Origin of the sequence: Achromobacter marplatensis, assembly GCF_002209535.1 — a bacterium.
In the GTDB taxonomy this organism is placed as follows: Bacteria; Pseudomonadota; Gammaproteobacteria; order Burkholderiales; family Burkholderiaceae_B; genus Achromobacter; species Achromobacter marplatensis.
This window is the reverse complement of sequence record NZ_NJIG01000008.1, coordinates 168,924-281,803: the sequence shown is the minus strand read 5'-3', so window position 1 is coordinate 281,803 and position 112,880 is coordinate 168,924. Positions and strand designations below refer to the sequence as shown.

Sequence of the window (112,880 nt, the reverse complement as noted above, 5' to 3'; positions counted from 1 at the left end):
CCTGCCGCTGCCGACCGAAGCGCATCGGGTGACGTATGCCGTGTGACCGGACGAGCCTGCTCTGCCCTGACCCGGCAATCCGCTGAGGCGCTCGGCAAGCCCTTGGCCAGCGCTGGTTTCAGGGGTGCGCGTCCGAGCGCGGGGGTCCCCGCTCAGGCGCCCGCCCCCCCGGGGCGGTGGATTCGTCCGGAATTTCGGCGTAGAGTCATTGTTTCCCTATTGACCGGACGCGTTACGGAGACCCCATGGCCGATTACCCCAATACCCTGCTTCTCATCGACAACGAATGGCGCGAAGCGAAAGGCGGCGCGCGCATTGACGTCGTCAACCCCGCCACCGGCCAGAAAATCGGCCAGGTTGCCCACGCCAAGCGCGAAGATCTGGACTTGGCGCTGGCCGCCGCGCAGCGCGGGTTCGAAACCTGGCGCGACACCTCCGCCCATGAGCGCTGCGCCGTCATGCGCCGTGCCGCCGCCCTGCTGCGCGAACGCGCCGATTCCGTGGCCCGCCTGCTGACCCAGGAACAGGGCAAACCGCTGGCCGAAGCCCGCGGTGAAGTGCTGGCCGGCGCTGAAATCATCGACTGGTTCGCCAACGAAGCGCTGCGCGTCTATGGCCGCATCGTGCCGTCGCGCAACCCGCTGGCGCAGCAATTGGTCATCAAGGAACCCGTCGGCCCCGTCGCGGCGTTCACCCCGTGGAACTTCCCGGTCAACCAGGTCGTCCGCAAGCTGGGCGCCGCGCTGGCCACCGGCTGCTCCTTCCTGGTGAAGGCGCCCGAAGAAACCCCCGCGTCCCCCGCCGCCCTGCTGAACTGCTTTGTCGACGCCGGCATCCCCAAGGGCGTGCTGGGCCTGGTCTTCGGCTCGCCTGCCGAGATTTCCAGCTACCTGATCCCCCATCCGGTGATCCGCAAGGTCACGTTCACGGGCTCAACCCCGGTCGGCAAGGAACTGGCCGCGCTGGCCGGCCTGCATATGAAGCGCGTCACGATGGAACTGGGCGGCCACGCCCCGGTGATCGTGGCCGAGGACGCCGACGCCGAACTCGCCGTGAAGGCCTCCGGCGGCGCCAAGTTCCGCAACGCCGGCCAAGTCTGCATTTCGCCGACGCGCTTCCTGGTCCACAAGAGCATCAAGGCCGCATTCGAGAAAGCCTTCGTCGCCCACGCCGAAAAGCTCAAGCTGGGTGATGGCCTGACCGAAGGCACGACACTTGGGCCCCTGGCCAATGACCGCCGCCTGACGGCCATGGACAAGATCGTCAAGAACGCCAGCGAAAAGGGCGCGCGCATCGCCACCGGCGGCGCGCGGGTCGGCGGCGCGGGCAACTTCTTCGCGCCCACGATCCTTACCGACGTCCCGCTCGACGCCGACATCTTCAATGAAGAACCGTTCGGCCCGATCGCCGCGATCCGCAGTTTCGAAACGCTGGACGAGGCCATCCGCGAAGCCAACCGCCTGCCGTTCGGGCTGTCCGCTTATGGCTTCACCAAGTCGATCAAGACGGTGCACGAGCTGTCGCGCCGTCTTGAAGTGGGCATGCTCTGGGTCAACCAGCCCGCCACCCCGTCCGCTGAACTCCCGTTCGGCGGCGTGAAGGATTCCGGCTACGGCTCTGAGGGCGGCCCGGAAGCGCTTGAGGCCTACCTGGTGACGAAGGCGGTCTCCGTCGTCGGCGTCTGATACGGCCTGCGTGCCACCGGTTCGGCGCTGCGCCGGCCGGCGGCACGCGATCACCCATTCTTACCAGCCCCATGGCTGAGTAACGCACCATCAAGGAAAGGCCCCGCATCGCGGGCCTTTCCCATCCCCTCCAGGCATTCGCCTACCTGTTCGGCCCACTGACGGCGTACTGCCGCTGCTCACGCAGGCTGGGCGGACCGCTTAGGCGGCAACGCACGCCCATTGCGCCCACGCCATAAGTACATCACTCAGAACGACATTTCGAATTCGTCGTTTGGCTGCGCCCATCCCTCCCGTACTGTGATGTGTCCGTGCCGACCTTGCCGTTGCCGCAACGCGCAAGGCGCCGCCTTCGCTTCATTTTCGGAGACCTCCATGAATGACCGGCTGCACCGTACCCAGGCGTCCCGTTCCACCGCCGTCAAGGCGAAGCTGGACTACCCGGTGATCGATACCGACGTACACGTCAACGACTACGCGCCCGTTCTGGAGGACTACATCCAGCATTACGGCGGGGCCAAGCTGGTGGACATCCTGCGCAAGACCCAGGGCTCGCGCTTCGCCACGAAATCCGAGGGCAAGGACTGGTACCAGCAGACACCCGACGAAAGGCAATACCACCGCACGCTGCGCGCGCCGTGGTGGGCGCGCGTCACGCGCAACACCCTGGATCTGGCCACCGTCACCTTGCCCGAACTGCTGTACGAGCGGCTGGAAGAGCAAGGCTCGGACTATTCCATCCTGTTTCCGAACGATGTGCTGGCCCCGCTGGGCGCCGGTAATGAATTCCGCCAGCCACTGCACCGCGCGATCAATCACTTCCACGCGGATCAGTACCGCAAGTACAGCGACCGCCTGACGCCCGTGGCCGGCATCCCTATGTACAACCCGCAGGAAGCCATCGAGGAACTGGAATTCGCGGTCAATACGCTGGGCTTGAAGGTCGCGAACATACCGGGCGGCGTGCGCCGGCCGATCAAGGCCATCGCCGACAAATACCCGCCCGCGCAATACCCGGATATCGCGCGCCATGCGTCGTACGTGGATTTCTTCGGCCTGGATAGCGAGTACGACTACGATCCGTTCTGGGCCAAGGCGGTAGAGCTTGGTGTGCCGCTGGCCACGCACTACGGCAGCCAGGGCTGGACGGGGCGGCACTCCATCAGCAACTACATGTTCAACCACATCGGCCACTTCGCCGACGGCTCGCAGGCCTTTGCGAAGGCCCTGTTCTTCGGCGGCGTCACCCGCCGCTTTCCGAGCCTGCGCGTGGCGCTGCTGGAAGGTGGCGCCGACTGGGGCGCGCATGTATACGCACACCTGGTTGACCGCTGGGAAAAGCGCAACCGCAACGCGGTCCAGCATTACAACCCCGCGAATGCGGATATCGACCTGCTAGCGGATCTGTTCGAACGCTACGGCGCAGACCTGCTCCAAGGACGCAGCGTGGACAAGTCCACCTTGCTGGAGGACAGCCTTGGCGTCTCTGCCCTGCCCCACAGCCGCGATCCGCAGGGCGACGAGCTAGACGATTTCGCGGCCGCCGGCATCGAAAGCATCGAGGACATCCGCACGCGTTGGGTCGACAGCTTCTACTTCGGTTCCGAAGCCGATGACAGGACCGTTGGCGCCGCCTTCAACAACCGCGTGAATCCGCTGAACGTGAAGCTCAATGCGATCTGGTCGTCTGATGTGGGCCATTGGGACGTGCCGGACCTGACCGAACCGCTGGCCGAAAGCTGGGACCTGGTCGAGCAAGGCGTGATCACCGAGGCGGATTTCAAGGCGCTGGTCTTCGACAACCCCTACCGCTTCTACACACAGGCGCATCCGCAGTTCTTCAAAGGCACGCGCATCGAGAAGACGCTGCAGGCGCGCGCCGCCTGACAGCCTGACCCACCCCTCACCTTCCGTCCGCCCCTGGCGGGCGGCGGTCTGACCGTTTGCCGGCGCGGACCGGTTTCGCTCATCCCCGTTTTTCCTCTTTCTACGGAACGACCATGCACCTCCTGCCCTCTGCCCGCTTGATCTCACGACTGTTGCTGGGCGTTGCCCTGTGCGCCGCCAGTGCCGTGGCGTCGGCAGCGCCCGATGTGATCCGGATCGGCGTGGCGACCGCCGGCGGCGGCGATCCGATCACGTGGGGCGGCTCGCCCGGCGGCGTCGCCCGCGCCAACAACTGGCTGGAAGAAGCCTTCAAGGGCACCGGCACCCAGGTGCAATGGCTGTTCTTCAAAGGCGCCGGTCCCGCCGTGAACGAGGCCCTGTCGAACAAGCAGATTGATTTCGCCTACCAGGGCGATCTACCCGCGGTGGTGGGCCGGTCCAACGGCTTGAAGACCCGCATCCTGCTTGGCAGCGGCGTGCGCAACAACCTGTACGTGTCCACGCCCAAGGACTCCACGCTCAACGGCCTGGCGGACTTGAAGGGCCGCAAGGTCTCGATCTTCCGCGGCACGAACGGACACCTGGTCGCCATCAATGTGCTGGCCTCCAAGAACCTGACAGAACGCGACATCAAGGGCGTGAACCTGGACGGCGGCAGCGCGCAAGCGGCGCTGGTGTCCAACGGCGTGGATGCGGCGTTCGGCGGCTACGAATACTTCAAGCTGCGGGACCAGGGCCTGGCGCGCATCATCTATTCCACCAAAGGCCAGGATCCGTCTTTCACGCGGCAGGCAGCGTTGTTGGTCCGCGAGGACTTCGAAAAAGAGAATCCCGACGCGGTGCAACGGGTGGTTGACGTGTTCGTGCGCGCCGCGCAGTGGTCTTCGGAAGAGCAGAACCGCGATGCCTTGTTCAATATCTGGGCGCGCAGCGGCACGCCGTATGCCTCCTGGCAGGCGGAATTCGACGGCGACACGCTGGCCGTCCGCAATTCACCGCTGCTCGATGAATTCCTGACGGCGCGCTACCAAGCGGTAGCCGATGACGCGCTCAAGTTGAAGCTGATCCGCCGCCCGGTCAGCGTGGACGGCTGGTTCGAACCGCGCTACCTGAACGCCGCGCTGCAGAAGGCGAACCTGACCGGCCGCTGGACCGCCTTCAACGCGCAAGGAAAGCCGGCCGCAGGCGAGCGCCAGGCCGCCGCTGCGCAGGCGCGATAAGGAAAGCGCCATGGCAGAAAACACCCTGGACGCCCCCGTTTCACCCGCCCACGTTTCGCCCGCACCGGCAAGGCCACGTGCCGGCCGCGCGCCCTACGCGTTGCTGCGCCATGCAGGGGGAAGCCTGCTGCCCTGGCTGCTGCCCGTCTCGTTGCTCGTCCTATGGCAACTGGGCGCGTCCCAGGGCTGGATATCCGAGCAAGTGCTGCCATCGCCCCACTTCGTCTGGCTGACGCTGCAAGACCTGTACACCAGCGGCGACCTTTGGCTGAACGTGCACGCCAGCCTGCAGCGGGTGCTGGTCGGCTTCGCGGTGGGCAGCGCCCTTGGCCTGGCGCTGGGCGCCGCGATGGGGCTGTGGCGTCCGCTTGAGGCCTATCTGCTGCCCACGTTCAACGCGCTGGTGCAGATCCCCGTGCTGGCCTGGCTGCCCTTCGTGCTGCTGCTGGTGGGCATCGGAGAACCGCTGAAATACATCCTGATCGCCAAGGCGGCACTGGTGCCCGTCACGCTCAACACCCTGCAGGGTTTCCGGCAGACGCCGGTGAGCCTGTTGGAAGTGGCGCGCGTCTACGGCTACACGCGCCGCCAGCAGGTGCTGGAAGTCGTGCTGCCGTATGCGTTGCCGACGCTCTTCACCGGCCTGCGCCTGGGCTTCACCAAGGCCTGGCTGTCGCTGGTCGTGGTCGAGCTGGTCGCATCCAGCGAAGGATTGGGTTACCTGATCGTCTATGGCCGGCAATTGTTCCAGCTGGATCTGGTCATGGCCGCAGTCATCGTCGTGGGCGCCATCGGCTACGCCATCGACAAACTGTTGGACCTGGCCGAAAGCCGCGTCAGCGCCAACCAGGCAGGCACCCGCCTGGGCGTATCGAATACCGGAGCCCGCCTATGACCACCACTCAAACCGGCCTTGCCCCGGCGTCGCACCGGCCACCCGCCTGGCGCGCCTGGTTGGGCGCCCGCTGGCGCGGCCTGGTGCTGCCTGCCGTGGCCATCGCGGCGTGGTGGGCGCTTGCACACCTGGGATGGGTGTCGACGCCGTTGCTGGTGTCCCCCGGCAAGGTACTGGACACCGCCGCCAACCAGATCGCCTCGGGCCAATTGTGGCGGGCGCTCAGCGCCAGCCTTGCGCGCGAGCTGACGGGCTTTGCCATCGGCACCACGCTGGGCCTGGCACTCGGTGCGTTGCTGGGGCTGCTGCCGCTGTTCAACCGGATCGTGGGCCCCAGCTTCAACACCTTCAAGCAGATATCGCTGTTTGCCTGGATTCCGCTGATCTCCGTATGGTTCGGCCTGGGCGACGTTGCCAAAGTGACCTTCCTGTCGCTGGCGGCGTTGGTGCCCGTGGTCGTCAACACCTGCGACGGCATCCGCAATACGCCGGCCTCGCTGCTGGAAGTGGCCCGCGTATTCGGCTATTCGCGCTGGCAGACGCTGCTGCATGTGGTGCTGCCGGCGGCCGCGCCCTCGATCTTCACGGGCGTCTACCTGGCGCTGATCTATTCCTGGCTGGCCACGATCGGCGCGGAATACCTGCTGGTGGCCGGCCACGGCATCGGCAACACGTTGATCGAAGGCAGCGAGCATTTCCAGATGGATCTCGTGATCTTCGGCATGTTCGTGATCGGCGTGGTGGGATGGTCCATGAACGCATTGGCCCGCGCGTTGGAGCGCCGGCTGGCGCGGCACCGCTTCGGCGCCGCATGACAACGGAAAAAATGGAATGACGGATACCTTCGGCAAGGAATTGAGCATCCGCGGCGTGGGCAAGCGCTATGCGGGCAGCGGCGACGGCGCACAAGCCCTGCAGGTGCTGCAGGACATCAACCTGGACGTGCCCGCGGGCCGCTTCGTCAGCATCGTGGGCGCCAGCGGCTGCGGCAAATCCACCCTGCTGCGCCTGATCCTGGACCTGGACGAAGACTACTCCGGCCAGATCCTGCTGGACGGCAAGCCCGTGCAAGGCGCCGGGCTGGACCGCGGCATCGTGTTCCAGGACCATCGGCTGTTCCCCTGGCTCAATGTGGAACGCAACATCGCGGCCGGCCTGCGCAATGCGGCACTGACCAAGGCCGAGAAAAAAGAGCTGGTGGCCGAGCATATCGCGCTGGTGGGGCTGCAGGGCTTCGAGAAATCCTTCCCGCACCAGATTTCGGGCGGCATGGCCCAGCGCGTGGCCATCGCGCGCGGCCTGGTGAACCGGCCGCGCGTGCTGCTGCTGGATGAACCGCTGGGCGCCCTGGACGCGCTGACGCGTTCGCGGTTGCAGAACGAACTGCAGCGCATTTGGGAAAAAGAGCAGATCACGATGATCCTTGTCACCCACGACGTGGAAGAAGCCGTGTTCCTGGGCGACCGCGTCGTGGTGATGCAGCCACGCCCCGGGCGCATCCGCCGCATCGTCGACGTCGACCTGCCGCATCCGCGCAACCGCAGCGACTTGCGTTTCATCCGGCTGCGCGACGACGTACTTGGAGACTTCCTGGACCCCGACGGCCGCATTGCCGACAACGAGCGCCTGCCGCCTCCCGGCGCCCTGACGGCCACGGTAGGCACGCTGCCTGCCCTGGATCGCCTGCGCATGGCCTGGTAGCCCCCTTCCCGCATTGACCTGGAAACCCGATGAGCAATCCTTCCCGCCAAATCAAGCTGGGCGCCTTTTTGATGCAGACCGGCCACCACATCGCCGCGTGGCGCCACCCCGACGCCTCGGCCGACGCCGGCCAGAACTTCCGGCACTACGTGGACCTGGCGCGCAAAGCCGAGGCCGCCAAATTCGACGCGGTCTTCTTCGCCGACTCGGTCGGCGTGCGCAACACGCACAGCGCCTCCCTCTCGCGCACGGCCCGCGCCGAGCATTTCGAACCGCTCACGCTCCTGTCCGCGCTGGCGGCCGTCACCGAACGCATCGGGCTTATCGCCACGGTATCCACGACCTACAACGAGCCCTACCATGTGGCCCGCAAGTTCGCGTCGCTGGACCTGATCAGCGGCGGCCGATCCGGCTGGAATCTCGTCACCTCTAGCGGCGAAGGCGAAGCGCAGAACTTCAATCTGGACACGCACGTGGCGCACCCGTTGCGCTACCAGCGCGCCGAAGAGTTCTACGACGTCGTGACGGGCTTGTGGGACACCTGGGAAGACGACGCGTTCATCCGGGACAAGCACACCGGCGAATTCTTCGATGCCGGCAAGCACCACGCCCTTAACCATAAAGACAAGCACTTCTCCGTCCGCGGCCCCTTAAACGTCGGACGCTCGCCCCAAGGCTGGCCGGTCGTGGTGCAGGCCGGCGCGTCCGAGGCCGGCCGCGACCTGGCGGCGCGCACGGCCGAAGTCATCTTCGTGGCGCATCAAACGTTCGACCAGGCGCGCGAGTTCTACGGCGACATCCGGCATCGCGCGGCGCAACACGGCCGAGACCCCGACGGCATCAAGATCATGCCGGGCATCTTCCCCATCGTCGGGCGCACGCAGGAGGAAGCCGAAGATAAATTCCAGACGCTCCAGGATCTGATCCATCCTGTCGTGGGCGTGTCGCTGCTGTCGAACATGATCGGGGGCATTGACCTGTCTTCCTACCCGGTGGACGGGCCGCTGCCGTCGCTGCCCGAGACGAACGGCGGCAAAAGCCGCCAGCAGTTGCTGATAGACCTGGCGCAGCGCGAAAACCTGACCATCCGGGACCTCTACCTGCGCATCGCCGGCGCACGCGGCCACCAGCAGGTCGTCGGCACGCCGCAAAGCATTGCTGACCAGTTGCAGCAATGGTTCGAGGAAGGCGGCGCCGACGGCTTCAACATCATGTCGCCCTGGCTGCCCGGTGGCCTGGATGATTTCATCGAACACGTGTTGCCGGAACTGCGCCGCCGCGGCCTGTTCCGCACCGAATACCAGGGCACCACACTGCGCGAACACCTGGGCCTGCAACGGCCGCCCAACCGGCACACCCTGGCACGCGAGCAACCGCGGGCGGCGTAGAGGGGCGGCAGGCCCCCGCAGACGGCGCCCCCGATGCAGGCTCCGCACCCGGCTTGACAAGGCCGGCCGCCAGCCAGACCATGCGCAGATCCCCCTGATCCCCTTTGCGCATGGCTGATTCTCTCTCCGACAACGCCGCCCTGGCCCGGGCGTCGCAAGACCTGTACGCGGCCGTCCGCCGCGACGCCCCGCTGGTGCAGTGCCTGACCAATTTCGTCTCCATGAACTTCGCGGCCAACGTGCTGCTGGCGATGGGCGCATCGCCCGCCATGGTGCACGCCACGGACGAAGCGCCGGAGTTCGCGCAGATCGCCGGCGCGGTGGTCATCAATATCGGCACGCTGTCGGCGCCCTGGCTGGAAAGCATGCTGCTGACCGCGGACGCCGCCCGCCAGGCAGGCATCCCCTGGGTGCTGGATCCGGTGGCCCACCACGCCACCGCCTTCCGCCGCGACGCCGTACGGCGCCTCCTGGCCTTGCGCCCTGCCATCATCCGCGGCAACGCCTCGGAGATCATCGCGTTGGCCGGCGGCCAAAGCACGGGCAAAGGCGTGGACGCACGCGACGCCGTGGCCCAGGCCGAGCAATCCGCACGGGCCATCGCCGCGGCCCACCAAACGGTCGTGGCCGTTACCGGCGAAACCGACTACGTCACCGACGGCCAACGCGCCGTGCGCATCACGGGCGGGTCCGCGCTGATGCCACGCGTCACCGCCACGGGCTGCGCCCTGACCGCGCTGGTTGGCGCCTTCGCGGCCGTCTCCAAAGGCGACCCCTATACCGCCGCCGTCGCTGCACTGTCGTGCTTCGGCATCGCCGGCCAACGCGCCGGGGCCTTGGCCGACGGCCCGGGTTCCTTCGCCTGGCGTTTCCTGGACGGGCTGGCGGCGTTGGAAACCGACAGCCTCACCCGGGAATCGCCCTTGCGCTGACGGACCTCCGTGAACGTAGAGCGTGGGCGCCAACGCGTCGCCGCGTTGCACTGCGCAACGGCCTCGCGCCGGCATGTCACTTCCAGGTCACACACTGTCCCCAAAATTGATCTCCTTCAAACCCGAAGGAAAGACGGTGAAGCCATACGTACGAAAACTCTTTGCGGTGTCCGCCAGCCTGACGCTTGCAGCCGGTTTGGCCGGCTGCGGCGGCGATGACGACGGCGATGACGACGGCACGGTCACGCCACCGCCTGAAGCGAGCGTGCCGCAAGGCGCTGCGCTGGATCTGGCCATTCTTGCCACCACCGACCTGCACGCCAATGTGCTGGGCTACGACTACTACAAGCTGACCGAAGACAAGAGCTACGGCGTGGACCGGACCGCCACGCTCATCGCCAACGCCCGCAAGCAATACGCCAACACGCTGCTGTTCGACAACGGCGACACCATCCAGGGCACCGCCCTGTCCGACTACCAGGCGCTGGTGTCGCCGGTGCAGTGCTCGGACATGATCGCCATCTACAAGCAGATGAAACTGCTGGCGTATGACGCGGGCACAATGGGCAACCACGAATTCAACTACGGCCTGCCCTTCCTGTCGCAGATCACGAACGTGGATTTCGGCTTGGCCGGCATCGGCAAGGGCACGGCGCAGACCAATCCCGCCGGCGCCAAGGACTGCGCGGCGCCGGGCTTTCCCTTCGTCTCGGCCAACGTCGTATCGGCCGCCAGCAAGCAGCCGATCTTTAAGCCCTGGGTGTTGGTGGAAAAGACCTTCAAGGCCACGGACGCCAACGGCAAGACGATCGACGTGCCGTTGAAGGTGGGCGTCATCGGCTTTGCGCCGCCGCCCATCCTGCAATGGGACAAGGCCAATCTGGAAGGCCACGTGGAAGTCACCGGCTGGAAGGAAACGGCGCAACGCTTCGTGCCCGAGATGAAGGCCGCAGGCGCGGACCTGATCGTGGCGCTGGCGCACGGCGGCATCGACATGAAGACGGCCTACAGCCCGTCAATGGAGAATGGCGCGGGCTATCTGAGCCAGGTGCCGGGCATCGACGCGCTGATCACCGGCCACCAGCACTTGCTGTTCCCAGACACCAGCGCCACGTCCCAGTTCCGCGGCCAACCCGGCATCGATCTGGAGAAAGGCCTGATCAATGGCGTGCCGGCGGTGCAGGCCGGCCAATGGGGCAACAACCTGGGCCAGATCACGCTGAAGCTCGCCTATGACAAGGGCTGGAAAGTACAGAAAGATGCGACCAGCGTGCAGCGCATCTCGACGCGCCTGACCGCGCAAAACGGCGCCACGCCGGCAACGTACGTGGCCTCGGACGCCGCCGTGCAGCAACTGGTGCAAGCCGAGCACACCGCCACCATCGCCTACGTGAAAACGCCGATCGGGCAGAGCCAGTTCGACATGGCAACCTACTACGCGCTGACGGGCGACGTGTCGGCCCTGCAGATCGTGAACATGGCGCAGATCGACTACCTGACGGACTACATCGCCAAGAACAGCCCGTCGTATGGCAACCTGCCCATCCTGTCGGCTGCCGCGCCGTTCAAGGGGGGCCGCAACGGTCCCGGCGACTTCACGTTCGTCAAGCAGGGCAACGTGGCGATCAACAACGCCGCTGACCTTTATCTATATCCCAACACGCTGCAAGTCGTGCGGGTGACGGGCGACACCGTGCGCCAGTGGCTGGAAAAGACGGCCGAACAGTTCAAGCAGATCGATCCGGCCCAGGTCGCCCCGCAAGACCTGGTCGACACCAGCTTTCCCACGTTCAACTTCGACGTGCTGTATGCGGCGGGCAATGCGCTGAAGTACGAGATCGACGTCAGCCAGCCCAAGGGCTCGCGCATTTCGGGCCTGACTTACCAGGGCGCGCCGTTGGACCTGGCTGCGCAGTTCCTGGTGGTGACCAACAACTACCGTGCCAGCGGCGGCGGCGACTTCCCGGGCCTGGCCGGCGGCAAGGGCGACATCGTGCTGCAAGCCCCCGACGCCAGCCGCGACGTGCTGATCAGCTACATCAAGAAAAACCCCACGCTGGATCTCGCCACCTACGGCCTGGACCGCAGCTGGCGCTTCAAGCAGTTGGGCGCGCTGGCCGGCCCGGTCGTGTTCTGGTCCGTACCCGGCACCCTGCCGATGGCCACCGCCCATGGCGTGACCAACGTCTCTGTGTACGACGCCACGCCGGACGCGACGACGCAACTGTCGCGTTACGCGGTCGATCTCAGTCAGTAAGCGTCGGCTGGCAAACGGGCGCCCGGGTATCCGGGCGCCCTGCCACGGGGACTGGCCCCTTTTTAAGCGGCAGACATTTAAATGACAGCTTGGGGTGCTTACAATGACGCTGTTGCGCCGCAACATTTCAGCGACTCCCCCCTAGTAATCACATGTCCCACCCCTCTTCTACGCAACACCGGCCCGCACTGGTGCTGCTTGCCCTTGCTGTCGGCAGCTTCGCCATCGGAACCACCGAGTTCGCCACGATGAGTTTGCTGCCCTACTTCTCTCAGTCGCTCGGCATCGACGCACCCACCGCCGGCCATGTCATCAGCGCCTATGCGCTGGGCGTGGTGGTGGGCGCGCCGATCCTTGCCGTGCTGGGCGCCAGAATGCCCCGCCGCCGGCTGCTTATCGCGCTGATGGGCCTGTTCGCCATCGGCAACGGCCTGAGCGCGATCGCGCCTGACTACCACTGGATGCTGGTCTTCCGCTTCCTGAGCGGCCTGCCCCACGGCGCGTACTTCGGCATTGCGTCGCTGGTGGCCAGTTCGCTCGTGCCCGCCAACCGGCGCACCATGGCCGTGGGCCGCGTGTTTCTCGGGCTGACCGTCGCCACCATCGTGGGCGTGCCGCTGGCCAACTGGCTGGGCCAGGTGATCGGCTGGCGCTGGAGCTTCGCCCTGGTGTCGCTGCTGGCGGTGCTGACGATGGTCAGCGTGGCCATCTTTGCGCCCGACACGCCCGCCGACCACAAGGCCAGCCCGCTGCGCGAACTGAGCGCGCTGGGCCGCGGCCAGGTCTGGATCACGCTGGCGATCGGCGCCGTCGGTTTCGGCGGCTTGTTCTCGGTCTACACGTATCTGGCCGACACGCTTGGCGCCGTCACGCAGGTGTCGCCGTCGGTCGTGCCGTTTGTGCTCAGCGCGTTCGGCGTGGGGCTGACGGTCGGCAATATGGTGGTGCCGATCTTTGCCGACCGCGCGGTGATGCGCACCGCCGGCCTGCTGCTGCTGTGGTCGGCCGTGGTCCTGGCGCTGTTCCCGCTGATGGCGCACAACGTCTGGCTGATCACGCTGAACGTCTTCCTGGTGGGTGTGGGCGGCGCGTTGGGCACGGTGCTGCAGACCCGCTTGATGGATGTCGCAGGCGATGCGCAAGGCCTGGCCGCGGCGCTGAACCACTCGGCCTTCAACACCGCCAACGCGCTGGGCCCCCTGCTGGGTGGGCTGGCGATTGCCGCGGGCTATGGCTGGACGTCAACCGGCTGGGTCGGCAGCCTGCTGGCGCTAGGCGCCATGCCCTTGTGGTTGTGGGCCGTCTTGCTGGAACGCCGGCATCGTGCGGCGCGCCAGGGCAACCTCGTCGCCAGCACGGAATCGGCGCGCTGACGGCTTCCGGTGGGGCCGGCCGATTCAGGCCGGCGGTGGCCCTACCGGTAATACACGCAAATCCGCTTGCCGCCGATTTCGTGCACATCGATCGGCAGTTCATACAGCGGGCTCAATACCTCGGCGCGAATCAATTCCGCCGGGGTGCCCTGATGCGCGATGCGCCCCTGACACATCGCCACGATGCGGTCCGCATAGCTGGACGCGAAGTTAATGTCGTGCAGCACCAGCACCACCGTCTTGCCCAGCTCATCGGCCGCGCGGCGCAGGGTGCCCATCATGGCCACCGCATGTTTCATGTCCAGGCTGTTCAAGGGTTCGTCCAGCAACACGTAGCGCGTGTCCTGGCATAGCACCATCGCCACGAATGCGCGCTGGCGTTGCCCCCCGGACATCTCATCCAGATAGCGGCCGGCCAGAGGCTCCAGGTCCAGATAGGCGATGGCGCGGTCGATGTGCACCTTGTCGTCCAGCGTCAACCGCCCCCCGGTGTGCGGGTAGCGGCCAAACGCGACCAGGTCGTTCACCGTCAGGCGCAACGGCAGGTGATTGTCCTGGCGCAGGATGGACAGCCGGCGGGCCAGTTCGCGGCTATCGGCACGGGTCACATCCAGCCCATCCACCTTTACCTGCCCGGCCGACATCGGCAGCAAGCGGCTGATCATCGACAGCAAGGTCGATTTGCCCGCGCCATTGGGTCCGATGATGGCGGTAACGCCGTTGGCCGGCAGTTCCAGGTTGACGTCGTCGACAACCACGCTGTCGCCGTACTGCTTGCTCAGTTGCTGGATTTCGATCATCGGCGCCCCCTGCGCAGGATCAGGAAGAGGAACATCACGCCGCCCACGAACTCGATCACCACGCTGACCGTGGTGTTCAGGCCCAGCACACGCTCAAGCAGCGTCTGGCCGCCCACCAGGAAGATGACACTCAGGAAGGTAGCGGCGGGAATCGTGTACCGATGCTTGTCCGACCCCATCGCTTGATAGGCCAGGTTGCTGACCAGCAGGCCGAAGAAGGTCACGGGCCCCACCAGCGCCGTCGACACGGACACCAGCACCGCAATCGCTGCCAGGGTCAGCATCAGGCTGCGGCGGTAGTCTACCCCCAGGTTCACGGCGATATCGCGGCCCAGCGCCAGCACGTCGTAGCGATGGCGCATGCGCCAGATCACCAACGTGGCCATGCAGACGGCTGCAAGCGCGATCGGCAAGAGCGACACGCGCACCGAATTGAAACTGGCGAACATGCGGTCCTGCAAAACCAGGAACTCGTTCGGGTCGATCAGTCGCACCACGAAATTGGACAGGCTGCGAAACAGCAGCCCGAAGACGATGCCCACCAGCATCATCAGATGCAGGCTGCGCACCGCGTCCGAAAACAGCCAGCGGAACAACAGGCAGGCAAACGCGGTCATGGCGCCGACTTCCAGCAGGAAGGCCGCCACCGGATGGTTCGCGGCGGTGGCCGCCTGCCCGAATCCGAACACCACGACGGCCTGGATCAGCAGGTACAGCGCATCGAAACCCATGATCGCGGGCGTCAGGATGCGGTTGTGCGTGATGGTCTGGAAGAGCACCGACGACACCGCCACGGCATATGCCACCAGCAGCATCGCCGCCAGCTTGCCGCCGCGAAACGGAATCACGAACGACCACTGGCCGTTGGCGCCCAAGGTCATGAATGCCACGACGCACACTAAGGCGGCCACGCCCAGCCACATCAGGCGCAGCGGCTGCGGCGCGCGCCGGACCGGCTGGCGGGTGACGGCAAGCACTGTCTCAGCCAAGGCGGTTCCTCCTCGTGCGCAACAGCCACAGGAACAGGATGCTGCCCAGCACGCCGACGACCGTGCCGATGGGGATTTCATACGGGTGGATGACCAGGCGGCCGATGATGTCGCAGGCCAGCACGAAGACGCCGCCCAGCGCCGCGACCCAGGGGATGGAGCGGCGCATGTTGTCTCCCAGCACCAGGCTGACGGCGTTGGGCACGATCAGGCCCAGGAACGGGATGCCGCCCGCCGTCACCACCACCACGGCCGAAATCGCGGACACGATCAAGAGGCCGACGAATGTCAGGCGTGCGTGATTCAGCCCCAGGTTCGAGGCGAATTCACGGCCCATGCCTGCCACCGTGTAGCGGTCAGCGGCGGCATAGGCCGCGCACGCCAGCGCAAAGCCGATCCACAGCAGCTCATAGCGGCCACGCAGCACGCCCGAGAAATCGCCTGTCGTCCAGGCGTGCAGCGATTGCAGCAGGTCGAACCGGAACGCCACAAAGGTGGTAACCGCGTGGATCACGCCGCCCAGGATCAGGCCGATCAGCGGCACGATGAAGGGCGTGCGCAGCGGCACCCGGCGCAACAGCGCCAGGAACAGCAAGGTGCCGGCCAGCGCGAAAGCCGTGGCGGTCAGCATCTTGCCGATCACCGGCGTATCCGGCGCCAGCAGGGTAATGACCAGGATGCCCAGCGTCGCGGACTCGACGGTGCCGGCCGTCGTCGGTTCCACGAAACGGTTGCGCACCAGCATCTGCATGATCAGGCCCGCAACCGCCAGCGACATGCCGGCCAGCAACAATGCCACGGTGCGCGGCACGCGGCTGACCATCAGGAAGCGCCAGGCGCGGTCGGCCTCTTCGCCTCCGCCCCATAGCGCGGCCAGCGACAACTGCCCCGCGCCCAGGCTGACGCTGGCGGCGCACAGCACCACCAGCAGCACCAACAAGGCGGCCAGGCCGCCCCAACCGCTCACCTTTCGCCGCCAATTCACCGGTGGCCCTTGCTCGCAACACCCATGCCGCTTACTTTTCTTGCGCCAGCGCCGCGGCGATCTCGTCCACGTTCTGCTGCATGGAAGTCAGTCCGGCGCTGCCCAGCAGATACCAGTTGAAGCCGTTCAGGTACACCACGCGCTTGTTCTTCCAAGCCTTGGTCGGGCGCACCAGATCGTTGTCCAGCATGCGCTGGGCCGATACGCCCTCGCGGCCGATCGCGGCGTCGCGATCAATCACGAACAGCCAGTCCGGATCGGTCTGGGCGATGAATTCGAACGAGATGGCTTGGCCGTGATTGGACACGTTCAAGCCCACGACGGCGGGCTTCACGCCGAATGCATCATGGATCACGCCAAAGCGCGAACCCGGACCGTAGGCACTCATCTTGCCGCCCGTCGTCAGCACGATCAGCGCGGTGCCGGCGTTGGCCGCCTGGCCATGCAGCGCTGAAATCGACGCGCGCAACGCGTCCAGCTTTTCCTTGGCCTGCGGCTGCTTGCCGTAGATGGCCGCCAGCGTCTCGGTGTTGCGCGTCACGCTGCCGACCAAATCCTTCGGGTCGACCGTCAGGTCGACGGTGGGGGCCAGCTTGGCCAGTTCGTCGTACTTGGGCGCCGACCGCCCCGCCACGAAGATCACCTGCGGCTGGGCGGCATGGATGACCTCGTAATTCGGTTCGAACAGCGAGCCGACCTTCAAGTAACGCTGGTCTGCGTACTGGGCAAGCTGGGGCGGCAGCTTGGCGACCGCCGGCACGCCCATCGCTTCGATTCCCAGCGCGTGCATCGTATCCAGCACGGCCATGTCCATCACGACGGTCTTGGTCGGATTGGCCGGCACGGCGGTCTCGCCGCGCGCATGCTTGACGGGCGCCGTGGCCTGCGCCGCGCACACAGCCGTTGCCGCGCCCATCGCCAACGCGACGCCTGCCTGCATCAACCAGCGGCGGGCACAGCTCGTGTTTCCTTGCATCGTCATACGCACCTCTTTGTGTTGCGGGGGACGCAAGCGCCCCCCTACTCTCAAGATCAGAACTTCACGCCGACGCCCAGCCAGTAGCGGCGGCCGTCTTCCACGAACTCGTAATCGTCATAGGTCACCTGCTTGTCGAACAGGTTGTAGATGCCGGCATACACCGACACGGTCTTGTTCACCGCATAGGAACCGCCCAGATCCACGAAGGTGTAGGACGGCGCGATGAACGAGGACGACGACGCGCTGGTGATGGGCTGGCTTTCCTTGCCGCGGTAGTTCACCCGGGCCCACGCTTGCAATGCGTCAGACGCCTGCCAATTCAAGGTGGTCGTGAACAGGTGCTTGGGCAGCTGGTTCAGCGGCTGGCCCTGGTATTGGCCGGACTTCTGCTCCGACTTCGTGAACGTGTAGCTGCTGGTCAACGACCAGTCGCGGCCCAGCGGCAGCTTCAGGTTGGCTTCCACGCCACGCGACACCGCCTTATCCACGTTCATGTAGGTCGTGGGGTCGGCGCCGAACTGGTTCGGGCCTTCGGGGCATTGCGAGGCCGGGCACCCGACGCGGGTGATCTTGTCCTTGAAGTCGTTGTTGAACACGGTCAGGCCGGCGTTGAAGCCTTCGCCGTCGTCATACAGGATGCCGATTTCCTCGGTCACCGACTTCTCGGGCGTCAGGTCCGGGTTGCCGTACATGTTGCCGCCGCGGCTGACCTGGCCCCAGCCTGCCACCGTCTGGCGCAAGTCCGGCGCACGGAAGCCCGTGGACACGCCGCCCTTGAGCGTCCAGCGTTCGGCCATCTGCCACACGCCGTACAGGCGCGGGCTGAAGTGCGTGCCGAAGTTCTCGTCATCGTCCATGCGCAGGCCGGCGGTGACGGCAAAGCTGTCGGTCAAGCGCCATTCGTCTTCGGCGAACAGCGCCCATTGGTAACGGTCGATCTTGCTGGGGCCGCCGGCCAACTGGTTGCCGGTCTGGTCGTTCAAACGCTGGCTGAGGTAGGTGCCGCCCAGGGTCAGCATGTGCGAGCCCAGGGGCAGCGTCCAGCTGGTCTGCAGATTCAGGTTCTTGATCTTCATCTGCCGCGAACGGTTGTCGAACTCTTCCTGCTGCACGTAGCTGTCCGACACCGCCCAGCCCCAACGGCCCGTGTGCGACAGCGCCCACTTGTTACTGCGGTAGTCCGTTTCTGACGACGCGGGGCAACCGTTGCGGCCGCACGCCACGCCCGGCGTTTGCGGCGCGACCGTCTTGCCCAACGTGTTCTCGTACTTCTGACGCATGGTCGTACCTTCCAGCACGATGTCGTGGTCACGGTTCGGCGTCAGCGCCAGCTTGGCCGTCACGCTGTCCGAATTGCGCTTGCGAAAGCCGTTGACGATGTTGTCTTCATCGCGCTGCGATGCCTGGCCATAGATCTGCAAGCCCAGCAGGTCGGTCTTGATGGGGCCGGACAGATAGAAATTGCCCTGGTAGATATCGCCCGACTTGTTGCTTTCCTGGATGGTGGTGTCCAGGCGGATTTCGCCGCCCCACTCGTTGGGCACCTTGCGGGTGATGATGTTGATCACCCCGCCCATCGCATCCGAGCCATACAGCGACGACATCGGGCCGCGCACGACTTCGATGCGTTCGATGGCGGCCAACGGCGGCGTCCAGCCGCCTTCCACGCCGGCGGAATCCGAGTTGGTACGAGTTTCACGCGAGCTTTGGCGCTTGCCGTCGATCAGGATCAGCGTGTACTGCGGGCCCATGCCGCGCAGGCTGATGTCCTGGCGGTCGCCCCCGCCCGTGATGATCACGCCCGGCACTTCCAGCAGCGCGTCGTTCACGTCGCGGTAGAACTTCTTGTCCAGGTCTTCGCGGGTGATCACGCTGATCGACGCCGGCGCGTCCTTGATCTGCTGCTCGAACCCGCTGGCGGTCACCACGACGGTTTCCATCGTCTTGGCGGAATCGCTTGCCTGCGCCCAAACCGCCACCGGGCCCATGCCCAGTCCCGCCGCGCAAAGTGCCGCCGCCAAACGCGTGCGCGACACCCGAATGCGGCCGTCCAAGGCCAGATCTTTGCTGCTCATGATTCCGCTTCCTCCCGTACCGGACCCATGGCGCACCCCGTGTGCGGCGCTGAGTCCAGCCCTCATTTCTTAATGAAAACTATTCTCATATTAGAATTGAGGGTGTCGGAACCGGGCAAACGCCTTTCCACAACTTTTACCTTCTTCGCACTTCTTGACACTCGGCGGCATGGCCATGCGCCACACTACCGAGTGCGGGACACTTGATACGGATGCCTTTTTCTCACTCAGCGGTGGCGCACCGCATCCTGCTGATCGACGACGACGTCGAGCTTGCACAGATGCTGCGCGAATACCTCGAACCCAATCACTGCCTGCTCACGCTGGCTCATACCGGCGCCCACGGCCTTGCCCTGCTGGCGCAAGACGACTACGACCTGGTGCTGCTTGACCTGATGTTGCCGGACGGCAATGGGCTGGACTTGCTCAAGCACTACCGCCGGCGCTCTCGCCGGCCGGTCATCATGTTCACCGCGCACGGCGGCGAGACCGACCGCGTACTGGGGCTGGAATTCGGCGCCGACGACTACCTGGCCAAGCCGTTCAGCCCGCGTGAACTCAAAGCCCGCATCACGGCGGTGCTGCGGCGCTTCGAGGAAGTACCGGAAGCCACCACCCCCACGCTGACGCTCGGGTCCTTGACGCTGGACCCCGCCAGCGGACGCGTCCGCCTGGATGGTGAAGACATCCTGCTGACGGGCGCCGAACAACGCATCCTGGAATTGCTGATGCGCGCCCCGGGGCAAGTCATCGCCCGCGAACAGATCGGCATGTACGCGCTGGGCCGCCGGCCGGAACGCTACGACCGCAGCATCGACACCCACATCAGCACCCTGCGCAAGAAGCTGCACCTGGACGCGTCCGGCGACTCCCTGTCGATCCGCAATCTGCGCGGGCTGGGCTATGTGCTGGCGGGTGCGGCCTGATGCCGTGGCCGCTGCCCACCCGATCGCTCTTCTGGCGCGCGTTCCTGACCTTCTGGGGCGCCATGACGATCATCCTGGTGTGCGGCATGCTGTTCACCGCGACGGTCGCCTGGTATCGCATCAATTCGCTTGACGGCCTGAACCCGGCCAGCCTGACTCACGACGCCCGGCAAGTCGCCCGCAACCACGGCGTCGACGGCCTGCAACGCTGGGTCCAAGCCATGGACCAACGCTACTCGGCGCTCAAGATCTACGTGCTGGACGCCCAGGACGCCGAGATCCTGGGCCGCACACTGCCCACCCGCATGCACGACTGGCTTGCCGCGTACCGGGCGGCGACCGACCAGTCCCCGCAAGCGGACTACCTGCAGCCTGACCCGGTCGGAGAGCGCGTTTCCTGGTGGCAGCCGCAGCTTCTGCCGCTGCCCGACGGTTCCCAGTTGCTGATGCTGTTCCTGCCCTTTGACTCGTCGCATTGGGAAGTGCTGGGGCTCTCGCCCGTGGCGCTGGCGCTGCTGCTCTTCGCGCTGGCGGTAACCGCCCCGTTGTGCTGGGCGCTGACCCGCCACGTCACCGCGCCCCTGACGCAGTTGCGCCAGGCCACGCACGCGCTGGCCGCCGGCCGCCTGGATGCCCAGACACCGCCCAAGCTGGCTGGCCGCAAGGACGAGCTCGGCCTGTTGGCGCGCGATTTCAACGCCATGGCGGACCGGATCAAGGCGCTTGTCGACACCCGCGAACAGCTGCTGCACAACATCGCGCACGAATTGCGCTCGCCGCTGGCAAGGCTGCGGCTGGCGGCCGAACTGGCGCGCCGCAAGGATGAACGCCAGGACGTGCAGCTGGACCGCATCGAACGCGAATGCGAACGCCTGGACGCCCTGGTAGGCAACACGCTGCGCCTGGCCCGCCTGGGCGCCCAGCCCGAGCCGAGCGATACGCTCGACCTGACCGACGTCGTGTCCGCCGTTGTGGACGATGCCCGCTACGAGGCCGGCGAACAGCAAGTGCGCATCCTCTGGGAAAGGCTGCCCCCGGTAGCGATGACGGGCGATCGCGACAGCCTGGCCAGCGCCATCGAGAACGTGCTGCGTAATGCCCTGCGCTTCGCCCCCGCGCACAGCGCGATACGGGTTCGGCTCTCGATCGGCGTGCGTGAAGCCTGCCTGGAAATCGAAGACCGCGGGCCGGGCGTGCCCGCAGCGGACCTGGAATCTCTGTTCGAGCCGTTCTTCCGCACCGCATCCGGATCGAAGGCGCCAGGTTCCGGCGCCGGCCTGGGCCTGTCCATCGCGCAAGCCGCGATCGCCGCGCACAAGGGCCGGATATCGGCGCGCAATGTCTCTCCGCAAGGCCTGAGCGTCCGCATGGAACTGCCGCTACTCACAGACTGAACGAAAAAAGGCCCCGCACACCGGCGGAGCCCTCCGAAGAATGCCCGGCCAAAGCCAGGCACTAGGCAGATCAGAACGTAATGTTTGCCGACACCCACAGGCGGCGGCCTTCCAGCACCTGGCGGTACGAATTGGTCCAGTTCGCGTTGGCCGCCGGCGCGTTGGCGCCGATCTTCGTCGGGCCATAGTTCACGAAGTTCTTGTCGAACAGGTTGAACACCGAGGCCGACAGGGTCACGTTCTTGTTGACCACGTAGGAACCGCCCATGCTGGCAAGCCAGTACGGGTTGTAGAACACCTGTTCCTTCTCCCAGTTCATGTCGTTGAACTGCTTGGCGCGGTATTCGCCACGGACCCACGCATTGAACTGGTCGTTGATGCGCCAGTTCAGGCCCAGGTTCAGCGCATGGCGCGGCTGCGAACCCAGGGGCTGGCCTTCCTTCGCGCCAGAGGTCACTTCACTGGCGGTCAAGGTGTAGTTGCCGTTGAACGACACGCCGCCATACAGCGGAATGCGGCCCCCCAGTTCAAAACCCTGGATGGTGGCGGTGTCGATGTTCACGCGCTGCGAGAAATTGTCCACGGGAACACCGTTGCGCTCCCAGACGCCCAGATCCAGGCACCCCGGCGCCGGCCCGCCCCTGGCCAGGCAGTTGGGGACGTTCTGCGAGTCGATCTTGTCTTTGAACTTGGTGTGGAAGGCGGTCAGGTTGCCCGACAGGCCCTCGCCGTTGTCAAACAGCAGACCCAATTCGGACGAGGTGCTGCTTTCTGGCTTCAGTTGCGAATTGCCCAGCAGCGGCATGGTGCCCTGCGCGCCCAGACCGATGATCCCGTCCGTCATCAGGTTGATGTCCGGCGTCTTGTAGCCCTTGCTCACGCCGCCCTTGACGGTCCACATCGGCGTGGCGTTCCACACCAGATAGCCGCGCGGGCTCCACTTGCCGCCGAACTGCTCGTTGCGGTCGTAACGTGCGCCGGCCGTCAGCGCCAAGTCATCCACGATGCGCCATTCGTCCTCCGCGAACAGCGCCCACTGGTACTGGCGCTGATCCAGCGGCGCAGAGACCAGCGTGTCCTTGAACTGCTGCTCGCGCCATTGCCCGCCCATCGTCAGGTTGTGCCGGTCGTTGAACAGCGGCATCGTCCACTTGGTGTCGAACACCCAGTTGTCGTATTCCAGGTCCCGTTTGGCGCCGTCGGAGGGCCGGCGCGGCGAATTCATGGGGTTGGTGCGGCCAATGGTCTCGGTCGTGTCGTAGACCAGGCTGGTGTCGGAACTGATGGAACCGCCGTAGCGCCCCAGATGCGTCAGCGCATAGCGCTGGCGGTTGAACTTCATTTCGGGATCGTAGCCGCCACCCTGTCGGTTGGGCGCGATGCTCGTATTCAGCGTGCCCAGTTCACCGTTGGCGTTGTCGTAGGTTTGCCAGTTGCTATCCACGTCGAACAGGATGTCGTGGTTGCGGTTGGGGGTCAGCGCCAGGCGCAAGCCCACGTTCTGCTGCTTGCTGTCGCCCAGGCCGGAGAAGCTGGCGATGTCGCCGGTGTAGTTGCCGCTGTTGAACTCGGCCTGATTGACCGGATAGCTGCCGTTCGCGCTCAGGCGGCGGTACTGGCCGCCACGCAAGGTCAGGCCCAGCTTGTCGGTCTTGATCGGGCCGCTCAGGTAGAACGCCGCGCCGTAGTTGTTGCCGAAGGCGTTGTCCCCCTGCGCCGTGCCGTCCAGCGTGATCTGCCCCATCCAATCCTGACTGACCTTGCGGGTGATGATGTTGATCACGCCGCCCATTGCATCCGACCCGTACAGGGTCGACATGGGCCCGCGCACGACTTCGATCCGCTCGATGGCCGCCATCGGCGGAATAAAGTTGGTGTCCACGTCGCCAAAGCCGTTGGGGCGCGCGCCCGAGCTGTTCTGGTTCAGGCGCTTGCCGTCCACCAGCACCAGCGTGTAATCGCTGGGCAGCCCGCGGATGCTGATGTTCATGCCGCCCGCTTTACCGCCCCGCTCCACCGTCACCCCTTCCACATCGGCCACCGCGTCGGCCAGGTTATGGAACGGCTTGGTCTCCAGTTGTTCGCGGGTGATCACGGAAATGGACGCCGGCGCGTTCTTGATTTCCTGCTCGAAGCCCGCGGCGGTCACCACGACGGTGTCCATCTGGGCGACGCCCATGGTGTCTTCGTTCGCGCCGGCCGCGGATTGCGCCTGGGCGCTGCCCGCTGCGGCGATCGCCAAGGCCAGCGGCAACAAGCGGAAAGACGGGAAATGGGCGGGACGAGCTCCCCCGGAGCCCTGGATGCTTTTCTGAGTCGACATAGGGAATCAATTGAGACCACCCCGGTGGGGCGGCGCGCATTGCGCTGATTGGAATTTTCAGTGAACGGCAATGATATTCATTCCCAATATTCTATTCAACTTTTTGTCAGTTTTTATTCAGCGTTTAGCAAGTTTTCAGAAAATTCTTATAAAAATGACGCATCCGCACGACAACTGCTGTTATCGCGCTGCGTACATCGGGGGACGGAAGTCAGTCGACGTCGGCCAGGATGGCGGCCGGCAACCGCGGCAGAACGCGCATGGCGTTGGCGGTGGTGGCATGGGCCACCTGGGCGGCCGTGATACCGCGCAGGTCTGCCAATACGCCGGCGATGCGAGCCAGCTCGCCTGGCCGGTTGCGGCGCTGCGGGGGGTGCAGCCAGGCCGGCGGTATGTCCGGCGCGTCGGTTTCCAGCACCAGATGGGCCAGATCCACCTCTACCGCGTGGCGGCGGATCTGCAAGGCGCGTTCATAAGTCATGGCCCCGCCCATCCCCAAGGCAAAGCCCTGGTCGATGAACGCTTGCGCCTGCTGCGCACTACCGTTGAAGGCGTGCGCGATCCCCCCGATGCGGCCATGCCGGCGCAGGTATTTCAAGAGGATGTCTTGCGACCGGCGCACATGCAGCAGCACCGGCAGGTGGAACTCCGCCGCCATGGCCAGTTGCGCGGCATAGAAGCGTTCCTGGCGTTCGCGCGGTTCACCCGACGAGATCTCGGGCACGAAGAAATCCAGGCCGATCTCGCCGATGGCGACGAATCGCGGATCCCCCAACGACTGCTTGATGGTGTCGCGCAGCACATCCAGGTCGGAATCGTCGGCGCGCTGCACGTACAAGGGATGGATGCCCAGCGCGTAAGCGCCTCCGGCGATCTGGCCGGCCAGATCCCGCACGATGGGGAAATTGGCGCGTTCGATGGCCGGAATCACAATGGACTGGACGCCGGCCTCGCAGGCATGGTCGGCCACCTGCTGGCGGTCGGCGTCGAACTCGGCGGCGTCCAGATGGCAGTGGGTGTCGATCAGCATGGGCGTGGCCTCCTCGACAGGATTATCCACCCGGATTGCCTTATCCCGATACCAGACGGCCGTTTTCCATCAGCAATTGGCGGTCGGCGCGGGCGGCCAGTTCCGGGTCATGGGTCACGATCGCGAACGCCGTGCCCGACTCCTGGTTCACCCGGGTCAGCAGTTCGAACATCTTGTGCGCCGTGTTGCGGTCCAGGTTGCCCGTCGGTTCATCGGCCAGCACGCACACCGGCCGCGTCACGAGCGCACGCGCCAGCGCCACCCGCTGGCGTTCGCCGCCGGACAGTTGCCCCGGGAAGTGGTCTTCGCGGGCAGCCAGCCCCACCAGCGCCAGCACCTCGCGCGCCGCAGCACGGGCCTTGTCACGGTTTTCCCGGCGGACGATCAACGGCATCGCCACATTGTCCAGCGCCGAGAACTCGGGCAGCAGATGGTGGAACTGGTACACGAAACCCAGGCTGCTGTTGCGCACGGCACTCTTTTTGGCTTCGGACAAGCCCATCGCCAGTTTTCCGTCGACGGACACCGAACCGCTGGTCGGCACGTCCAACAGGCCCAGGATATGCAGCAAGGTGCTCTTGCCCGAGCCGGATGCGCCAACGATGGCGACCATCTCGCCACGCGCGACAGACAGGCTGACGTTGCTGAGCACTTCAATGCGCGCAGGGCCTTCGTCGTAGACCTTGACGATGTTCTCGGCCTGCAACGCAGGCGTCAACGACGCACGATTCGGAGCATCAATCATGGCGCAGCACCTGTGCGGGTTGCAGGCGCGACGCGCGCCAGCTGGGATACAGCGTCGCCAGCAGCGACAGCACCAGGGAAGTCAGGCCGATCGTGACGATATCGCCGATTTGCGGATCGGACGGCAAGGCGCTGATGAAATAGACTTCGCGCGGCAGGAAATGCACGCCTAACAACCGTTCGATGAAGGGCACGATCACGTCCACGTTGTAGGCGATGATGATGCCGCCCACGACGCCCAGCAAGGTGCCGATCACGCCGATCAGCGCCCCCTGCACCAGGAAGATACGGGCCACTTCGCCTGGCCCCGCGCCCAAGGTGCGCAGGATGGCGATGTCGGACTGCTTGTCTTTCACGGCCATCACCAGCGACGACAGCAGGTTGAATGCCGCCACCGCCACGATCAGCGCCAGGATCAGGAACATCATGCGCTTTTCGGTCTGCACGGCCGCGAACCAGGTGCGGTTGTTGCGCGACCAGTCGCTGGCCATCACATAAGGCGGCAGCACTTTCTTCAGTTCGCTGGCGACTTCGGGCGCCTTCTGCATGTCGGCGATGCGCAGGCGCACGCCAGCCGTGCCGCTTTCGCGGAACACGCGCGCGGCGTCTTCGTTGTCAACGAACGCCAGCGAGGAATCGTATTCATAGTGGCCGGACGAGAACACGCCCACCACCGTGAACTGGCGCATGCGCGGCGCGAACCCGGCGGGGCTGATCGAACCTTGCGGCGCCATCATCAGCAGCGTATCGCCCAGTTTCACGCCCAGGCCGTCAGCCAGTTCATTGCCCAGCACCACGCCAAAGCCGCCGGGCTTCAGGTCGGTCAGCTTGCCCGACACCATCTGGCGCGGCAGGTCCGACACGTTGCCTTCGGTGGCCGGGTCGATGCCGCGCACCTGCACGCCTCGCAACGCCTGACCCCGCACCAGCATGCCCTGCGCGGCCACGAAGGGCGCGCCGGCCTTGACCTCGGGGTTCTGCTTGGCCGCGTCGGCAAACTGCTGCCATTGGTCCAGCACGCGTTCCGGCAAGCCGCCAGGAATGTAGAGTTCGATGTGCGGCAGTACCGACAGCATGCGGTCGCGCACTTCTTTTTGAAACCCGTTCATCACGGACAGCACCACGATCAGGGCGGCGACGCCCAGCGCGATGCCCGCCATGGAGCTGGCGGCGATGAAGGAGATGAAGCGATCGCGGCGCCCGCGTCGCTGGCGGATTCGGGCCAACCCGGCATAGCGGGCGCCTATCCAGAGTTCGTAGGGTATTTTCAGCACGTGCGCATTATGGCATTAACAGCCTGGAAATCGCGCCGCGGATGTGCGGTTCCACGACCAGGCGTGTCAAGCTATGGCAGTTGCCGGCGCCGCTTAGTTCCCCGGCCCCGCGCGGACTACAATCCCCGCCATGCTGATCGTCATTCCGGGCGCGCTGCCCGCCCTTCCCGTTGCCGCCGAACTGGCCAAGCTTCTGCCCGAACGCGCCCCCACGCTGCACAGTTGGCTGCTGGCCGGCGCCGCCCGGTCCGTCGCCTTCGACGTGCGTGCCCACGGTTGCACGGCCTTCGAATCCTGGCAATTGACCCGTGCGGGCTACACGCCCGAACCCGGCCTGCTGCAAGGCGCCGGCCTGGGGCCGCTGCTGGCCGCCGGCCAGGCTCCTGCCGGCGACGCCGTCTGGTTGGCCGAACTGGTCCACCTGGCGCTGGGCGCCGACCAGGCCAACCTGCTGGATCCGGGCCAGATGGACCTGCTGCCCGAAGAAACCGCCGCCCTGCTGGACACGGCGCGCCCGCTGTTCGAAGGCACCGGTTTTGCGGTGGATGCGCTATCGCCTCAACGCTGGCGCCTGCGGCTGCCCGACGGCCTTCGCCCGCAGACCGCCTCACCGCAGGTGGTGGCCGGCCAGCGCTTGAACGAGTGGTGGCGCCAGGACACGGAAACGCGTCCCTGGCGACGGCTGCTGAATGAAATACAGATGGCGTGGCACGAGCACCCCGTCAACGACGCGCGCGCCGCCCGCGGCCTGGCGCCCGTCAACGCCTTGTGGCTGTATGGCGGTGGCACGCCCTGGCCCATCGCGCCAGCGGGCCCCGAACGCGTGTTGACCGGGCTGGACGCGCCGCAACGCACGGGCGACTGGTCCGCCTGGCTGGACGCGCTTGCCGAGCTGGATGCCCAACACCTGCGGCCGCTGGCCGGCAAGAAAGGCGTGCCCGACACCGCCACTGAATTGCTGCTGCTGGGCGACGACCGCAAGGTCGCCCTTACCCTGAAACCGCGCGGGGGCCTGCTTGGCTTGCTGCCCGCGCCCAAGAAAAATTGGAGCGCCTGGTGGTCACACCCCGCTTAACCATCCGTCCGGCCGACCTGGACGCCTGCCACGTTCTGGAAGCTTCGGGCATCCACCCGCTGCTCGCCCGCCTGTGGGCCGCCCGTGGCGTCACCCACCCCGACCAGACCAAGCTGGCCTGGCCGTCGCTGCTGCCGCCGGCCGGCCTGACGCACTCGGCGCATGCCGCCGGCGTGCTGGCCGACGCCCTGCAGGCCGGCAAGAAAATGCTGATCGTGGCCGACTATGACTGCGACGGCGCCACCGCTTGCGCCGTCGGGCTGCGCGCCCTGTCCGCCATGGGCGCCGACGTCGACTTCCTGGTGCCCAACCGCTTCGAAACCGGCTACGGCCTGTCGCCCGCCGTGGTCGACCTGGCCGTCCGGCACCGCAGCGGCAAGCCCGACATCATCATCACTGTTGATAACGGCATCGCCAGCGTGGACGGCGTGGCTGCCGCCAACGCGGCCGGTATCGGCGTGGTGATCACCGACCACCACCTGCCGGGCGACACCCTTCCCGACGCGCTGGCCATCGTGAACCCCAACCAGCCGGGTTGCGGTTTCCCGTCCAAGAACCTGGCCGGCGTGGGCGTCATCTTCTACATGATGCTGGCGCTGCGCGCCGAGCTACGTCGCCGCGGCGTCTATGCGGCCGACGGCGGGCCGCGCCTGGACACGCTGTCCGACCTGGTCGCCCTCGGCACCGTGGCCGACGTGGTCAAGCTGGACGCCAACAACCGCCTGCTGGTCACGCAAGGCCTGCAGCGCATGCGCAGCGGCCGGCTGCAACCCGGCCTGCGCGCGCTCTTCGCCGTTGCCGGCCGCGAACCGCGCAGCGCCAACGGCTTTGACCTGGGCTTCGCGCTGGGCCCCCGCATCAATGCCGCGGGACGCCTGGCCGACATGAGCCTGGGCATCGCCTGCCTGACCACGGATGACGAAGCCCAGGCGCTGGAAATGGCGCGCGAGCTCGACAACATCAACCGCGAACGCCGTACCATCGAAGCCGAAATGCGCGAGCAAGCGCTGGCCGCCATGGAAGAACCCAATGCCGCCTCGGGCGCTACCGTCTGCGTGTTCGACCCGGGCTGGCACCAGGGCGTGGTGGGCCTGGTCGCCTCCCGCCTGAAAGAGAAATTCTGGCGTCCCACGCTGGCCTTCGCGCCGGCGGGCGACGACGAAATCCGCGGCTCTGGCCGTTCGATTCCCGACGTGCACCTGCGCGACGCGCTGGACCTCGTGTCCAAGCGTCATCCCAACCTGATCCGCAAGTTCGGCGGCCATGCGATGGCGGCGGGCCTGACCCTGGGCCGTGAAGACTTCCCGGCCTTCGCTCCCGCGTTCGACGCCGCCGTGCGGGAACTGACCGGACGCGACACCTTCGAGCCCGTCATCGAAACCGACGGATCGCTGGAATCCGGCTACGCCAACGCCGATGTCGCGGGCATGCTGCAGCAGCAGGTCTGGGGCGCCGGTTTTGCCGCCCCCCTGTTCCTGGACGAGTTCACCGTGCGCAACCAGCGCCTGGTGGGCGAAAAGCATCTGAAGCTGTCGCTGGAACGCGGCCATCAGCGCTTTGACGCCATCTGGTTCGGCCACGACCAGTCGCTGCCCGAACACATCCAGGCCGCCTATCGCCTGGAGCAGAACGTCTGGAACGGCATGGTGTCGGTGCAGCTGGTCATCGAACACGCGGCGTGACGAAAAACGGCGAGGGCTCTTTCAAACACCCCGCCGTCGGTACCGCCCCCAGGGCGGATCCTTTTATTTATTGACCAGCTTGGCCGGTTGCGCCAGCGCCACCAGCGCGCCCACTACCAGGCAGCCCGACAGCATGTACAGCCCGGTATTGGTCGTGCCGGTCATGTCCTTCAACCAGCCCACAAGATACGGGCTGACGAAGCCCGCCAGGTTGCCCACCGAGTTGATCAGCGCGATGCCGGCAGCGGCCGCCGTGCCGCCCAGCAAGGCGGTCGGCAGGCTCCAGAACAACGGCAGCACCGTGCAGATGCCGATGTTGGCCACCGTCAGCGCCAGAATCGCCAACACCGTGTTGCCGCTCCAGACGGCCGAGAAGAACAGGCCCAGCGCGCCGCATAGCGCCGGCAGCGCCACGTGCCAGCGGCGCTCGCGAAGGCGGTCGGAATTGCGCGAAATCAGGATCATGCCGATCACGGCGAACAGGTTGGGGATCGCGGTCAATAGGCCGATCGCCAGCGGGCTTTGCACCCCCGTGCTCTTGATCAGGCTCGGCATCCAGAAGCCCACGCCATACAGGCCCATCACGAACGAAAAGTAGATCAGCGCCATGGCCCAAACGCGCGGACGGGTCAGCGCGGCGCGGATCGGCGGATCTTCCTTCTGCTGCTCTTCCGCTGCGATGTTGCGGATCAGCACGGCCCTTTCGGACGCCGTCAGCCACTTGGCCTTGTTGATGCGGTCATCCAGATAGATCAGCACCAGCACGCCGATCACCACCGACGGAATGCCTTCCAGCAGGAACAGCCACTGCCAGCCCGACAGGCCATGGTCGCCATGGAACGTGGACATGATCCAGCCCGAGATCGGGCCGCCAATCAGGCCCGACATGGGCACGGCGGTCATGAAGAACGTCGTGATGCGACCGCGCCGCGCTGCCGGATACCAGTAGGTCAGGTACAGGATGATGCCGGGGAAGAAGCCGGCCTCGGCCGCGCCCAGCAGGAAGCGCAACGCATAGAACATGTGGACGCTGGTCACGAACATCATGCAGGCGGAGATGATCCCCCAGGTGATCATGATCCGTGCAATCCAGACCCGCGCGCCTACCTTGTGCAGGATGATGTTGCTGGGAATTTCGAAGATGAAGTAGCCGATGAAGAAAATGCCGGCGCCCAGCCCATATACCGTTTCACTGAATTGAAGCTCCTGCAGCATCTGCAGTTTGGCGAAGCCCACGTTCACGCGGTCCAGGTAGGCCACGACGTAGCAAACCACCAACAGCGGCACCAACCGCCATCCCACCTTGCGGTAGATGCGGTCCTCCTCACTCGCCGGGATCGCCGGCGTGACCCCAGGGGTCATCGTGTTTTCCATCTATGTCTCCTGTCCTCTGGCGGGATCATCCGGCGGATTGCCGGTACGGCGGTCCGGCATCCCGAACGGGGACGCAACGGCCACTGGAACAAGCCTAGAGCGCGCAAGGTGACAAAAAACTGAACAACTTGGCCTGACTCACGCAAACCCCTAGCGCCGGATCCGTCCCCCTTCTTGCAACACGCGCCCGCGCAGTCGGGCCATCCACGGTAAAATGCCAGGTTTCGCACAAAAGTCATCAGGACAGGATCATCATGGAAGCCGAACGTCAGAACCAGCTCGCAGCCCGCCTCGCCGATTACGCGGAGCGCGAACAGGCTCTACGGAGGTATCTTTGACTACGATGCCAAAGCTGAACGCCTGCAAGTCGTAAACGCCGAGCTCGAAGACCCGGCCGTCTGGAACGACCCCAAGCACGCCCAAGACCTGGGCCGTGAGAAGAAAGCGCTGGAAACCGTGGTGGAAACGCTCACGGGCCTGGGCACGGGCCTGGCCGACGCCAACGAATTGTTCGAAATGGCCAAGGCCGATGACGACGATTCCACGCTGGAATCCATCGAAGCAGACGCCGACGGCTACCAGGAAAAGCTCGAAGACCTGGAATTCCGCCGCATGTTCTCCAATCCGGCCGATCCCCTGAACTGCTTTGTGGACATCCAGGCAGGCGCGGGCGGCACGGAAGCGCAGGACTGGGCCTCGATGCTGTTGCGCCAGTACCTGAAGTACGCCGAACGCAAGGGCTTCAAGGCCGAGATCCTGGAAGAATCCGAAGGCGAAGTCGCGGGCCTGAAGTCGGCCACGATCAAGATCGAAGGCGAATACGCCTTTGGCTACCTGCGCACGGAAACCGGCGTGCACCGCCTGGTCCGCAAGAGCCCGTTTGACTCCTCGGGCGGCCGCCACACGTCGTTCGCCAGCGTGTTCGTCTACCCCGAAGTCGACGATTCGTTCGAAGTCGATGTGAACCCCGCCGACCTGCGCGTGGACACCTACCGTGCCTCCGGCGCGGGCGGCCAGCACATCAACAAGACCGACTCGGCCGTGCGCCTGACGCACATCCCCACCGGGATCGTGGTGCAGTGCCAGAACGACCGCTCGCAGCACCGCAACCGCGCCGAAGCCATGCAGATGCTGAAGTCCAAGCTCTACGAACTGGAAATGCGCAACCGCATGGCCGAGCAGCAGAAGCTGGAAGACTCCAAGACCGATGTGGGCTGGGGCCACCAGATCCGTTCCTACGTGCTGGACCAGAGCCGCATCAAGGACCTGCGCACGAACGTTGAAATCTCCAACACGCAGAAAGTGCTGGACGGCGACCTGGACCCCTTCATCCAGGCCAGCCTGAAGCAAGGCGTCTAAGTCTCTTGCGCTACTTCCGCTAACCGCACCCAGAGGTCCACGAATGTCTGACACCATCGCAATCCTGACCGGCGCATCGCGCGGCATCGGCGCCGCCATGGCGCGCGGCCTGGCCAAACCGGGCACCCGCCTGATCACGCTGGCCCGCCGCGAAGACCCCGAACTGACCGCCTACGCACGCTCGCAAGACGTGCAGCTGGAACAGTTGTCCGTGGACCTCTCGGACCTGAAAGCGGCCGAGGCCACTGCCGAACGCATCTGCGCCGCCCTGCCGCGCGACGCCCGCCGCTACCTGCTGATCAACAACGCCGGCACCGTGCATCCTGTCGCCGGCACCGACGCCCTGATCGACAGCGCGGCCATCACCACGGCGTTCAATCTGAACGTCACCGCCGTCATGCTGCTGACCGCGCGCTTCCTGGCCGCGGTCGAAGACCTCGCGGCCGACCGCCGCGTGCTGAACATCTCCTCCGGCGCGGGCCGCAACCCGAACGCCGGCTGGGGCGTGTACTGCGCCACCAAGGCGGCACTCGACATGTACTCGCGCGTGGTCAAGCAGGAGCAGGGCGCCGATGGCGCACGCATCGTCGCGCTGGCCCCCGGCATCGTCGACACCGACATGCAGGCCACCATCCGCTCCAGCGACCCGGAAAGCTTCCCGGCGCTGGCCAAGTTCCAGGACTTCCACGCCACGGGCAAGCTGGCTTCGCCCGCCAACGTGGCCTCCCGCATCCTCGCCTACCTGGATCGCGAAGATTTCGGCACGACCGAAATCGACGACATCCGCAATTACGACTGATCCCCCGACCATGACCGACCACTCGACCACTCCGGCCCCCGCCCAGGATGAAAACCGCTTGATCGCCGAACGGCGCGCCAAGCTGGCCAAACTGCGCGAAACCGGGGTCGCGTACCCCAACGATTTCGTTCCGGACGCCCGCGCTGCGGCCCTGCATGACAAGTACGACGGCCTGGAGCAGGAAGCCCTGGCCGCCGCCCCCGTCACCGTCAAGGTCGCCGGCCGCATGATGCTCAAGCGCGTCATGGGCAAGGCCAGCTTCGCCACGCTCCAAGACAGCACCGGCCGCATCCAGATCTACCTGGACCGCGGCACGCTGGGTGAAGACAACTACGCCGCGTTCAAGCAATGGGACATCGGCGACATCATCGCGATCGAAGGGTCGGTCTTCAAGACCAACAAGGGCGAACTGTCGGTGCATGCCGCCACCGCCCGCCTGCTGTCGAAGTCGCTGCGCCCGCTGCCGGACAAGTTCCACGGCGTGGCCGACCAGGAACTGCGCTATCGCCAGCGCTACGTCGACCTGATCATGACGGACGCCACGCGCCGCACGTTTGAAGCGCGCAGCAAGGCCGTGGGCAGCATCCGCCAGTTCATGCTGAACGCCGGCTTCCTCGAAGTGGAAACCCCGATGCTGCACCCGATCCCGGGTGGCGCGGCGGCCAAGCCCTTCGTGACGCACCACAATGCGCTGGACATGGAAATGTACCTGCGCATCGCGCCCGAGCTCTACCTGAAGCGCCTGATCGTCGGCGGCTTCGAACGCGTGTTCGAAGTCAACCGCAACTTCCGCAACGAAGGCGTCAGCCCGCGTCACAATCCTGAATTCACGATGATGGAGTTCTATGCGGCCTTCGCGGAATACCGCTGGCTCATGGACTTCACGGAAGAGCTGATCCGCCAGGCCGCCATCTCGGCCACTGGCAGCGCCGTCCTCACGTATGGCGAACGCGAACTGGACCTGTCCAAGCCGTTTGACCGCCTGACGATCTGCGAAGCCATCCTCAAGTACGCGCCGGGCTATACGCAGGTGCAGCTGGACGACGCCGCCTTCGTGCGCGCCGAACTGAAGAAGCTGGGCGCGGACGCCGACGGCCCTGTGCTGTCGCGCGCCGGCCTGGGCGCACTGCAATTGGCCCTGTTCGAAGAGACCGCCGAAGCCAAGCTCTGGAACCCGACCTACATCATCGACTACCCGGTCGAAGTGTCGCCGCTGGCGCGCGCCTCCGACACGCGCGAAGGCATCACCGAGCGTTTCGAGCTGTTCATGACGGGCCGCGAAATCGCCAACGGCTTCTCGGAGCTGAACGATCCCGAAGACCAGGCTGAACGCTTCCGTTCGCAGGTCGAAGCCAAGGACGCGGGCGACGAAGAAGCCATGTTCTACGACGCGGACTACATCCGCGCCCTGGAATACGGCATGCCCCCGACGGGTGGCTGCGGCATCGGCATCGACCGCCTGGTCATGCTGCTGACCGACAGCCCCAGCATCCGCGACGTCATCCTCTTCCCGCACCTGCGCCGTGAAGACTAAGCAGCGGACCGCATCATGATCTTCAAGATCCTGATGCTGCTGCTGGTCGTGGCGGGGCTGGTCTACTGGATCAAGCAACCCCGCCGCGTCCAACCGGGCGCGCCCTACCAACCCGTGCGGCCGCGCCGCCCGATCTTCATCGCGCTGTGCATCGCCGCCGCGATCGCCGTCGCGGCGTCCCTGCTGACCGCTCTGTTATGGATGGGCGGCGTGGCGGGCGGCGTCACCGGTGGCGGTTATCACGGCGAGGCGGACTTCCTGCTTCCCGTGTCGGGCTCGCTGCTGGCGCTGGGCATCGCCTGCGCCGTGGGTGCATTCCTCAAGCGCCGCGGCTGACTGCGTCCACCGGCCACGTCCCTACTCCTGACGGCAGGGTCGGCAAGGCCGCCAGCAACATCGCATCAATGAACTCGGCGGGCGCCAGCCGTCCGCCGGGCTTGTACCACTGCACCGTCAGGTTCATCGCCCCCAGCACGCAGCGTTTGATGACGCGCGCATCGCCCTTGACCAGCCCGGCGCTCACTGCATCCGACACCACCGATTGCCACATGGCCTCGTAGCGGTCGCTCAGCGCCTTCACGGCAGACTGGCTGGGCGCCGACAGGCTGCGCCATTCATACACCAGCGCATTCATCGCATCGCCGCCAGCGCCGTGCAGCATGCTCCACATATGGACCCGGAACAGTGCCGCCAGGCGATCGGCCGGCGCGTTGTACCGCGCCAGCGCCCGCTCTCCATCGTCGATCACTTCCTGGATGCCGTTGTTCATGACCGCCACCAGGATCTCTTCCTTGCTGCGGAAATGATGGAACAGGCTACCCGACTGCAAGCCGACGGTGCGCGCCAATTCGCGCACCGTCGTGCGCTCGTAGCCGTGCTTGCAGAAGAGCCTGCCCGCCGCCAGCACCAGCTCGCGGCGGCGTTCGGAATCCGCGCCCTCTTCCCGCGGCGCGGCAGCTTCGGTCTTTTCCATGTGCGCTTACAGCCTCTGGATGATGGTCGCCGTCGCCATGCCATGGCCGATGCACATGAGTTGCAGGCCGAACTCCCCTTCGCTTGCCTCCAACCCGGTCAGCATCTTGGCCATCAGCCCCGCGCCGGTCGCGCCCAGCGGATGTCCGTGCGCAATCGCGCCGCCCCAAGGATTCACCCGCGAAAGCTTGGCGTCCAGTTCACGTTGCCAAGCCAGCACCACGCTGGCGAAGGCCTCGTTGATCTCGATCCAGTCGATGTCCTCGAGGGTCAGACCCGCGCGCGCCAGCGCGAGCCGGGTGGCCGGAATCACGCCCGTCAGCTGCATCACGGGATCCGATCCGACCACCACCCGCGCCAGGAATCGCGCACGCGGCCGCAAGCCGTCGGCTAGCGCGGTGTCGCGGTCGGCCAGCAGGACCGCCGCCGCGCCGTCCGCCAATTGGCTGGCATTGGCGGCGGTCACGCCGCCTTGTCCCGGGGCACGCATCGCAGGCGCCATGGCCGCCATGCGGGCCGGGTCGGTCGCCTCGCGGATACCTTCATCCCGATGCCCGGCCCCTTGCGGACCCGGCAGCAATTCCGCATGCCGGCCCGCTTTCGCAGCCGCCCAGGCGCGCGCATGGCTTTCCCGCGCCCACTCGTCCATCGCCGCCTGCGATAGCTGCCAATGGTCGGCAATGCGCTCCGCGCTTTCGATCTGATGGATGAGCGGATAGCGCTCCAGCAACGCCGGGTTCAGCGATTCAAAACCGCGGAACTCGCCCTGACCCAACGTCACATCCAGGAACATGGGCACCCGGCTCATGCTCTCCACGCCGCCGGCCACCACATACCGCATGTCGCCTGCGGCAATAGCCTGCGCACCGAAATGCACCGCCTGCTGGCTGGACCCGCACATGCGGTTCAGGGCTACGCCCGGCACGCTTTCCGGCAAGCCCGCCAGCATCGCCGCCAGGCGACCGATGTTGGCCCCCTGCTCGCCCGCCTGGCTGACGCAGCCGGCGATCAGATCCTCGACCTGGGCGCCCGGCAGTCCGGCGCGCGCAAGCAGCCCCTGCACCGTCTGGGCCAGCAGCGTATCCGGGCGCGTGTCGGTCCACCACCCGCCGCGGCGGCCGAAGGGCGTGCGCACCGCTTCCACGATCACGGCTTCGTTCATGCCAGCGTCTCCTCAGCGTACAGCGTTTCGATTTCGTTCGCGTAGGTGCGGTAGATGCTGGCGCGCCTGACCTTCATCGTCGCCGTCACCTCGCCGTCGTCGTGGTCCAGTTCCTTGGTCAGCAGATGAAAACGCTTGATCTGCGCCACGGGCGCCAGGCCCGCATTGGCGCGCGACACCTCCTGCTGGACCAGCTCGCGCACCTGCGCGCATTCAGCCAGCGACCGGAAATGCGTAAACGCGATGCGGCGCGATTCCGCCCACTTGCCCACGGTATCGAACTCCAGCTGGATCAGCGCCGACACGTACTTGCGGCCATCGGCGATCACGATGCACTCTTTCACGTAGGGGCTGCCCTTGACCGCGTTCTCGATCTCGGACGGCGTCAGGTTCTTGCCCCCTGCAGTAATCATGATGTCCTTCAAGCGGTCGACGATACGGACGCGGCCGTCCTGCTCGGCCACGACGTCGCCCGTATGCAGCCAGCCGTCGCGTACGGTGTCGGCGGTCGCCTCGGCGTGCTTGTAGTAGCCCTGGAACACCATGTCACCGCGCACCAGCAGTTCGCCGGCATCCCCCATCTTCCAGTCCACGCCCAGGATCGGTTCGCCCACCGTCCCGACTTTCACGCGGTCGGGATGCTGGCCGAAGATCATGCCGGCCGACTCCGTCAGCCCATAGACCTCCAGCAGCGGCACGCCCAGATTGCGGAAGTAGCGCACCACGTCCGGCGGAATCGGCGCCGCGCCCGTCATCGCCACCCGCACGCGCCGCAAGCCGATAAAGTTTTGCAAGGCGCGCAGCACCAGCCAGTACCACAATGCATGCGTCAGGCGTTCACGCGCGGTGTACTGCGCGGGCGACTTCTCCAGGAACGGCGCGCACGCCGCCAACGCCCGGCGGTACAGCCATTGCTGCAGGCGCCCGGCTTCCTGCATCTTGATCGATATCGACGCGTGCAGCTTTTCCCAGATGCGCGGCACGCCCAGGAAAATGGTGGGCGCCACCTCGCGCAGGTCTTCCTGCACCGTGCGGATGGATTCGCCGAAGTTCACCTGGGAGCCCAGGTAAAGCGGCACGAAGGTCGACAGCATCTGCTCGGCCACATGGCACAGGGGCAGATAAGACAGGTGCACGCTGCGGGCATCCATAGCCAAACGATCCGCGATGCCCGGCGCCACGCCGCGCATGTTGCGGTAGCTGAGCATCGCCCCCTTGGGCTTGCCAGTGGAGCCCGACGTATAGATCATCAGGCCCGTATCGTCCAGCGACTGCGCATCCAGCGCCGTGTTCAAGGCCGCCAGCTCGGCGGCCTCCCGACCGGCGCCATCCGCTTCGACCTCGGCGAACGTCACGATGCGCCCGCGCTCGGCGGGTGCGTAGGAGCGCAGGCCCTTGGTCTCCATCATGACAATGCGCCGCAGCAACGGCAGGCGGCTGGCCACTTGCAGCACCTTGTCGGTCTGCTCCTGGTCTTCGCACACCACCAGTTCCACGTCCGCATGCTCCAGCACGTAGCCCATCTCTTCGGCCGGGCTGGTCGAATACACGCCCACCGCTACCCCGCCGACGGCGCCCGCACCCAGCTGCGTCAGCAACCACTCCACGCGGTTCTCGGACACGATGGCTACCCGCCCGCCGCGGCTCAAGCCCAAGGCCCGCAAACCCAGCCCGACGCGGCAGGCGCGCTGCCAATAGTCCGCCCAGGTCAGCGGCTTCCAGATGCCGAAATCCTTTTGCCGGATGGCGATGGCCACTGGCTGGCGCCGCGCCTGCTCGCGCAGCATCTGCGGCAAGGTCAGTTCGGGCCACACGGCCGTATCGAGAGAGGCGATCACGGTCTTGTCCTTCATGACAGCCAGCGCTTGCGCCGCTTGTAGTGCTTGATGTCGCGAAACCCGCGGGTCTCGCCCGTGCCACCGACGCCTAGATAGAATTCGCGCACGTCCGGATCCGCCGCCAGCTTGTCGGCGGTGCCGTCGATCACCACCTTGCCCGTCTCCATGATGTAGCCGTAATTCGCCACGGCCAGCGCCACGGACGCGTTCTGTTCCACCAGCAGCATCGATACGCCATGCTCGGCGTTGATGCGGGCGATGATGGAAAAGATGTTCTCCACCAGCATCGGCGACAAGCCCAGCGACGGCTCGTCCAGCAGCATCAGCCTGGGCTGCGCGATCAGCGCGCGGCCGATGGCCAGCATCTGCTGTTCGCCCCCTGACAGATAACCTGCCAGGCCGCGGCGGCGTTCGAACAGGCGCGGAAAATACCCGTAGACCAGGTCGAAATCCACCCGCGCGCCCGGCCGGCCGGTCAACGCATAGGTCGCCGCCACCAGGTTTTCTTCCACGGTCAGGTCCTCGAACACCCGGCGCCCTTCCATCACGTGGGCCAGCCCCGACCGCACCAGGTTCTGCGGCTTGGCGCCCGCCGTATCGCCCCCGTTGAAGACGATGTGCCCGCGCACCAGCGCGCCGTCCTCCAGATCCAGCAGCCCCGACACCGCCTTGAGCGTCGTGGACTTGCCGGCGCCGTTGCTGCCCAAGAGCGCTACGATGCTGCCGGCGGGCACCGACAGGGACAGGCCGCGCAACACCTGCACCGCCTTGTTGTAGACGACTTCGATATTGTTGATGTCCAGCACCGCCGCAGGCGGCGCCGTCGTCATGGCTTGCGCGTCAAGTCCCGGGTTCACGGTCGCCTCACTTCAGCACGATCCAATCGGACGCGGGCACCATTTGCTTCTGCTTCACATCGGCGCGATAGATCCGGCCCACCGGGATGGAATTGCCCTTGATCGAGATCGGCACGCCGATCAGGCCGCCCGTATCGAAGTCCTTGATGCCGTCCAGCGCAGCCTTCATGTTGGCGCTGGTCAGCTCCTTGCCGGCATCCAACGTGCGCTTGGCCACTTCCGTGAACAGCATGGCCGCCAGGAAGCCCTGCATGTAGCCGGTGCTCTGGTACTGCGGACGCATTTCGCGGATCTTCTTGAGCATCGGCGCATCGCCTTCCGTGTCGTAGTAGTAGCGATACGGCATCACGCCCATGAAGCCCTCGGCGTCCTCGCCCATCTGCATCACGGTGGAATTGTCCATGGTCCAGAACGTGCCCATGTAGCGGGTCTTCAGCCCCATGCGCTTGCCCTGCCCCACAAACTCCGGAATGGGCGCCAGGACGTACCCGTGGAAGATCGTGAAATCGGGATCGGCGCGGCGCAGCTTGATGACCTCGGTCGAGACGTCCACACTGCCCGGCGGCGTCATGATCTCGGTGGCCACCTTCAGCCCCAGTTTTTCAGCGACGGCCCGCGAACTGGCGATCGGGTCGCGGCCGAACTCCGTATCGGAATACACGAATGCCACTTTCGCGCCGGGCTGCTCCTTGGCGATGTAGCGCAGCAGGATGCCGAACATCTCGGTGTAGTCAGGTCCCAGCATGAACTGGGCGGGATACTTGGCCGGATCGTTCAGCTCGGTGGCAAACGACGCGCCCGTCATCAGGATGTCGCCCGTGCGGTTCAGCTCGGCGTTGATGGTCTTGGAGAAGCCCGTCGAATCGCCGTAGTAGAAATTCACCTTGTTCTGGCTGGTGATCTTCTTGAACGCCGCCACCGACGCATCCACCTTGTACGCCGTGTCTTCCGGCACATAGCGCAACTTGCGTCCCTTCACGCCGCCCTGGTCGTTGACGATCTTCACGTAGTCGGTAATGCCCGCATGGATGCCTTGCCCGGCGAAGGCGAACACCCCGCTCAACGGGATCGACCCGCCCAGCACCAGATCGTCCGCCGCCTGCGCCACGGGCGCCGCCAAAGCCGCCGCCAGGCCCAACGGGGCCAACAACCTCGATAAACCGCTGCCTAACCGGATGCGCTTCATGGTGTGTCTCCTTGGGTCTTATGGGTCATGCAAACGGCCAGTCGGCGCTCAGGTCCGGAATGGCCACAGATGGAAGAAGCGACGGACGCGCCGCCAGATTTCCGCGAGCCCGTGGGGCTCGAAGATCAGAAAGCCCACGATCAGCAGGCCGAAGACGATCGTGCGCACGGGCGACACCAGCCGCAGCGCGTCGCCGCCCACCGGCAGCCAGCCCACGATCAGCTTGAGCAGTTCGGGTACCATCGTCATGAAGACGGCGCCCAGGATGGAACCCAGAATCGAGCCCATGCCGCCCACGATGATGGCGGCCAGGAAGAAGATCGACATGATCAGCGGGAAGCTCTCGGGGGTCACCACGCGAAAGAAGTAGGCCCACAGGCCGCCCGCCACGCCCGCGTAGAACGACGACAGGCCGAAAGACAGCAGCTTGTAGCGCAACAGCCGGATGCCCAGCACCTCGGCCGAGATGTCGCGGTCGCGGATGGCGATGAAGGCCCGGCCGATGCGCGTGCGAAACAGGTTCGCCGCGCCCAGCACCATCAGCACCGTCACGGGCACGATCAGCCAGTAGATCTTGAACGAGGTATCCAGGTCCACGCCCAGCAGGCGCGCAGGCGGCACCTGCAAACCGCTGGTGCCGCCCGTGAACTGCCAGTTCGCAAAAATGAAGTGGGCGATGAACGACGCCGCGATCGTGGCGATCGCCAGGTACAGCCCCTTCACGCGCAATGAAGGAATGCCCACCAGCAAGCCGCCCAGCATCGCTACCACGCCGCCGCCCAGCAGGTTGACCAGCACCGGCGTGCCCAGTCGCAGCTCCATGACGGCCACCGTATATGCGCCCAGCCCCATGAAGGCGGCCTGCCCCAGGCTGACCAGCCCGGTATAACCCGTCAGGATGTTCAGGCCCGTCGCGCTGGCAACATTGATGGCCACCAGGCAGGCCAGGTAGAGCCAATAGGCGTCGGCCACGAACGGGAACAGGACCAGCGAGGCCGCCAGCAACGCCAGCCACACATGCTGGGTGCGCGTGTCGAACAGGGACTCGTCGGCCAGGTAGGTCTGCTTCGCAGTCGCGATGCGCATAGGTCAGAGCCTCTCGATTTCACGGGTGCCGAACAGGCCGTACGGCCTGACCATCAGCACCACGACCAGCACGATGAAAGTGGCCAGCAGCTTGTACTCGCCCCCCAGATAGGCGCCCGCCCAGGCCTCCAGCAATCCGATGAACACGCCGCCGACCAGGGCGCCGGCCACGCTGTCCAGTCCGCCCACGATCACCACCACCAGCACCGACAGGCCAAAGACGCCCATCGACGAGGAAATGCCCCCGATGGCGCCCACGATCACGCCCGACACCGCCGCCAGCGCGCCCGCCGCCACCCAGGCCAGGGAAAACACGCGCGGCACGTTGATGCCCATCGCATAGGCGGCGCCCTGGTCTGACGCCGTGGCGCGCAAGGCCACCCCGCCACGCCAGTAGCGAAACACCACCAGCACCAGCAAAGCCAGCACCACGGCCACCCAGAACCCGTAGAACACCTTGGGCGCCACGAACGCCTCGCCCACCATCACCGGCGCGCGCGGCATGAACTCCGGCAAGCGCCGCTGGTCGGCGGTCCAGATCAGTTCCACCGCGCCGACCAGGATCGACGCCAGCCCCACCGTCACCATGAACACCGATATCGGGGCCTCGCCCAGCATGGGCCGTATCGTCAGCCGTTCGACCAGCGCGCCCAAGGCGCCCGACACCACCACGGCGCCTACGATCGCCAGCCAGATCGGCCACTCCATGCCCGTCGCAAACGCATAGAACACGTAGGCGCCCAGCATCAGGAATTCGCCGATGGCGATGTTCACAACCCGCGTCGCCTTGTAGACGATCACGAAGGCCAGCGCCGCCAATGCATACAGCCCGCCGCTGCCCAGTCCCGCCAGCGTGACTTCCAGAAAGAACAGCATATCCATCAGGCCGCCTCCCGCAAGCGGCGGCGCAGGTCGCCCACATCGCCCGCCCCCAGATACGCCTTGATGACTTCGGGATTGGCCTGCACCTCGTTGGGCGTTCCGTCCGCGATCACCTGCCCGAAGTTCAGCACCACGACGTGGTCCGACAAATCCATGACCATGCCCATGTCGTGCTCCACCATCAGCACGGTCACGCCCCACTCGGACCGCGCATCCAGGATGAAGCGCGCCATGTCGTCCGTCTCTTCGCGGTTCATGCCTGCCACGGGCTCGTCCAGCATCAGCACCTTGGGGTTCATGGCAAGCGCACGCGCCAGTTCCACGCGTTTTTGCAGGCCGTAGGACAAGGCCGACACTGGGGCATGGCGGATGTGGTCGATCTCCAGGAAGTCGATGATGCGTTCTTCGATGTCGGCCCGCAGAGCCATCTCTTCACGGCGTGCGCGGCCCAGGTAGAACAAGGCGTCCAGCACATTGGTGCGCAAGTGCGCATGGCGGCCCAGCTTGATGTTGTCCAGCACCGTCATGCCGCGGAACAGCGCGATGTTCTGGAAACTGCGTGCCAGCCCCAGCTTGGCGCGCTCGGGCGCGGCTACGCGCGTGATGTCGCGGCCTTCGAACCGGACTTGTCCGGCGGCTGGTTTGTAGAACCCGGAAATGGTGTTGAACAGCGAGGTCTTGCCGGCGCCGTTGGGGCCGATGACCGTGGTGATGGAACCCGGCGCCACGCGAAAGCCCACGCCGGTCAATGCCTTGACCCCGCCGAACGCCAAGGTAACCCCATCCACCTCCAGCAAGGGAGGTTGCTCGGACTGATCCACCATTTGTCTCCTCGCTTTTTGATCGCGAAGTTCTTGCCGCCTTGGGCGGACATTTTTTAAGGCGATGAATCAGGCGACCCGCGAGCCAGGAGATGCAACGAACCTGTCTTTACCTACGCCAGACCAGCGCCGGAAAATCGTTCAATGCGGTAGTGCTCCACACAGTGCTTCTGTGCCATGCAGCGATGCGTTACGCTAAGCGTGCTTAAAACAAAACCAAGCAAGCGCTCGGTTCAGACCATAGCATCGCGGTTTTTGGATCGACAGTTGGTACTTACCCGATAACGGAGACACGCCATGACCCAAGGACTTCCCACGTTCAAGACGGTGCTGCTTGAAGCCGAAGACACCCTCGCCACCCTGATGCTGAACCGTCCCGATGCGCTGAACGCGATCGACGTGGCCATGGCGCGCGACTTGCAGCAAGCCGCCCAATGGCTGGAGACGCGCCGCGAAATCCGTGTCGTGCGCCTGCGCGCGGCGGGCAAGGCGTTTTGCGCGGGCGGCGATATCAGCATGTTCACCGGCGACCCCGCTCAGGTGCGCAACACACTGCAGGACCTCTTCACTCCGCTCAATGATTTCATCTCCCGCATCGGGCGCATGGACAAGGTCTGGCTGGCGCAGGCGCATGGCGTGGCGGCCGGCGCCGGCCTGTCGCTGGTGCTGGCCTGCGACCTCGCCATCGCCGACGCGGGCACCCGTTTCATGACCGCCTACCTGAAGTTGGGAGCCACGCCCGACGCGGGCATGACGCACGGCCTGACGCGCGTACTAGGTTCCCGGCGCGCACTGGACTTGCTGCTGCGCCACGACGCCTTCACCGCCAGCGATGCGCTGGCCTGGGGCATCCTTACCCGCGTCGCGCCCGCCGGTGAACTGGACACTGCGGCCAAGGCCTACGCCGAAGCGCTTGCGCGCCACGCGCCCCACGGCATCGCGGGCGCGAAGGACCTGCTGCGTTCAGCCGAGCATGCCTCGCTGGAAACCCAACTGGCGCAAGAGACGGCGCGCTTCCTGGATTCGGCCTCGCGCGCCGACTTCGCCGAAGGCGTGCAGGCGTTTCTCGAAAAACGCGCGCCCGATTTCAAGGGCGAATGACGGGTCACGCCTGCGGGTCGCGCCAGACCGGCGCGCGCTTTTCCACGAAGGCGGCCAGGCCTTCGGCGGCGTCAGGCGTCGCCGCTGCATTGCAGAACACCTCGACCGCCGTCGCCAGCTTGCGACGGTAGTCGTTATCGTTGGCGAACACGAAAGCACGTCGGCCCATCGCCAGCACCTGCGGCGGTTTGCACGCCAGGGATTGCGCCAGCGTGCGCGCTGCGTCCAGCAATTGCGCTTCCGGTTCCACGTGCGTCACCAGGCCCGATGCGTGCGCTTCATGCGCGCTGAAAGTCCTGCCTGTAAACAGCAGATCAAACGCCCGATGCTTGCCCACGATGGCGGGCAGGTGCGCGTAGTGGATCGCCGGCAACACCCCCACATCGATTTCGGGGTAGCCAAAGGTTGCCGTGTCCGCCGCAACGATCATGTCGCTGGAAATGGCCACCGTCATCCCCCCGCCCCGCACCGCGCCCGACACTACCGAGATCGACGGCTTGGTCAAATTGAACTGGGCGTCGTACAGCTTGATGTACAGCCGGGTCAAGAGCGCATGGACCTCTACGGGTGTACTCGCCAGCAGCTTTTTCATATCGAGCCCCGCGCAGAACCTGCCGGGCAGGTCGCTGGCCAGCAACACGGCCCGCACGTGGGCGTCGGCGTTGGCACGCTCAAGCGCGGCGATCAGCGCGTCCAGCATGTCCACATCCAGCGCATTGACGGGCGCGTGGCACAGATGAATCTCCGCGACCCGGTCGCGGACTTCGTAGCGCAGGTAGGTCATGATGGTTCTCCCGTTTCCGAACATTGCTTCGCCGCTTGCACGCTGCCTGCGGCAAGCATCGCCTCGATCTCCCCGGACGTGTAGCCCAGGTCCGCCAGGATCTCCCAGCTGTGTTCGCCCAGCAGCGGCGCCGGCCGCGCGGCCTGCCTTGGCTGTCCGTTGAACCGCACAGGCAAGCCGATATTGCGCACCTCGCCCAGTACCGGGTGCTGGGTCGTCACGATCAACTCGCGCGCCGCAACCTGTGGATGCGCCAGCGCCTGGTCCAAGGTATGGATGGCCGAGCACGCGATCCCCGCGGGCTTCAATGCCGCCAGCCATTGCGCCACGGTGCGCGTCTGGATACGCGCCTGCACCAGCGCCACGGTCGCGTCGAAGTTGCGCACCCGCGCCGCATTGCTTGCGAATTCCGGCGCGTCAACATAATCCTGCAAGCCCGCCACGGCGCAAAAGCGCTGCCATTGCGCATCATTGCCAACGCCCAGCATCAGGTCGCCATCCGCCGCCCGGAACGCCTGATACGGGCACATCGCGGGATGGCCCGTTCCCATCCGCTGCGGAATCCTACCGGTGCGCCAGTAATTCTGCGCCATGTACGACATCAGGCCCAGGGAGGTATCCAGCAGCGACACGTCCAGATACTGGCCGACACCCGTCTGGCTGCGCGCAAGCAGCGCCGCCAGGATTCCGCTTAGCGCGAAAGAGCCCGTGCCCAAGTCCACGGGCGAGAAGCTGGCGCGCGCATAGCTTCCACCCGGCTCGCCCATGGTGCTGATCATGCCGCTGAAGGCTTGCAGCATCACGTCATAACCGGGCTCTTCGCCCATCGGACCCTCACGCCCATACCCCGAAATTTCGCAGTAGATCAGCTTCGGGTTCAGGCGGCTCAGCGTGTCGTAGTCCACGCCCAGGCGCGCGGCCGTCTTGCCGCCAAAGCCCTGCAGCACCACGTCCGCCTGCTCGGCCAGCCGGTGCACCACCGCCCTGCCCGCGTCGGTCTTCAAGTCCACGGCCAGGCTGCGCTTGTTGTGGTTCACCGCCAGAAACGTCGCCGATTGCCCTGCGTCCTGCGGCAGCCAAGCGCGGGTGTCGTCGCCCGTGCCCACGGGCTCGACCTTGATCACCCGGGCGCCCAGCTCGCCCAGATACTGGCCGCAAAGCGGTCCGGCAAGCACCTTGCTCAAATCCAGGACGACGATGTCCTTCAGCGGCGCCATGCGTGCAGAGGTAGGCAGGTTCATCATTCGGCCTTCAGCCCCACGGCGTTGGCGGCGCCGGTCCATTGGGCCGTTTCGCGCTTGAAAAAGGCGTCCAGGTCAGCCGGCGCCACGGGCAAGGCTTCCGCGCCGCGCTCTTGCATGGCCTTGCGGTACGCGTCGCTTGCCACGACGTTCGCCACGGCGCCGCGCAACTTCGTCACGACCTCAGGCGGCGTGCCTGCCGGCACCTGCAGCGAAAACCAGAACTTCAGGTCCAGGCTGCCATAACCGGCTTCCTTCAGCGTCGGCACGTCGGGCAACATCGGCGAACGCTGGGCCGAGGTGATCGCCAGCGCCTTGAGCCTGCCGGCCTGGACCTGCCCGATGCTGGTCGACATGCTGTCGAACAGGAAATCGATCTGCCCGCCGATCACATCGGTCACGGCGTTCGCGCTGCCCTTGTAGGCCACGCCTACCGCCTGGAACTTGGCGGCCTTTTGCAACAGCGCGCCGTACACATGTGGCGAACTTCCCGGCCCGAAGGTGGCGTAGCTCAGCCCGTTAGACGTCGCCCGGCCGCGCTCAACCAGCTCGTCCAGCGTCTTCACTGGCGTCCGCTCGGGGTTGACGACCAACAGATTGGGCATGGCGCCGGTGATGCCCACCGGCATGTAATCCTGCAACGGATGCATCTTCGCGCTGGGATACATCAGCGGATTGATCGCCTGCATCCCCACCGTGTTGTGCATCAGCGTGTAGCCGTCTGCCGGCCCATTCAGCACGCTTTGATAGCCGACGTTGCCGCTTGCCCCGGGCTTGTTCTGCACGATGACCTGCTGCCCCAGTTCCCGCGAGAGCGGCTCCGCCACCAGTCGGGCGATGAAGTCGGTCGGGCCGCCGGCCGAGAACGGCACCAGCAGCGTAATGGGTTTCGAGGGCCAGGAATCCGCAACGGCCGGCGAGGCCAGAACGGTTGCCGCAAGCGCGGCAGCCAGTGCTTTCATGAGCGCCATGATGTCTCCGTGTGTTTTTCGATGGTGGCGCTGCATTATGCGAAGCGGGCAGATATATGAGAAATACCGTTTTTATATGCAGCCCATAATAAAATCGTGATATCTACTTTCGTCGAGTGCCTTCATGTCGATGTCGATTCGCGCTATGCAGTGCTTTGTCGCCGTGGTTTCCGCAGGCTCGATCAGCCGCGCCGCGGCCGCGCTCCATGTCGCCCAGCCTGCGCTGAGCCTGTTGATCCGCAACCTGGAGGAAGACCTGGGCGTGGTGCTGCTGCATCGCAGTGCCCGCGGGGTCGCCCCCACCACCGCCGGCACGCGCCTGCTTGCGCACGCACGCGAGATCCTGGGCCGTATCGATGCGGCCCGCGCCGATGTGCGTGAAGACCTGACCGCCCCGCGCGGCACGGTGTCGCTGGCAATGTCGATGTCCATGGCAAAGCTGGTCGCCGTGCCATTACTGCGCTTCAGCCTTGCGCACTGGCCCGGCGTGTATCTCAAGATCATCGAGTCCAGCACCGGCTACATCCCGGGCTTCGTCAGTTCGGGGCATGCCGACCTGGGCCTGACGTTCAGCGACGACGCCGCGGTCGACCTGCGCTTTCAGCATTTGATCGACGAGGAACTGGTGGTGGTGTCTCCGCCTCCGCCCCGGACCAGGGCGAAGCCGCGCGCCGTCGAACTCGACGCCTTGCCCACGATGGGGCTGCAGGCGCTTGCCGAATTACCGCTGGTGCTGCCCGGCAATCCGCACAGCCTGCGCAGGCTGCTGGACCATTATCAGCAACAGGAGCACGCGGCCTTCCGCGTCATCGCCGAAGCCAACGCGATCCCGCAATTGATAGAACTGGTTCAGGCGGGCCTGGCGCACACGATCCTGTCGTATGAAGCCGTGCGGGCAGAGGCGATGCGCGGGGACGTGGTCCTCCATCGCATCAAGAAGCCGCGCATGACCCGGCCGGTCTATCTTTGCCGCTCGGACGTCTTGCCGGTATCGATGGCGGCCTCGGCCGTGGCCGATCAGGTCAGCCGGATCATCGTCGATGGCCGGCCGCCTGCTTGACGGCGGTCAGATGAGGCCGGCGCGCTTTTCCACCGCCTGCGCCCAACGCCGCGCCACGGTCGGCGAGGTAGCGCAGGTGGCCGATTCCGTCACCACGCGCACGGCGCGTTCCAGCAGCTGGATGTCCGCCTCGTGCTGGCGCGCCACGTGCGGGTCTTCGAAGAAGATCACGCGCTGGCATTGATGTTCCAGCACCAGCTCCGCGATCTGCGCGTCGCCGCCCAGCGGCCCGCTCAGGTAGCGGTGCACCCAAGGGGTGTCTTTGGGCCAGCCGCGCGACCACGCCAATTCGTTCAGGCGTCCGCCGGTGGTGCCTGTAGCCACCCGCCGCGCAAACTGCGACAGCACGTCGAAATGCTCGCTGGCAAACGCCACCATCTCGTCTTTCAACGCATCGTGGGCGATCATCGCCAAGGTCTGGCCCGTGAAGTTGAACAGGCGCGAGGCCGACACGTCCGGCGCCAACCCGGCGTGCACGCGTTCGACCTCCATCCATTCAATCGCCCCGGCCAAGGTCGAAATGAACGGCCGGCCATGCGTGATGCATTGGCGCTTCAACGCCAGCGCCTCGGGGAAAATCGAAGACGGGTCCACCGGGTCGATCAGATAGATCGCGCCATCGAACGGCGCCTGCCCATCTCGGCCCTCAGTCACGCGAGCCACCAGCTTCATCAAGCCACCCTCGCGTCCGTACGGGTACCGGATCAAGCCGCTGTAGCCCTGCAGCATGCCTTCGCGCACGATCGCATCATGCGTGCGGCCGACGGTGTGCAGTTGCACGCCCAGCTCGCGTATCGTGGATGAACATGCGCGCAGCCAGGTAAACAAGGCGGCATCGGGGCTTTCGTGGTGCAATCGATTGGCGGCCAGGCCAAAACGCAATTGGGCAGCGGGCATCGGTAGACTCAAGCTAAAGGGATCAACGAGCAGAGGCTTGATGATACCGTGGCCGTCATGACCGCGGCACGGCAGGAGCGAAAAGGAAGAAGGCCCCCACGCTGCGCACGCTCCGCATGCTTGCTGCCCCCCCAAGGGGACGCTTTTTTGCCTTGGGGCGGCCCTTCAGCAAAAACGCTCCCAGGGGGAGCGTTTCGTTGGCGTCGGTCAGTCCGCTTCGTCGATCCAGGCCATCTGGATGGCCTCCAGGATCTTCTCGCCACAATGGGCGGGGTCGTCGCTGAATTCCGGCAAGGCCATGACCCATTCGCGCAGTTGCGTAAAACGCAGCGTCTTGGGGTCCACGTCCGGGTGCGCGTCGACCAGCGCGGCGGCAATGTCGTAGGTGTCGGTCCACTTCATCAATGGCCCTCTTTGGCGTGGTTGATGGTGTACTTGGGAATCTCGACCGTCAGGTCGGTATCGGTCACCAACGCCTGGCACGACAGGCGCGACGTCGGGGTCAGGCCCCAGGCCTTGTCCAGCAAGTCCTCTTCGTCGTCCGTCGCGTCTTCCAGCGCGGAATAACCTTGCTTGATCACCACGTGACAGGTCGTGCACGCGCACGACAGCTCGCAGGCGTGTTCGATGTCGATGTGGTTGTCCAGCAGGACACGGCAGATCGACACGCCCTTGGGCGCGTCTTCGATCACGGCGCCCTCGGGGCAGTAATCGGGATGAGGCAATACAGTCAGTTTCGGCATACGTCTAATCAGGCGATCTCATCAAGTTTGCGGCCCGCCAGTGCGGCACGGATGCTGCGGTCCATTCGCCGCGCGGCAAAGTCGTCGGTCGCGGCCGACAGCGCTTGCACCGCGTCTTTCACCGTGTCCACGTCCTGCGCGGACTGCGCGGCAATGGCGGCCTGCAGGCATTCGTCAACATGCTTGCGTTCTTCCGCGTCCAGCAGGTCACCGTCGACGGCCAGGGCGGCCTGCACGGATTCCACCAACTGGCGCGCATCCACCTGTTGCTCACGCAGCATGCGGGCGCGTGCGTCCGTATCGGCCTGCGCCACGCTGTCGGCCAGCATCTGCGCAATCTCGTCGTCGGTCAGCCCGTAGGACGGCTTGACCGAAACGGCGGCCTCGACGCCCGTGCTTTGTTCACGGGCCGTCACGCTCAGCAGGCCATCCGCGTCCACCTGGAAGGTCACGCGGATGCGCGCAGCGCCCGCCACCATCGGGGGGATGCCACGCAACTCGAACCGGGCCAGCGAACGCGAATCCGCCACCAGGTCGCGCTCGCCCTGCACCACATGGATGCTCATGGCCGTCTGGCCATCCTTGAATGTCGTGAATTCCTGGGCGCGGGCGACAGGAATGGTGCTGTTACGCGGAATCACGCGCTCGACCAGCCCACCCATGGTTTCCAGCCCCAGCGACAGCGGAATTACATCCAGCAGCAGCCAGTCCTCGCCCGGCGCGCGATTGCCCGCCAGCAAGTTGGCTTGCAAGGCGGCGCCCAGCGCCACCACCTGATCCGGGTCCAGATCGGTCAACGGTTCCGTACCGAATACACGTCCGACAGCGGCGCGCACGACGGGCATGCGCGTTGCGCCACCCACCATCACCACACCGCGCACGTCGGCTGCCTTCAGCGACGCATCGCGCAGCGCTCGGCGCGCGCAATCCAGCGTACGCTCTACCAGAGGTTGCGCCAGTGCCTCGAATTCTGCGCGGGTCAGCACGACGTCGACATCGCGCCCGTCCGCCAGCGTCAGCTTCAGGTTGGCGGATTCGGCATCGGACAGTGCTTCGCGCGCAGCCCGCGCCGCCATCAACAGCCCGCGTCGGTCTGCCGGCGAGAACTCGCCAGCGGCAAGCTTGGCCACGGCATGGTCGGCGATCAAGGCGTCAAAGTCGTCGCCGCCCAGCGCCGTATCGCCGCCGGTGGAGATCACTTCGAACACGCCTTGAGTCAGGCGCAGAATGGAAATATCGAAGGTGCCGCCGCCTAGGTCGTACACGGCATACACGCCTTCCGAGGCGTGGTCCAGGCCATAGGCGATCGCCGCGGCCGTGGGTTCATTCAGCAGACGCAAGACATTCAGGCCGGCCAGTCGGGCAGCGTCGCGCGTGGCCTGGCGCTGGGCGTCGTCAAAATACGCCGGCACGGTGATGACCGCGCCCACCAGGTCGTCGCCCAGGACGTCTTCGGCACGCTGGCGCAACACCGCCAGGATCTGCGCCGACACCTCGACCGGGCTCAGGTCGCCCTGCGCGGTGCGGATGCGCACCATGCCGGGCGCGTCCACGAATTCATACGGCGCACGCGTGGCGCGCGCCTCTTCCAGCGAACGGCCCATGAAGCGCTTCACGGACACGACGGTGTTCAGCGGGTCTTCGGCCTGTTGAGCCAGCGGCTCGCGGCCGGTGGTGACTTTGCCACCCGGGAAATAACGCACCGCCGAGGGCAGCAAGGCATGGCCTTCTGCATCAGGCAGCACTTCGGCGACGCTGCTGCGCACGGCCGCGACCAGAGAATTGGTAGTGCCCAGGTCGATCCCCACCGCCAGCTTGCGCTGGTGCGGCGCGGGCGACTCGCCGGGCTCGGATATCTGCAATAAGGCCATGATTGTATTTTTCTGCTCAGTAGGCGGCGAAATCCGGGCGCCTGCTTCAGGCGCCCCAACGCGGCTTGGACTATCCGGCGGGCTGCGCGTGCGCCAGCTCTTCCGCCAGCTTTTCCACGAACATCCATTCCCGGATCTTCAGCCCGGCAGTCGCGTAGTCGCGCTCGTTGTCCAGCAGACTCGTCAGCGTGGCGCGCATCGCAGTGCGCGCCGCTTCCAACTCCGTCTGCAAGGCGGCCAGGGCAACGGCGTCGTCGCGCGCATCGTCCAGCATCTCGCGCCAGGTCATCTGCTGCATCAGGAAAGCCGTGTCCATGGACGTATTGCTTTCGGTCTGCAGATCAATGCCTGCCTGCTCACACAGGTAACGTGCGCGCAGCAAGGGATCCCGCAACACGCGGTACGCCTCGTTCGCGCGCGCCGCCCACTGCATGGCCACGCGGCGCTCCGCGGGGCTGGCCGTGGCGTAACGGTCGGGATGCACTTGCGCGGCGACAGCACGCCATGCGGACTCCAACGCTTGCGCGTCCAGGTCAAAGCGTGCCGGCAAGCCGAACAGGCTGAAGTGGTCGTCTCCAGCCAAGACTTACACCGTGAACGACTCGCCGCAGCCGCAGGTCGCCTTTTCGTTGGGGTTGCGGAACTTGAAACCTTCGTTCAGGCCTTCGCGGGCGTAGTCCAGCTCGGTGCCATCCAGGTAAGCCAGGCTCTTCGGGTCAATAAAGACCTTCACGCCAAAGCTTTCGAACACGGCGTCTTCCGGCGCCGAGTCGTCCACGTATTCCAACTTGTAGGCCATGCCGGAGCAGCCCGTCGTCCTAACGCCGAGCCGCAAGCCAATACCCTTTCCGCGCTTCTGCAAGTAGCGCCCGATATGGGTGGCAGCCTGTTGGGTCAGGGTAACGGACATGATCAGCCTGCCACCGCTTCGGCCGGAACCGAGTGCTTTTCTTTGTAGTTCTGCACCGCGGCCTTGATCGCGTCTTCGGCCAGGATGGAACAGTGAACCTTCACCGGCGGCAATGCCAGTTCTTCGGCGATCTGCGTGTTGCGGATGTTCATCGCTTGGTCCAGCGTCTTGCCCTTGACCCATTCGGTCACGAGCGAGCTGGAAGCGATGGCCGAACCGCAGCCGTAGGTCTTGAAGCGCGCGTCTTCGATCACGCCGGCTTCATTCACCTTGATCTGCAGCTTCATGACATCGCCACAGGCGGGTGCGCCGACCATGCCGGTACCGACCGACTCGTCCGACTTGTCGAACGAACCGACGTTGCGCGGGTTTTCGTAGTGATCCAGAACTTTGGTGCTGTAAGACATGTTATTTCTCCACGTATTTCTTGGCGCGGGCGCTTAGTGCGCGGCCCACTGCACGGTGTTCAAGTCGATGCCTTCCTTGGCCATTTCCCAAAGCGGCGACATGTCGCGCAGCTTGCCCACGCGGCTCTTGAGCAATTCAATGGCGAAGTCCACTTCCTTTTCGGTCGTGAAGCGGCCCAGGGTGAAACGGATAGAGCTGTGCGCCAACTCGTCGTTGCGGCCCAGCGCGCGCAGCACGTAGGACGGCTCCAGGCTGGCCGAGGTGCAGGCCGAACCGCTGGACACGGCCAGTTCCTTGATCGCCATGATCAGGGACTCGCCTTCGACGTAGTTGAAGCTGACATTCAGGTTGTGCGGAACGCGCTGGTCCATGTCGCCGTTGAGGTAGACCTCTTCGATTTGCGACAGGCCATTCCAGAGACGATCGCGCAACATGCGGATGCGCTCGTTCTCGGTGCCCATTTCTTCACGGGCCAGGCGGAACGCTTCGCCCATGCCGACGATCTGGTGCGTGGCCAGCGTGCCCGAGCGGAAACCGCGCTCGTGGCCGCCGCCGTGCATTTGCGCTTCGATGCGGATGCGCGGCTTGCGGCGAACATACAGCGCGCCGATGCCCTTGGGGCCATAGGTCTTGTGCGCCGAGAACGACATCAGGTCGACCTTCAGCTTTTGCAGGTCGATTTCCACCTTGCCCGTCGCCTGAGCGGCGTCCACGTGGAAGATGATGCCCTTTTCACGGCAGATCTCGCCCAGCGTCTCGATATCCTGGACCACGCCGATCTCGTTGTTCACCATCATCACCGACACCAGCACGGTATCGGGGCGCAGCGCGGCCTTGAATGTATCCAGGTCGATCAGGCCATCGTCTTTCACATTCAGATACGTGACGTCGAAGCCTTGGCGTTCGAGCTCGCGACAGGTATCCAGCACCGCCTTGTGTTCGGTCTTGACGGTGATGATGTGCTTGCCGCGTTCCGCGTAGAAGTTCGCGGCGCCCTTGATGGCCAGGTTGTCGGATTCGGTGGCACCAGAGGTCCAGACGATCTCGCGCGGGTCGGCGTTGACCAGCTTGGCAACTTCTTCGCGGGCGCGTTCAACGGCTTCTTCGGAATCCCAGCCGAACGAGTGGCTGCGCGATGCGGGGTTGCCGAAGTTCTCGTACAGCCAGGGCACCATCTTGTCCACGACGCGGGGGTCGACGGGCGTCGTGGCCGAATAGTCAAAATAAATCGGGCGGGTGGTCATATCTACAACTCCTGATACTGCTTATACGGTGGCATTGGCGGCGACGGTCGTGGTCGGGGCGTTGGCGGCGGCATTCGTGCCCCCTACCCGATTCACACGTACCGCGCAGGCCTGCGCTTGATTGTTGGCTTCCTGCAATTGGCGCACGCGCTGCTGATCAACCAGATCTTGCAGGGACACCGAATCCAGGTAATCGACCATCTTGCGATTCAACGTGGCCCAGAGTTCGTGCGTCATGCACTTGCCCGGCTTGCCGTCGTTGCCGCTCGTACAGTCCCGTTTGCCGCCACAGCTCGTGGCGTCCAGCGGCTCATCGACCGCGAAGATGATGTCGGCAACGGTCACGTTGCGCGCAAGGCGTGCAAGCGAATAACCGCCGCCCGGGCCGCGTACGCTGTCCACGAGTTCGTGGCGACGCAGTTTCCCGAACAGCTGTTCCAGATAGGAAAGCGAAATATTCTGACGCTGGCTGATGGCCGCAAGAGTGACCGGGCCGCTATGCTGCCGCATAGCCAGATCGATCATGGCAGTCACGGCGAAACGCCCTTTGGTAGTTAGCCGCATGGTGGGTTCCCTGTGATTCGGCAATGGCCGCCAGCGAATCCAGCGGTCAATACCCGAGTAATTGGCTCAAGTATAGCCTATTCCCGACTAATTTGGTATGGCTCCCGGCTAGAAAAAACCGCGCATGTGCGCGGTTTTTTCACTGCCAAGTACGCCGAGAGCCGCTCAGTGGGCGGCTCTACGGCCTAGACGGTCACGCCGCCTGGTACTGGGTAGCGCGCTTACGGACCAGTTCAAGAACACCCTGACAGGCGTCTTCCAGATAATCGAGCACCTTGCCGAAACCATCGGCGCCGCCATAGTACGGGTCAGGCACGGTGGCCTCCTCGAACTCATTGGCAAAGCGCATCAGCAGCATCAATTTGTGCTGATAGGTTTTGGGGCACTGCTGCTGCATGGCGGACAGATTGTCCCAGTCCATGGCGAGGATAAGATCAAAGTCGCGGAAATCTTCCGCGGTGACCTGACGCGCCTCACAGTGCGTGATCTCGTAGCCGCGCTTACGCGCCGCAGCCTGCGCCCGGGCATCAGGCGCCTCGCCGATATGAAACGCGTGCGTGCCCGCGGAGTCGATGCGAACAACATCGCCCAAACCCGCGTCGTTCACCAAATGGCGAAACACGCCCTCTGCGCTCGGCGAGCGACAGATATTGCCCATGCAAACGAAAAGTACCTTGGTCATCATGGAAGTAAGTGTGCGGGAAAACCCGAGATAAGGCAAGCTTTTTTTGCAATTATCCGATTGGATAAGGGCTGCCGAACATCCAGACTATTGTCATTAAAATCAATGAGTTAAGCGGATATTCAGTCGCAGGAAACAGGCTCGGATCCCGGGGATTCACGAAGATTGTGAAGCCGCAATTGCAACATTGCGGGTTTTACACATTTTCAGGAAGGCGTCAGCAAAAAGACACGTTTTGATACGTGCTTTGCTACACCGCCCCATCCAGAAGCACCCGTTGCTTCAAGGCCGTCAAGGCATCGCGGGCGGCAGCGGCCTGCTCGAACTCCAGGTTCCTGGCATGGTCCATCATCAGCTTTTCCAGGCGCTTGAGTTCGCGCGCCAGGGCCTTTTCGTCCTTCAGGAATTCCGCCGGCACGGCAGCTTCCAGCGCATCGTGCTGAACCGGGGCGACGATGCCATCGATCAGTTCGCGCACCGCCTTCTGCACCCCGCGGGCCGTAATGCCGTTGTCGATGTTGAATTGCAGCTGCTTGGCGCGGCGACGGCTGGTTTCCTCCATTGCGCGCTGCATCGAATCCGTAATGCGGTCGGCGTACAGGATGGCGTGGCCGTTCAGATTGCGCGCCGCGCGGCCAATGGTCTGGATCAGGCTGCGCTCGGAACGCAGGAAACCTTCCTTGTCCGCGTCCAGGATGGCCACCAGCGACACTTCGGGGATGTCCAGCCCTTCACGCAGCAGGTTGATCCCCACCAGCACGTCGAACGTGCCCAGGCGCAGGTCGCGCAGGATTTCCACGCGTTCCACCGTGTCGATGTCGGAGTGCAGATAGCGCACCTTCACCCCGTGCTCGCTCAGGAAGTCCGTCAGGTCTTCCGCCATGCGCTTGGTCAGAGTGGTGACCAGCACACGCTCGCCCAGCGACACGCGCGCCTTGATCTGGCCCAGCAGGTCGTCCACCTGCGTGCGGGCCGGCAACACCTCAACCAAGGGATCGACGAGCCCCGTGGGCCGCACCACCTGCTCGACCACGTTGTCCGCGTGCTCTTTCTCATAGGCGGCCGGCGTGGCCGACACGAATACGCACTGGCGCATCCGCGTTTCGAATTCCTCGAGCTTGAGCGGCCGGTTATCCAGCGCCGACGGCAGGCGAAAGCCGTACTGCACCAGGGTTTCCTTGCGCGAGCGGTCGCCGCGGTACATGCCGCTCAGCTGCCCGATGGTGACGTGGCTTTCGTCGATGAACATCAACGCGTCGGACGGCAGGTAATCGATCAGCGTGGGCGGAGGATCCCCCGGCGCCGCGCCGGACAGGTGCCGCGAGTAGTTTTCGATGCCCTTGCAGAAACCCAGTTCCTGCAGCATCTCCAGGTCGAACCGGGTGCGTTGCTCCAGCCGTTGCGCCTCGACCAGATGACCGTCGTCGACGAAGCGCTTGACGCGTTCGCGCAGCTCTTCCTTGATGGTCTCGATGGCGCGCAGGACGGTGTCGCGCGGGGTCACATAGTGCGAGCCCGGATAGACGGTGAACCGCGGCAGCTTCTGGCGGATGCGGCCGGTCAGCGGGTCGAAGAGCTCCAGGCTTTCGATCTCGTCGTCAAACAGCGTCAGGCGCAGGGCGAGTTCGGCGCTTTCCGCCGGAAAGATGTCGATGGTCTCGCCACGCACCCGGAACACGCCGCGGGTGAATTCCGCGTCGTTGCGCGTGTATTGCATCGCCACCAGGCGGGCCAGGATCTCGCGGCGGGAAATCTGGTCCCCGCTGCGCAGGATCAGCACCATCGCGTGATAGTCGCCCGGGTTACCAATACCGTAGATGCACGACACCGTGCCCACGATGATTGTGTCCCGACGCTCCAAGAGGCTCTTGGTGGCCGACAGCCGCATCTGCTCGATGTGTTCATTGATGGACGAATCCTTTTCAATGAACAGGTCGCGCGTGGGCACGTAGGCCTCGGGCTGGTAGTAATCGTAGTAAGAGACGAAATACTCGACGGCGTTCTTCGGGAAGAACTCCCGCATTTCAGCGTAGAGCTGCGCCGCCAGCGTCTTATTAGGGGCCAGTACCAAGGCGGGCCGCCCCATCCGGGCGATCACGTTGGCCATGGTGTAGGTCTTGCCCGATCCCGTCACGCCCAGCAGCGTCTGGAACATGAGGCCATCTTCGACCCCCTGCGTCAGGCCGTCGATGGCCGCGGGCTGGTCGCCTGCAGGAGGATAAGGCTGATAAAGCTGAAATGGGCTGTCCGGATACTCGACGAATCCGGGCTTCACTTCCAGCCCCGGCACGGACGCAGCCGATGCCGACGCCGCCGTCAGATCCGCAGCGAGATCATCATTCAGATCTCCCGCGCTGCTCGGGTCTATTGGGCTCTTGGGCATGCTAGACTGTTCCAGGGTAAACCCCCCATTATCCACAGCACACCGTACTGCGTCCACCCATCCTCATCAGAGTCCCATGAGCAACCTTTTCGATTCCGTCGAACTCGCGCCGCGCGACCCCATTCTTGGTCTGAACGAACAATTCAACGCGGATACGCGTCCCGGTAAAGTCAACCTGGGCGTGGGCGTGTACTACGACGATCAGGGACGGATCCCCCTGCTGGGCGCCGTACGCAAAGCCGAAACCGCCCGCATCGAGGCCGCCGCCGCACGCGGCTACCTGCCGATCGAAGGCATCGCCGGCTACAACCAGGGCGCTCAAGCGCTGCTGCTGGGCAAGGAATCCCCGTTGGCCGCCGCCGGCCGCGTTCTGACCACCCAGGCTCTGGGCGGCACGGGCGCGCTGAAGATCGGCGCCGACTTCCTGCGCCAGTTGCTGCCGACCTCCAAGGTCCTGATCAGCAACCCCAGCTGGGAAAACCACCGCGCCCTGTTCGAGCGCGCCGGCTTCGAAGTCGGCACCTACTCGTACTACGACGCCACCACCCGCGGCCTGAATTTCGACGCCATGCTGGCGGACCTGAAGGCCGCACCGGCCAAGACCGTCGTCGTGCTGCACGCGTGCTGCCATAACCCGACCGGCGTGGACCCCACCGCCGACCAGTGGAAGCAGATCGCCGCCGTCGTGAAGGAAAACAATCTGGTCCCGTTCCTCGACATCGCCTACCAGGGCTTTGGCGAAGGCTTGACGGAAGACGCCTCGGTCGTGCGCCTGTTCGCCGACCTGGACATGACCATGTTCATCAGCTCGTCGTTCTCGAAGTCGTTCTCGCTGTACGGCGAACGCGTGGGCGCACTGACGGTCGTGGCCGGCAGCAAGGAAGAAGCCACCCGCGTGCTGAGCCAGTTGAAGCGCGTCATCCGCACCAACTACTCCAACCCGCCGACCCATGGCGGCACGGTAGTGTCGACGGTCCTGAACACGCCGGAACTCTTCGCCATGTGGGAAGAAGAACTGGCCGGCATGCGCGACCGCATCCGTCTGATGCGCAAGCAACTGGTCGAGAAGATCAAGGAACACGGCGGCAAGCAGGACTTCAGCTTCGTCCTGCAGCAACGCGGCATGTTCTCGTATTCGGGCCTGACCGCCGCGCAAGTGGATCGCCTGCGTGAAGAACACGGCGTCTACGCCGTTTCCAGCGGCCGCATCTGCGTCGCCGCCCTGAACAGCGGCAACATCGACAAGGTTGCCGCCGGCATCGCCGCCGTGCTGTAACCCAGAGCTTGGGCCATCTGGCCCGATTGCTGAAAAAGCGGAGCCTTCGGGCTCCGTTTTGCTAAAGGGGCCCTGGCTGGCTTGCTTTTTTGCGCTACGTCCCCCAGAATGGCGCTGTATATATGTACAGTCCGCTCGCACCGGATCATCGCCATGGCCAGCAAACTTACAGATCGCCAGCAGCAAATCCTCGACCTCATCCGGCAAACCGTCACGCGCACGGGCTTCCCGCCGACGCGTGCCGAAATCGCCCAGGCCCTGGGTTTCCGTTCGCCCAACGCGGCGGAAGACCATCTCAAGGCATTGGCCCGCAAGGGCGCCATCGAGCTTACCGCCGGCGCCTCGCGGGGCATCCGCCTGAAGGACGGCGCCTCCGCCTCTTCGCAGGCTTCCCTGCCCATACCCTCGCTGGCGCAGTTGCTTCTGCCGCTGGTGGGCCGCGTCGCCGCCGGCAGCCCCATTCTTGCCGCTGAACACGTCGAGCGCGAAGTGGGCGTCGACCCTCACCTGTTCGCGCAAGCGCCCGACTACCTTCTGAAGGTGCGCGGCATGAGCATGCGTGACGCCGGCATCCTCGAAGGGGATCTGCTGGCCGTGAAGAAGGCCTCTGAAGCCCGCAACGGCCAGATCGTCGTGGCCCGCCTGGGCGACGACGTCACCGTCAAGCGCCTTCAACGCACCAATGGGCATATCGAGCTTCTGCCCGAAAACCCGGACTTCCAAACCATCGTGGTGGAAGCCGACCAGGAATTCGCACTGGAAGGCATTGCGGTGGGCCTCATCCGCACGCACGCGCTGCACTAGCCCGCAATCTCCTTCAAAGCCTCTGGCGCCAACGCGCCCTTGGCGCAAAAGAAAAACCCCGCTGCAGCGGGGTTTTTCATTGGGCGCCCTCTTTCGAAGGCGCCCTTGGGGTCGTGATCAGTGTTTGAGCACCGGATCGGTCGAACCCGGCTCAGCCGGTTTGGCCACCAGGGGCTCCTTTACCGCTTCTTCCTCAGCCAGCGGCTCAGGCAGGCGTTCCAGGGCCAGTTCCAGCACCTTGTCGATCCAACGGACCGGCACGATCTCAAGGTGGTTCTTGACGTTGTCCGGAATCTCCGCCAAGTCCTTGACGTTTTCTTCCGGGATCAAGACCGTCTTGATGCCGCCACGGTGCGCAGCCAGCAGCTTTTCCTTCAGGCCGCCGATCGGCAGCACTTCGCCGCGCAGCGTGATCTCGCCGGTCATGGCGACATCGGCACGCACCGGGATGCGAGACAAAGCCGAGACCATGGCGGTCGTGATCGCGATACCCGCGGACGGACCGTCCTTGGGCGTCGCGCCTTCCGGCACGTGCACGTGCATGTCGTGCTTCTCGAAGACGCTGTCGGCAAACCCCAGACGGCGGGCACGCGAGCGCACCACCGTACGAGCCGCCTCAACCGACTCCTTCATCACATCGCCGAGCGAACCCGTGCGCTGGATGACACCCTTGCCGGGCATATCCGCGACTTCGATCGTCAGCAGGTCGCCGCCGACTTCCGTCCACGCCAGGCCGGTTACCTGACCGATCTGGTTTTCCTTTTCGGCCATGCCGAAGGTGTAGCGGCGCACGCCCAGGTAGTCGCTCAGGTTCTCGTCCGTGACATTGACCGGCTTGACCTCAAAGGTCTTGCCTTCGGCCTTGGCGCGATCAGTCTGGGTCAGCAATTGCTTGATGACCTTGCGGCAGATTTTGCCCACTTCGCGTTCGAGCGCACGCACACCGGCTTCGCGGGTGTAGTAGCGCACGATATCGCGCAGCGCGGAATCGTCCACCGTCAGCTCGCTGTCCTTCACGCCGTTGTTCTTCATCAGCTTGGGCAGCAGATGGTCGCGAGCGATATGGATCTTTTCCTCTTCCGTGTAACCAGACAGGCGGATCACTTCCATACGGTCGAGCAGCGCCGGCGGAATATTCAGCGTGTTGCTGGTGGCCACGAACATGACGTCCGACAGATCGAAGTCGACCTCGATGTAGTGGTCCTGGAACGTATGGTTCTGTTCCGGATCCAGCACTTCGAGCAGCGCCGACGAGGGGTCGCCACGGAAATCCATGCCCAGCTTGTCGATTTCATCAAGCAGGAACAGCGGATTGCGCACGCCGACCTTCGACATGTTCTGGACGATCTTGCCCGGCATGGAGCCGATGTACGTCCGGCGGTGGCCACGGATCTCGGCCTCGTCGCGAACGCCGCCCAAGGCCATGCGCACGAACTTGCGGTTCGTCGCCTTGGCAATGGATTGGCCCAGGGAGGTCTTACCCACGCCCGGAGGTCCAACCAGGCACAGGATCGGGGCCTTCACCTTGTCCACGCGCTGTTGCACGGCAAGATACTCGAGGATGCGTTCCTTGACCTTTTCCAGACCGTAGTGGTCGTTGTCCAGCACCGTCTCGGCATTGGCGATCGAGTTGTTGATCTTGCTCTTCTTCCTCCAGGGGAGGTTGATGAGCGTATCGATGTAGTTGCGCACCACGGTGGCTTCGGCCGACATGGGCGACATGAGCTTGAGCTTCTTGAGCTCGGCATCGGCCTTCTTGCGCGCCTCTTTGGGCATGTGGGCAGCGATGATCTTCTTTTCAAGCTCTTCGATGTCCGCGCCCTCTTCGCCTTCGCCCAACTCCTTCTGAATGGCCTTGACCTGCTCATTCAGGTAGTAATCGCGCTGGCTCTTTTCCATCTGCTTCTTCACGCGGCCGCGAATCCGCTTCTCGACCTGGAGGATGTCGATTTCGGTTTCGAGCTGGGTAAGCAGACCTTCAAGGCGCTCGGACGTGCCGACGATCTCGAGCATCTTCTGTTTCTGCTCGAGCTTCAGCGGAAGATGCGCGGCGATCGTGTCGGCCAGGCGACCGGCATCATCGATGCCAGCCAACGAGGTCAGGATCTCCGGGGGGATCTTCTTGTTGAGCTTTACGTATTGTTCGAACTGGGCAACGATCGCGCGGCGCAACGCCTCGGTCTCGGAGCCTTGCATGGCGTCCGGCTCGATCGGCGTCACCTGGCAGGTGAAGTGCGAATCGGCGTCTTCAATGCTGTTGATGCGGGCACGCTGGGTACCTTCGACCAGCACCTTGACGGTGCCGTCAGGCAGCTTGAGCATTTGCAGGATGCCGGCTACGCAACCAATCTCGTAGACGTCTTCGGGGGTGGGGTCATCTTTGCCGGCGGACTTTTGGGCCACGAGCATGATGCTTTTGCCCGCTTCCATCGCAACCTCGAGCGCGCGGATAGAGCGCGGACGGCCGACGAACAGCGGGATGACCATGTGCGGGAACACCACGACATCGCGAAGTGGGAGCAGGGGCAGGTCGATCGGGTCGGAAGGCAGGGTCTGGCTGGCAGACATAGGAGGTTCCTCGGTATGACTCGGCGTATCGGGGACAGGAGGCCCGGGTATACCCCGAGCTATCCACGTCAGTTACGTCTGTTATGGGAACAATAGCCGAAAATTCAAGATCCCGGCGGCCCGATAAACAAAAGGCAAAAAAAAATGCCCCTGCGGGCCGCCAGGAAGGAAAAAAACCCGTTACAGGAACGGGTTTTTCTGAAATATCAGGCTGCGGCGTCGCGGACTTCTCCGCGGTCCGGCTTTTCCGTTTCGCCGGCTTCGTCAGCGTAGATCAGCAGGGGTTTGCCTTCACCTTCAATGGCGTTCTCGTCCACCACGACACGCTTGACGTTGCCTTGGGAAGGCAACTCGTACATGGTGTCCAGCAGCGTCTGCTCGATGATCGAGCGCAGGCCACGAGCGCCGGTCTTGCGCTTGAGCGCCTTACGGGCAATGGCCTTCAGTGCGGCAGGCCGCAGGTCCAGCTCGGCGCCTTCCATCGCGAACAGCTTCTGGAATTGCTTGAGCAAGGCGTTCTTGGGCTCGGTCAGGATCTGCACCAGGGCCGCTTCGTCCAGTTCGTCCAGCGTAGCGACGACAGGCAGGCGACCAACCAGTTCAGGGATCAGGCCGAACTTGATCAGATCTTCGGGTTCGACTTCCGAGAACAGTTCGCCCACGCCGCGTTCGGACTTGGCGCGTACGGACGCCGAGAAGCCGATGCCCGATTTCTCGGTGCGGTCGCGGATGACCTTTTCCAGCCCGTCGAAAGCGCCGCCGACGATGAACAGGATGTTCGTCGTGTCGACCTGGACGAAGTCCTGGTTGGGATGCTTGCGGCCGCCCTGCGGGGGCACCGAGGCAACCGTGCCTTCGATCAGCTTGAGCAAGGCCTGCTGCACGCCCTCGCCCGAGACGTCGCGGGTGATGGACGGATTGTCGGACTTGCGGGAAATCTTGTCGATTTCGTCGATGTAGATAATGGCGCGTTGCGCCTTCTCGACTTCATAGTTGCAGTTCTGCAGCAACTTCTGAATGATGTTCTCGACGTCTTCGCCCACGTAACCGGCTTCGGTCAGCGTGGTGGCGTCAGCCATGACGAAAGGCACATTCAGCATGCGCGCCAGCGTCTGCGCCAGGAGCGTCTTGCCCGACCCGGTGGGGCCGATCAGCATGATGTTGCTCTTGGAGAGCTCGACTTCGTCACCCTTGATCTCGCCGTGACGAATGCGTTTGTAATGGTTGTAGACCGCCACGGCCAGCATGCGCTTGGGCGAGTTCTGCCCAATCACGTACTGGTCCAGGAAGGTCTTGATTTCGGCCGGAGTAGGCAGTTCGGAACGAATCGCCGCGCGCGCGGTCGCTTGCGCTTCCTCGCGGATGATGTCGTTGCACAGGTCTATGCATTCATCGCAGATGAACACCGACGGACCCGCGATCAGCTTGCGGACTTCATGCTGGCTTTTATTGCAAAACGAGCAATGCAGCACTTTTGCGTCTGCCGATCCCTTTTTTTCAGGCATATTTGTTTCGTATCTCAGGTAAAGATGCGCCAGACCGGATAAAGGGTCCAGCGCATGCGCTTACTCAAACTTGATGGCAGCGGGTTCGGATCAACCGGGAAGTCAGCCTTCCGAGCGGGAGGTCATCACCTTGTCCACCAATCCATACGATACCGCATCTTCGGCGGACATGAAGTTGTCACGTTCCGTGTCCAGGCCGATACGCTCCATCGACTGGCCGGTGTTGTCGGCCAGGATCCGGTTCAGGCGTTCACGCAGGTCCAGGATCTCGCGAGCCTGGATCTGGATGTCGGACGCTTGGCCCTGGGCGCCGCCCGACGGCTGATGGATCATGATCCGCGAGTTAGGCAGCGTGAAACGCTTGCCCTTCTTGCCAGCCGCCAGGAGGAACGCGCCCATGCTGGCCGCCAGGCCGGTGCACAGGGTCGATACGTCCGGCTTGATGAACTGCATGGTGTCAAAAATGGCCATTCCCGCATACACCGACCCGCCGGGCGAGTTGATGTACAGGGAAATGTCCTTGTCAGGATTCTCCGATTCCAGGAACAGCAACTGCGCCACAACCAGGTTGGCCGTTGCGTCATTGACCGGACCCACCAGGAAAATGAGCCGTTCGCGGAGCAGACGCGAATAGATGTCGTAGGCGCGTTCGCCGCGCCCCGACTGCTCGATAACCATGGGAATGTAGCCCAGGCCGGTGGGGGTCACCGAAGACCCGCCATTCATTGCCGCATAGAAATCGGTGAATCTCTGCATAGTGTTACGCCATCCCCATCAACTGATCGAAAGGCACCTTTTCTTCGGTGACCTTGGCCTTTTCCAGCACGTGCGCGACAACGTTGTCTTCCAGCACGATAGCCTCGATTTCAGCACGACGCTGGCGGTCAGCCAGGTAATAGCTGACAACCTGAGCGGGTTGTTCGTAGTTCTCGGCGAATTCTTCAATGCGCGCGCGAACTTGCTCGGGCTTGGCTTGCAGCTGGGCTTGCTTGACCAGTTCCGACACCAGCAGGCCCAGACGGACGCGGCGTTCGGATTCGGTCGAGAAGGCTTCAGCCGGGATCGGCACGGACTCGGCGTTCGGGATGCCGCGCTGCTTGAGCTCTTCGCGGGCAGCGGCAACACGGCCTTGCACGTCGTTGTCGACCAGCGACTTCGGCACATCGAACTTGCCGGCTTCGACCAGAGCGTCCATGACGCTGGACTTGGTACGGCCAGCCGAACGGACCTTGACTTCGCGCTCGATGTTGCTGCGGATGTCGGCCTTCAGCTTTTCGATGTCGCCTTCGGCCTGGCCGAGCGACTTGGCGAATTCGCCGTTCAGTTCGGGCAGGACGCCTTCAGCCACTTCCTTGACGGTGATGGTGAATTCGGCAGTCTTGCCGGCGACTTCCACGCCTTGGTAGTCGTCAGGGAACTTCAGTTCGAAGACCTTGGTTTCGCCAGCCTTCAGGCCGCGCGCCGCTTCTTCGAATTCCGGCAGCATGCGGCCTTGGCCGAGCACGAACGGGAAGTCTTCGGCCTTGCCGCCTTCGAACGGCACGCCGTCGATGGTGCCGGCGAAGTCCAGCGTGACGCGGTCGCCGTCTTGCGAGGCGCGGCCTTCACGGGCTTCGAACGTGGCGCGCTGCTTGCGCAGGACGTCCAGGGTCTGTTGGACTTCGGCGTCGGTGACGGCGGTGTCAAAACGGGTGACGGCCAGGGACGACAGGTCCGGCACGACGACTTCGGGGTAGACCTCGAACGTGGCGGTGAACGCCAGCGTGTCGTCGGTGACGCCTTCAGTCTTGGGTTCCAGGTTCGGGGCACCAGCGACGCGCAGCTTGGCGCCGTCGATGGCTTGTTCGAACGCACGGCCAACTTGGCTATTGATCACGTCGTAGCGGATGCTGGGGCCATGGCTGCGCTCGAGCATGGCGAGCGGAGCTTTACCCGGGCGGAAGCCGGGGACCTTGGCGGTGCGAGCCACGCGCTTCAATTGCGCCTGGACTTCCTTTTCGACGTCGGCCACCGAGACGGCCAGATCAACACGGCGCTCCAGGCCGGAGAGGGTTTCAACCACAGGCTGCATTAAAAGACCTATTTTCCGAGAGATGAGATTACGGGCGGATAAACGCGGCATTTTACCGGAAACTTCCGGATCCCTGACGCAAAGGGGCGCGAGCCCCGGATTTGCCCGGATGCTCGCGCCCCGTTTTCCGCCCGAAAAGGGAGGGAGAACGTCTTTTCGACGCCTTTATTTGGCCTTGGCGATGCGATCTTCGATGTGCTGAGCGCGCTTGGCCGAGGACGGGTGCGAGCTCATCATATCGCTCTTGCCGCCATCCAGCTCGGCCAGCTTCTGAAATGCCGTCACCAGACCACGGGTATTGAGCTTCTTGGCCTGCAGCTGGTCGAACGAATAGTCATCCGCGGCGCTTTCCTGCGATTGCGAGAATTGCGCATTGATGAACTTCTCGGTCAGGTCGCCCAGCTGCGAGGAATTCAGGGCGGCAACCGTCGCGCCACCAGCGGCACCTGCGGCGTCACGCGCGGCCGAAACAGTGTAGGCCGTCTGCATGGCCTTCTTGCTGTGGCCCAGCGCCACGTGGCCGATTTCGTGGCCGACCACGCCCAGCACTTCGTCGTCGGTCATCATGTCCATCAGGCCGCTGTAGACGCGGATGCAGCCGTTGGCCATCGCCCAGGCGTTGACGTCCTTGGTGATGTAGACCTTGTAGTTGGCCTTCTGGCCATTGACCGTGCCGCCCAGCGACTTGGCGATCTTCTGCAGACGGGCGTCGTACTTGCTGCCGGGGGCAGCGATTTTTTCCTGCGAGTCGCTTTGCGCGCAAGCCTTGTCGGACAAGGTCTTGATTTCGGCATCGCTCAGGGTGGCAGCTTGAACAACCTTGCTGCCAGCGCCCACCAGGCCGCCGATATCGAGAGCATGCGACGCAGAATAAGGGGCAAGCGCAACGGTCAACGCGGCAACGGTGTAGCGGATCTTCATGGGAACAAACTCCTCTTGACTGGCTCTATGCGAGTGAGGCGGCAATTCTATCCATGCCAAAAGCGCTCAAAGCGTTTCGCCACAGAGTTTCGCAAATGGCAGTTTCGCTTACATAAAAGCCCAGCAAGCCGCGCCCAAGCGTGCTATTGCGCCGCCTTCCCCAACATGAACGCGCCACAAAAAACTCATGCCCGGCGAGTCCGGGCATTGATAGAATTGCCGCCGCACTTTTCATCGCCCCATAACAACGGCTCGCACCCAACATGCATAACACCCCCCCTCCCCGCCTAGGCCTGCTGCCCAGCCTGATCTTCAGTTCCCGCTGGCTGCAATTGCCCCTGTACCTGGGCCTGATCGTCGCGCAAGGCGTGTACGTCATGCTCTTCCTGAAAGAGCTTTGGCACCTGGTGACGCACGCCAGCAGTTTTGGCGAAATGGAAATCATGCTGCTGGTCCTGGGCCTGATCGACGTGGTCATGATCTCGAACCTGCTGGTGATGGTGATCGTGGGCGGCTACGAGACCTTCGTGTCCCGCCTGCGTCTGCAGAACCATCCGGATCAGCCCGAATGGCTGAGCCACGTCAACGCCAGCGTCCTCAAGGTGAAGCTGGCGATGGCCATCATCGGCATCTCGTCGATCCACCTGCTGCGCACCTTCATTGAAGCCGGCACGATCGGCACGCCCAGCGCGCGCTTCACCGAAGCCGGCGTCATGTGGCAGACGATCATCCACGCGCTGTTCATCCTGTCGGCGCTGGGGATCGCGCTGGTGGACAAGCTGTCGACGACATCGACGCAAAAGCACTGACCTCGGCAAAAAAAAGCCCCCATGCGTTGCGCATGGGGGCTTTTTTATGGGCCGAACACCGGGATCCACCCCGGGGCGCTACCCGGAAAACATCAGGCCGCGACCTTGATGTTCTTGGCGCTCGGACCCTTGGGGCCGGTGCCGACCTCGAAAGTGACGCGCTGGTTTTCCTGAAGCGACTTATAGCCTTCGCTGCGGATTTCGGAGTAATGGGCGAAAAGGTCTTTGCTGCCGTCGTCGGGCATGATGAAGCCATAACCCTTTTCGGCGTTGAACCACTTAACGATGCCGGTTGCCATGGAGTGTCCTTGAACCTAGAAAATGCGATTGCTCGCGGGGCGCCAGATCATCAAGGATGGGAGAGGAAGCAACCGCAGCACCACTGACGGCGACAAGTTAACGCAGACCGCGTCGCTTGAGAATCTCGCTGAACCCAGTGTATTGGTGAACCCCGAAAAACGTCAAATATGCGAATGGTCGAAGCGTCAATTCAATGCGCACGTCCGCATGGCTAAAACGCGGGTCGCGGCCACTTGAAACGCGTCGTGCGATTGAACATTTTCACCTTGGCATGAACAGATACATGCCGATACCGGGTGGCGGATGGGACCTTGCCGAGACGTCGGCTCCGCCCCGCCGAACACGCTAGCCAGAAAAGCCGCCGGCGTCCAGGAATTGCTGCTCGGCCTGCGTGGTCTGCCGGCCCAGCGCCGCATTGCGGTGCGGGAAGCGCCCGAAGCGCTTGATGATGTCCCGATGCAGGACGGCCCAGCGCAGGGAATCCGCGTCCAGCGGCTCCATCAGCGCGACGCTGCGGTTCTGCGTCACGAGGCTTTCGGCGTGTTCGAACGGCATATAGAAGAATTGGCGCAGCTGTGGATCCACCGCCAGGTCGTGGCCGGAAGCGATCGCGCGTTCAGCGAAATATTGCGCCAGGGGATCGGTGGCAAACATGTGTGCCGTGCCGCGATAGGCATTGCGCGGGAATTGGTCCAGCAGGATCATCAGCGCCAGGGCGCCATCTGCATCTTCCAGCCAGGCATCCAACTCACGCGACGCGGCGGCCCAATGCGCGGCTTCGAACCGCTGGCGGAACTCGGCATCGAAAGCGTCGCTCTTCGTGAACCACTGCTGTGGGCCTGCATCCATCCAGAACGCGACCACGTCTTGCGGTTGCACGGCAAGGGGCTTCGGGGATGATGAGGTCATGGCGGGGATCCTGGAGGCATGGTGAGCCCGCATGGCGGGCAACGCCACCTGCAGACCGAACTTCAGAAGGATACCGCGCAAAAACAAAAAAAGCCCCCGAAGGGGCTTTTTTGAAAACTCAGACCTTTACAGGACCTGAATCTTCGTGGCTTGCGGGCCCTTGGGGCCATTGGCCGTCACAAAGCTGACGCGCTGGTTCTCTTCCAGAGACTTGAAGCCAGAACCCTGGATTTCGGAGAAGTGAGCGAACAGATCCTTACCACCCGCTTCCGGGGTGATGAAGCCATAGCCTTTTTCCGAATTGAACCACTTAACGACGCCGGTTTCCATACTGTATTTCCTAGAGATAATGGGCAAATGCCCGGAGGTCACGAATCAATCAAGGAGGGGACAGTAGAACAATAACGCTGAGCCGGAAAAGGCACGGCACTGAACGAAAATCGCAACGCTTGTGATCGTGTGCCGACACTATCGTTATGTTCCCCTCACAAGTCAACATAATCCTAAAAAATACGTGCCAATAATGCAACAAAGAGAAACTGCGTTGAAAACTTGCACGTTTTCATAGGCAAAACTTGTCCCTGCATAGGTGTAAACACCCATACATTCATAAAAAAACAATCAAGGCTTATATAAATGCCGGCTAAACCCGTACACCCCTCATACGTCGTTCAGATAGGCACTTTGGTTTGCCGCCAGGCTTACTCGTCGATAGGTAAACCCAACAAATCGAGCGCCGCGCCAAAAGCATCGGAACCCGAGCAAAGGAAAACCGCCACGTCGCCGGGATTCATATTTTCCAGGACTTGGTCGATTTGTTCTTGCGCATTATCAACATTGTCGACATTTGAAGCGTGTATATCCGCCCCAGCTTCGACCTTTTCGATGGGAACGATGTCCGCGATCGCATTGAGATCGGTTACGCCCACCACGACATAGACGCTGATGGACTCGCCATCGATCGTCGTGAGCAGCTCGACGCCGCCCGTCACGTCGGCAAGGTGCCGACTTACTATTTCCATGTTCAATCTTCCTTGATCAGCGGGCCAAGCCCGCTTGGGCGCACGCACCGTGAAGGTGCAATCTCACGCCCAGGCGCGACTATAACAGCCTTATGCTAATGCTTCTTGACATTCGGACCCAGGGACTGCCTGGCGGCGCCGGACGTGGCTGCGACGCTACGGCAGCGCACCCCGGCTTCGGCCAGGACGCGGATCAGCGGCTTCTGGGCGGCCAGGAAGGCGTCCTTGTCGTCGCCGGCCAACTTGCAGATGAACATCTGCGCCAGCAGCTGGGTGCGGCGCGCCTTGCGGTTGCCCGCTTCTTCGGCCAGCCATTCGCCGATCCAGGTGGCAACGGCCTCGGCGTCGCCCTGCTGCTTGACGTGACCCAGCAGGTCATAGACCGTCACGCCGGTAATGCGGTCGTCTTCGCCGCGCGAAAGAAAGAGCTTGGCAGCCTGGCCCGAGTAACCGGGGATCAGCGCGAGGCAATCGCGTTCAGCGGGTTTCTTCATAGCGTTCTGTGTGTTTCGTTGTCGAGAACCCTGGACTGTAACCCGGCCTTGCGCCCTGTCGCATCGGCGCCACGGAACTCTGCTATTGTCGGCTTACCCATTTTCTACACGGTGAACATCATGCAACGCGATTTCGATCTGGTCGTCACGATTCTGGGCGCCCTGCGCGACGCGCCTGGCCCCAACCTGAGCACGCACGACATCAAGAACGCCGCCCTGGCCCCACACCCCGAAGAGCAAGGCCTGCAGACCATTGCGCACCATCTGGACCTGCTGTCCGACGCCGGCCTGGTCAAGCAAGTCAGCGAGACGGCCGCCAGCGCCGCCGCGACGCGTTGGCGCATCACGTGGAAGGGCTACGATGCCCTGGAGCAGGACGAGGACGACGAAGAAGACGCCGAAGACTTCGACGCTGAAGAATAAGGCGGTAGCCTGGCGCTCAGCGGCGCTGCAGGATGCGCCGCGTGAGCAGCGATGCAGCAGTGCCGATCACCAGGCTGAACATGAAGGCGGCGATCGACAGCATCGCCGACAGGTCGCTGAAGCCGCCATGGCGCGACAGCAGGAAAACCGCCACGAACACCGCGGCGGCCAGCGCGACCACCCCGATCAGCACCTGTTTGACCGAGCGCAGGCGGCCACAGAGCGAGCCGCCGACCAGCGCGGCCGCCACCATCGCGGCCATGGACCAGAACAAATATTCGTACTGCATGCGAACGTTCTCCCCCGAAGGCATGAAGGCGCCCGCATTATAGGCGCGGGATCAGCCCTGGGCGGCGACCGCCACCATGCTGATCTCGACCAGCGCGCCGTAGTGCAGTTCGCGCGTGGGCACGATGGCCCGCGCGGGGCGGTGGGCGCCGAACACGCGTTCGTAGACCCGGTTCACCTCATCCCATAGCGCGATATCCGGGATATACACCGTGACGCTGGCGACCGTGGCCAGCGAGGCGCCGGCGGCTGCCAGAATCGCCTTCACGCTGCGCAAGGCCTCTTCGGTCTGGGCGGAAGCCCCGTCCGCCAATTGCGGCTTGGCGCCTGCCTGCGCGGGCGCCCGAAAGCCCAGTTGCCCCGAGACGAAGACAAAGCCATTCACCCGTACCGCCTGCGAGTAATGCCCGGCGGGCGGCGTGGCGTCGAGGGTATTGATCAATTCCATCGTGGACTCCTGTTGATGTGGGTCGGGCGCGCCAGGACTTACCAGCCGCGGAAGCGTTCCCAGCGGGCCACCACGCCCGGCTCGCCCGGGCGCACCACCTGATAGGCCTCGTGCTGGGCGCAGGTGGCGCATGCGTGGTTGGGCACGATGCGCAGCTTCGTCCCCAGGGGCAGATCGGGCAGGCGCGCGCTGCTTCCCGCGCGCAGCATGATGATGCCCTGTTCCTGGTTGGTTTCGGCCAGCAGCAAATCGGGATAGACCTTGCCGTCGACGTCGCACACCAGGCCATACAACTGATCCACCGGTTGCTTGGCCGTGCCGCGGTCGCGCGACATGGCCATCCAGCCGGCGTCAACAAGGATCCAGCCCTTGTCGGCCTGATGGCCGATGACGGTCGTCAGCACGGTGGCGGCGATGTCGTCGGTCGAGCACACGCCCAGCCCTGCCATCACCAGGTCGAAGAACACGTACACGCCCGCGCGCACTTCCGTCACGCCATCGAGGTGGCGGGCAAAGTGGGCGGTGGGCGTGGAGCCGACGCTGACGACCGGGCACGGCAGCCCTGCCTGGCGGATCGCTTCAGCGCAGCTGACGGCAGCCCAGCGCTCTTGTTCGGCCATGTCGGCGATCGCCTCCAGGCTGCGGCAGCCGTAGGACTCGCCGGCATGCGTCATGACGCCGCGCAGGCAGCCTGCGGCATGCAGCACACGGGCGATGGACAGCAGATGCTCGTGATTACCCGGCTGCACGCCGGCGCGGTGGCCGTCGCAATCGATCTCGATCAGCGTGGGCACGGGGCGGCCCTCGGCCGTGGCACGATCGGCGACCGCCTGGGCGGCTTCGATGCTGTCGACGACCACGGTCAGGTCCACGCCCTTGCCGCGCAAGGCGAGCACGCGGTCCAGCTTGGAAGGCGACACGCCGACGGCATACAGCAGATCGGTGACGCCGGCCGCGGCGAACTGTTCGGCTTCTTGCAGCGTGGACACGGCGGCCGGCCCTTGGGGGCTGGCCATCACGCGGCGGGCCACGTCGATCGATTTAGGCGTTTTAAGATGCGGCCGCAATTGCACCCCATGGCCGGCCATCAGCGCGTTCAGGCGCTGGATATTGCGCGTCATGCGGGTTTCATCCAGCAGCAGGCAAGGCGTGTCCAGGGTATCCAGGGGGGTCGGTAGGTGGGCGGATGTCATCGGGGCGGGTCTCGGCAGTTCAGATCGGGAGGACGCCAGGCGAGCCCGGGATCCAGTTGCATGAAGTATGGCGTGGCGCGCCCCATACGTGTTTAATACAAGCTTAATTTTTAATTAAGCCGAATCTGAATGATCACCACCGACGACCTGCGGTTTTTCATGACCTTGGCGGCCACCCCTTCCCTGGCGCAGGCGGCGCGCGCCCTGGACGTGACGCCCCCTGCCGTCACGCAGCGGCTGCACGCCCTGGAAAAGCGCCTGGGCGTCAGGCTGGTCAACCGGTCGGGGCGCGGCACGGCGCTGACCGACGAAGGGCGGCTGCTGGCGCTGCGGGCGGGGCAAATCTGCGGCGAATTGGGTGATCTGGCGGATGAACTGGCGGGACGTCGCGGCGTGGTGGCAGGCCATTTGCGCGTGGTGGCGCCGTTGGGTTTCGGCCAGCGCTACGTCGCCGGACTCGTGGCCGGTTTTCGCAAAAGCAGCGACAACATCACCGCGAGCCTGACGCTGTCGGATGGCCCGCCGCGGCTGGCGACCGACAACTGGGACGTGATGGTGCATATCGGCGAACTGCGTGATTCGACGCTGGTGGCCTACCCCCTGGCACCCAACCGCCGCATCCTTTGCGCGTCGCCCGCCTATCTGGCGCGCCATGGCGCGCCCGCCAAACCGGAAGACCTGCGCGACCACGACTGCATCGCCTTGCGCGAAAACGACGAGGACGTGACGCTGTGGCGCTTCAAGCGCGGGCGCGGGCCGGCTGTCGGCGTGCGCATCGCGCCCCTGCTGTCGAGCAATACCGGCGCGGCCGCGCTTGAGTGGGCGCTGGCCGGGCACGGCATCGTCGCACGGTCGGAATGGGATGTGGCCGAACACCTGAAGGCGCGATCGCTGGTGCCGTTGCTGGCCGGGTGGAACCTGCCTGACGCCAATGTGGTGGCGCTGGTGAAATCGCGCCAGGACCTGTCTGCGCGAACCGCCGGATTCCTGGCGCACCTGCGTGCGGCGTTCACCGCCACGCCCTGGCGCGAAAAAACCTAGGCGCGCCTAGTCCAGCATCGCTTCGGCTTCGATCTCGACCAGCCATTCGGGCAGGGAGAGCCCGCTGACGATGACCCAGGACGAAGGCGGCGGGTCCACAGGAAAGCGGTCGCGCAGGGCTTGCGCAATCACTTCCTGGTCCTCGCGGACCGTCTCGCAGATGTAGATGCGCAACATGATCACCTGCGCCATGGTGCCGCCCGCCGCCGCCAGCACGCGTTGGATATTGTCCAGCGCGGCCTCGGTCTGCTCTTGCAAGCCGGGCCCGACGGTTCGTTCGTTGATGTCGACGCCGACCTGGCCGGATAGCAGCATCCGGCGCTGCCCCGTCACGATGACCGCCTGGCTGAAGCCATATTGGACGGTGTTGAAAACGGTGTCGGGATTGACGACGGTTCGGGACATGATGTGCTCCTGTAGGCGGCGCGCCCCGCAGCGCGCCGGAACCGCCATTCTATCGAGACGCCCTCCTCAGGAAGCGACGCGCCCTGCCGCGCCGGCCCGCGCCCCCGGCAATGCCACCAACAGCACGATGGCGCCGGCGACGACCGCCGTCCAGAATCCCGCCCGGACGCCGTAGTGGTCGACGACCCAGCCCGCCATCGCCGCGCCGGCAGCCACGCCCGCGCCCAGGCCCGTCACCAGCCACGTCAGCCCTTCCGTCAGGCGCTGTCCGGGCACGCTGCTTTCAACCAGCGCCATGGCGATGATCATGGTGGGCGCAAATGACAGCCCGGCCAGCAGCACGCCCAGCGAGAGCGTGATGAGGTCATTCACCAGCAGCAACGGCAAGGTCGTGAAGGCCGTGACCGCCGCCGCAATGGATAGCATCCGCGCAAGCGGCATCTGGAACTTCAGCACGCCGAAAACCAGCCCCGCCACGCAGGAACCCAAAGCATAGGCCGACAGGATGAGGCTGGCGCCCGCCGGCACCCCTTGCGCCCGGGCGAACGCGACGCTGAGCACGTCGATCGTGCCGACGATCACGCCCATGGCCGACATCATCGCCACCAGCGACTGCATCGGGGGCATGCGCAGCACCGAGTCCTCGCGCCCTGCTTGCCTGACCTGGACGGCGGGCGCGGTCGCCCGCTGCAGGACGAACGCCGTCACACCCACCGCCAGCAGCAGGGCTGCGGCGAGCGGTGCGGCCTGGGGAAACAAGGCCACGCTCAGCCCCACTGAAATGGGCGGCCCCACGATGAAGCTGAGCTCATCCGCGACAGATTCCAACGCATAGGCCGTGCGCAACTGCGGTTGGTCGCGGTAGATTTCCGTCCATCGCGCGCGGATCATCGCGGGCATGCTGGGCAAGGCGCCCGCCAGCACGGCAAAGACGAACAGCGTCCAATCCGGCGCATTCCACTGGACGCATGCGGCCAGGCCAATCAGCGCCAGCACGCAAATGCCGGCCGCCACCGGCAGCACTCGCCCCTGCCCATGCCGATCCACCAGGCGCGAGATGCGCGGGGCCAGCAAGGCGGTGGCCAACGCGAACGTGGCGGCGACACCCCCCGCCAGCGCGTAGGCCCCGCGCACTTCCGACAGCATCGTGATGATGCCGATGCCGATCATCGGCAAGGGCAGGCGCGCGATCGCGCCGGCCAACACAAAACCGGTGGCGCCGGGCGCCTCGAACAACTCACGATACGGATTGGACACCGATAACCTTTAGAACCTGGTAGACGGCGAGATCGTATTCACATACATTGCGTATGTCAATTAACATACGCGCCGTATGTCACTGGAGAATTGCATGTCGCGTTCCCGCGCCGAGATGATCGAGGCCACTCGGACCAAACTGCTGGCCACCGCCCGGCACGCCTTTCAGCACACGGGCTACGCCGCCACGTCGATGGACGATCTGACCGCAGCCGCGGGGCTGACGCGAGGGGCTTTGTATCACCATTTCGGTGACAAAAAGGGCCTACTGGCGGCCGTGGTTGAACAAATCGACGACGAAATGGACGAACGGCTCAATGTGGTGTCGGCGCAGGCGGCAGCCCCCTGGGACGCCTTGCGCGGACGCTGCCGCGCGTACCTGCATATGGCGACCGAACCCGACGTCCGGCGTATCGTGCTGCAGGACGCGCGGGCGGTGCTGGGCCCGGCTTCCGAGGCCGCCCAGCAACAATGCGTCGCGTCGCTGGCCGGGCTGCTGCAGAGCCTGATGGCGGCGAACATCATCGAAGACGCCGATCCGCACGCGCTGGCGCGGCTAATCAATGGCAGCCTGGCCGACGCCGCGTTCTGGATTGCCGATGCGCCGGTGGGGGCTCCCCGCCTTGAGCAGGCCTTGCATGCGCTGGACCTGCTGCTGCGCGGCTTGCGGCGGCTCTAGGACACTCACTGCAGGACAGGCCTTCGATTGTGCATCGGCTGCAATGCACGTATTATCAAAGGATAAACTTGTTTAAATAATCCTGGAGACTGTTGTGGCCGTCAGCACCACCCCTGATTCAAACGCTTCCTGGGCCGACCTGTTGCATGGCGCCAACGCCCTGCGCTCCATCGCCCTGGCAGGCGGCGTGGCGCTGCACGCCATCAATGTCTATATCGTGACCACTATCCTGCCCAGCGTCATCCAGGACATCGGGGGGCTGGAGTACTACGCCTGGAACACGACACTGTTCGTCGTGACCTCCATCATCGGATCGGCGCTATCGGCCAAATTGATCGAAACGTTGGGTCCGCGCGCGGCGTACCTGGTAGCCGTCGCCATCTTCACCGCCGGCGCCGTCGTCTGTGCTCTGGCGCCCAGCATGCCGGTGTTGCTGGCCGGCCGCAGCGTCCAGGGGCTGGGCGGCGGCATTCTCTTTGCGCTCAGCTATGCGCTGATCCGGCTGGTGTTCGATGCGCCCCTCTGGTCGCGCGCCATGGCGCTGGTGTCGGGCATGTGGGGCGTGGCCACTTTGTGCGGTCCGGCGATCGGCGGCATCTTCGCCCAGACCGGCCATTGGCGGCTGGCGTTCTGGGCCTTGTTGCCTGTGGCCGCCGCACTGGCTTTGATCGTGACGTTCAAGGTTGGCGGCCGGGCTTCGGTGCCCCCTGCCCCGCCTTCGTCCTTGCCCCTGGGCACGCTTGCGCTGCTGGTGACGTCCGTGCTGTCCATCACGCTGGCCAGCCTGTCGACGGATTTGGGCTGGAACCTGGCGGGCATCGCTGGCGGCCTGGCGATCGCCACCCTGATCGCCCGAGCGGATTCACGCGCCAAGAAGCGCTTGCTGCCGACAGGCGCGTATTCGATACGCGCACCGCTGGGTGCGTTGTATGCCGTGATGTGCCTGGTGGTGGCCGCCATTACGACCGAGATCTTCGTGCCCTACTTCCTGCAGGTCATCCATCGCCTGTCACCGCTGACCGCAGGCTACATGACGGCCGCGATGGCGGCGGGCTGGACACTTGCCGCGATGCCGAGTTCGACGCGCACGGGGGCCGCCGCCGATCGCCTGGTACGCCTGAGCCCCGTCGTGATCCTGGCTTCGCTGATCGGCCTGGCCATCCTGACGCCGCAGACGGCGGTGCTGTCATCCGTGCCAGGCCTGGCGGCCTATATCGTCGCGCTGGCAGGCGTGGGATTCGGCATCGGGCTGGCATGGCCGCATTTGCTGACCCGGATCTTCAACGCCGCGCCCAAGGGCGAGGAAACGCTGACGTCGTCCTCGATCACCACCGTGCAACTGTACGCATCGGCAGTGACGGCCGCGCTGGCGGGGGTGGTCACCAACAGCGCGGGATTGGCCGACCCAGGCGGTGTCGAAGGTGCGCAGCACGCGGCACGCTGGCTGTTTGCCACCTTCGCCGTCGCGCCCGCGCTGGCCTGGCTGCTGCTTGCACGGGTCACGAGAGCGAACGCCGCAATGCATTGAACCCGCGCGGTATCGACGAATCTTGGACCATCGGGCCTGAAATCCACCAAACGCGGTATGGAACGTCACACGGGTCTTTGTTACGCTGACGACACCTGAACAAGGTGACGTCCATGAGCAACAAGATCCGACTGCTTTGCGTTCAACCTTCCTCGCTTTCTGCGCGTTTCGCCTTCATGGCGATCGCCTTGCGATGGTCGATGGGAGCCACGCCACGGCCCTCCCGCCTGATGATCGGGCCGCACGAACTGGAACCGGTCGGCACGGAATCGGCCTTCTGGCAGTTTGCGCTACGCCATGCGCTACTTGGCCAGTCCTTCCTGGTGACGCGCGGCAGCCACTGGGATGTGGCCGCCTCGGTGGACGGCGACGAGGTCCGCGCGTTCGGCCGCAAGTTCACCCTCAGCCAGTGCTTGTACTGACGGGCGGCTAGACGCCGAATTCGCGCTTGCGATGGAATGCGGCCAGCTCCTCGGCCGTCCAGCGTTGCCGCGCTTCTTCCTGACAGCACGTACGAAAGACAAGGGCTCCGACTTCAAGGAAGCGCGTCACGTCGGCGTCCGATAGTTTGGCCTGTACCTGCAACAGGCAATCCGCATAGGCCGAGAGTATGCCGTCCCAGCCGTCGACCTTGCCCGGCGCAACGGGCTGCGAGATCATGCGCACCATCATTTCACTATGGTCCATGCGATTGCCCCCCCTCTGATACCGTGCCGGCGCCCTCTTGCAGCAGCCGGTCGCATGGAGCTTGCAGCAAGTGCCGTACCCGCGCCATGTGCCGCGCCCGCCCGTCTGCCGCACGCAGGCCGTCGCCGGCGTGGCGGTAAGGGCAAGCCCTGCAATGAAGAAACTACTTCCGGGCGGGCGTATCCGCCGCCCTTCCCCGCAGCAACGCATCGGGATGCGCCTGGAGGTAATCCGACAGCTCCCGCAGCGATCTGGCAGCCCTGCCCAGTTCGCGCAACGCGACGTCCGCGTTCTGCGGCAACACGGCATCCGGCGCCAGCAATCCGCCCACGGCCGCCAGGGACCGATTGGCCTGCCGCAGCAAGGCCTGCGCCTCGGGCGCCAGCTTCGTGTCCATTCGCCTGACCAGGCTGGAGGCTGCGCGCAATGCCCCGCTCAGCTCGGTCCCGATCGCGTCGAACGGCACGCGGTCAAGCTTCGTGAGGATGCTGTTGACCTGTTGCTGCAATTGATCCAGGTTGTTCGGCACGGTGGGAATGAAGGGCTCGTCCTCCATCTTGAACGTGACCGGCTTGGCGTCCGGGAATTCGACCATCGCCACGTACAGCTGGCCGGTCAGCAGGTTGCCGATGCGCAACTGCGCGCGTGTGCCGCGTTCGATCATCGCCGCCAACAGTTTTCCGCTGGGGTGCTGCAAGTCGCTTCCGGCGTATTCCCTGATCTTGCCGAAGGTCTGCCCGCCCAGGCGTTCGGGATACAGCGTGGCGGACGCCACCGCGTAGAACTGCTGAGTGGTCCGGTCGAAATCCAGGTTGATCGCCGTCACGTTGCCGATCGTCACGCCATACGCATCAATGGGCGCGCCAACGACCAGGCCGCGCACGGACTGGTCGAATCGCATGCGGATGCGCAGCGGAATACCGTCGGGCTGGGCGCGGGCCGCTTCTTCGTTCTGGTAGATGACAAACGACGCATCGGCGGCCGCCGCCTGGTGGCTGCGCTGCTCCTGCGTGTCAAACGCCACGCCGCCGATGATCACCGACAACAGGGATTGCGACCGCATCTGCAACCCGCGGGCGTCCACGCTGAAGTCCACGCCGCTGGCATTCCAGAAGCGCGTGCCTTCATTGACATAGGCATCGTTGGGGGCGTCGATGAACACCTGCACGTCCACGCCCTCTCCGCCCTTGGACAAGCGGTATCCCACCACCTGGCCCACAGCGATGCGGCGGTAGTACACCGGCGACCCGATATCGAGCGACCCCAGATCCTTCGCCTGCAGCGTGAAGCGCTTGCCAGCGCGGTCCTGCGCCACCTCAGGCGGCACTTCCAACCCGGTAAATTCATACCGGCTCTTCGGACTTGCGCCGTCCTTGCCACGGCTTCCCGCCGGATCCAGGCCGATATACGAACCCGACAGCAACGTGCCCAGCCCGGACACGCCACTTAGTGTCAGGCGGGGCCTGACCACCCAGAACACGGTACCGTCCTGCAGCAGGCCGTTGGCGTCCTTATCCACGCGGATGGTCACGTCCACGCCGGAACGCTGCCGATTCAGGGCGACGCGCTCGACGAGGCCGACGGTGACCTCCTTGTAGCGAACCTGGGTTTTGCCGGCCTCCAGCCCTTCGGCGGTCTGGAAATGGATGACGGCTGTGGGACCCGCGCTCAGCCAGACCTGCAACACCAGCAGCAATCCGCCCACCGCCGCAACGATGGGCACGAGCCAGATCCAGGAAAGTCGCCGCCGCTTGCGCGGCAGGCCGGATGGCGTTTGACCAGCGGCAGAACCAGACTCAGCCATAGAGGGCAACCCCTTTGTGTACACGTCCGGACGCGAGGGCGGATTCCTACGCTAGCGTCGCGCCGCAGGCCAACCGGCGCAAGTGGGGGGATTCCCGGTGACCCACCTTCCACCCTGCCTGCAAATCCGCGCATTAGCGGGTAGCATGGCCGTCCCATTTGGAGGAAGTCAACGTGAATATCACCATCCGCCCCGCCACCCCTTCGGATGCGGCCCAAATCTACGCTTTCATCACCGAACTGGCCGTCTACGAGCGCGCCGCGCACGAAGTGATCGCCAGCGCCGACGACGTCGCCCGCACCTTGTTCGCCCCCCAGGCCCCCGCCAAGGCCCTGATGTGCCTCGTGGACGGAAAGGCGATCGGTTACGCCGTCTATTTCTACAGCTATTCGACCTGGCTGGGCAAGAACGGTATCTATCTGGAAGATTTGTACATCACGCCCGAGCATCGCGGTATCGGGGCGGGACGCGACCTGCTTCGCCATCTGGCGCAGGAAGCCGTCGCCAACGGCTGCGGCCGGCTGGAATGGAGCGTGCTGGATTGGAACAAGCCCGCGATTGATTTCTACCGGTCCATCGGCGCGCTGCCAATGGATGAATGGGTGCGCTACCGTCTGGCCGACGAGGCGCTGCGCGGCTTTGCCGAAGGCCGCCGCGCCGCCGCCTAGAACTCGGGCAGATCGAACAGCGTGTGCAGCGTGGAGCTGGGGACCGGCACGGACGCCAGGTGCTCGCGTCCGTCGTCGTCGACCAGCACCCGCACTGCACGCACGGCCACGCTGGTGCCTTCTACGCTGAAGGCGGTTTCAACAGCCCCACCGTCCTTGATAACGTCGATCACTTCCGATGCCGCCGCCGTCACGGGTTCAGTGACCCAGCCGGGCACGCCGCGCTCGGCCTGGCCCCAGCGCACGTAGGTGATATGCCCGCTGACGGGTTCTTTTCGAACGGCGACGATCACATGCAAAGACATCCAGGCCTCCCTAAAGTGTGGCCTGGATCGTATAACAAGTTGACGGAGGCAGGATGACCGCCCGCGTCACGGTTCGATGTCGATGGGGGCAAAGGACTTCACCAGGTCGTCCAGCTGCTTGAGCTGGGTGAGGAACGGCTCCAGCTTGTCCAGCGGCAAGGCGCTGGGGCCGTCGCATTTGGCGTTCTTGGGGTCGGGGTGGGCTTCCAGGAACAGGCCGGCCAGACCGACCGCCATGCCGGCACGCGCCAGCTCGGCGACCTGCTCGCGGCGGCCGCCTGAAGCCGCATCCAGCGCCGAGCGCTGTTGCAAGGCGTGCGTCACGTCGAAAATCAACGGACGGTTGCCCGTCACTTTCTTCATCACGCCGAAACCCAGCATGTCGACCACCAGGTTGTCGTAACCGAAGCTGGTGCCGCGGTCGCACAGGATCAGCTTGTCGTTGCCGGCCTCGGTGAACTTCTCGACGATGTTCAGCATCTGGGTCGGGCTCAGGAACTGGGGCTTCTTGATGTTCACCACGCGCTGCGTCTTCGCCAGCGCCACCACCAGGTCCGTCTGCCGCGCCAGGAAAGCGGGCAATTGCAGGATGTCGACGACTTCGGCCACCGGCGCGGCCTGCCAGGGTTCATGCACATCGGTGATGACCGGCACGCCGAACTCTTTCTTGACCGCTTCGAAGATCTTCATCCCCTCTTCCAGCCCCGGGCCGCGGTAGGAGTGGATGGACGAGCGGTTGGCCTTGTCGAACGACGCCTTGAACACGTACGGGATGCCCAGCTTGCGGGTCACGCGCTGGTATTCCTCGCAGGCGCGCAGCGCCAGATCCAGCGATTCCAGCACATTGATGCCGCCGAACAGCACAAAGGGGCGATCGTTGGCGCAGGGGATCGACGGGGAGATAACGACTTCTGGGGCGGTCATGATGAAGGAATCCTGTAGTGATAAGGCAGGTGACAGTGCGTAATGTACAACCTGCCCCGCCCGCTTTTCACCTTCCGGCCCGTATTTCCCGGCGTCTTACCGGCTGGCAAGCATGCGGCGCAGCACGCCGTCGCGCAGGACGTAATGGTGAAACAGGGCCGCCAGCGCATGCAGCAGCGCCAGGATGATGATCGTCCAGGCCACCGTATCGTGCAGCCCGCCGATGAACCGGCGCTGCTCGTGGTCGATGGCGATCAGCGTGGGCACGTTGAACAGACCGAAGAAGGCGAACGGCTCGCCCTGGGCCCACCGGAATAGGAATCCCAGCACGATCTGCGCGGACATCAGCAGGTACAGCAGGCCGTGTACACCCGTACTAGCCACTCGCAACCAGCCGCGGGAGGCGGGCGGCAAGCGCCTGCCCTGACAAAGGCGCCAGACGATGCGCAACACGAAGACCGCCGCGAACGCCAGGCCGAATGAGATGTGCAGCGATTGCAGCAAGCGGCGTGTCGGCGTTCCGCGCGGCAGGAAGCTCCAGGTCTCGGCCAGTGCAAACAGGCCGACGACCAGGAAGGCCGTCAGCCAATGGAACACGATCGTGGTGCGGTCGTAGTGCGCCGCATCCGGATGGGCGGCGAGTAAAGGGGACGTCGTCATCGGCAGCGCTCTTGGGCAGGCAACAGCCCGCAAGGGTAGGGACATCCGACTTACGGCGTCCTGAGCGACAGGCTTTATCGCTGGACGCGATGAGGTTCCCTGGCCACAATGATCCGTTGCGGACCGGCCGTCGCGCCGCCCGGCACTTGAAACAAAGGTGGGCTCATGGGTTTTTTCGATTCTCTCTTCCGGCGCAAGCCCTCGCCGGACCAGTTCGCCAAGCTGTTCGTCGCCGCGGCGCGGCGCGAAGGCTTCTCAAACGCGCTGACCTACAAGGCGGATGAATTCCGCCTGCTGCTGGGCGAAGGCTCGTACTTCAACCTGCACAACGCCTACCACGCGTATTGCAACACCCGCGGGGCGGAACAGAAGCGGGCCTTGCAGGGCTTCGTGTCGGCCCTGTCCAGCAGCACGCAGGGCACGCCGCAACAGGCCTCCGTCGCCCGGCCGATGCTCAGGGCCGTCATCCGCGGCCGCAGCGCGCTGGAGGACGTGCGCCTGCACCACGTCCGCACCGAGGGCAACGACTCGGCCTTCCACCCCGCCTTCCGACCCTTTGGCGACGATTGCGTCGTTCTGCTGGCACTGGACCATCCCGATGCCATCTCCACCCTGACCAACGGCCCCGAGGCCGCATGGGGATTGACGTTCGAAGAGGCGCTGGCGATCGCCATCGACAACCTGCGCGACGCTCCCGACCATTTTTCCGAATTGGCGCCGGGCGTCTACCGCGGCGGCTGGGCGGACGGCTATGACATCAGCCGCGCGCTGCTGCCCGACATGCTGGAGCGCGTACCCGTGCGCGGCCGCCCCGTGTTCATGATGCCCACCCGCGACGTGCTGCTTGTCACGGGGGACAACGACGACGACGGACTGGTCGCCATGGTGGAATTCTGTCTGCAGGCGTTGCAGCACGGGCGGGTGGTCAGCGCGCACATGTACCACTATGAAGACCGCGAACCCTTGCGCTATCAGCCCTCCAGTCCCGCGCTGGCGCACCGCCTGGCGCATCTGGCCCGCCTGCTGGACAAGTCGGAATACGACGCCCAGAAAGAGGCGCTGGACCATATCCACGAAGAACAGGGCATGGATATCTTCGTCGCCAACTACAACCTGTTCACCCAGGAGGATGACCCCGCCACCTCGTTCTCGCTGGCGTCATGGACGCGCGGCGTGGACACGTCGCTGCCCAAGGTCGATCGCCTGGCGCTGGTCCGCCCGGATGCCGAAGACGAGATCGGCGAAGTCCGGGTCGTGTCATGGGAGCAGGCGGCGCACCTGCTGGAACCCCTGCTGGCGCGGGAAGCCGGATACCCCGTCAGGTACCGCACGCAAGGATTTCCGGCAGACGCTCTGCTGGCGCAGTTGAACGAAGTGACTTAGGTGTTGGTCGGCTAGCCCCGCTCTGCCGCCGGATTGCTGACCAGTCGATAGGCGATGGCGCCGATGATGGCGCCGGCGATCGGCGCAACCCAGAACAGCCACAACTGCTCTATCGCCCAACCGCCCACGAACAGCGCCGGCCCGGTCGAACGTGCCGGATTCACCGACGTATTCGTGACGGGGATACTGATCAAGTGAATAAGCGTCAGCGCCAACCCGATCGGGATGGCCGCAAAGCCGGCCGGCGCGCGCTTGGACGTGGCGCCAAGGATCACGAACAGAAAGCCCGCGGTCATCACCACTTCCGTCACCAGCGCGGACGCAAGCGAGTACTTGCCCGGCGAATACGCGCCATAGCCATTTGCCGCGAAATGGCTGCCCTTGAGGTCAAAGCCCAGTTTGCCGCTGGCGATGCAGGCCAGCACGGCCGCCGCCACGATCGCCCCCAAGACCTGCGCGATCACATAGGGCAGGATGTCCTTGGCGGGGAACCGGCCGCCGGCAAAGAGGCCGACGGTAACCGCCGGGTTGAAGTGGCCGCCAGAGATATGGCCCACCGCGAACGCCATCGTCAGCACCGTCAGGCCGAATGCCAGCGCGACGCCTGCGAAGCCAATGCCCAGCTGGGGAAATCCGGCCGCGAGCACCGCGGCGCCGCACCCGCCCAGCACCAGCCAGAACGTGCCGAAAAATTCTGCGCCGCAACGTTTTGGTAGCGAATACATGTCAACTCTCCGAATTCGAAAAGCCCAAGGTATCGCGCAGCGGCGATCATGACTTTAAAGAACTGAAAATCTTGACAGTTCTTGTCCGGGCCGGCGCCCGCGCCAGGGCATTGCTGACGGTAAGGCCCCCGACAAGATCCGGCGATCGTGCAAACGGCCGATGCTGAAAGGCCCGGGCATTTCGCGCTATCCTGATGTCGCCTTGAACCGCCCCCCGCAGGACATGGACGCCCCCACCCTCTTTCTCTATATCGTTGCCGTCAGTGCGGTGATGATCACGCCTGGCCCGTCGATGCTGCTGGCCTTGAACAATGGTGCTTGTCACGGCATGCGGGTCGCTCGCTGCGGCATCGCCGGCGCGGCGTTATCGGACCTGATCCTGATCGGCGCGGTGGGTTGCGGGCTGGGCGTCCTGTTCTTTTCGGCGTTCCTGCCGCAGTTCATCCAGCCTGCCGCGCCCGTGGCCCAGCAATACCTGGTGCTGGCAGTGACCAGCGCCGCCATCGACTGCGTGATGATGAGCCTTTACGCCTTCGGCGGACGCCACGCCAGGCGGACGTTTTCCGCCCGGGTAATGACGTGGATCAACCGCAGTTGCGCCGGCATGCTGGCTGCGCCGGCGCTGGGCCTGACGCTTTACCGGCGCAGCGACCTGCGCTGAGTCCGCGAAGGCGGATCAGCCCTGTACCGGAGTGCACAACTCCACAAGCGTGCCGTCCGGGCAGCGCAGATACGACACGACCTGCCCCCACGGCTTGGCCACCGGTGCGCTCAGTTCCGTGGCGCCCGCCGCGACGGCTTGCGCATGCGCTGCGGCCACATCTTCCGTCACGAAAGCGACTTCCATGCCCAGCGGTTTAGGGGACGACGAGGCTTCGACATGCCCGCCGTCGAAATTCATATCGCCCAGCGCATGCGCGGCGAACGACAGCGTGGTCTCGCCCGTGTCGAGTTCGCCATAGGTTTGAGATTCATGCAGAAAGCGGCGGGAAAAGCCGAACGCGCGTTCGAAGAATGTCAGGGATGCCGCGACATCGGGCACATAGATGATGGTGTATCCGAATTTCATGATCAGCCTTAGCAAGTAAAACCGGCCCGGCCGTGCGATTTAGCGGCGGGAGGAACCCTTGATTTGATCAGAATGCTGGATATATATCCAGCGCAATGATCCAACCGTTCTCCCGGTCAGATCATTGGCACTGAGGAGCGGATTTGGCTCGCAGCGGGATGGCATCAGCCCTTGAGCTGCCGCGGGTCCAGGCTCCACAAGGCATGGTCGCTGGTTGATACGCCCACCGCGCCGTGCTTCATCGCGATACCGATGTCCGTCTGATTGCAGACGAACCCCGACGCCACAATGGGAGGCAGGGCCTTCAGGTCCTGCTCCGCCATGTGCGTGAGCATCGGCGCCGGCATCAGCTGGACCAGATTGGGGTCGCTCTGCTCCAGCGCCTTGACGCTGCGCGGCCAGGTCGAGCGGTCGGTCACGAACACCTTCTGCATCGTGACCATGCCCGCCCGGTTGGCGCGCTGGATGGTGGCCACGCGGGTGGACACCAGGCTGGCCACGCCGATATCGGCCAGGTACTCCACGCCGCCCTTGTCTTGCGACAGGCCTTCGCAGCTGTCTATGTTGACGATCGCGAACTTGCCCGCCCGGTTCAGCGCCGCGATCACGGGCGCCAGCTTGCGCAACTCGACGTTGGCGACGATGCCGATCTCGGCCACGCTGCCCACGAAGGTATTGATCTGCTCAAGCCCGTACATCGTCGCGATGACGGGATGGCGCGCCAGACATGCCCCGAATGACCTATCCATGGTTATCGATCTTCCTGACCGTAAAAGCGCGCATCGCTCAATCCCAGCTTGCCGGGGTTAAGGATGTTCTGCGGATCCAGCGTGCGCTTGATCGTGCGCAGCACGTCGAACGCGCCGCCCAGCGATTCCTGCATGTACGGCGCGCGCAACAGGCCCACCCCGTGATGGTGGCTGAGCGCGGCATTATATTTAATCAGCACGGCATTGGCCGCATCCCAGGCCGCGCGATACCACTGCGCGCGCCGCTCCACCTCGACCTCGCCGCGCAACGAAAAATACAGGCAGGCCCCGTCGACATAGGCATGCGACTGATGCGCGGAACCCGCCAGCGTGCCCGGCACCGCGTTGACCGCGGCCACCACTTCGGCGTAGATGCCCGGCAGGTCGCTCCAGCGGCCCGCCATTTCCAGCGTGTCGGCCACAAATCCCGGGCTGCGCTTGAAGCCTTCGGCGCTCTTGCCGGTCAGGTAGCGGGTTTCCAGCCAGCGTTCGAAGACCGCGTCCCCATCCAGCTTCTCGCCCAGTTCCTCGCATACGCCCTGGCTGATCTCTATGACGGCGTCCACGATCTGGCGCGCCCCTTCGTCGGCCACCAGCAGCACGTTCAGGTCGGGCCGGTTGAACTGCACGCCGCTTTCCAGTTCGTCATACAGCCGCAGCGCCGCCGGGTTGGCGCCGCGCTGCATGATTTCGCGGCACGCCTCCAGGCCGATGGCGAACGTCTTGAAGCCATAGGCAATGGCGCGGCCGTAGTCCGGCAGCCGATGCAGTTTCAGGCGCAAACGCACGATCACGCCCAGCGTACCTTCGGATCCGATGAAGACCTGCTGCAGGTCGGCGCCCACCGCCGCGCGGGAATAGCCGCCTACGCTGATCAGGCTGCCGTCGGCCAGCACTACATCCATGCCGAAGACCATGTCTTCGATCTTGCCGTAGCGCGTGGACAACTGGCCCGCCCCCCGGCACGCCGCCCAGCCGCCCACGGTGCTGATGCCGAACGACGATGGCCAGTGGCCCATGGTCAAGCCGTACTCGTTCTGGATCGTCTCTTCGAACACGTCGCCGAACATGCCCGCCTCCACCTCGACGATCTGGCTTTCGCGGTCCACGCCGATCAGCTTGTTCAGCTGGCAGACGTCCAGCACGATGCCCCCGCGCACGGGCAAGGCGGCGCCGGTGACGTTGCTGCGGCCCGCCGACACGGTGACGGGGATGGCGTCCGCGTTGGCGATGCGCATCACCGCCTGCACCTGCTCCACCGAAGACACCCTGACGATCACCGCCTGCGGCGTGGCAGGTTTGCCACCCGTTTCCGACATCATCGACCCCGCCCACCAATCGCGGGTCCAGGCGACGACATCGGTGGTGTCGGTCAGCACCTCGTCGGCCACGTGGCGCAACGCGTCGATCTGCCCCGCCGACACGCGCACCGGATCGCGCTGCAACCCGGGTTCCGAGCCGGTCTGGGCCAATGCGGCGGCATAGGCCGGCGGCGTGTGCGCGCCAACGACGTAGTTGCCACGGTTGTAGCCGCGCTTGATGGCTTCTTTGCTGATCATTCCTTGTCTCCCATGAGTACGGATTTTTCGTGCTGGATCGCAGCCAGGTAGTCGTTGACCTGCTGCGTGATAACGGTGGGCGCCAAGCCCAATTCGGATTGCAGGATCTGTCCCACACGCGCCGCGGCCAAGGCGGATGCGTCGCGCGCCATCAGGCGGGCGCGCATCCTGCGCGACAGCACGTCCTCGACCGTGCCGGCCAATTCATGGCGCACGGCGTACAGGACTTCGGCCTCGGTGTACGGCAAGCCCTGGACGATGGGCGTCTGCAGCGCCGGCGCGGCCTGCATCAAGTCGCTGACAAAGCGCGCCTCGGTGCCATACCGCTCGCCCAGATGCGCCGACATGCCGCCCGAGGCCACAATCGCCTGCGGGTCGTAGCCCGCCGCGCCCAACAGATAGGCTTTCTTCGTCTGGCACGGATTGCGCTGGCCGATGACCTGCTGCGCGGCGTCGATCGTCTGTTCGGCCATGTGACGCGACGTGGTCAGCTTGCCGCCCACGATCGTGACCAGACCGTCCGGGGCCACGCGGATTTCATGATTGCGCTTCATCTCCAGCGTCTTGCCGCCGGGAGGCCCGACCAGCGGCCGGCAGCCCGCGATGCTGCCCACGACGTCCTCCGCCTGCAGATCGGTCTTCAAGGCCGAGCGTGCGCCTTCCAGCAGGAAGTCCAGCTCGCGGCGCGTGCAGTACACGTCGTCCAGATCGCCTTCGTAGTCTTCATCCGTCGTGCCCAGATACGACACATTGCCCCAGCGCGTGATGGTGGCGCGGCGGCTGCGGCCCGGCACCGGGATGGTGACGGTGCAGTCGTTGCGCACCTTCAGCCAGGGCACCGCCACGTGCACCCCTTTGGCGGGACGCACGTGCAACGCCGACGCATCACCCCGCTTCGCGCCGCTCCAATCCCGCAACCAGACGCCGGTGGCCATGATGACCACGCCGGCGCGCGCGCGGATCTCTTGCTGGCCCGCCTGCACGATCACGCCGTCGACCTTGCCCTGCGCATTGCGCGTCACCTCGATCGCCTTGGCGTGATTGATGACCGTCGCGCCATGGAAGGCGGCCGTACGCGCAACGGCGAGCGTCAGCCGAGCGTCGTCCACGCGCGCATCGAAGTACAGGAATCCGCCCAGCAGCCCTTCTTCCTTGAAGGTCGGGCAATGCGACAGCACTTCCGCGGCAGTCAATTTCTGATGCAGGATGCCTTCGCGCCAGCCGCCTGCCATGTCGTACGTCCACAGCAGGCTTTCAAAGGCCTTGGCCAGGCGCTTGTCGAACACCCCGTCGCGCTCCAGGATCGGAAACAGGAACGGCAGGCGCTGCACCAGATGCCGCGCATTGCGGCGCAAGCGTTGGCGTTCGTGCAAGGAATGCCGCACCAGCCCCAGGTTGCCCTGTTCGATGTAGCGCAGCCCGCCATGCACCATCTTCGACGACTTCGAAGACGTGCCCGATGCGAAATCGTCCTTCTCGACGACGGCCACGCGGTACCCGCGCAAGCTGGCGTCCAACGCCGCATACGCGCCGGTAATGCCGCCGCCCACGATAAGCATGTCGTACTGCTCACTGCCCAACCTGTCCAATTGCTCTTGCCGCATCAGACGTAATGGCTCGGTGTTCGTCATATCGGCCCGGTCCTTCCTGGGCTTTCTGGATAGCCAACCGATCATTTGTGCAACGCCTCCTCTTTTTCCTGCTTGAACTGCCTGACGTGGCCCAATTCCGAGCCCACGCGGGCGTGCCACAATGCCCGGCGCCGCGCGCGTTCTGCCGCATCGATGGCTGGCTGGAACACCGCATCGGTCGCAATGGTCTTGCAGGCAGCATGCAGCGACGGCCACAACAGCCCGGACGAACCCGCCAGATAGGCAATGCCGCGCAGGCTGGCCCGGTCGGATTCCTGCATGCGGCGGATCGGGATGCCGATCAAATCAGCCTGGATCTGCAGCAAGGGATCGCTGCAAGACAAGCCGCCACCTACCACCAGTTCGGACACCCGCACGCCCGACACGGCTTCATCTGCCTCGATGCAGCTGGTGACCGAGTGCGCGATGCCTTCCAGAATGGCGTAGGCGACTTCGGCCTGCGTCGTCGCCATCGATACGCCGGTCAACGAGGCGCGCGCGGCCGCTTCCATCTGGGGCACGCGCAAGCCCGTCAGGGCAGGCACGAACGTCACCCCCTGCGATGCCTGCACCGTCGCCGCCAGCGCACTGATCTCGCGCGCATCCGCAAACCACTTCAGCTTTTCGCAGACCCAGTTCAACGCGGACCCCGTCGTCGCCACAAAGGTCTCGACGGCAAAGTGCGACACGCCGTCCTGGCGCCGGGCCGTCATGGTCAGCGAACCTTCGGACAGCCCCGAGTTCACGGGCGGCTCGGGGCCGATGATCAAGTCCACAAAGCTGCCTGTTCCGTGCACGCACATCGCCTGTCCGCGGTCCAGGCAGCCCAGGCCGATGGCGCCGGCGTGCTGGTCGCCCGCGGAAGCCAGGATCGGCACCTCGATGCCCAATACCTCGGGACGCGTCCGGCCGAAGTCGTCCGCGTCCTGGCGCAAGGCGGGCAAGAGCTCGAACGGGAAGTCCAGCTCTTGCACCCATTCCAGGTAATAGCGGTGATCCGCCAGCACATAGGCCCCGGACGAGGTGGCGTTGGTCGGTGTTGTGACCACCTCGCGGCGCTGCGAGAAATGCCACAGCAGCCAGCTATCCACCGTGCCGAACGCCAGACGCTTCTCGCGCCAGGCCTGCCCGACCTGCGGCGTATCGCGCAGATGGCGGGCCGCCCACAGATACAGCGACCGTACCCCTACGGGACGGCCCACGCGGTCCAGCAACCGCGCGTCCCAGTCGGGCGCCAATTGATCCAGCTCGTCGACGAACCGGGTGTCCTGCCAGACCATGGCCGGCACCAGCGCAGCGCCCGTCCGCGTGTCCCATAGAACGGCGGTGGCGCGCTGCGTCGCCAGCGCCAGCGCGGCGATCTGCTGCCCCGCCCGCTGCGCCTGGGCGATGGTGGCGCGGCAGACGCTGATCGTCTTTTCCAGGATCTCGTTGGCGTCCTGCTCGACCACGCCGGGCCGGGGCGTCTCGACGTGCAGCGTCTGATATTCCAGGCACGACACGTGACCGTCGGCGGACACGGTGGCTGCCCGCGTGCCGGACGTGCCCTCATCAATGGCCAGAATCACAGGGTTGTTTGTCATCGTGAGGCTTTCCCAATGGCGGGGTCCAGGCTAGCCAGCGCGCCGTCGTCCTTGAATTGGGGCGCGCCGGTCTCGGTATCGGGGTTGATGGTGGTGCGGGTGGGGTCCCACTTGATCACGAAGCAGATGATGCTGGCGATGAGGGGCACGACCGACAGGATCAAAAAGGTCTTTTCCAGCCCGTAGTTCTCGCGAAAGATCGGAAACACCAGCAGGCCCACCGCAGCGCCGGTGGAACCCAGCGCCCCGATGATGCCGTTGGCGCCGGCGCGCAGTTCGCTGCGGAAAGACAGCGACGACAGGCTCTTGCCGTTGGCTCCCGGGCCGCCGGAGTGGAACAGGATGAAAAGCGACGGCAGCGCCACCGCCAGCCACAACGGCATCTGCCCGTGGAAGGTGCCCAGGATGAGCAGGATCACGAACACCATCGCGAAGCCGAACGCCGAGGCGCGGCGCAATCCCAGCTTGCGTCCGATGTACGGCGACAGGAAGCCGCCAAAGATGCCGAAGATGTTGAACACCAGCGCACCGATGGTGGCGTAGATGAAGTCCTTGCCGAACAAGGCCGCGCTGATCAGCGGCAGATACCAGCCCACGGCGAAGTACTGGATCGACTGGCCGATCTGCACCGTGGCGGCCAGGATCGTGCGCGGCAAGTACACGCCACGGAAGATCAGCAGCACGTTGGCCAGGCCCCGCTTAGCCTGGTTGACGACCGGCACGCGTTCGGCCGGCGGCGCGGCGACAAAGGCCTGCCCGTAGATGCGCGTCATGGCCTTGGCCGCCTGCTCGACCCGTTCCTTGCGGGCCAGCCAGATCGGGCTTTCGACCATGTAGCTCAGCTGCAGCACCAGAATGACCAGCGCGAAAATCGCCGTGGCCGCAACGGAATAGCGCCAGATCGAATCGCCCACATCCCACGAAAAGAACAGCATCGCCAACAGCAGGTTCGTGCAGACGGCCGTGTACCACATGCCCTGCCAGGTGTTCAGGCGGCTCTTGAATTTGACGGGGGTGAACTCGGCCAGAACGGCCATCGCGATGGCGAAGTCGATCCCGTAGGCCGCACCCACGAAGAAGCGGCCCACCAGAATGACTTCGAAACTGGGCGCGAACATCACCAGCCCCGCGCCAATCACGGCCAGGAACTTGGCGATGATCAAGGGACGGATGCGCCCCCAACGATCCGCCATCCAGCCGCCGATGGGATTGAAGGCAATGGCCACCCAAGAAGCAAACGAGGTCATCAACGCGACCTGGCCCGCTTTCAGGCCCAAGTCGCGCGTCATCGGGCCCAGGCCCGCGCTTAACGCCGAATTCGCAAACGCATCCAGGAACAGTCCGCCCAGCGCCAGCCACCAGATGAGGCCGGCCCGGCCAGCAATGCCGGGGCGTGAATCGATAAAAGCGATGACATCGTCGATGCCACGTATTTTCACGGTCGATGATTGCACAGTCGTCTCCTCTTGGAATTATTTCTGTAAGAGGTCGACGCAATCTGCACGCGATAAAAGACCACCTTACAGATGGTCTTTTATCTAAATCTGTGCGGTGACTTTATGGGTTGCGCGATGGGGTGTCAAGCAGGTTTGGCATCAGGACAAACCCTGTTCCGCGACAATTTTCGCCTGCTGAAAAAAGTATCCAAAGTCGCTGGAAAGTATATGGAAAACGTAATTCTTATACGTTTTTATCTTTATTTTTCAACGACTTGCATTAAATACACAAGCTGGCACACTACGGCCGATTCCAAGAAACGCTCGACATTGCCGGCGCCGCATTTACGCGCCGCGCATTCGCACATTTACGCAAACCCGCAAAGAGGCGATCACCCGATCACACAACCCGACTGAAAAGGAATTCAGATGCGCTTAATCACCGATCAAGAACTCGGCAACATGTCGACCGAAAACAAACGCCGCCGCCACACGGAGTTGGACAAAAAACTGGCGGTCGCGGCAGAACGCGGCTGGTCGTGCATGCATCGCATTGAAGCCAGCCGCGCAAAAGTGCACGCCGCGATCTTGATGGATGTGCAATTGGGACGCGATGTGGAACCCCGGACCGAGAAGCGGCGCGATCGCGTCAAGGTGAAGAACTGATCAGACGGTCGGCCTGAGGCGAATCAGGGCTTGTCGCTTTCGGAGGGTTCTGGATAAATTCCATGTTGCCCGCCAACACGGAAAAAACCTGCCCATGACGATTGTTGTACATACCCCGAACGCCAAAGGCCTCTGGATGACGATCCAGAATAATCTGAAGCGCACCGATGACGCCGCCGCAAGAGGCGTCAGCGCGTGGCGCAAGGACGATACCGGCCGGGCAGTCAAGATCTATCATGCCCCACCCGCGGGCGGCCTGGACGAACGGGCTTATTTCGTGGGCACGGTACGCACCGGCCAACTTCTTTTGCTGGACCTGCTGCCGGGCACCGAGCCGCTGAACTGGACCCGCTTCGGGTTGCTGCATGGCCACCTGGTGGGCATGCTGATGACGGAATACGAACGCGAAATCATGTCGCTGAACGTATTCCCGAACCGCCCGGCGCCGGAGGCCGAAGGCGGGTAGTCGGGAAAGGCGGTGAGCTTGAAATTGCTCAGGCGCCCATCAGAATCCCCAGGCGGCTATTCCAGGTATCGCCATACCCTTTACCGGCCACGGGGATATTGATCAGCGGTCGCTTTAGGTCGCTAGTGGAAAAGGCGAAATGGACATTCTTGAACGCGAGCCCGCCGTTGCCTGAAACCTCGGTCCATTTCAATTGCCATTGCCGAATATAAGAAAAATCGAGCACCTCGCCCGGATCATTCTTCCCCGACACCATGCAGAGCTTTTGCGTTTGGGGATCAAATGCAATGACGACCTTTTTGTCCTTATCGCTAAGAATCAATTCGCTATCGACACTGTCTTCGGGGAAGGACGTGCCAAGTCGCTGGTTGTGTTCGCGAAACTTCGCCAACAATGCGTTATGCCGCTTCTTTTGGCGATGAATTGCCCAGGCAATCAGGGCAACGATGGTTACGACGATGGAGATGAAATCAAACATGGCGCGGTTTTCCGGTGGCTTATGCAAGCTGTATCGGCATTAACGGCAACCGGGGCGGAAACTTGAGCGGGCCGTCGCATTGAGTCAGGCACGCGCGCGCACCGCAATACTTGTGCAGGTCGGTAAAACGGGTGGGGAAGGTGTGCAGGAACTCTCCGTGCTGTATTGTCGGCGCTGTATTTTTGCAACGCTTGTCGACCGCATACAGGCCACGGGCCCGTGGTGCGATATCGATGATCTCTGCATCGCGACGGGCGGACCGTACTTGGGCTGTTCGGCGGGCGGAGCCTGAGGCGGCGCCTCGGAGAGGACCTGGTTTGGGGCGGGGATGGGGCTGGAGACCGCGAATTCTTGTTTTCTGGCAGTCAGCCAAACGCCCACTTTCCCGCTAAACCGTTGATTTGAAAGCCCCATTACAGGGGTCAACGGATCTCAGTTGTATGGTGCGAAGGAGGGGACTCGAACCCCTACACCTGTTACGGCGTCAGGACCTAAACCTGGTGCGTCTACCAATTTCGCCACCTTCGCTAAAGGTCAAGCCCGCTATTGTAGCTTGCTTGTTAAAATCTTGCGTCATGAATCCGCGCCTCGATGCTTTACACCCCTACCCGTTCGAAAAACTGCGGGCGTTGCTGGCTTCCGCCAGCACGCAGCCGGACGGCCTGACGCCCATCAATCTGTCGATCGGCGAGCCCAAGCACGCCGCGCCGGAACGTATCGCGCAGGCAATCCGCGACCACATGGGCGGCCTGTCCGTGTACCCGTCCACCAAGGGCGACCTGGCGCTGCGCCAGGCGATTTCGGGCTGGCTGGCCCGCCGCTACAGCATCCCCGCCCCCGATGCCGACACGCAGGTGCTGCCGGCGCTGGGGTCGCGCGAAGCGCTGTTCGCCTTTACGCAGACGGTGATCGACCCGTCGGCGGGTTCGGTGGTCATCTGCCCCAACCCGTTCTATCAGATCTATGAAGGCGCCACGCTGCTGGCGGGCGCCACGCCCTACTTCGTCAACGCCGATCCGCTGCGCAATTTTTCCAGCGACTGGAGCCACGTGCCCGACGAGGTCTGGAAAAAGACGCGGCTCGTGTTCGTGTGCTCGCCCGGCAACCCGGCCGGCAACGTCATGGCGCTGGACGAATGGGAGACGCTCTTCAAGCTGTCCGACCGCTACGGCTTCGTCATCGCGTCTGACGAGTGCTATTCCGAGATCTACCTGGACGAAGGCAACCCGCCCCTGGGCAGCCTGCAGGCGGCGCGCCGCCTGGGCCGGGACGACTACCGCAACCTGGTGGCGTTCTCCAGCCTGTCCAAGCGGTCCAACGTGCCTGGCCTGCGGTCGGGTTTCGTGGCGGGCGACGCGGCGCTGATTGGCCGCTTCCTGCTGTATCGCACGTATCATGGCAGTGCGATGAGCCCGCTGGTTTCCGCAGCCAGCGTCGCTGCCTGGTCGGACGAGGCGCACGTGAAGGACAACCGGCGCCTGTACCGCGAAAAGTTCGACGCGGTCGTGCCCATTCTTGAAAACGTGCTGGACGTGTCGCGCCCGCAAGCCTCGTTCTACCTCTGGGCGGCCACGCCGGGAGCGGATACGGCGTTTGTCCGCGACCTTTACGGCCGTACCGGTGTTACCGTTCTGCCGGGCAGTTTCCTGGCGCGGGAAGCGCATGGCGTGAATCCCGGCCACGGCCGCATCCGTATTGCGTTGGTGGCGCCTTTGGCTGACTGCGTGCAGGCAGCCGAGCGCATCGCCCATTTTGTACATACTTCTGTTTGATCAACCTTTAAAAAGCTGAGCCGCTATGACTCTCGACCTGCAGACCACCATCGAAAAAGCCTGGGACGACCGGGCCAACCTGTCGCCCGCCGACGCCAGCGCCGAGGTGCGCGAAGCGGTGGAACACACCATCGACGGCCTGGATCTGGGCCGCTTGCGCGTGGCCGAGAAAATCAATGACGACTGGGTGGTCCACCAGTGGATCAAGAAGGCCGTGCTGCTGTCGTTCCGCCTGAGCGAAAACGCCATCATGGGCCAGGCGCCCCTGCAGTTCTACGACAAGGTGCCGCTCAAGTTCTCGGAATACGGCGACAACGCCTTCACGCAAGGCGGCTACCGCGTGGTGCCGCCCGCCGTCGCCCGCCGCGGCGCCTTCATTGGCCGCAACGTGGTGCTGATGCCCTCCTACGTGAACATCGGCGCCTACGTCGATGAAGGCACGATGGTCGACACCTGGGCCACCGTCGGTTCGTGCGCCCAGATCGGCAAGAACGTCCACCTGTCCGGCGGCGTCGGCATCGGCGGCGTGCTGGAACCGCTGCAAGCCAACCCCACCATCATCGAAGACAACTGCTTCATCGGCGCCCGTTCGGAAGTCGTGGAAGGCGTGGTCGTGGAAGAGAACTCGGTGCTGGCCATGGGCGTGTTCCTGTCGCAAAGCACCAAGATTTTTGACCGCGCCACCGGCAAGATCACCTACGGCCGCGTGCCGTCGGGTTCGGTCGTGGTTCCCGGTTCGCTGCCGTCGGCCGACGGTTCGCATAGCCTGGCGTGCGCCGTCATCGTCAAGCGTGTCGACGCGCAAACGCGCGCCAAGACCAGCATCAATGATCTGCTGAGGGCGTAATGAGCAGCACGACCGCACGGCCGCCCGAAGCCGTATTGGATCTGGTCAAGGACCTGATCGCCCGCCCCTCGGTTACGCCGGCGGATGAAGACTGCCAGGCGGCGCTTGCCGCCCGGCTGGAACGCATCGGCTTCACATGCGAGACCATCGCCCAAGGCGGCGTCACCAACCTGTGGGCCCGGCGCGGCAGCGCCGCGCCGCTGACCGTGTTCGCCGGGCACACGGACGTGGTGCCTCCGGGTCCGCGCGAAAAGTGGGAGAGCGATCCGTTCGTTCCCACCGAACGCGACGGCTGGCTGTACGGTCGTGGGGCGGCCGACATGAAGAGTTCGATCGCTGCCTTCGTGGTGGCGGCCGAGGAATTCGTGGCGGCCCACCCGCAACACGGCGGTTCGATCGCATTGCTGATCACGTCCGACGAAGAAGGGCCGTCGATTGACGGCACCGCCATCGTCTGCGACGCGCTGAAAGCGCGCGGCGAACAGCTGGACTACTGCATCGTCGGCGAGCCGACCTCGGGCGACGTGCTGGGCGATACCTGCAAGAACGGGCGCCGCGGCTCCCTGTCGGGCAAGTTGACGGTCAAGGGCATCCAGGGCCACGTGGCTTACCCGCATCTGGCTCGCAACCCGGTGCACCAGCTGTCTCCGGCGCTGGCGGAAATCGTCGGCATCGAATGGGACAAGGGCAACGAGTACTTCCCGCCCACGACGTTTCAGGTGTCGAACCTGAATTCGGGCACGGGCGCCACCAACGTGGTGCCGGGCGAAGCCGTGGCGCTGTTCAACTTTCGGTTCTCGACGGCCAGCACCCCGGAAAGCCTGAAGGCACGCGTGCATGCGGTGCTGGACAAGCACGGCCTGGAATACGACCTGGACTGGGAATTGGGCGGCGAGCCGTTCCTGACCCCGCGCGGTTCGCTGACGGATGCGCTGGTGCAGGCGATTCACGCTGAAACCGGCGTGACCGCCGAGCTTTCCACCACCGGCGGCACGTCCGACGGCCGTTTCATCGCCAAGATCTGTCCGCAAGTGATTGAGTTCGGCCCCGGCAACGCCACGATCCACAAGGTCAACGAGCGTATCGAAGTGGCTTCGCTGGAACCGCTCAAGAACATCTATCGGCGCACGCTGGAAAACCTCCTGCTGTCCAAATAAGTCCCAGCCCCCCAAAAGGGGGGCTTTTTCCCCTTGGAATAGCCCTGCGGGGAAACGCCCGGTTGGGATAAAGGTCTAACTATGTATCAATCTGCCCGCCAAGAACTGCTGACCCTGCGTGACCTTATCCGTTATGGGGTGTCGCGTCTGAACAGCGCCCAGGTGGCGCTGGGACACGGCAGCGACAACGCCTGGGACGAGGCGGTCTACCTGACGCTGCACGCCCTGCACTTGCCGCTGGACACGCTGGAACCGTTCCTGGACGCCCGCGTGGTGCGCGAAGAGCGCGACCGCGTGCTGGACCTGCTGGAACGCCGAGTGACCGAGCGGGTGCCCGCCGCCTACCTCACCAACGAGGCCTGGTTGCGTGGCCATCGTTTCTACGTGGACAAGCGCGTCATCGTGCCGCGCTCGCCCATCGCCGAACTGCTGGACCAGGGCTTGTCGCCGTGGGTGCAGGACGCGCTGGCGGTGGAAAACGTGCTGGACATGTGCACCGGTTCCGGCTGCCTGGCCATCCTGTCGGCCCTGGCCTTCCCCTACGCCCACGTGGACGCGGTGGACGTGTCGGCCGACGCGCTGGAAGTCGCCCGCCGCAACGTGGACGACTACGGCCTGCAAGACCGGCTGGACCTGCACGAAAGCAATCTGTTCGACAGCCTGCCGGCACGCCAGTACGACGTCATCATCTGCAATCCGCCTTATGTGAACAGCGGATCCATGGACGTGCTGCCGCAGGAATACCGTCACGAACCGCACCTGGCCCTGGCCGGCGGCGAAGACGGCATGGATCTGGTGCGGCGCATTCTGGCGGCGGCTCCCCAGTACCTGACGCAAGACGGCGTGATCGTGCTGGAGATCGGCCACGAACGCGACTTCTTCGAAGCCGCCTTCCCGCAGCTATCCCCCGTGTGGCTGGATACGGAAGAGGCATCGGACCAGCTTCTGCTGCTTACCCGAGAGCAACTTACCCTGTGATACGCGCTACTGGATTGACCCTGCGCCGCGGCACGAAAGTGCTGTTGGACGGCGCTGAATTCGTTGTTCATCCGGGCGAACGCGTCGGCATCGTGGGCAAGAACGGCGCAGGCAAGTCCTCGCTGTTCGCCCTGCTGACGGGCGCCCTGGACCTGGACGCCGGCACCGTGAATTTGCCCGTCGGCTGGCGCATCGCCAGCGTCAAGCAGGAACTGGATGCCGACGACCGCCCCGCCCGTGAATTCGTCATCGACGGCGACACGCACCTGCGCGAATTGCAGGCGCGCCGCGCTACGCTGACGGACGACCAGGGCACGCAGATTGCAGAAGTCGAGGCGGCGCTGGTGGAAGCCGGCGCCTGGAGCGCGGCCTCGCGCGCCGAACAGCTGTTGGCCGGCCTGGGCTTCAAGCCGAACGAGTGGATGCAGCCGGTAGAGAGCTTTTCCGGCGGCTGGCGCATGCGCCTGGCTCTGGCTAGCGCGCTGATGGCGCCGTCCGAATTGCTGCTGCTGGACGAACCCACGAACCACCTGGATCTGGACGCGATGCTGTGGCTGGAGAAATGGCTGGCCGCCTATCCGGGCACCGTCATGCTGATCTCCCACGACACCGAATTCCTGGATGCGGTGGCCAAGTCGATCCTGCACTTCGACCACGCCAAGCTGGTGCGTTACCGTGGCGGCTATGGCGACTTCCTGACGCAACGCGCCGAGCGCCTGCGCCAGACCAATATCGCCTACGAACGCCAGACCCGCGAGACGGCTCGCCTGCAAGGCTTCATTGACCGATTCAAAGCCAAGGCGTCCAAGGCCAAGCAGGCGCAAAGCCGCGTCAAGGCGCTGGCCCGCATGCAGGTGCTGGCGCCCTTGCATGCCGAAGCGGGCATCGACATCCGCATCCCGTCGCCCGACCAGGTGCCGGACCCCTTGCTGACGCTGGAACACCTGTCCGCCGGGTACACGGACGCAGCGGGTAATGCCGTTCCCATCCTGCGCGATGTAACCCTGATGGTGCGTGCCGGCAGCCGCGTCGGCGTGCTGGGCGCCAACGGCGCAGGCAAGAGCACGCTGATCAAGACGCTGGCCGAAGAGATTCCCGTGCAGGCGGGCGAACGCCGCGCCTCGCGCGGACTGGCCATCGGCTACTTCCACCAGCATCAGCTGGACATGCTGGACGTGGACAGCACGCCCATCGCGCATCTGGCCCGTCTGGCGCCGGAGACCCGCGAGCAAGAACTGCGCAACTACCTGGGCGGCTTCGGTTTTTCGGGCGACACGGTCACCAGCAAGGTCGGGCCAATGTCGGGCGGCGAGAAGGCGCGGCTGGCGCTGTCGCTGATCGTCTGGCAAAAGCCCAACCTGCTGCTGCTGGACGAACCCAGCAACCACTTGGACGTTGAGACCCGCGAAGCCCTCGCCGCCGCGTTGGCCGACTTCGGGGGCAGCATGCTGTTGGTGTCGCACGATCGGCACCTGCTGCGCACCACCGTGGACAGTTTCTGGATCGTGGCGGACGGCGCAGTACGCGAGTTCGACGGTGACCTTGAGGACTACCGCGATTGGCTGGCGGCCCGCAATGCCGGAGAACGTGCCGAAGCGGCACGCGAAAGCGCCGAAGGCGGCGAACCCGTCGTGGACCGCAAGGCGCAACGCCGGGCCGAAGCCGAGCAGCGGCAACGCCTGTCCGCCCTGCGCAAGCCGCTGGAAGCCAAGCTGGCCAAAGTCGAATCCGAAATGGAAAAGCTGCGGACCAAGCTCCACGCGCTGGACGCCGTCATCGCCGACCCGGACCTGTATTCGGACGCGCGCCGCGCGGAACGCCAGAAGGTCATGGCCGAACACGGCGAACATGGCAAACGCATCGACGAGCTTGAAGAGCAATGGCTTGAGATCCAGGGTTCCCTGGAAGAAATCGACCAGAGCGAAGCCTAGCGTGACGCTTGAGCGGCGGGCCGGTCCTGCTGCTCAAGCCTCCGCCCTTACCTATTAATAATAACCATTATCATTTATACTTCGTCGCGAAATTGACTCCATCTGGCGCCGGGCGCCAGCGACATGTCTACGCTTACGGACGTATTTCTCCGCCACTACCGCGAACTGCTTGGCTTTCTCTCGATGCGCACCGGCTCACGCGACGTGGCCCAGGACTGCGCACAGGACACCTGGATCAAGCTGGCGGAATTCAACGACCGCACCCGCCCCGACAATGATCGGGCATACGTATTCCGGGTGGCGGCAAACATCGCGACCGATTGGCACCGTCGCCGCACGCGCGAGCTCTCTGCCACCGCCGACTACGCGGCGGCGCTGCCCGTGGCGTATGCCGCCGACACCTTCGACGTAGCTTCCGCCCACCAGACCCTGCGCCGCCTGGAATCCGCCCTGCTCGCCCAGCCCCGCCGCAGCCTGGACGTCTTCGTGCTGCACCGCCACGAAGGCCTGACCTACGGCGCCATCGCCGAGCGCTTCGCGATATCCGTCAGCGCCGTTGAAAAGCACATGATGCGCATCCTGCTGGCCTGCGACCTGGCGCTGGCCGGCTGATGGCCACGCGCGTTCGCCCGCCCGACCCCGTTGAAGAAGCCTCGCGCTGGGTCATCCGCCAGAGCGGCCAGCGGCTGGACGACGCGGCCCATGCCGAGTTCGAAGCCTGGTATCAGGCCGATGCCCGGCACGCGGCCGCGTATGACCGCTTGTCGCGCCTGTGGCGCCGCATGGGCGAGATCGATCGCGGCAAGCTTGCCAACCGGCCTGCCCGCAAGCTGCGCGCCACCGCCCTGCTGGCGCTGCTGACGGCCGCATTCGCCGGCTGGTTCGGGTCCACGGACCTTCCGCAGGCCGACTACAGGGCCGATGCGAGGGTACGCCACATCACGTTGCCGGATGGCTCGGCGGTGGTGCTGGATGCGCACGGCGCGCTGGCGCTGGACTACGCCAACGGCCGTCGCCAGGTTCGCTTGCTGGCCGGACGCGCCCAGTTCGAACCGACGCCGCGACAACCCGGCATGGCGCCGTTCGCCGTGATCACGCGCGAGGCCTCCGCCACTGCGCTGGGCACGCGCTTCACGGTGGAACTGGGCCAGGACGACACTCGCGTCGCGGTGCAGGAGCACCAGGTTGCCGTGCGCTGCCTGCCGTGCGCAGACGATCAAGGCCTGACCTTATCCGCCGGCGAAACGGTGCAGGTGACGCCCGCAGGCGTCAAACGCGAAGCCGAGGCCGGCACGGCGTCGCCCGGTTGGACGCGAGGCCTGCTCAGCTTCGACGACGTGCCGCTGCAGACCGCGGCGGATGCGCTGGCGCGCTACAGCGCCAAGCACATCCTGGCGATTGGTGAAACGGCCAAGGCGCAACGCGTGTCAGGCACCGCGCTCGTCGCCGACCCGCAACGGGCATTGGAACTGCTGCTGGCGCAGACCCCCGTGCGCGTGACTGACTTGCCGGGTTTGCTGATCTTGCGATGAAGGCATTCGGCCCGAACTCAATCGGTAAATGAGAATCGATATAAATTATTCATGGCCATACTGATGAGGGGTTTGGGCAGTGCCGACGTCCTACGGCTGACATTACTGCTTAGGACTTACGCATGTCTTCCCGCATTTCCACGCGCCGCCTCCGCGCCGCAACCATCGCGTTGAGCGCAGCGCTGGCGCTAGCCAACCCGGCGCTGAGCCAGACCCGCGCCACACCGGTTGCCTTCGACATCCCCGCCCAGCCGCTGGGAAGCGCCTTGCTGGCCCTGGGGCAGCAGGCCAATCTGGAGGTGTCGTTCGTGCCGGCCGCTGTCGCGGGAAAATCGGCGCCCGCGTTGCGGGGCACCTTGTCGCCGCTGGACGCGCTGGATCAGTTGCTGCGCGGGTCAGGCCTGGCGCTACGCGGCGACGGCCCTGGCCGCTACATCATCTACGTCGACAAGACGAACCAGTTTTCCGCGCTGCGCCTGGACGCGGTGAAGGTGTACGGCGAACACAGCGATGAACGCGTCTATACCCAAGAAGAGATCGCCACCACGCCTACGGCCAACCAGGACCTGACGTCGCTGGTGGCCACCCACCCCGCGGTGCGCACGAATGCCCCGGCCAATGGTTCGACGAACCGCGGCTCGATGAATGTGGAGGACATTTCCTTCCACGGTTCCAGCCCCTATCAGAACCTGTTCCAGATCGACGGGATGGACGCGACCAACCGCGTCGACCCGGCCAGCAAGAACCTGAACCTGCAGATCGCCAACATTCCCAGCAACTCGCAGTCCTATTTCGTCGATACCAATCTATTGGGCGAGGTCCGAGTGATGGACAGCTTTGTGCCTGTGGAATATGGGCGCTTCACCGGCGGCGTGGTGGACGCGCGGCTGCGCCGGCCATCTGGCGAAAACCATCTGCAACTGGACTACCGCTGGAACACGTCGAAGATGACCCAGCAGAAAATCGCCGAAGGCGACGAGACCGGCTGGGGCCAGGGCAAGCCGGGGTTCTCTCCGGAATGGAAGAAGCGTTTCTACACCGCCATCGGCGACATCGCCATCAATGACAAGACGGGCGCGGTGCTGAGCATGTCGCGTCGCGAATCCAGCATCCGGCGCTGGAACATGGGCGTGGATGGCGACCAGCCCACTCAGGGCGAAGACAACTACGACGACCGCATCGACAACTTCCTGGGCAAGTTCACGGTGCGGGCCACGGCGGACACCATTTCCGACCTGACGCTGAAGTACAGCGACCGCCGCGAGACGCTTTCAAGCGACACGTTCCGGGACACGCAATGGGACAACACGCATGCCGCGCGCGGCGTGGGCTGGAACCTGGATCACGCATTCCAGGGGGGCCGCGCCTCGGTGCAGGCGGGTTGGGACAATGCGCTTAGCAACCGCTCGTCTGACGCAACATCGCTGGTCACGCACAAATTTCCGTCGATCCCGCAATACGTGACGGGGGGCTTTGGAAAAGAGCAAAAGGAACAGGACTCCTGGACGCTGAAGGGCCGCATCGACTTCGACCCGCTCCGCACCGGCGCCTTCACCCATACTCCGTATGCCGGGGTCGACCTGCAACGCGTCGACGTGAATTTCGAACGTTTCAGCGACGCCTATTCGTACATTGCCACGCATGCCCCCAACGGCGTTGAACGCCACGCCAGCAAGGTGCACTATCTGCGCGGAACCGTCGAAACGAAATACAACGCCGCCTCCGTCTATCTGTCGGATCGGGTGGAGCTGGGTCGCGTAGCCTTGACCGGCGCCTTGCGCTATGACCGCGAAACCTTCCTGGGCAACACCAACGTGTCGCCGCGCACCCGACTGGACTGGGATGCGTTCGGCGACGGCAACACCGTGGTCAGCGGCGGCTGGGCCCGCTACTACGGTTCGGATGTGCTGAACATTGCGCTGGAAGAACGCGTCAACACGCTGCGGCGCCAGGTGCTGGACCGCTACGGCAATCCGGTGGCGGACGGATCCAAGCCCTATTACGCCTCCTATGAGGGCCTGCGCACTCCTTACGACGACGAATGGGCGCTGTCGGTCAGGCAGCGGATGGGCGGCCTGGAAGGGCTGGCGGCCTATGTGCACCGCAACGGGCGCGATCAGGTCAGCAAGAGCGGCGACAGCATTCAGGGCTACCGCTACCTCAACAACGGCAAATCCACCACGGACACCATCAGCCTGTCGCTGCGGACGCTGACGCCATGGCGCCTGATGGATACCCGCTGGACGGCACGTGCCGACTGGAGCTACCAGAAGCGCAAGGTCAACGCGGATCTGGTCGAAGGCTATGAAGGCGATGCGCGCGACCCGGACGAATACATCTTGTACGACGGCGAGCGCATGCGCGCCATCGACCGTCCGCCCGTCTCGTTCTACCAACCCCAAAAAGCCTCGTTGTCGCTGACCGGCATCTGGCCCAAAGGCGGGCTGACCTGGGACAACAGCATCCAGTGGCGCAGTTCGCGCATGTCGTCCGTCTACGTGGGATACGGGCCGCGTCCCGAGTCACTGCAAAGCTACCGCAGCGCCCGGCTGGCGTCGTACTGGACCTGGGACACCCGTCTGATCTGGGAGCCCACCTTCGCGCGCAACGTCGCTTTCACGCTGGATGTCCTGAACGTGTTGAACAAGACGCCGGCCATCACCGCCTCCAACCCCAATCTGGCGATCAACCGAAACACCTATCAAGTCGGCCGCGAGATCTGGGTGCAAGCCAGCTACCGCTTCTGATGCGCCGCGCATACCTACGCCGCGGCCTTCAAGCGGCGGCCGCCGCCCTCACCCTCGCCCTTGCTGCCGGTTCCGCCATCCCGGCCGAGCCGCCTGGGATGACCACGGCGGTAGCCTGCCACGAAGCAGGCGCCTGGAACATGGCTTGCCTGCGCGACCGTTATGCCGGGCCCCTAGGCCAGTGGCCCGCCCCCGCCGTTGATCCCGGCATCACATGGACGGAATGGGCCACGGTGCCTCCGGTGGACGCGCCGCCGCTGACCTGGATGGCCGCGAATGCCGGCCGTCCTGAACTGGCGCGGGACGTGCAACAACCCGACGTCGTGGCGCTGGGCCAGATGCTGTTCTTCGATGCGCACTTGTCCCGCAAGGGGCAGGTCTCTTGCGCGTCCTGCCATATGCCGCAGCGCGCCTTTACCGACGGCCGGCCGCTGGCCGTCGGCGAAGACCGGCTGATGGGCAGGCGCCGGTCACCCTCGCTGCTGGCTGCGCCCTTCGCGCCACGCCTGTTCTGGGACGGACGCGCCGACACGCTGAAAGCGCAGGTGCTGGGCCCGGTCCAGGACAGCCGCGAGATGAACCATGACCTGGGAAGCGCCATCGCACGGCTGCAGGCCCTGCCGCCCTACCCTCAGCAATTCCTGAAGGCTTTCGGGCCGGCGGCGGGCAATGCCATTGACGCCGACCGGCTTGCCCGTGCGCTGGCCGCCTACGTCGCCACGCTTCGCCCCCAGCCAACGCGATTCGACGCTTTCCTCGCAGGAGACCCGGGCGCATTGAACGACAAGGAACTGCTGGGCATGCATCTGTTCCGCACCCAGGCCCGCTGCATGAACTGCCACAGCGGCGCGCTATTGACGGACCATCAGTTCCACAATATCGGCCTGTCGTTCTATGGGCGGCGCAACCAGGATCTGGGGCGCTTCGAAATCACCCGCGATCCGGCCGACCTGGGCACATTCCGTACGCCCAGTCTGCGCAATGTCTCGCTGGCAGGGCCGTGGATGCACAACGGCCTGTTCGCGGACCTGAAGGGGTTGCTGCGGATGTACAACGTGGGCATGGGCCGGGAGGCCGCCCCCGCGGATCCCCCAGACCCTTATGCGCCGCGCAAGTCCGAACACATCCGGCCGCTGGATCTCAGCGCGGACGACATCGACGCCTTGCTGGCGTTCATGAAGGTCTTGTAGGGAAAGGGGAAGGCGGCGCCCCAAGGCGCCGCCAGCCTGGCATTACGAGTACGGGCGCTCGCGCAGGCGGGTGTGATGGTCGACCACGGTGTCGATCACTTCGCGCAGGATGGTCTCAGCCAAGGCAGGCGGCACGCCCGCCTCTTCGGCCAGGCGACGGATGCGCTCCACCTGCTGGGATTCCCGCTGGGGATCCACCAGGTCCATGCCATGGTTGGTCTTCAGTTCGCCGATCATGTCGGTGCAACGGAAGCGCACACCCAGCAGCAGCATGATCTGCTGATCAATTTCATCGACCTCGGCGCGCAGCGACGCCAACTCGGCTTTCGGGGAATCGGTGTTGGCCATTTTTCAACCCTGAACAATATCAAGCTTGGCGATGCCCAGCGCCAAGGTCTTGGCGCCGACGTCGCGGAACTGGATCTCTGCCTGCGCGTCTTGTCCTGCGCCGCTCAAGCCAATAATCGTGCCGTCGCCGAACCGCGCGTGACGCACGCCCTGACCCACACGATACTGCTTGTCGCCCACCGTGACACCGCTTGCCACGCCGCGCGGTTGACGCGGCGCAATGGTGTTGGTGGCCTTGCGTCCAAAAGCGTCGCCGCGATTGCCCCCGCCCCAGCCAGCGCCCGTGCTGCTGACCGGCGCCAGGCCAGCCTTGGGCGACAGCCACTTCAGGTGCTCTTCGGGAATCTCGTCCAGGAAGCGCGAGCGCATGGCGTAGCGCGTCTGGCCATGCAGCATCCGGCTTTGGGCCAGGCTGATGTACAGGCGCTGCCGCGCGCGGGTGATCGCCACATACATCAGGCGGCGCTCTTCTTCCAGCCCGGACTGTTCCAGGATGCTGTTCTCGTGCGGGAACAGCCCCTCTTCCAGGCCGGTAATGAAGACCGCGTCGAATTCCAGGCCCTTGGCCGCGTGCACCGTCATCAGTTGCACGGCGTCCTGGCCTTGCTGGGCCTGGTTGTCGCCGGCTTCCAGCGCCGCGTGCGACAGGAACCCTGCCAGCGGCGTCAGGCCGTCGGAGGCCACGATGGGCGCGTCGACCACGCCCGGCATCAGCGTCGACGAGGTGGCCTGCTCAGGCACCACGCCGGCGGGCATGCCGTCGTAGTTCTCTTCGGAAGCGAACACAGCCGCGGCCGTGATCAGTTCGTTCAAGTTTTCCAGGCGTTCGGCGCCTTCGCGTTCGGCCTTGTAATGGGCGTTCAGGCCGCTGGCCTCAAGCATGTGCTCGACCATTTCCGGCAACGGCAGATCGCGCGTTTCTTCGATCAGGCGATGAATCAGCTGCGCGAATTGGGCCAGGTTGGACCCGCCCTTGCCGCCCACCAACGCCACCGCCGCATACAGGCTGGTGTCGTGCGCGCGGGCCGCGTCGGCCAGTTGTTCCAGCGTACGCGCGCCAATGCCGCGCGTCGGGAAGTTGACGACCCGCATCCACGACGTGTCGTCGTTGGGGTTGGCCATCAACCGCAGGTACGCCAGCGCGTGCTTGATTTCCTGGCGCTCGAAAAAGCGCAGGCCGCCGTAGACCTTGTAGGGAATGCCGGCCGAGAAGATGGCGTGCTCCAGCACGCGCGATTGCGCGTTGCTGCGATATAGCACGGCGATCTCGCGGCGCAGGCTGCCGTCATGGATCAGCGAACGGATTTCGTCCACGATCCATTGGGCTTCCATGCCGTCGGAAGGCTGCTCGATGACGCGCACCGGTTCACCTTCGCCCTGGTCGGTCCACAGGTTCTTACCGAGGCGGCCGTTGTTATGGCCGATCAGCGCATTGGCGGAATCCAGGATGTGGCCGAACGAACGGTAATTCTGTTCCAGCCGGATCACGGTGCCATGCGCGTAGTCGCGCTCGAAGTCGGACATGTTGCCGACGTTGGCGCCGCGGAAGGCATAGATGGACTGGTCATCGTCGCCCACGGCGAAGATGGCCGCGCCGCCGCCTGCCAACAGGCGCAGCCACTTGTATTGCAGCGTGTTGGTGTCCTGGAACTCGTCGACCAGGATGTGGCGGAAACGGCGTTGGTAGTGTTCGCGAACCGGCGCGTTGCGCGACAGCAGTTCGTAGGCACGCAGCAGCAGCTCAGCGAAGTCGACCACGCCTTCGCGCTGGCACTGGGCTTCGTAAAGCTGGTAGATCTCGATCAGGCGGCGGCGATGGGCGTCATAGGCTTCGACGTCCTGCGGACGCAGGCCTTCTTCCTTGGCGCCGTTGATGAAGCGCTGCACATCGCGCGGCGGGTACTTTTCGTCGTCAACGCCATTGGCCTTCATCAGGCGCTTGATGGCGGCAAGCTGATCAGTGACGTCCAGGATCTGGAAGCTTTGCGGCAAGCCGGCATCGCGGTGATGCGCGCGCAGCATGCGATTGCACAAGCCGTGGAACGTCCCGATCCAGAGACCGCGGGTGTCGATCGGCAAGATCGCCGACATGCGCGCCAGCATTTCGCGGGCGGCCTTATTGGTGAACGTGACCGCCAGAAGCCCAAAAGGCGAAGCCTGGCCGGTTTGAATCAGCCAGGCCATGCGGGTAGTGAGTACCCGGGTCTTCCCGCTGCCCGCCCCGGCCAAGACCAGGGCGTGCTGCGGTTCTAACGTTACTGCGGCGCGTTGTTCAGGGTTGAGCTTCTCTAGCATCATGCCGCGTAGCGGCGCAGATGTTGAGCAAACTGCTCGAGCCCGGCGATGCCGCTTTGCTGGGCGCGCTGGCACCAGGCCTGCAAGTCATGAAGGAGCTGTTCACTGCTGGCGCTGGAGCTTTCCCAGATGCGGCCGAGTTCGCGGCGCATTTGCACCAGGGTCGCGAGCGACTTGTTCTGGGCGATGGCCTTGTCCACGGCGGCAAGCTGTTCAGGCTGGAGGATGTCCTCGTTGCGGTGGATGGCGCGGCGCACTTGATGCAGCTTGGTATAGCCGCATTCGGCGTTGCCTTCCTGGCGCGAAGCCTTCAACTTGCTCAGTTCTTCGCGGGCAGCGCTCTTGATCACGTCCGCATAGCGGGCCATGACTTCGTAGCGGTGCGTGATCACGCCTTGCAGCGTACGCAGGTCGATGCCCGTGCGGGTGTCATCCAGCTTCAGCTTGGGCGCAACCTTCTTGATCTTGGCCAGGCCGAAGAACTTCAGGATGTTGATGTAGCACCAGCCGATGTCGAATTCGTACCACTTGGCCGAGAACTTGGCCGACGTGCCGTGGGCGTGGTGGTTGTTGTGCAGTTCTTCGCCGCCAATCACGATGCCCCACGGGAACACGTTGGTGCTGGTGTCCGGGCTGTTGTAGTTGCGGTAGCCCCAGTAGTGGCCGATGCCGTTGACGACGCCAGCCGCCCAGAAGGGAATCCAGGCCATTTGCACAGCCCACACCGTCACGCCGATGGCGCCGAACAGGGCGACGTCGATGGCCAGCATGGACAGCACGCCCCACAAGCTGTGCTTGCTGTAGACGTTGCGTTCGAGCCAGTCGTCAGGCGTGCCGTGGCCGAACTTGGCCATGGTTTCATTGTTGTTCGATTCTTCGCGATACAGCTCCGCACCGCGGAACAGCACCTTCCAGATGCCGAACAGCATGGGCGAGTGAGGATCGCCTTCCTTTTCGCACTTGGCGTGATGCTTGCGGTGAATGGCGACCCATTCCTTGGTGACCATGCCGGTCGTCATCCAGAGCCAGAAACGGAAGAAGTGCATGACAGCCGGATGCAAATCCAGACCGCGGTGCGCTTGGCTGCGATGGAGAAAAACCGTGACCGCAACAATCGTGATGTGCGTCACGACAAGGGTGAATACGACGACCTGCCACCAAGTGGCTTGGGTCAGACCGCCGGCAATGAAGGAGAGGATGTAATCCATAAAGCTGTTATGAGCCTCGCTTGAGAAGTGCCTGAAGTTTAGCTTACCTTTGTCTTCTTATGACAAGGGAGTTTCAAAATAGTTTTTGAGCGAAATCAAGGACTAAGCCCCGATTTTAGAGCACAAAAGCCCTCTCTCGCGGCCATTTCGGGCAATCGCGAGGCCGAGCCTTGCGGACATCCGGCGCGTGGGGCCGTCTACCCCATGAAAGTGGGGGGTATTCGCAATGGCACTAGGTTTTGGCTACATTTCGCTACTAAAGTTCCTGTCAGCAAGGGGATTTCGTCTTGAGGACGCCACGTTCCCGGCGCACACTCGCCGCCCTTACCCCCTGACCAAATTGTCTCTTTTGCCCCACTGATGTTGCCGAAAACAATCCGACCCTATTTATTTGCGGCCCTGTCGACGCTGGCCATTGCGTTCGCCGCGCCCGCCCCCGCCCAGACGATGAAGTCGGGCGACGTCGTCGTACTGGCCTCGTATTACGAGATCCGCGGGTCGGATTGCCTGGCGCTGCGGGCGCCGCGCGTGCAGATCACGCAGAGCCCGAAGCTGGGCAAGGCCAGCATCATGCAGACGCGCGGCCAGTCCAGCGATTCGGGGCGTTGCGCCTATCGGCCGGTGGCGGTCTCGCAGGTGGTCTACCAGGCGGACCAGCCGGGCGCCGACACCCTGGCCTGGGAAGTGAAATACCAGAACAAGACGCTGGGCACCCGCCGATTCAGCGCGACAGTCGGCGTCACGCCGGCTCCCTGAGCCGGCGCGAACCGATCGCGAATCAGGCCGGCTTGTCTTCCTTGGCCGCGTCGGCCTCGGGGACGGCGTCAGCCAGGGTTTCGGCTTCGGATTCGCCCCTGGGGGTCGTCTCGGCCGTGTCGGCAGCAGATGCTTCGGCCTTGACCGGCGCGCCCGCGTCCTCGCCCTCGTCCAGGGCCAAATCAACATCGGCGTCCAGATCGGCGTCGGCCTCCGCCGCGTCGGCGGCTTCGGCCGTTGCGCCGGCTGCGCCCTTCTTTTTGCGCTCGAACACTGCGGCAAAGAAGCCGTCGGTGCCGTGCACGTCAGGGCGCAGCTGGACGTACGGACCTTCCAGCTTCAGCGTTTCGCAACGCGCGGCCAGGATCTCGGCGGCGTCCAGGCGCTCGAATTCGGGGTGGCTGGCCAGGAATCGCTCGGCCTGCACCTCGTTTTCTTCCGCCAGCAGGCTGCACGTGGCATACACCAGGCGGCCGCCGGGCGCCACGCAACGCGCGGCGCTGTTCAGGATGCGTTCCTGCAACCGGCCCAATTCGGCCAGCGCCTCGGGGTGCTGGCGCCATTTCAGGTCGGGGTTGCGGCGCAAGGTACCGATGCCGCTGCAAGGCGCATCGACCAGCACGCGCTGGGCCTTGCCGGCCAGGCGCTTCACGCGGGCGTCGTTCTCGCTGTCGATCACGACAGGCACCACGTTGGACAGGCCGCTACGCGCAAAGCGCGGCTTGGCGCGGGCCAGGCGCGCGGCGGACACGTCAAAGGCGTACAGGCGGCCGGTGGAGCGCATCAGCGCGCCCAGCAGCAGCGTCTTGCCGCCGGCGCCGGCGCAGAAGTCGATGATCATTTCGCCGCGGCGCGGGGCGACCAGCAGGGCGAGCAATTGGCTGCCTTCGTCCTGCACTTCGATGCTGCCGTTTTCGAACTGCGGCCAGCGATTGATGGCCGGACGGCCTTCCATGCGGATGCCCCACGGCGAAAACGGCATGGCCACGGGTTCGTAGCGACCGGCGCTCTGCTGCAGTTCCGTCAACATGGCGTCGCGCTC

Annotated in this window: 108 protein-coding genes and 1 tRNA gene (2 of these 109 cut by a window edge); 44 read left to right on the top strand and 65 right to left on the bottom strand. The window is 64.6% G+C overall.

The features are described 5' to 3' along the window. The 11 genes from CEY09_RS20805 to CEY09_RS20755 all read left to right on the top strand — a co-directional run. Positions 1 to 46: the final stretch of an AAA family ATPase gene (locus CEY09_RS20805; RefSeq protein WP_088590108.1), read on the top strand. Its footprint begins 1,091 nt before the window's first position; only the last 46 of its 1,137 coding nucleotides appear in the window; the start codon falls outside the window, past its left edge; its stop codon occupies positions 44 to 46. A gap of 199 nt (positions 47 to 245) precedes the next feature. After that, positions 246 to 1,685: an NAD-dependent succinate-semialdehyde dehydrogenase gene (locus CEY09_RS20800; RefSeq protein WP_088590107.1), complete on the top strand. Its 1,440-nt coding sequence runs from the start codon at positions 246 to 248 to the stop codon at positions 1,683 to 1,685. A 375-nt stretch (positions 1,686 to 2,060) separates the two neighbouring features. Further along, complete coding sequence (locus CEY09_RS20795; RefSeq protein ID WP_088590106.1) at positions 2,061 to 3,572, top strand: amidohydrolase family protein; 1,512 nt, start codon at positions 2,061 to 2,063, stop codon at positions 3,570 to 3,572. 113 nt (positions 3,573 to 3,685) lie between these two features. Further along, complete coding sequence (locus CEY09_RS20790; protein ID WP_088590105.1) at positions 3,686 to 4,792, top strand: ABC transporter substrate-binding protein; 1,107 nt, start codon at positions 3,686 to 3,688, stop codon at positions 4,790 to 4,792. 10 nt (positions 4,793 to 4,802) lie between these two features. Next, positions 4,803 to 5,687, top strand: coding sequence for an ABC transporter permease (locus tag CEY09_RS20785; protein WP_088590104.1), 885 nt, complete (start codon positions 4,803 to 4,805; stop codon positions 5,685 to 5,687). Further along, a complete protein-coding gene (locus CEY09_RS20780; RefSeq protein ID WP_175216757.1) occupies positions 5,684 to 6,502 on the top strand; it encodes an ABC transporter permease in 819 nt (272 codons plus the stop codon). Before CEY09_RS20785 ends, CEY09_RS20780 begins: the two co-directional genes overlap by 4 nt. Positions 6,503 to 6,518: 16 nt before the next feature. After that, positions 6,519 to 7,388: an ABC transporter ATP-binding protein gene (locus CEY09_RS20775; RefSeq protein ID WP_088590103.1), complete on the top strand. Its 870-nt coding sequence runs from the start codon at positions 6,519 to 6,521 to the stop codon at positions 7,386 to 7,388. Positions 7,389 to 7,417: 29 nt separating this feature from the next. Further along, complete coding sequence (locus CEY09_RS20770; RefSeq protein WP_088590102.1) at positions 7,418 to 8,776, top strand: LLM class flavin-dependent oxidoreductase; 1,359 nt, start codon at positions 7,418 to 7,420, stop codon at positions 8,774 to 8,776. A 110-nt stretch (positions 8,777 to 8,886) separates the two neighbouring features. After that, a complete protein-coding gene (gene thiM / locus CEY09_RS20765) occupies positions 8,887 to 9,708 on the top strand; it encodes a hydroxyethylthiazole kinase (protein ID WP_088590101.1) in 822 nt (273 codons plus the stop codon). A 136-nt stretch (positions 9,709 to 9,844) separates the two neighbouring features. After that, positions 9,845 to 11,965, top strand: a complete 2,121-nt coding sequence (locus CEY09_RS20760) for a 5'-nucleotidase C-terminal domain-containing protein (RefSeq protein WP_167390123.1) — start codon at positions 9,845 to 9,847, stop codon at positions 11,963 to 11,965. Between the two features lie 152 nt (positions 11,966 to 12,117). Further along, positions 12,118 to 13,338, top strand: coding sequence for an MFS transporter (locus CEY09_RS20755; protein ID WP_088590099.1), 1,221 nt, complete (start codon positions 12,118 to 12,120; stop codon positions 13,336 to 13,338). A 41-nt stretch (positions 13,339 to 13,379) separates the two neighbouring features. Here the strand turns inward: CEY09_RS20755 and CEY09_RS20750 are convergent, their stop codons facing one another. Genes CEY09_RS20750 through CEY09_RS20730 form a run of 5 tightly spaced genes read right to left on the bottom strand, consistent with a single transcriptional unit; the run spans position 13,380 to position 19,166 of the window. Then, the gene (locus CEY09_RS20750; protein WP_088590098.1) at positions 13,380 to 14,138 is read right to left on the bottom strand and encodes an iron ABC transporter ATP-binding protein; all 759 of its coding nucleotides are present in this window, start codon (positions 14,136 to 14,138) and stop codon (positions 13,380 to 13,382) included. After that, positions 14,135 to 15,061 (bottom strand): iron chelate uptake ABC transporter family permease subunit, encoded by a 927-nt coding sequence (locus tag CEY09_RS20745; protein ID WP_088590132.1) that lies wholly within the window; start codon positions 15,059 to 15,061, stop codon positions 14,135 to 14,137. The genes CEY09_RS20750 and CEY09_RS20745 overlap by 4 nt, the downstream gene beginning before the upstream one ends. A 58-nt stretch (positions 15,062 to 15,119) precedes the next feature. Continuing rightward, the gene (locus CEY09_RS20740; RefSeq protein ID WP_377785549.1) at positions 15,120 to 16,094 is read right to left on the bottom strand and encodes an ABC transporter permease; all 975 of its coding nucleotides are present in this window, start codon (positions 16,092 to 16,094) and stop codon (positions 15,120 to 15,122) included. Between the two features lie 49 nt (positions 16,095 to 16,143). Next, complete coding sequence (locus tag CEY09_RS20735) at positions 16,144 to 17,094, bottom strand: siderophore ABC transporter substrate-binding protein (protein ID WP_088590096.1); 951 nt, start codon at positions 17,092 to 17,094, stop codon at positions 16,144 to 16,146. Positions 17,095 to 17,144: 50 nt separating this feature from the next. Continuing rightward, positions 17,145 to 19,166: a ligand-gated channel protein gene (locus CEY09_RS20730; RefSeq protein WP_088590095.1), complete on the bottom strand. Its 2,022-nt coding sequence runs from the start codon at positions 19,164 to 19,166 to the stop codon at positions 17,145 to 17,147. A gap of 212 nt (positions 19,167 to 19,378) precedes the next feature. On the opposite strand from CEY09_RS20730, the gene CEY09_RS20725 reads away from it, so the two are divergent. After that, positions 19,379 to 20,092 (top strand): response regulator transcription factor, encoded by a 714-nt coding sequence (locus CEY09_RS20725; RefSeq protein ID WP_088590094.1) that lies wholly within the window; start codon positions 19,379 to 19,381, stop codon positions 20,090 to 20,092. Beyond that, positions 20,092 to 21,486: a sensor histidine kinase gene (locus CEY09_RS20720; RefSeq protein ID WP_088590093.1), complete on the top strand. Its 1,395-nt coding sequence runs from the start codon at positions 20,092 to 20,094 to the stop codon at positions 21,484 to 21,486. The genes CEY09_RS20725 and CEY09_RS20720 overlap by 1 nt, the downstream gene beginning before the upstream one ends. A gap of 70 nt (positions 21,487 to 21,556) precedes the next feature. On the opposite strand, the gene CEY09_RS20715 is transcribed toward CEY09_RS20720, so the two are convergent. From CEY09_RS20715 to CEY09_RS20700, 4 genes are all read right to left on the bottom strand, one after another. Further along, positions 21,557 to 23,809, bottom strand: coding sequence for a TonB-dependent receptor domain-containing protein (locus CEY09_RS20715; RefSeq protein ID WP_088590092.1), 2,253 nt, complete (start codon positions 23,807 to 23,809; stop codon positions 21,557 to 21,559). 211 nt (positions 23,810 to 24,020) lie between these two features. Then, positions 24,021 to 24,839 (bottom strand): TatD family hydrolase, encoded by an 819-nt coding sequence (locus tag CEY09_RS20710; RefSeq protein WP_088590091.1) that lies wholly within the window; start codon positions 24,837 to 24,839, stop codon positions 24,021 to 24,023. 40 nt (positions 24,840 to 24,879) lie between these two features. Next, positions 24,880 to 25,584 carry an ABC transporter ATP-binding protein gene (locus tag CEY09_RS20705; RefSeq protein WP_006225269.1) on the bottom strand — a complete coding sequence of 235 codons (705 nt, stop codon included), beginning with the start codon at positions 25,582 to 25,584 and terminating at the stop codon, positions 24,880 to 24,882. Then, positions 25,577 to 26,809 (bottom strand): lipoprotein-releasing ABC transporter permease subunit, encoded by a 1,233-nt coding sequence (locus tag CEY09_RS20700; RefSeq protein WP_234818361.1) that lies wholly within the window; start codon positions 26,807 to 26,809, stop codon positions 25,577 to 25,579. Before CEY09_RS20700 ends, CEY09_RS20705 begins: the two co-directional genes overlap by 8 nt. 178 nt (positions 26,810 to 26,987) lie before the next feature. Between CEY09_RS20700 and CEY09_RS20695 the strand changes: the two genes are divergently transcribed. Then, positions 26,988 to 27,932 carry a hypothetical protein gene (locus CEY09_RS20695; protein ID WP_088590089.1) on the top strand — a complete coding sequence of 315 codons (945 nt, stop codon included), beginning with the start codon at positions 26,988 to 26,990 and terminating at the stop codon, positions 27,930 to 27,932. Beyond that, positions 27,914 to 29,614 (top strand): single-stranded-DNA-specific exonuclease RecJ, encoded by a 1,701-nt coding sequence (gene recJ, locus CEY09_RS20690; RefSeq protein WP_088590131.1) that lies wholly within the window; start codon positions 27,914 to 27,916, stop codon positions 29,612 to 29,614. Before CEY09_RS20695 ends, recJ begins: the two co-directional genes overlap by 19 nt. Before the next feature lie 63 nt (positions 29,615 to 29,677). Here recJ and CEY09_RS20685 read toward each other — a convergent pair whose 3' ends face one another. After that, the gene (locus CEY09_RS20685; protein ID WP_088590088.1) at positions 29,678 to 30,988 is read right to left on the bottom strand and encodes an MFS transporter; all 1,311 of its coding nucleotides are present in this window, start codon (positions 30,986 to 30,988) and stop codon (positions 29,678 to 29,680) included. A gap of 254 nt (positions 30,989 to 31,242) precedes the next feature. Here CEY09_RS20685 and prfB point away from each other — a divergent pair. The 4 genes from prfB (at position 31,243) to CEY09_RS20665 (ending at position 35,016) form a co-directional block, all read left to right on the top strand. After that, positions 31,243 to 32,347 (top strand): peptide chain release factor 2 gene (prfB, locus tag CEY09_RS20680; protein ID WP_113914607.1). Its coding sequence is split into 2 segments (ribosomal slippage): positions 31,243 to 31,323 and positions 31,325 to 32,347, totalling 1,104 coding nucleotides; the frame shifts between segments, so codons are not numbered across the junction. Between the two features lie 43 nt (positions 32,348 to 32,390). Beyond that, the gene (locus tag CEY09_RS20675; protein ID WP_088590087.1) at positions 32,391 to 33,146 is read left to right on the top strand and encodes an SDR family oxidoreductase; all 756 of its coding nucleotides are present in this window, start codon (positions 32,391 to 32,393) and stop codon (positions 33,144 to 33,146) included. Between the two features lie 10 nt (positions 33,147 to 33,156). After that, on the top strand, positions 33,157 to 34,680 hold the full coding sequence (gene lysS / locus CEY09_RS20670) for a lysine--tRNA ligase (protein ID WP_088590086.1): 1,524 nt from the start codon (positions 33,157 to 33,159) through the stop codon (positions 34,678 to 34,680). 15 nt (positions 34,681 to 34,695) lie between these two features. After that, positions 34,696 to 35,016, top strand: a complete 321-nt coding sequence (locus tag CEY09_RS20665) for a preprotein translocase subunit TatB (RefSeq protein ID WP_088590085.1) — start codon at positions 34,696 to 34,698, stop codon at positions 35,014 to 35,016. Here CEY09_RS20665 and CEY09_RS20660 read toward each other — a convergent pair. Genes CEY09_RS20660 through CEY09_RS20625 form a run of 8 tightly spaced genes read right to left on the bottom strand, consistent with a single transcriptional unit; the run spans position 35,000 to position 43,487 of the window. Then, complete coding sequence (locus CEY09_RS20660) at positions 35,000 to 35,653, bottom strand: TetR/AcrR family transcriptional regulator (protein ID WP_088590084.1); 654 nt, start codon at positions 35,651 to 35,653, stop codon at positions 35,000 to 35,002. The genes CEY09_RS20665 and CEY09_RS20660 overlap by 17 nt on opposite strands. Positions 35,654 to 35,659: 6 nt before the next feature. Next, positions 35,660 to 36,814 (bottom strand): thiolase family protein, encoded by a 1,155-nt coding sequence (locus tag CEY09_RS20655; protein WP_088590083.1) that lies wholly within the window; start codon positions 36,812 to 36,814, stop codon positions 35,660 to 35,662. Beyond that, on the bottom strand, positions 36,811 to 38,667 hold the full coding sequence (locus CEY09_RS20650; protein ID WP_088590082.1) for an AMP-dependent synthetase/ligase: 1,857 nt from the start codon (positions 38,665 to 38,667) through the stop codon (positions 36,811 to 36,813). Before CEY09_RS20650 ends, CEY09_RS20655 begins: the two co-directional genes overlap by 4 nt. After that, positions 38,664 to 39,482, bottom strand: a complete 819-nt coding sequence (locus tag CEY09_RS20645; RefSeq protein WP_088590081.1) for an ABC transporter ATP-binding protein — start codon at positions 39,480 to 39,482, stop codon at positions 38,664 to 38,666. The genes CEY09_RS20650 and CEY09_RS20645 overlap by 4 nt, the downstream gene beginning before the upstream one ends. Before the next feature lie 34 nt (positions 39,483 to 39,516). Next, on the bottom strand, positions 39,517 to 40,695 hold the full coding sequence (locus tag CEY09_RS20640; protein WP_088590080.1) for an ABC transporter substrate-binding protein: 1,179 nt from the start codon (positions 40,693 to 40,695) through the stop codon (positions 39,517 to 39,519). Positions 40,696 to 40,743: 48 nt separating this feature from the next. Continuing rightward, the gene (locus CEY09_RS20635) at positions 40,744 to 41,781 is read right to left on the bottom strand and encodes a branched-chain amino acid ABC transporter permease (RefSeq protein WP_088590079.1); all 1,038 of its coding nucleotides are present in this window, start codon (positions 41,779 to 41,781) and stop codon (positions 40,744 to 40,746) included. 3 nt (positions 41,782 to 41,784) lie between these two features. Then, positions 41,785 to 42,663 (bottom strand): branched-chain amino acid ABC transporter permease, encoded by an 879-nt coding sequence (locus CEY09_RS20630; RefSeq protein WP_006225284.1) that lies wholly within the window; start codon positions 42,661 to 42,663, stop codon positions 41,785 to 41,787. Next, a complete protein-coding gene (locus CEY09_RS20625) occupies positions 42,663 to 43,487 on the bottom strand; it encodes an ABC transporter ATP-binding protein (protein WP_167390122.1) in 825 nt (274 codons plus the stop codon). The genes CEY09_RS20630 and CEY09_RS20625 overlap by 1 nt, the downstream gene beginning before the upstream one ends. Positions 43,488 to 43,781: 294 nt before the next feature. Between CEY09_RS20625 and CEY09_RS20620 the strand changes: the two genes are divergently transcribed. Next, positions 43,782 to 44,585 carry an enoyl-CoA hydratase/isomerase family protein gene (locus CEY09_RS20620; RefSeq protein WP_088590078.1) on the top strand — a complete coding sequence of 268 codons (804 nt, stop codon included), beginning with the start codon at positions 43,782 to 43,784 and terminating at the stop codon, positions 44,583 to 44,585. A gap of 4 nt (positions 44,586 to 44,589) precedes the next feature. On the opposite strand, the gene CEY09_RS20615 is transcribed toward CEY09_RS20620, so the two are convergent. From CEY09_RS20615 to CEY09_RS20605, 3 genes are read right to left on the bottom strand one after another with little or no spacing between them, the layout of a single operon-like run. Next, a complete protein-coding gene (locus CEY09_RS20615; protein ID WP_088590077.1) occupies positions 44,590 to 45,369 on the bottom strand; it encodes an enoyl-CoA hydratase/isomerase family protein in 780 nt (259 codons plus the stop codon). After that, positions 45,366 to 46,613 (bottom strand): CaiB/BaiF CoA transferase family protein, encoded by a 1,248-nt coding sequence (locus CEY09_RS20610; protein WP_234818354.1) that lies wholly within the window; start codon positions 46,611 to 46,613, stop codon positions 45,366 to 45,368. Before CEY09_RS20610 ends, CEY09_RS20615 begins: the two co-directional genes overlap by 4 nt. After that, on the bottom strand, positions 46,610 to 47,581 hold the full coding sequence (locus CEY09_RS20605; protein WP_088590076.1) for a Bug family tripartite tricarboxylate transporter substrate binding protein: 972 nt from the start codon (positions 47,579 to 47,581) through the stop codon (positions 46,610 to 46,612). The genes CEY09_RS20610 and CEY09_RS20605 overlap by 4 nt, the downstream gene beginning before the upstream one ends. Before the next feature lie 124 nt (positions 47,582 to 47,705). Here CEY09_RS20605 and CEY09_RS20600 point away from each other — a divergent pair, with 124 nt between their 5' ends. Next, positions 47,706 to 48,641 (top strand): LysR family transcriptional regulator, encoded by a 936-nt coding sequence (locus CEY09_RS20600; protein ID WP_088590075.1) that lies wholly within the window; start codon positions 47,706 to 47,708, stop codon positions 48,639 to 48,641. A gap of 6 nt (positions 48,642 to 48,647) precedes the next feature. Here the strand turns inward: CEY09_RS20600 and CEY09_RS20595 are convergent, their stop codons facing one another. The 11 genes from CEY09_RS20595 to uvrB form a co-directional block, all read right to left on the bottom strand. Further along, on the bottom strand, positions 48,648 to 49,538 hold the full coding sequence (locus tag CEY09_RS20595; protein ID WP_006225291.1) for a methylglyoxal synthase: 891 nt from the start codon (positions 49,536 to 49,538) through the stop codon (positions 48,648 to 48,650). Positions 49,539 to 49,745: 207 nt separating this feature from the next. Then, positions 49,746 to 49,940 carry a Fe-S cluster assembly protein IscX gene (iscX, locus tag CEY09_RS20590; RefSeq protein WP_006225292.1) on the bottom strand — a complete coding sequence of 65 codons (195 nt, stop codon included), beginning with the start codon at positions 49,938 to 49,940 and terminating at the stop codon, positions 49,746 to 49,748. Next, complete coding sequence (gene fdx / locus CEY09_RS20585; protein WP_006225293.1) at positions 49,940 to 50,281, bottom strand: ISC system 2Fe-2S type ferredoxin; 342 nt, start codon at positions 50,279 to 50,281, stop codon at positions 49,940 to 49,942. Before fdx ends, iscX begins: the two co-directional genes overlap by 1 nt. Positions 50,282 to 50,289: 8 nt before the next feature. Next, the gene (hscA, locus tag CEY09_RS20580; RefSeq protein ID WP_006225294.1) at positions 50,290 to 52,152 is read right to left on the bottom strand and encodes a Fe-S protein assembly chaperone HscA; all 1,863 of its coding nucleotides are present in this window, start codon (positions 52,150 to 52,152) and stop codon (positions 50,290 to 50,292) included. Between the two features lie 70 nt (positions 52,153 to 52,222). Further along, positions 52,223 to 52,735, bottom strand: coding sequence for a Fe-S protein assembly co-chaperone HscB (gene hscB, locus CEY09_RS20575; protein WP_088590074.1), 513 nt, complete (start codon positions 52,733 to 52,735; stop codon positions 52,223 to 52,225). A 3-nt stretch (positions 52,736 to 52,738) separates the two neighbouring features. Further along, positions 52,739 to 53,062: an iron-sulfur cluster assembly protein IscA gene (gene iscA, locus CEY09_RS20570; RefSeq protein WP_006225296.1), complete on the bottom strand. Its 324-nt coding sequence runs from the start codon at positions 53,060 to 53,062 to the stop codon at positions 52,739 to 52,741. A gap of 2 nt (positions 53,063 to 53,064) precedes the next feature. After that, the gene (gene iscU, locus CEY09_RS20565) at positions 53,065 to 53,469 is read right to left on the bottom strand and encodes a Fe-S cluster assembly scaffold IscU (RefSeq protein ID WP_006225297.1); all 405 of its coding nucleotides are present in this window, start codon (positions 53,467 to 53,469) and stop codon (positions 53,065 to 53,067) included. Positions 53,470 to 53,502: 33 nt separating this feature from the next. Beyond that, entirely contained in the window at positions 53,503 to 54,714 is a 1,212-nt protein-coding gene (locus CEY09_RS20560) for an IscS subfamily cysteine desulfurase (protein WP_088590073.1), read from the bottom strand. Between the two features lie 21 nt (positions 54,715 to 54,735). Further along, on the bottom strand, positions 54,736 to 55,278 hold the full coding sequence (iscR, locus tag CEY09_RS20555) for a Fe-S cluster assembly transcriptional regulator IscR (RefSeq protein WP_035213312.1): 543 nt from the start codon (positions 55,276 to 55,278) through the stop codon (positions 54,736 to 54,738). A gap of 193 nt (positions 55,279 to 55,471) precedes the next feature. Continuing rightward, positions 55,472 to 55,963 (bottom strand): low molecular weight protein-tyrosine-phosphatase, encoded by a 492-nt coding sequence (locus CEY09_RS20550; RefSeq protein WP_006225301.1) that lies wholly within the window; start codon positions 55,961 to 55,963, stop codon positions 55,472 to 55,474. 247 nt (positions 55,964 to 56,210) lie between these two features. Beyond that, the gene (gene uvrB, locus CEY09_RS20545; protein WP_006225302.1) at positions 56,211 to 58,343 is read right to left on the bottom strand and encodes an excinuclease ABC subunit UvrB; all 2,133 of its coding nucleotides are present in this window, start codon (positions 58,341 to 58,343) and stop codon (positions 56,211 to 56,213) included. Positions 58,344 to 58,419: 76 nt separating this feature from the next. On the opposite strand from uvrB, the gene CEY09_RS20540 reads away from it, so the two are divergent. Further along, positions 58,420 to 59,619: an amino acid aminotransferase gene (locus tag CEY09_RS20540; RefSeq protein WP_088590072.1), complete on the top strand. Its 1,200-nt coding sequence runs from the start codon at positions 58,420 to 58,422 to the stop codon at positions 59,617 to 59,619. A 153-nt stretch (positions 59,620 to 59,772) separates the two neighbouring features. Further along, complete coding sequence (gene lexA, locus CEY09_RS20535) at positions 59,773 to 60,423, top strand: transcriptional repressor LexA (RefSeq protein WP_088590071.1); 651 nt, start codon at positions 59,773 to 59,775, stop codon at positions 60,421 to 60,423. A gap of 117 nt (positions 60,424 to 60,540) precedes the next feature. Here the strand turns inward: lexA and lon are convergent, their stop codons facing one another. From lon to loiP, 5 genes are all read right to left on the bottom strand, one after another. Then, the gene (gene lon / locus CEY09_RS20530; RefSeq protein ID WP_088590070.1) at positions 60,541 to 62,991 is read right to left on the bottom strand and encodes an endopeptidase La; all 2,451 of its coding nucleotides are present in this window, start codon (positions 62,989 to 62,991) and stop codon (positions 60,541 to 60,543) included. Between the two features lie 206 nt (positions 62,992 to 63,197). Next, positions 63,198 to 64,496: an ATP-dependent Clp protease ATP-binding subunit ClpX gene (clpX, locus tag CEY09_RS20525; RefSeq protein WP_006225306.1), complete on the bottom strand. Its 1,299-nt coding sequence runs from the start codon at positions 64,494 to 64,496 to the stop codon at positions 63,198 to 63,200. Between the two features lie 102 nt (positions 64,497 to 64,598). Continuing rightward, positions 64,599 to 65,252, bottom strand: a complete 654-nt coding sequence (clpP, locus tag CEY09_RS20520) for an ATP-dependent Clp endopeptidase proteolytic subunit ClpP (protein WP_006225307.1) — start codon at positions 65,250 to 65,252, stop codon at positions 64,599 to 64,601. Positions 65,253 to 65,256: 4 nt separating this feature from the next. Continuing rightward, a complete protein-coding gene (tig, locus tag CEY09_RS20515; protein WP_006225308.1) occupies positions 65,257 to 66,567 on the bottom strand; it encodes a trigger factor in 1,311 nt (436 codons plus the stop codon). 165 nt (positions 66,568 to 66,732) lie between these two features. Further along, positions 66,733 to 67,488, bottom strand: a complete 756-nt coding sequence (loiP, locus tag CEY09_RS20510; RefSeq protein WP_006225309.1) for a metalloprotease LoiP — start codon at positions 67,486 to 67,488, stop codon at positions 66,733 to 66,735. A gap of 263 nt (positions 67,489 to 67,751) precedes the next feature. On the opposite strand from loiP, the gene CEY09_RS20505 reads away from it, so the two are divergent. Then, entirely contained in the window at positions 67,752 to 68,297 is a 546-nt protein-coding gene (locus CEY09_RS20505; RefSeq protein WP_088590069.1) for a TIGR00645 family protein, read from the top strand. Between the two features lie 92 nt (positions 68,298 to 68,389). Here the strand turns inward: CEY09_RS20505 and CEY09_RS20500 are convergent, their stop codons facing one another. The 5 genes from CEY09_RS20500 to CEY09_RS20475 all read right to left on the bottom strand — a co-directional run bounded on the left by CEY09_RS20500 (position 68,390) and on the right by CEY09_RS20475 (position 71,022). After that, positions 68,390 to 68,596 carry a cold-shock protein gene (locus tag CEY09_RS20500; protein WP_006225311.1) on the bottom strand — a complete coding sequence of 69 codons (207 nt, stop codon included), beginning with the start codon at positions 68,594 to 68,596 and terminating at the stop codon, positions 68,390 to 68,392. 346 nt (positions 68,597 to 68,942) lie between these two features. Then, a complete protein-coding gene (locus CEY09_RS20490) occupies positions 68,943 to 69,506 on the bottom strand; it encodes a DUF924 family protein (protein ID WP_088590067.1) in 564 nt (187 codons plus the stop codon). A 126-nt stretch (positions 69,507 to 69,632) separates the two neighbouring features. Beyond that, the gene (locus CEY09_RS20485; RefSeq protein WP_006220190.1) at positions 69,633 to 69,836 is read right to left on the bottom strand and encodes a cold-shock protein; all 204 of its coding nucleotides are present in this window, start codon (positions 69,834 to 69,836) and stop codon (positions 69,633 to 69,635) included. 371 nt (positions 69,837 to 70,207) lie between these two features. After that, positions 70,208 to 70,528 (bottom strand): hypothetical protein, encoded by a 321-nt coding sequence (locus CEY09_RS20480; protein ID WP_006225315.1) that lies wholly within the window; start codon positions 70,526 to 70,528, stop codon positions 70,208 to 70,210. 95 nt (positions 70,529 to 70,623) lie between these two features. Next, positions 70,624 to 71,022 (bottom strand): hypothetical protein, encoded by a 399-nt coding sequence (locus tag CEY09_RS20475; protein WP_088590066.1) that lies wholly within the window; start codon positions 71,020 to 71,022, stop codon positions 70,624 to 70,626. A gap of 120 nt (positions 71,023 to 71,142) precedes the next feature. On the opposite strand from CEY09_RS20475, the gene CEY09_RS20470 reads away from it, so the two are divergent. Next, positions 71,143 to 71,445, top strand: a complete 303-nt coding sequence (locus CEY09_RS20470) for a DUF2513 domain-containing protein (protein WP_006225318.1) — start codon at positions 71,143 to 71,145, stop codon at positions 71,443 to 71,445. A 16-nt stretch (positions 71,446 to 71,461) separates the two neighbouring features. Here the strand turns inward: CEY09_RS20470 and CEY09_RS20465 are convergent, their stop codons facing one another. The 3 genes from CEY09_RS20465 to CEY09_RS20455 are packed head-to-tail and all read right to left on the bottom strand — an operon-like array spanning position 71,462 to position 73,374. Continuing rightward, a complete protein-coding gene (locus CEY09_RS20465) occupies positions 71,462 to 71,734 on the bottom strand; it encodes a hypothetical protein (protein ID WP_006225319.1) in 273 nt (90 codons plus the stop codon). Positions 71,735 to 71,785: 51 nt separating this feature from the next. Further along, positions 71,786 to 72,181: a RidA family protein gene (locus tag CEY09_RS20460; RefSeq protein WP_088590065.1), complete on the bottom strand. Its 396-nt coding sequence runs from the start codon at positions 72,179 to 72,181 to the stop codon at positions 71,786 to 71,788. Positions 72,182 to 72,219: 38 nt separating this feature from the next. Then, the gene (locus CEY09_RS20455) at positions 72,220 to 73,374 is read right to left on the bottom strand and encodes a DSD1 family PLP-dependent enzyme (RefSeq protein WP_088590064.1); all 1,155 of its coding nucleotides are present in this window, start codon (positions 73,372 to 73,374) and stop codon (positions 72,220 to 72,222) included. 129 nt (positions 73,375 to 73,503) lie between these two features. Between CEY09_RS20455 and CEY09_RS20450 the strand changes: the two genes are divergently transcribed. Beyond that, positions 73,504 to 74,415 (top strand): LysR family transcriptional regulator, encoded by a 912-nt coding sequence (locus CEY09_RS20450; protein ID WP_088590063.1) that lies wholly within the window; start codon positions 73,504 to 73,506, stop codon positions 74,413 to 74,415. Between the two features lie 6 nt (positions 74,416 to 74,421). Here the strand turns inward: CEY09_RS20450 and CEY09_RS20445 are convergent, their stop codons facing one another. After that, positions 74,422 to 74,820 carry a RidA family protein gene (locus CEY09_RS20445; RefSeq protein WP_006225323.1) on the bottom strand — a complete coding sequence of 133 codons (399 nt, stop codon included), beginning with the start codon at positions 74,818 to 74,820 and terminating at the stop codon, positions 74,422 to 74,424. A 66-nt stretch (positions 74,821 to 74,886) separates the two neighbouring features. Next, on the bottom strand, positions 74,887 to 76,077 hold the full coding sequence (locus CEY09_RS20440; protein ID WP_088590062.1) for an MFS transporter: 1,191 nt from the start codon (positions 76,075 to 76,077) through the stop codon (positions 74,887 to 74,889). Positions 76,078 to 76,171: 94 nt separating this feature from the next. On the opposite strand from CEY09_RS20440, the gene CEY09_RS20435 reads away from it, so the two are divergent. The 3 genes from CEY09_RS20435 (at position 76,172) to CEY09_RS20425 (ending at position 78,706) form a co-directional block, all read left to right on the top strand. Beyond that, the gene (locus tag CEY09_RS20435) at positions 76,172 to 76,756 is read left to right on the top strand and encodes a TetR/AcrR family transcriptional regulator (RefSeq protein WP_088590061.1); all 585 of its coding nucleotides are present in this window, start codon (positions 76,172 to 76,174) and stop codon (positions 76,754 to 76,756) included. 94 nt (positions 76,757 to 76,850) lie between these two features. Continuing rightward, entirely contained in the window at positions 76,851 to 78,284 is a 1,434-nt protein-coding gene (locus CEY09_RS20430) for an MFS transporter (protein WP_088590060.1), read from the top strand. Between the two features lie 113 nt (positions 78,285 to 78,397). Then, positions 78,398 to 78,706, top strand: a complete 309-nt coding sequence (locus CEY09_RS20425) for a hypothetical protein (RefSeq protein ID WP_088590059.1) — start codon at positions 78,398 to 78,400, stop codon at positions 78,704 to 78,706. A gap of 7 nt (positions 78,707 to 78,713) precedes the next feature. Here the strand turns inward: CEY09_RS20425 and CEY09_RS20420 are convergent, their stop codons facing one another. Together CEY09_RS20420 and CEY09_RS20415 are read right to left on the bottom strand one after the other, a co-directional pair. Then, positions 78,714 to 78,971 carry a hypothetical protein gene (locus CEY09_RS20420; RefSeq protein WP_035213355.1) on the bottom strand — a complete coding sequence of 86 codons (258 nt, stop codon included), beginning with the start codon at positions 78,969 to 78,971 and terminating at the stop codon, positions 78,714 to 78,716. Positions 78,972 to 79,134: 163 nt separating this feature from the next. After that, positions 79,135 to 80,775: a PqiB family protein gene (locus tag CEY09_RS20415; protein ID WP_167390121.1), complete on the bottom strand. Its 1,641-nt coding sequence runs from the start codon at positions 80,773 to 80,775 to the stop codon at positions 79,135 to 79,137. Between the two features lie 173 nt (positions 80,776 to 80,948). On the opposite strand from CEY09_RS20415, the gene CEY09_RS20410 reads away from it, so the two are divergent. Continuing rightward, positions 80,949 to 81,443 (top strand): GNAT family N-acetyltransferase, encoded by a 495-nt coding sequence (locus CEY09_RS20410; RefSeq protein WP_088590128.1) that lies wholly within the window; start codon positions 80,949 to 80,951, stop codon positions 81,441 to 81,443. Here CEY09_RS20410 and CEY09_RS20405 read toward each other — a convergent pair. The 3 genes from CEY09_RS20405 to CEY09_RS20395 form a co-directional block, all read right to left on the bottom strand. Next, complete coding sequence (locus CEY09_RS20405) at positions 81,440 to 81,748, bottom strand: carbohydrate isomerase (protein ID WP_088590057.1); 309 nt, start codon at positions 81,746 to 81,748, stop codon at positions 81,440 to 81,442. The two genes, CEY09_RS20410 and CEY09_RS20405, sit on opposite strands and share 4 nt — an antisense overlap. Before the next feature lie 66 nt (positions 81,749 to 81,814). Further along, complete coding sequence (gene kdsA / locus CEY09_RS20400; RefSeq protein ID WP_006225332.1) at positions 81,815 to 82,672, bottom strand: 3-deoxy-8-phosphooctulonate synthase; 858 nt, start codon at positions 82,670 to 82,672, stop codon at positions 81,815 to 81,817. Between the two features lie 96 nt (positions 82,673 to 82,768). Next, a complete protein-coding gene (locus CEY09_RS20395; protein ID WP_088590056.1) occupies positions 82,769 to 83,332 on the bottom strand; it encodes a cytochrome b in 564 nt (187 codons plus the stop codon). A gap of 165 nt (positions 83,333 to 83,497) precedes the next feature. Between CEY09_RS20395 and CEY09_RS20390 the strand changes: the two genes are divergently transcribed. Then, positions 83,498 to 84,715, top strand: coding sequence for a DUF1444 domain-containing protein (locus tag CEY09_RS20390; protein ID WP_088590055.1), 1,218 nt, complete (start codon positions 83,498 to 83,500; stop codon positions 84,713 to 84,715). Positions 84,716 to 84,726: 11 nt separating this feature from the next. Here CEY09_RS20390 and aqpZ read toward each other — a convergent pair whose 3' ends face one another. After that, a complete protein-coding gene (gene aqpZ / locus CEY09_RS20385; protein WP_088590054.1) occupies positions 84,727 to 85,440 on the bottom strand; it encodes an aquaporin Z in 714 nt (237 codons plus the stop codon). 160 nt (positions 85,441 to 85,600) lie between these two features. On the opposite strand from aqpZ, the gene CEY09_RS20380 reads away from it, so the two are divergent. Continuing rightward, a complete protein-coding gene (locus tag CEY09_RS20380) occupies positions 85,601 to 86,101 on the top strand; it encodes a LysE family translocator (protein ID WP_377785550.1) in 501 nt (166 codons plus the stop codon). Between the two features lie 15 nt (positions 86,102 to 86,116). Here CEY09_RS20380 and CEY09_RS20375 read toward each other — a convergent pair whose 3' ends face one another. The 6 genes from CEY09_RS20375 to CEY09_RS20350 all read right to left on the bottom strand — a co-directional run bounded on the left by CEY09_RS20375 (position 86,117) and on the right by CEY09_RS20350 (position 93,485). Next, a complete protein-coding gene (locus CEY09_RS20375) occupies positions 86,117 to 86,509 on the bottom strand; it encodes a VOC family protein (RefSeq protein WP_088590053.1) in 393 nt (130 codons plus the stop codon). Positions 86,510 to 86,673: 164 nt separating this feature from the next. Beyond that, positions 86,674 to 87,258 (bottom strand): glycerol-3-phosphate responsive antiterminator, encoded by a 585-nt coding sequence (locus CEY09_RS20370; RefSeq protein ID WP_006225339.1) that lies wholly within the window; start codon positions 87,256 to 87,258, stop codon positions 86,674 to 86,676. Between the two features lie 2 nt (positions 87,259 to 87,260). Beyond that, positions 87,261 to 88,817 (bottom strand): FAD-binding oxidoreductase, encoded by a 1,557-nt coding sequence (locus CEY09_RS20365; protein WP_088590052.1) that lies wholly within the window; start codon positions 88,815 to 88,817, stop codon positions 87,261 to 87,263. Continuing rightward, a complete protein-coding gene (locus CEY09_RS20360) occupies positions 88,814 to 90,493 on the bottom strand; it encodes a glycerol-3-phosphate dehydrogenase/oxidase (protein WP_088590051.1) in 1,680 nt (559 codons plus the stop codon). Before CEY09_RS20360 ends, CEY09_RS20365 begins: the two co-directional genes overlap by 4 nt. After that, positions 90,490 to 92,031: an FGGY family carbohydrate kinase gene (locus CEY09_RS20355; protein WP_088590050.1), complete on the bottom strand. Its 1,542-nt coding sequence runs from the start codon at positions 92,029 to 92,031 to the stop codon at positions 90,490 to 90,492. The genes CEY09_RS20360 and CEY09_RS20355 overlap by 4 nt, the downstream gene beginning before the upstream one ends. Further along, complete coding sequence (locus CEY09_RS20350; RefSeq protein WP_088590049.1) at positions 92,028 to 93,485, bottom strand: MFS transporter; 1,458 nt, start codon at positions 93,483 to 93,485, stop codon at positions 92,028 to 92,030. Before CEY09_RS20350 ends, CEY09_RS20355 begins: the two co-directional genes overlap by 4 nt. Before the next feature lie 411 nt (positions 93,486 to 93,896). On the opposite strand from CEY09_RS20350, the gene CEY09_RS20345 reads away from it, so the two are divergent. Then, positions 93,897 to 94,133 carry a hypothetical protein gene (locus CEY09_RS20345; protein ID WP_006225344.1) on the top strand — a complete coding sequence of 79 codons (237 nt, stop codon included), beginning with the start codon at positions 93,897 to 93,899 and terminating at the stop codon, positions 94,131 to 94,133. 94 nt (positions 94,134 to 94,227) lie between these two features. Continuing rightward, positions 94,228 to 94,599 carry a hypothetical protein gene (locus CEY09_RS20340; protein WP_088590048.1) on the top strand — a complete coding sequence of 124 codons (372 nt, stop codon included), beginning with the start codon at positions 94,228 to 94,230 and terminating at the stop codon, positions 94,597 to 94,599. A 28-nt stretch (positions 94,600 to 94,627) separates the two neighbouring features. Here the strand turns inward: CEY09_RS20340 and CEY09_RS20335 are convergent, their stop codons facing one another. Beyond that, positions 94,628 to 95,077 (bottom strand): hypothetical protein, encoded by a 450-nt coding sequence (locus CEY09_RS20335; RefSeq protein WP_088590047.1) that lies wholly within the window; start codon positions 95,075 to 95,077, stop codon positions 94,628 to 94,630. A 441-nt stretch (positions 95,078 to 95,518) separates the two neighbouring features. Continuing rightward, positions 95,519 to 95,605, bottom strand: a tRNA-Leu gene (locus CEY09_RS20330). A 47-nt stretch (positions 95,606 to 95,652) separates the two neighbouring features. On the opposite strand from CEY09_RS20330, the gene dapC reads away from it, so the two are divergent. The 9 genes from dapC (at position 95,653) to CEY09_RS20285 (ending at position 107,231) form a co-directional block, all read left to right on the top strand. Beyond that, positions 95,653 to 96,849 carry a succinyldiaminopimelate transaminase gene (gene dapC, locus CEY09_RS20325; RefSeq protein WP_167390120.1) on the top strand — a complete coding sequence of 399 codons (1,197 nt, stop codon included), beginning with the start codon at positions 95,653 to 95,655 and terminating at the stop codon, positions 96,847 to 96,849. A 25-nt stretch (positions 96,850 to 96,874) separates the two neighbouring features. After that, positions 96,875 to 97,696 (top strand): 2,3,4,5-tetrahydropyridine-2,6-dicarboxylate N-succinyltransferase, encoded by an 822-nt coding sequence (gene dapD / locus CEY09_RS20320; RefSeq protein ID WP_088590045.1) that lies wholly within the window; start codon positions 96,875 to 96,877, stop codon positions 97,694 to 97,696. After that, the gene (dapE, locus tag CEY09_RS20315) at positions 97,696 to 98,853 is read left to right on the top strand and encodes a succinyl-diaminopimelate desuccinylase (RefSeq protein ID WP_006227942.1); all 1,158 of its coding nucleotides are present in this window, start codon (positions 97,696 to 97,698) and stop codon (positions 98,851 to 98,853) included. The genes dapD and dapE overlap by 1 nt, the downstream gene beginning before the upstream one ends. Before the next feature lie 81 nt (positions 98,854 to 98,934). After that, entirely contained in the window at positions 98,935 to 99,831 is an 897-nt protein-coding gene (prmB, locus tag CEY09_RS20310; protein ID WP_006227941.1) for a 50S ribosomal protein L3 N(5)-glutamine methyltransferase, read from the top strand. After that, the gene (locus tag CEY09_RS20305) at positions 99,828 to 101,762 is read left to right on the top strand and encodes an ABC-F family ATP-binding cassette domain-containing protein (protein WP_088590044.1); all 1,935 of its coding nucleotides are present in this window, start codon (positions 99,828 to 99,830) and stop codon (positions 101,760 to 101,762) included. Before prmB ends, CEY09_RS20305 begins: the two co-directional genes overlap by 4 nt. A 123-nt stretch (positions 101,763 to 101,885) precedes the next feature. Further along, positions 101,886 to 102,374, top strand: a complete 489-nt coding sequence (locus tag CEY09_RS20300) for an RNA polymerase sigma factor (protein ID WP_088590043.1) — start codon at positions 101,886 to 101,888, stop codon at positions 102,372 to 102,374. Then, positions 102,374 to 103,294: a FecR family protein gene (locus CEY09_RS20295; RefSeq protein ID WP_088590042.1), complete on the top strand. Its 921-nt coding sequence runs from the start codon at positions 102,374 to 102,376 to the stop codon at positions 103,292 to 103,294. The genes CEY09_RS20300 and CEY09_RS20295 overlap by 1 nt, the downstream gene beginning before the upstream one ends. A gap of 122 nt (positions 103,295 to 103,416) precedes the next feature. After that, entirely contained in the window at positions 103,417 to 106,041 is a 2,625-nt protein-coding gene (locus tag CEY09_RS20290; protein ID WP_088590041.1) for a TonB-dependent receptor, read from the top strand. Positions 106,042 to 106,139: 98 nt separating this feature from the next. Further along, positions 106,140 to 107,231 (top strand): cytochrome-c peroxidase, encoded by a 1,092-nt coding sequence (locus CEY09_RS20285; protein WP_088590040.1) that lies wholly within the window; start codon positions 106,140 to 106,142, stop codon positions 107,229 to 107,231. Positions 107,232 to 107,273: 42 nt separating this feature from the next. Here the strand turns inward: CEY09_RS20285 and CEY09_RS20280 are convergent, their stop codons facing one another. The 3 genes from CEY09_RS20280 to CEY09_RS20270 are packed head-to-tail and all read right to left on the bottom strand — an operon-like array spanning position 107,274 to position 111,082. After that, entirely contained in the window at positions 107,274 to 107,579 is a 306-nt protein-coding gene (locus CEY09_RS20280) for a chorismate mutase (protein ID WP_006227935.1), read from the bottom strand. A 3-nt stretch (positions 107,580 to 107,582) separates the two neighbouring features. Continuing rightward, the gene (locus CEY09_RS20275) at positions 107,583 to 109,877 is read right to left on the bottom strand and encodes a UvrD-helicase domain-containing protein (protein WP_006227934.1); all 2,295 of its coding nucleotides are present in this window, start codon (positions 109,875 to 109,877) and stop codon (positions 107,583 to 107,585) included. After that, positions 109,874 to 111,082, bottom strand: coding sequence for a DesA family fatty acid desaturase (locus tag CEY09_RS20270; protein ID WP_006227933.1), 1,209 nt, complete (start codon positions 111,080 to 111,082; stop codon positions 109,874 to 109,876). Before CEY09_RS20270 ends, CEY09_RS20275 begins: the two co-directional genes overlap by 4 nt. Before the next feature lie 360 nt (positions 111,083 to 111,442). Here CEY09_RS20270 and CEY09_RS20265 point away from each other — a divergent pair, with 360 nt between their 5' ends. Then, entirely contained in the window at positions 111,443 to 111,838 is a 396-nt protein-coding gene (locus CEY09_RS20265; protein WP_088590039.1) for a hypothetical protein, read from the top strand. A 22-nt stretch (positions 111,839 to 111,860) separates the two neighbouring features. On the opposite strand, the gene CEY09_RS32705 is transcribed toward CEY09_RS20265, so the two are convergent. Next, positions 111,861 to 112,880 carry the 3' portion of an RsmB/NOP family class I SAM-dependent RNA methyltransferase gene (locus CEY09_RS32705; RefSeq protein ID WP_088590126.1) on the bottom strand. Its footprint extends 441 nt past the window's final position, so only the last 1,020 of its 1,461 coding nucleotides appear in the window; its start codon lies off the right edge, out of view; it ends in the stop codon at positions 111,861 to 111,863.

Bases quoted from the DNA above. Each gene is read 5' to 3' on its own strand.
- CEY09_RS20800 (WP_088590107.1), top strand. From the start codon at position 246: ATGGCCGATTACCCCAATACCCTGCTTCTCATCGACAACGAATGGCGC.
- CEY09_RS20795 (WP_088590106.1), top strand. From the start codon at position 2,061: ATGAATGACCGGCTGCACCGTACCCAGGCGTCCCGTTCCACCGCCGTC.
- CEY09_RS20790 (WP_088590105.1), top strand. From the start codon at position 3,686: ATGCACCTCCTGCCCTCTGCCCGCTTGATCTCACGACTGTTGCTGGGC.
- CEY09_RS20785 (WP_088590104.1), top strand. From the start codon at position 4,803: ATGGCAGAAAACACCCTGGACGCCCCCGTTTCACCCGCCCACGTTTCG.
- CEY09_RS20780 (WP_175216757.1), top strand. From the start codon at position 5,684: ATGACCACCACTCAAACCGGCCTTGCCCCGGCGTCGCACCGGCCACCC.
- CEY09_RS20775 (WP_088590103.1), top strand. From the start codon at position 6,519: ATGACGGATACCTTCGGCAAGGAATTGAGCATCCGCGGCGTGGGCAAG.
- CEY09_RS20770 (WP_088590102.1), top strand. From the start codon at position 7,418: ATGAGCAATCCTTCCCGCCAAATCAAGCTGGGCGCCTTTTTGATGCAG.
- thiM (WP_088590101.1), top strand. From the start codon at position 8,887: ATGGCTGATTCTCTCTCCGACAACGCCGCCCTGGCCCGGGCGTCGCAA.
- CEY09_RS20755 (WP_088590099.1), top strand. From the start codon at position 12,118: ATGTCCCACCCCTCTTCTACGCAACACCGGCCCGCACTGGTGCTGCTT.
- CEY09_RS20750 (WP_088590098.1), bottom strand. From the start codon at position 14,138: ATGATCGAAATCCAGCAACTGAGCAAGCAGTACGGCGACAGCGTGGTT.
- CEY09_RS20745 (WP_088590132.1), bottom strand. From the start codon at position 15,061: ATGTGGCTGGGCGTGGCCGCCTTAGTGTGCGTCGTGGCATTCATGACC.
- CEY09_RS20735 (WP_088590096.1), bottom strand. From the start codon at position 17,094: ATGACGATGCAAGGAAACACGAGCTGTGCCCGCCGCTGGTTGATGCAG.
- CEY09_RS20730 (WP_088590095.1), bottom strand. From the start codon at position 19,166: ATGAGCAGCAAAGATCTGGCCTTGGACGGCCGCATTCGGGTGTCGCGC.
- CEY09_RS20725 (WP_088590094.1), top strand. From the start codon at position 19,379: ATGCCTTTTTCTCACTCAGCGGTGGCGCACCGCATCCTGCTGATCGAC.
- CEY09_RS20720 (WP_088590093.1), top strand. From the start codon at position 20,092: ATGCCGTGGCCGCTGCCCACCCGATCGCTCTTCTGGCGCGCGTTCCTG.
- CEY09_RS20715 (WP_088590092.1), bottom strand. From the start codon at position 23,809: ATGTCGACTCAGAAAAGCATCCAGGGCTCCGGGGGAGCTCGTCCCGCC.
- CEY09_RS20710 (WP_088590091.1), bottom strand. From the start codon at position 24,839: ATGCTGATCGACACCCACTGCCATCTGGACGCCGCCGAGTTCGACGCC.
- CEY09_RS20705 (WP_006225269.1), bottom strand. From the start codon at position 25,584: ATGATTGATGCTCCGAATCGTGCGTCGTTGACGCCTGCGTTGCAGGCC.
- CEY09_RS20695 (WP_088590089.1), top strand. From the start codon at position 26,988: ATGCTGATCGTCATTCCGGGCGCGCTGCCCGCCCTTCCCGTTGCCGCC.
- CEY09_RS20685 (WP_088590088.1), bottom strand. From the start codon at position 30,988: ATGGAAAACACGATGACCCCTGGGGTCACGCCGGCGATCCCGGCGAGT.
- CEY09_RS20675 (WP_088590087.1), top strand. From the start codon at position 32,391: ATGTCTGACACCATCGCAATCCTGACCGGCGCATCGCGCGGCATCGGC.
- lysS (WP_088590086.1), top strand. From the start codon at position 33,157: ATGACCGACCACTCGACCACTCCGGCCCCCGCCCAGGATGAAAACCGC.
- CEY09_RS20665 (WP_088590085.1), top strand. From the start codon at position 34,696: ATGATCTTCAAGATCCTGATGCTGCTGCTGGTCGTGGCGGGGCTGGTC.
- CEY09_RS20660 (WP_088590084.1), bottom strand. From the start codon at position 35,653: ATGGAAAAGACCGAAGCTGCCGCGCCGCGGGAAGAGGGCGCGGATTCC.
- CEY09_RS20655 (WP_088590083.1), bottom strand. From the start codon at position 36,814: ATGAACGAAGCCGTGATCGTGGAAGCGGTGCGCACGCCCTTCGGCCGC.
- CEY09_RS20650 (WP_088590082.1), bottom strand. From the start codon at position 38,667: ATGAAGGACAAGACCGTGATCGCCTCTCTCGATACGGCCGTGTGGCCC.
- CEY09_RS20645 (WP_088590081.1), bottom strand. From the start codon at position 39,482: ATGACGACGGCGCCGCCTGCGGCGGTGCTGGACATCAACAATATCGAA.
- CEY09_RS20640 (WP_088590080.1), bottom strand. From the start codon at position 40,695: ATGAAGCGCATCCGGTTAGGCAGCGGTTTATCGAGGTTGTTGGCCCCG.
- CEY09_RS20635 (WP_088590079.1), bottom strand. From the start codon at position 41,781: ATGCGCATCGCGACTGCGAAGCAGACCTACCTGGCCGACGAGTCCCTG.
- CEY09_RS20630 (WP_006225284.1), bottom strand. From the start codon at position 42,663: ATGGATATGCTGTTCTTTCTGGAAGTCACGCTGGCGGGACTGGGCAGC.
- CEY09_RS20625 (WP_167390122.1), bottom strand. From the start codon at position 43,487: ATGGTGGATCAGTCCGAGCAACCTCCCTTGCTGGAGGTGGATGGGGTT.
- CEY09_RS20620 (WP_088590078.1), top strand. From the start codon at position 43,782: ATGACCCAAGGACTTCCCACGTTCAAGACGGTGCTGCTTGAAGCCGAA.
- CEY09_RS20615 (WP_088590077.1), bottom strand. From the start codon at position 45,369: ATGACCTACCTGCGCTACGAAGTCCGCGACCGGGTCGCGGAGATTCAT.
- CEY09_RS20610 (WP_234818354.1), bottom strand. From the start codon at position 46,613: ATGATGAACCTGCCTACCTCTGCACGCATGGCGCCGCTGAAGGACATC.
- CEY09_RS20605 (WP_088590076.1), bottom strand. From the start codon at position 47,581: ATGGCGCTCATGAAAGCACTGGCTGCCGCGCTTGCGGCAACCGTTCTG.
- CEY09_RS20600 (WP_088590075.1), top strand. From the start codon at position 47,706: ATGTCGATGTCGATTCGCGCTATGCAGTGCTTTGTCGCCGTGGTTTCC.
- CEY09_RS20595 (WP_006225291.1), bottom strand. From the start codon at position 49,538: ATGCCCGCTGCCCAATTGCGTTTTGGCCTGGCCGCCAATCGATTGCAC.
- iscX (WP_006225292.1), bottom strand. From the start codon at position 49,940: ATGAAGTGGACCGACACCTACGACATTGCCGCCGCGCTGGTCGACGCG.
- fdx (WP_006225293.1), bottom strand. From the start codon at position 50,281: ATGCCGAAACTGACTGTATTGCCTCATCCCGATTACTGCCCCGAGGGC.
- hscA (WP_006225294.1), bottom strand. From the start codon at position 52,152: ATGGCCTTATTGCAGATATCCGAGCCCGGCGAGTCGCCCGCGCCGCAC.
- iscA (WP_006225296.1), bottom strand. From the start codon at position 53,062: ATGTCCGTTACCCTGACCCAACAGGCTGCCACCCATATCGGGCGCTAC.
- iscU (WP_006225297.1), bottom strand. From the start codon at position 53,469: ATGTCTTACAGCACCAAAGTTCTGGATCACTACGAAAACCCGCGCAAC.
- CEY09_RS20560 (WP_088590073.1), bottom strand. From the start codon at position 54,714: ATGACCACCCGCCCGATTTATTTTGACTATTCGGCCACGACGCCCGTC.
- iscR (WP_035213312.1), bottom strand. From the start codon at position 55,278: ATGCGGCTAACTACCAAAGGGCGTTTCGCCGTGACTGCCATGATCGAT.
- CEY09_RS20550 (WP_006225301.1), bottom strand. From the start codon at position 55,963: ATGATGACCAAGGTACTTTTCGTTTGCATGGGCAATATCTGTCGCTCG.
- uvrB (WP_006225302.1), bottom strand. From the start codon at position 58,343: ATGCCCAAGAGCCCAATAGACCCGAGCAGCGCGGGAGATCTGAATGAT.
- CEY09_RS20540 (WP_088590072.1), top strand. From the start codon at position 58,420: ATGAGCAACCTTTTCGATTCCGTCGAACTCGCGCCGCGCGACCCCATT.
- lexA (WP_088590071.1), top strand. From the start codon at position 59,773: ATGGCCAGCAAACTTACAGATCGCCAGCAGCAAATCCTCGACCTCATC.
- lon (WP_088590070.1), bottom strand. From the start codon at position 62,991: ATGTCTGCCAGCCAGACCCTGCCTTCCGACCCGATCGACCTGCCCCTG.
- clpX (WP_006225306.1), bottom strand. From the start codon at position 64,496: ATGCCTGAAAAAAAGGGATCGGCAGACGCAAAAGTGCTGCATTGCTCG.
- clpP (WP_006225307.1), bottom strand. From the start codon at position 65,252: ATGCAGAGATTCACCGATTTCTATGCGGCAATGAATGGCGGGTCTTCG.
- tig (WP_006225308.1), bottom strand. From the start codon at position 66,567: ATGCAGCCTGTGGTTGAAACCCTCTCCGGCCTGGAGCGCCGTGTTGAT.
- loiP (WP_006225309.1), bottom strand. From the start codon at position 67,488: ATGAAGATCCGCTACACCGTTGCCGCGTTGACCGTTGCGCTTGCCCCT.
- CEY09_RS20505 (WP_088590069.1), top strand. From the start codon at position 67,752: ATGCATAACACCCCCCCTCCCCGCCTAGGCCTGCTGCCCAGCCTGATC.
- CEY09_RS20500 (WP_006225311.1), bottom strand. From the start codon at position 68,596: ATGGCAACCGGCATCGTTAAGTGGTTCAACGCCGAAAAGGGTTATGGC.
- CEY09_RS20490 (WP_088590067.1), bottom strand. From the start codon at position 69,506: ATGACCTCATCATCCCCGAAGCCCCTTGCCGTGCAACCGCAAGACGTG.
- CEY09_RS20485 (WP_006220190.1), bottom strand. From the start codon at position 69,836: ATGGAAACCGGCGTCGTTAAGTGGTTCAATTCGGAAAAAGGCTATGGC.
- CEY09_RS20480 (WP_006225315.1), bottom strand. From the start codon at position 70,528: ATGGAAATAGTAAGTCGGCACCTTGCCGACGTGACGGGCGGCGTCGAG.
- CEY09_RS20475 (WP_088590066.1), bottom strand. From the start codon at position 71,022: ATGAAGAAACCCGCTGAACGCGATTGCCTCGCGCTGATCCCCGGTTAC.
- CEY09_RS20470 (WP_006225318.1), top strand. From the start codon at position 71,143: ATGCAACGCGATTTCGATCTGGTCGTCACGATTCTGGGCGCCCTGCGC.
- CEY09_RS20465 (WP_006225319.1), bottom strand. From the start codon at position 71,734: ATGCAGTACGAATATTTGTTCTGGTCCATGGCCGCGATGGTGGCGGCC.
- CEY09_RS20460 (WP_088590065.1), bottom strand. From the start codon at position 72,181: ATGGAATTGATCAATACCCTCGACGCCACGCCGCCCGCCGGGCATTAC.
- CEY09_RS20455 (WP_088590064.1), bottom strand. From the start codon at position 73,374: ATGACATCCGCCCACCTACCGACCCCCCTGGATACCCTGGACACGCCT.
- CEY09_RS20450 (WP_088590063.1), top strand. From the start codon at position 73,504: ATGATCACCACCGACGACCTGCGGTTTTTCATGACCTTGGCGGCCACC.
- CEY09_RS20445 (WP_006225323.1), bottom strand. From the start codon at position 74,820: ATGTCCCGAACCGTCGTCAATCCCGACACCGTTTTCAACACCGTCCAA.
- CEY09_RS20435 (WP_088590061.1), top strand. From the start codon at position 76,172: ATGTCGCGTTCCCGCGCCGAGATGATCGAGGCCACTCGGACCAAACTG.
- CEY09_RS20425 (WP_088590059.1), top strand. From the start codon at position 78,398: ATGAGCAACAAGATCCGACTGCTTTGCGTTCAACCTTCCTCGCTTTCT.
- CEY09_RS20420 (WP_035213355.1), bottom strand. From the start codon at position 78,971: ATGGACCATAGTGAAATGATGGTGCGCATGATCTCGCAGCCCGTTGCG.
- CEY09_RS20415 (WP_167390121.1), bottom strand. From the start codon at position 80,775: ATGGCTGAGTCTGGTTCTGCCGCTGGTCAAACGCCATCCGGCCTGCCG.
- CEY09_RS20405 (WP_088590057.1), bottom strand. From the start codon at position 81,748: ATGTCTTTGCATGTGATCGTCGCCGTTCGAAAAGAACCCGTCAGCGGG.
- kdsA (WP_006225332.1), bottom strand. From the start codon at position 82,672: ATGACCGCCCCAGAAGTCGTTATCTCCCCGTCGATCCCCTGCGCCAAC.
- CEY09_RS20395 (WP_088590056.1), bottom strand. From the start codon at position 83,332: ATGACGACGTCCCCTTTACTCGCCGCCCATCCGGATGCGGCGCACTAC.
- CEY09_RS20390 (WP_088590055.1), top strand. From the start codon at position 83,498: ATGGGTTTTTTCGATTCTCTCTTCCGGCGCAAGCCCTCGCCGGACCAG.
- aqpZ (WP_088590054.1), bottom strand. From the start codon at position 85,440: ATGTATTCGCTACCAAAACGTTGCGGCGCAGAATTTTTCGGCACGTTC.
- CEY09_RS20380 (WP_377785550.1), top strand. From the start codon at position 85,601: ATGCTGAAAGGCCCGGGCATTTCGCGCTATCCTGATGTCGCCTTGAAC.
- CEY09_RS20375 (WP_088590053.1), bottom strand. From the start codon at position 86,509: ATGAAATTCGGATACACCATCATCTATGTGCCCGATGTCGCGGCATCC.
- CEY09_RS20370 (WP_006225339.1), bottom strand. From the start codon at position 87,258: ATGGATAGGTCATTCGGGGCATGTCTGGCGCGCCATCCCGTCATCGCG.
- CEY09_RS20365 (WP_088590052.1), bottom strand. From the start codon at position 88,817: ATGATCAGCAAAGAAGCCATCAAGCGCGGCTACAACCGTGGCAACTAC.
- CEY09_RS20360 (WP_088590051.1), bottom strand. From the start codon at position 90,493: ATGATCGGTTGGCTATCCAGAAAGCCCAGGAAGGACCGGGCCGATATG.
- CEY09_RS20355 (WP_088590050.1), bottom strand. From the start codon at position 92,031: ATGACAAACAACCCTGTGATTCTGGCCATTGATGAGGGCACGTCCGGC.
- CEY09_RS20345 (WP_006225344.1), top strand. From the start codon at position 93,897: ATGCGCTTAATCACCGATCAAGAACTCGGCAACATGTCGACCGAAAAC.
- CEY09_RS20340 (WP_088590048.1), top strand. From the start codon at position 94,228: ATGACGATTGTTGTACATACCCCGAACGCCAAAGGCCTCTGGATGACG.
- CEY09_RS20335 (WP_088590047.1), bottom strand. From the start codon at position 95,077: ATGTTTGATTTCATCTCCATCGTCGTAACCATCGTTGCCCTGATTGCC.
- dapC (WP_167390120.1), top strand. From the start codon at position 95,653: ATGAATCCGCGCCTCGATGCTTTACACCCCTACCCGTTCGAAAAACTG.
- dapD (WP_088590045.1), top strand. From the start codon at position 96,875: ATGACTCTCGACCTGCAGACCACCATCGAAAAAGCCTGGGACGACCGG.
- dapE (WP_006227942.1), top strand. From the start codon at position 97,696: ATGAGCAGCACGACCGCACGGCCGCCCGAAGCCGTATTGGATCTGGTC.
- prmB (WP_006227941.1), top strand. From the start codon at position 98,935: ATGTATCAATCTGCCCGCCAAGAACTGCTGACCCTGCGTGACCTTATC.
- CEY09_RS20300 (WP_088590043.1), top strand. From the start codon at position 101,886: ATGTCTACGCTTACGGACGTATTTCTCCGCCACTACCGCGAACTGCTT.
- CEY09_RS20295 (WP_088590042.1), top strand. From the start codon at position 102,374: ATGGCCACGCGCGTTCGCCCGCCCGACCCCGTTGAAGAAGCCTCGCGC.
- CEY09_RS20290 (WP_088590041.1), top strand. From the start codon at position 103,417: ATGTCTTCCCGCATTTCCACGCGCCGCCTCCGCGCCGCAACCATCGCG.
- CEY09_RS20285 (WP_088590040.1), top strand. From the start codon at position 106,140: ATGACCACGGCGGTAGCCTGCCACGAAGCAGGCGCCTGGAACATGGCT.
- CEY09_RS20280 (WP_006227935.1), bottom strand. From the start codon at position 107,579: ATGGCCAACACCGATTCCCCGAAAGCCGAGTTGGCGTCGCTGCGCGCC.
- CEY09_RS20275 (WP_006227934.1), bottom strand. From the start codon at position 109,877: ATGATGCTAGAGAAGCTCAACCCTGAACAACGCGCCGCAGTAACGTTA.
- CEY09_RS20270 (WP_006227933.1), bottom strand. From the start codon at position 111,082: ATGGATTACATCCTCTCCTTCATTGCCGGCGGTCTGACCCAAGCCACT.
- CEY09_RS20265 (WP_088590039.1), top strand. From the start codon at position 111,443: ATGTTGCCGAAAACAATCCGACCCTATTTATTTGCGGCCCTGTCGACG.